This window comes from Anaerovorax odorimutans DSM 5092, from assembly GCF_000426305.1.
In the GTDB taxonomy this organism is placed as follows: domain Bacteria; phylum Bacillota; class Clostridia; order Peptostreptococcales; family Anaerovoracaceae; genus Anaerovorax; species Anaerovorax odorimutans.
Genome location: NZ_AUFC01000005.1, coordinates 57672 through 173014, shown reverse-complemented (window position 1 = coordinate 173014; position 115343 = coordinate 57672). Strand labels below are relative to the sequence as shown.

At 31.1% G+C, this 115343-nt stretch carries 98 protein-coding genes and 9 tRNA genes (2 of these 107 cut by a window edge); 98 read left to right on the top strand and 9 right to left on the bottom strand.

Annotated features, from left to right (window positions below):
- The 4 genes from K292_RS0103955 to sfsA form a co-directional block, all read left to right on the top strand.
- Positions 1–439 carry the 3' portion of an ABC transporter ATP-binding protein gene (locus K292_RS0103955; RefSeq protein WP_027398738.1) on the top strand. It extends 302 nt beyond the left edge of the window, so the window shows 439 of its 741 coding nt (coding positions 303–741); the start codon falls outside the window, past its left edge; its stop codon occupies positions 437–439.
- Between the two features lie 2 nt (positions 440–441).
- On the top strand, positions 442–1653 hold the full coding sequence (locus tag K292_RS0103950; RefSeq protein WP_037372399.1) for an ABC transporter permease: 1212 nt from the start codon (positions 442–444) through the stop codon (positions 1651–1653).
- 252 nt (positions 1654–1905) lie between these two features.
- A complete protein-coding gene (asnB, locus tag K292_RS0103945) occupies positions 1906–3744 on the top strand; it encodes an asparagine synthase (glutamine-hydrolyzing) (protein WP_027398736.1) in 1839 nt (612 codons plus the stop codon).
- Positions 3745–3801: 57 nt separating this feature from the next.
- A complete protein-coding gene (gene sfsA / locus K292_RS0103940) occupies positions 3802–4557 on the top strand; it encodes a DNA/RNA nuclease SfsA (protein ID WP_027398735.1) in 756 nt (251 codons plus the stop codon).
- A 141-nt stretch (positions 4558–4698) separates the two neighbouring features.
- Here the strand turns inward: sfsA and K292_RS0103935 are convergent, their stop codons facing one another.
- Positions 4699–5901: a hypothetical protein gene (locus K292_RS0103935; protein ID WP_027398734.1), complete on the bottom strand. Its 1203-nt coding sequence runs from the start codon at positions 5899–5901 to the stop codon at positions 4699–4701.
- A 204-nt stretch (positions 5902–6105) separates the two neighbouring features.
- On the opposite strand from K292_RS0103935, the gene K292_RS0103930 reads away from it, so the two are divergent.
- From K292_RS0103930 to K292_RS0103810, 25 genes are all read left to right on the top strand, one after another.
- Positions 6106–6618, top strand: coding sequence for a hypothetical protein (locus tag K292_RS0103930; RefSeq protein WP_027398733.1), 513 nt, complete (start codon positions 6106–6108; stop codon positions 6616–6618).
- Between the two features lie 262 nt (positions 6619–6880).
- Positions 6881–7312 carry a division/cell wall cluster transcriptional repressor MraZ gene (mraZ, locus tag K292_RS0103925; RefSeq protein WP_027398732.1) on the top strand — a complete coding sequence of 144 codons (432 nt, stop codon included), beginning with the start codon at positions 6881–6883 and terminating at the stop codon, positions 7310–7312.
- An 11-nt stretch (positions 7313–7323) separates the two neighbouring features.
- Positions 7324–8277: a 16S rRNA (cytosine(1402)-N(4))-methyltransferase RsmH gene (rsmH, locus tag K292_RS0103920; RefSeq protein WP_027398731.1), complete on the top strand. Its 954-nt coding sequence runs from the start codon at positions 7324–7326 to the stop codon at positions 8275–8277.
- Positions 8274–8714 carry a hypothetical protein gene (locus K292_RS0103915; protein WP_027398730.1) on the top strand — a complete coding sequence of 147 codons (441 nt, stop codon included), beginning with the start codon at positions 8274–8276 and terminating at the stop codon, positions 8712–8714. Before rsmH ends, K292_RS0103915 begins: the two co-directional genes overlap by 4 nt.
- Positions 8715–8835: 121 nt before the next feature.
- On the top strand, positions 8836–10830 hold the full coding sequence (locus K292_RS0103910; RefSeq protein WP_027398729.1) for a penicillin-binding transpeptidase domain-containing protein: 1995 nt from the start codon (positions 8836–8838) through the stop codon (positions 10828–10830).
- Positions 10831–10908: 78 nt separating this feature from the next.
- Entirely contained in the window at positions 10909–12084 is a 1176-nt protein-coding gene (locus K292_RS15900; RefSeq protein WP_051280286.1) for a UDP-N-acetylmuramoyl-L-alanyl-D-glutamate--2,6-diaminopimelate ligase, read from the top strand.
- A gap of 1 nt (position 12085) precedes the next feature.
- Positions 12086–13474 (top strand): UDP-N-acetylmuramoyl-tripeptide--D-alanyl-D-alanine ligase, encoded by a 1389-nt coding sequence (locus K292_RS0103900; protein WP_027398728.1) that lies wholly within the window; start codon positions 12086–12088, stop codon positions 13472–13474.
- 2 nt (positions 13475–13476) lie between these two features.
- On the top strand, positions 13477–14433 hold the full coding sequence (mraY, locus tag K292_RS0103895) for a phospho-N-acetylmuramoyl-pentapeptide-transferase (protein ID WP_027398727.1): 957 nt from the start codon (positions 13477–13479) through the stop codon (positions 14431–14433).
- 21 nt (positions 14434–14454) lie between these two features.
- Complete coding sequence (murD, locus tag K292_RS0103890; RefSeq protein WP_027398726.1) at positions 14455–15825, top strand: UDP-N-acetylmuramoyl-L-alanine--D-glutamate ligase; 1371 nt, start codon at positions 14455–14457, stop codon at positions 15823–15825.
- A 21-nt stretch (positions 15826–15846) separates the two neighbouring features.
- Positions 15847–16959, top strand: coding sequence for a putative lipid II flippase FtsW (ftsW, locus tag K292_RS0103885; protein ID WP_027398725.1), 1113 nt, complete (start codon positions 15847–15849; stop codon positions 16957–16959).
- A 45-nt stretch (positions 16960–17004) separates the two neighbouring features.
- Positions 17005–18102, top strand: a complete 1098-nt coding sequence (gene murG, locus K292_RS0103880; RefSeq protein ID WP_051280284.1) for an undecaprenyldiphospho-muramoylpentapeptide beta-N-acetylglucosaminyltransferase — start codon at positions 17005–17007, stop codon at positions 18100–18102.
- A gap of 84 nt (positions 18103–18186) precedes the next feature.
- A complete protein-coding gene (gene murA / locus K292_RS0103875) occupies positions 18187–19437 on the top strand; it encodes a UDP-N-acetylglucosamine 1-carboxyvinyltransferase (RefSeq protein WP_037372395.1) in 1251 nt (416 codons plus the stop codon).
- A 41-nt stretch (positions 19438–19478) separates the two neighbouring features.
- Positions 19479–20225, top strand: coding sequence for a cell division protein FtsQ/DivIB (locus tag K292_RS0103870; RefSeq protein WP_027398722.1), 747 nt, complete (start codon positions 19479–19481; stop codon positions 20223–20225).
- A gap of 9 nt (positions 20226–20234) precedes the next feature.
- On the top strand, positions 20235–20984 hold the full coding sequence (locus K292_RS0103865) for a DUF881 domain-containing protein (protein ID WP_027398721.1): 750 nt from the start codon (positions 20235–20237) through the stop codon (positions 20982–20984).
- A 13-nt stretch (positions 20985–20997) separates the two neighbouring features.
- Positions 20998–21714, top strand: a complete 717-nt coding sequence (locus K292_RS15895) for a DUF881 domain-containing protein (RefSeq protein ID WP_051280280.1) — start codon at positions 20998–21000, stop codon at positions 21712–21714.
- Between the two features lie 4 nt (positions 21715–21718).
- Positions 21719–22087: a small basic family protein gene (locus K292_RS0103855; protein ID WP_051280278.1), complete on the top strand. Its 369-nt coding sequence runs from the start codon at positions 21719–21721 to the stop codon at positions 22085–22087.
- Positions 22088–22161: 74 nt separating this feature from the next.
- Positions 22162–23301 carry a cell division protein FtsZ gene (gene ftsZ, locus K292_RS0103850; RefSeq protein ID WP_027398719.1) on the top strand — a complete coding sequence of 380 codons (1140 nt, stop codon included), beginning with the start codon at positions 22162–22164 and terminating at the stop codon, positions 23299–23301.
- 64 nt (positions 23302–23365) lie between these two features.
- The gene (locus K292_RS0103845) at positions 23366–24175 is read left to right on the top strand and encodes a TrmH family RNA methyltransferase (RefSeq protein ID WP_027398718.1); all 810 of its coding nucleotides are present in this window, start codon (positions 23366–23368) and stop codon (positions 24173–24175) included.
- A 38-nt stretch (positions 24176–24213) separates the two neighbouring features.
- A complete protein-coding gene (gene pheS / locus K292_RS0103840; RefSeq protein ID WP_408605243.1) occupies positions 24214–25221 on the top strand; it encodes a phenylalanine--tRNA ligase subunit alpha in 1008 nt (335 codons plus the stop codon).
- 14 nt (positions 25222–25235) lie between these two features.
- Positions 25236–27641, top strand: a complete 2406-nt coding sequence (pheT, locus tag K292_RS0103835) for a phenylalanine--tRNA ligase subunit beta (RefSeq protein ID WP_027398716.1) — start codon at positions 25236–25238, stop codon at positions 27639–27641.
- A 20-nt stretch (positions 27642–27661) separates the two neighbouring features.
- Positions 27662–28279: a cell division protein ZapA gene (gene zapA / locus K292_RS17690; protein ID WP_027398715.1), complete on the top strand. Its 618-nt coding sequence runs from the start codon at positions 27662–27664 to the stop codon at positions 28277–28279.
- A gap of 14 nt (positions 28280–28293) precedes the next feature.
- Positions 28294–30669, top strand: a complete 2376-nt coding sequence (locus tag K292_RS0103825; protein WP_027398714.1) for an endonuclease MutS2 — start codon at positions 28294–28296, stop codon at positions 30667–30669.
- Between the two features lie 53 nt (positions 30670–30722).
- The gene (locus K292_RS0103820) at positions 30723–31169 is read left to right on the top strand and encodes a DUF523 domain-containing protein (protein ID WP_027398713.1); all 447 of its coding nucleotides are present in this window, start codon (positions 30723–30725) and stop codon (positions 31167–31169) included.
- 12 nt (positions 31170–31181) lie between these two features.
- Positions 31182–32900, top strand: a complete 1719-nt coding sequence (gene argS, locus K292_RS0103815) for an arginine--tRNA ligase (RefSeq protein ID WP_027398712.1) — start codon at positions 31182–31184, stop codon at positions 32898–32900.
- Between the two features lie 33 nt (positions 32901–32933).
- Entirely contained in the window at positions 32934–33803 is an 870-nt protein-coding gene (locus K292_RS0103810; RefSeq protein WP_027398711.1) for a radical SAM protein, read from the top strand.
- A gap of 37 nt (positions 33804–33840) precedes the next feature.
- Here the strand turns inward: K292_RS0103810 and K292_RS19235 are convergent, their stop codons facing one another.
- Entirely contained in the window at positions 33841–33969 is a 129-nt protein-coding gene (locus K292_RS19235) for a hypothetical protein (RefSeq protein WP_281168526.1), read from the bottom strand.
- 69 nt (positions 33970–34038) lie between these two features.
- On the opposite strand from K292_RS19235, the gene K292_RS15885 reads away from it, so the two are divergent.
- The 24 genes from K292_RS15885 (at position 34039) to K292_RS0103685 (ending at position 57742) form a co-directional block, all read left to right on the top strand.
- A complete protein-coding gene (locus K292_RS15885) occupies positions 34039–35553 on the top strand; it encodes a B12-binding domain-containing radical SAM protein (protein WP_051280276.1) in 1515 nt (504 codons plus the stop codon).
- 8 nt (positions 35554–35561) lie between these two features.
- Complete coding sequence (locus K292_RS0103800) at positions 35562–36710, top strand: tetratricopeptide repeat protein (protein ID WP_156900458.1); 1149 nt, start codon at positions 35562–35564, stop codon at positions 36708–36710.
- A gap of 78 nt (positions 36711–36788) precedes the next feature.
- Positions 36789–38555: an indolepyruvate ferredoxin oxidoreductase subunit alpha gene (iorA, locus tag K292_RS0103795; protein ID WP_027398709.1), complete on the top strand. Its 1767-nt coding sequence runs from the start codon at positions 36789–36791 to the stop codon at positions 38553–38555.
- Between the two features lie 3 nt (positions 38556–38558).
- Positions 38559–39134 (top strand): indolepyruvate oxidoreductase subunit beta, encoded by a 576-nt coding sequence (locus K292_RS0103790; protein ID WP_027398708.1) that lies wholly within the window; start codon positions 38559–38561, stop codon positions 39132–39134.
- A 210-nt stretch (positions 39135–39344) separates the two neighbouring features.
- A tRNA-Asn gene (locus tag K292_RS0103785) sits at positions 39345–39419 on the top strand.
- A 3-nt stretch (positions 39420–39422) separates the two neighbouring features.
- Positions 39423–39511 (top strand) — tRNA-Leu (locus K292_RS0103780).
- 10 nt (positions 39512–39521) lie between these two features.
- A tRNA-Met gene (locus K292_RS0103775) sits at positions 39522–39597 on the top strand.
- A 473-nt stretch (positions 39598–40070) separates the two neighbouring features.
- The gene (locus tag K292_RS0103770; RefSeq protein ID WP_027398707.1) at positions 40071–40658 is read left to right on the top strand and encodes an RNA polymerase sigma factor; all 588 of its coding nucleotides are present in this window, start codon (positions 40071–40073) and stop codon (positions 40656–40658) included.
- A complete protein-coding gene (locus K292_RS15880) occupies positions 40636–41424 on the top strand; it encodes a hypothetical protein (protein WP_051280274.1) in 789 nt (262 codons plus the stop codon). The genes K292_RS0103770 and K292_RS15880 overlap by 23 nt, the downstream gene beginning before the upstream one ends.
- A gap of 409 nt (positions 41425–41833) precedes the next feature.
- Entirely contained in the window at positions 41834–43348 is a 1515-nt protein-coding gene (locus K292_RS0103760) for a class I SAM-dependent DNA methyltransferase (RefSeq protein WP_027398706.1), read from the top strand.
- A gap of 59 nt (positions 43349–43407) precedes the next feature.
- Entirely contained in the window at positions 43408–44583 is a 1176-nt protein-coding gene (locus K292_RS17685; RefSeq protein ID WP_051280272.1) for a restriction endonuclease subunit S, read from the top strand.
- A gap of 91 nt (positions 44584–44674) precedes the next feature.
- On the top strand, positions 44675–45640 hold the full coding sequence (locus K292_RS0103745) for a toll/interleukin-1 receptor domain-containing protein (RefSeq protein WP_027398705.1): 966 nt from the start codon (positions 44675–44677) through the stop codon (positions 45638–45640).
- Between the two features lie 185 nt (positions 45641–45825).
- The gene (locus K292_RS0103740; RefSeq protein WP_051280270.1) at positions 45826–46644 is read left to right on the top strand and encodes a DUF2971 domain-containing protein; all 819 of its coding nucleotides are present in this window, start codon (positions 45826–45828) and stop codon (positions 46642–46644) included.
- 95 nt (positions 46645–46739) lie between these two features.
- Positions 46740–46928, top strand: a complete 189-nt coding sequence (locus K292_RS0103735) for a hypothetical protein (protein WP_027398703.1) — start codon at positions 46740–46742, stop codon at positions 46926–46928.
- 177 nt (positions 46929–47105) lie between these two features.
- Complete coding sequence (locus K292_RS0103730) at positions 47106–47666, top strand: restriction endonuclease (RefSeq protein ID WP_027398702.1); 561 nt, start codon at positions 47106–47108, stop codon at positions 47664–47666.
- A gap of 269 nt (positions 47667–47935) precedes the next feature.
- Positions 47936–48196, top strand: a complete 261-nt coding sequence (locus K292_RS0103725; RefSeq protein WP_027398701.1) for a hypothetical protein — start codon at positions 47936–47938, stop codon at positions 48194–48196.
- A 29-nt stretch (positions 48197–48225) separates the two neighbouring features.
- Positions 48226–49050, top strand: coding sequence for a GIY-YIG nuclease family protein (locus tag K292_RS0103720; protein ID WP_027398700.1), 825 nt, complete (start codon positions 48226–48228; stop codon positions 49048–49050).
- 112 nt (positions 49051–49162) lie between these two features.
- Positions 49163–52195 carry a type I restriction endonuclease subunit R gene (locus tag K292_RS0103715; protein ID WP_027398699.1) on the top strand — a complete coding sequence of 1011 codons (3033 nt, stop codon included), beginning with the start codon at positions 49163–49165 and terminating at the stop codon, positions 52193–52195.
- Positions 52196–52702: 507 nt separating this feature from the next.
- Positions 52703–53548 (top strand): HipA domain-containing protein, encoded by an 846-nt coding sequence (locus K292_RS0103710; RefSeq protein ID WP_027398698.1) that lies wholly within the window; start codon positions 52703–52705, stop codon positions 53546–53548.
- A gap of 28 nt (positions 53549–53576) precedes the next feature.
- Positions 53577–53861 carry a hypothetical protein gene (locus K292_RS0103705; protein WP_156900457.1) on the top strand — a complete coding sequence of 95 codons (285 nt, stop codon included), beginning with the start codon at positions 53577–53579 and terminating at the stop codon, positions 53859–53861.
- Positions 53862–54416: 555 nt separating this feature from the next.
- Positions 54417–55349: a stalk domain-containing protein gene (locus K292_RS0103700; protein ID WP_027398696.1), complete on the top strand. Its 933-nt coding sequence runs from the start codon at positions 54417–54419 to the stop codon at positions 55347–55349.
- 70 nt (positions 55350–55419) lie between these two features.
- Positions 55420–55917, top strand: a complete 498-nt coding sequence (locus K292_RS0103695; RefSeq protein WP_027398695.1) for an RNA polymerase sigma factor — start codon at positions 55420–55422, stop codon at positions 55915–55917.
- Positions 55910–56767, top strand: coding sequence for a hypothetical protein (locus K292_RS0103690; protein WP_027398694.1), 858 nt, complete (start codon positions 55910–55912; stop codon positions 56765–56767). Before K292_RS0103695 ends, K292_RS0103690 begins: the two co-directional genes overlap by 8 nt.
- A 213-nt stretch (positions 56768–56980) precedes the next feature.
- On the top strand, positions 56981–57742 hold the full coding sequence (locus K292_RS0103685; RefSeq protein WP_027398693.1) for a Fic family protein: 762 nt from the start codon (positions 56981–56983) through the stop codon (positions 57740–57742).
- A 59-nt stretch (positions 57743–57801) separates the two neighbouring features.
- On the opposite strand, the gene K292_RS0103680 is transcribed toward K292_RS0103685, so the two are convergent.
- Together K292_RS0103680 and K292_RS0103675 are read right to left on the bottom strand one after the other, a co-directional pair.
- Positions 57802–58665 (bottom strand): MSCRAMM family protein, encoded by an 864-nt coding sequence (locus K292_RS0103680; RefSeq protein ID WP_027398692.1) that lies wholly within the window; start codon positions 58663–58665, stop codon positions 57802–57804.
- Positions 58666–58767: 102 nt separating this feature from the next.
- Positions 58768–59679 carry an MSCRAMM family protein gene (locus tag K292_RS0103675; protein ID WP_027398691.1) on the bottom strand — a complete coding sequence of 304 codons (912 nt, stop codon included), beginning with the start codon at positions 59677–59679 and terminating at the stop codon, positions 58768–58770.
- Between the two features lie 207 nt (positions 59680–59886).
- Here K292_RS0103675 and K292_RS0103670 point away from each other — a divergent pair, with 207 nt between their 5' ends.
- Positions 59887–60372, top strand: a complete 486-nt coding sequence (locus K292_RS0103670) for a hypothetical protein (RefSeq protein ID WP_027398690.1) — start codon at positions 59887–59889, stop codon at positions 60370–60372.
- Between the two features lie 110 nt (positions 60373–60482).
- Here the strand turns inward: K292_RS0103670 and abc-f are convergent, their stop codons facing one another.
- Complete coding sequence (abc-f, locus tag K292_RS0103665; RefSeq protein ID WP_027398689.1) at positions 60483–61967, bottom strand: ribosomal protection-like ABC-F family protein; 1485 nt, start codon at positions 61965–61967, stop codon at positions 60483–60485.
- Between the two features lie 613 nt (positions 61968–62580).
- Here abc-f and K292_RS0103660 point away from each other — a divergent pair.
- The 9 genes from K292_RS0103660 (at position 62581) to K292_RS17680 (ending at position 73522) form a co-directional block, all read left to right on the top strand.
- Positions 62581–63195 (top strand): TetR family transcriptional regulator, encoded by a 615-nt coding sequence (locus tag K292_RS0103660; RefSeq protein ID WP_027398688.1) that lies wholly within the window; start codon positions 62581–62583, stop codon positions 63193–63195.
- A 152-nt stretch (positions 63196–63347) separates the two neighbouring features.
- On the top strand, positions 63348–64577 hold the full coding sequence (locus tag K292_RS0103655; protein WP_051280268.1) for an efflux RND transporter periplasmic adaptor subunit: 1230 nt from the start codon (positions 63348–63350) through the stop codon (positions 64575–64577).
- Positions 64574–67657 (top strand): efflux RND transporter permease subunit, encoded by a 3084-nt coding sequence (locus tag K292_RS0103650; protein ID WP_027398686.1) that lies wholly within the window; start codon positions 64574–64576, stop codon positions 67655–67657. The genes K292_RS0103655 and K292_RS0103650 overlap by 4 nt, the downstream gene beginning before the upstream one ends.
- An 898-nt stretch (positions 67658–68555) precedes the next feature.
- A complete protein-coding gene (locus K292_RS0103645) occupies positions 68556–69455 on the top strand; it encodes a metal ABC transporter solute-binding protein, Zn/Mn family (protein ID WP_027398685.1) in 900 nt (299 codons plus the stop codon).
- Positions 69452–70228, top strand: a complete 777-nt coding sequence (locus tag K292_RS0103640) for a metal ABC transporter ATP-binding protein (protein WP_027398684.1) — start codon at positions 69452–69454, stop codon at positions 70226–70228. The genes K292_RS0103645 and K292_RS0103640 overlap by 4 nt, the downstream gene beginning before the upstream one ends.
- A complete protein-coding gene (locus K292_RS0103635) occupies positions 70221–71057 on the top strand; it encodes a metal ABC transporter permease (protein WP_027398683.1) in 837 nt (278 codons plus the stop codon). Before K292_RS0103640 ends, K292_RS0103635 begins: the two co-directional genes overlap by 8 nt.
- A 28-nt stretch (positions 71058–71085) precedes the next feature.
- The gene (locus tag K292_RS0103630) at positions 71086–71529 is read left to right on the top strand and encodes a Fur family transcriptional regulator (protein WP_037372391.1); all 444 of its coding nucleotides are present in this window, start codon (positions 71086–71088) and stop codon (positions 71527–71529) included.
- A 4-nt stretch (positions 71530–71533) separates the two neighbouring features.
- Positions 71534–72631 (top strand): permease, encoded by a 1098-nt coding sequence (locus K292_RS0103625; RefSeq protein ID WP_207637154.1) that lies wholly within the window; start codon positions 71534–71536, stop codon positions 72629–72631.
- Positions 72632–72640: 9 nt separating this feature from the next.
- Entirely contained in the window at positions 72641–73522 is an 882-nt protein-coding gene (locus K292_RS17680) for a TIGR03943 family putative permease subunit (RefSeq protein WP_051280265.1), read from the top strand.
- A gap of 48 nt (positions 73523–73570) precedes the next feature.
- Here K292_RS17680 and K292_RS15860 read toward each other — a convergent pair whose 3' ends face one another.
- Positions 73571–73963: a cupin domain-containing protein gene (locus K292_RS15860; protein WP_084145884.1), complete on the bottom strand. Its 393-nt coding sequence runs from the start codon at positions 73961–73963 to the stop codon at positions 73571–73573.
- A gap of 480 nt (positions 73964–74443) precedes the next feature.
- Between K292_RS15860 and K292_RS0103610 the strand changes: the two genes are divergently transcribed.
- The 9 genes from K292_RS0103610 to K292_RS0103565 all read left to right on the top strand — a co-directional run bounded on the left by K292_RS0103610 (position 74444) and on the right by K292_RS0103565 (position 86751).
- Complete coding sequence (locus K292_RS0103610) at positions 74444–75298, top strand: hypothetical protein (protein ID WP_027398680.1); 855 nt, start codon at positions 74444–74446, stop codon at positions 75296–75298.
- Positions 75299–75372: 74 nt separating this feature from the next.
- Entirely contained in the window at positions 75373–76107 is a 735-nt protein-coding gene (locus tag K292_RS0103605; protein WP_027398679.1) for an ABC transporter ATP-binding protein, read from the top strand.
- A 36-nt stretch (positions 76108–76143) separates the two neighbouring features.
- Complete coding sequence (locus K292_RS0103600) at positions 76144–76896, top strand: ABC transporter permease (protein ID WP_027398678.1); 753 nt, start codon at positions 76144–76146, stop codon at positions 76894–76896.
- A 1-nt stretch (position 76897) separates the two neighbouring features.
- On the top strand, positions 76898–78037 hold the full coding sequence (locus K292_RS15855; RefSeq protein ID WP_051280263.1) for a sensor histidine kinase: 1140 nt from the start codon (positions 76898–76900) through the stop codon (positions 78035–78037).
- Positions 78034–78720 (top strand): response regulator transcription factor, encoded by a 687-nt coding sequence (locus K292_RS0103590; RefSeq protein WP_037372389.1) that lies wholly within the window; start codon positions 78034–78036, stop codon positions 78718–78720. The genes K292_RS15855 and K292_RS0103590 overlap by 4 nt, the downstream gene beginning before the upstream one ends.
- A gap of 653 nt (positions 78721–79373) precedes the next feature.
- Positions 79374–81572, top strand: coding sequence for a methyl-accepting chemotaxis protein (locus K292_RS15850; RefSeq protein WP_051280261.1), 2199 nt, complete (start codon positions 79374–79376; stop codon positions 81570–81572).
- 244 nt (positions 81573–81816) lie between these two features.
- Positions 81817–83637: an FtsW/RodA/SpoVE family cell cycle protein gene (locus K292_RS15845; protein WP_051280259.1), complete on the top strand. Its 1821-nt coding sequence runs from the start codon at positions 81817–81819 to the stop codon at positions 83635–83637.
- Entirely contained in the window at positions 83638–85026 is a 1389-nt protein-coding gene (locus K292_RS0103570; protein WP_051280256.1) for a penicillin-binding transpeptidase domain-containing protein, read from the top strand.
- A 69-nt stretch (positions 85027–85095) separates the two neighbouring features.
- Positions 85096–86751 (top strand): sensor domain-containing diguanylate cyclase, encoded by a 1656-nt coding sequence (locus K292_RS0103565; RefSeq protein WP_027398675.1) that lies wholly within the window; start codon positions 85096–85098, stop codon positions 86749–86751.
- Positions 86752–86784: 33 nt separating this feature from the next.
- Here K292_RS0103565 and K292_RS0103560 read toward each other — a convergent pair whose 3' ends face one another.
- Positions 86785–87537, bottom strand: a complete 753-nt coding sequence (locus tag K292_RS0103560; protein WP_027398674.1) for a LysM peptidoglycan-binding domain-containing protein — start codon at positions 87535–87537, stop codon at positions 86785–86787.
- A gap of 221 nt (positions 87538–87758) precedes the next feature.
- On the opposite strand from K292_RS0103560, the gene K292_RS18465 reads away from it, so the two are divergent.
- The 26 genes from K292_RS18465 (at position 87759) to arcC (ending at position 114794) form a co-directional block, all read left to right on the top strand.
- Positions 87759–87920: a CDIF630_02480 family spore surface protein gene (locus K292_RS18465; protein WP_156900455.1), complete on the top strand. Its 162-nt coding sequence runs from the start codon at positions 87759–87761 to the stop codon at positions 87918–87920.
- A gap of 96 nt (positions 87921–88016) precedes the next feature.
- Positions 88017–88172, top strand: a complete 156-nt coding sequence (locus tag K292_RS18460; RefSeq protein ID WP_156900453.1) for a hypothetical protein — start codon at positions 88017–88019, stop codon at positions 88170–88172.
- 14 nt (positions 88173–88186) lie between these two features.
- The gene (locus tag K292_RS0103545) at positions 88187–88384 is read left to right on the top strand and encodes a hypothetical protein (protein WP_027398673.1); all 198 of its coding nucleotides are present in this window, start codon (positions 88187–88189) and stop codon (positions 88382–88384) included.
- A gap of 352 nt (positions 88385–88736) precedes the next feature.
- Complete coding sequence (locus K292_RS0103540) at positions 88737–89264, top strand: cysteine hydrolase family protein (RefSeq protein ID WP_027398672.1); 528 nt, start codon at positions 88737–88739, stop codon at positions 89262–89264.
- Positions 89265–89329: 65 nt separating this feature from the next.
- Positions 89330–90913 carry a family 10 glycosylhydrolase gene (locus K292_RS15840; protein WP_051280251.1) on the top strand — a complete coding sequence of 528 codons (1584 nt, stop codon included), beginning with the start codon at positions 89330–89332 and terminating at the stop codon, positions 90911–90913.
- Between the two features lie 452 nt (positions 90914–91365).
- Complete coding sequence (locus K292_RS0103530; RefSeq protein ID WP_027398671.1) at positions 91366–93306, top strand: [Fe-Fe] hydrogenase large subunit C-terminal domain-containing protein; 1941 nt, start codon at positions 91366–91368, stop codon at positions 93304–93306.
- A gap of 103 nt (positions 93307–93409) precedes the next feature.
- Positions 93410–94288, top strand: a complete 879-nt coding sequence (locus K292_RS0103525) for a DMT family transporter (protein ID WP_027398670.1) — start codon at positions 93410–93412, stop codon at positions 94286–94288.
- A gap of 23 nt (positions 94289–94311) precedes the next feature.
- Positions 94312–94773 carry a pyridoxamine 5'-phosphate oxidase family protein gene (locus K292_RS0103520; protein ID WP_027398669.1) on the top strand — a complete coding sequence of 154 codons (462 nt, stop codon included), beginning with the start codon at positions 94312–94314 and terminating at the stop codon, positions 94771–94773.
- A 141-nt stretch (positions 94774–94914) separates the two neighbouring features.
- Positions 94915–96765, top strand: a complete 1851-nt coding sequence (locus K292_RS15835) for a thioredoxin domain-containing protein (protein WP_051280249.1) — start codon at positions 94915–94917, stop codon at positions 96763–96765.
- 277 nt (positions 96766–97042) lie between these two features.
- Positions 97043–97315 (top strand): DUF1294 domain-containing protein, encoded by a 273-nt coding sequence (locus K292_RS0103510; RefSeq protein ID WP_027398668.1) that lies wholly within the window; start codon positions 97043–97045, stop codon positions 97313–97315.
- A gap of 476 nt (positions 97316–97791) precedes the next feature.
- Positions 97792–98643, top strand: coding sequence for a TerC/Alx family metal homeostasis membrane protein (locus K292_RS15830; RefSeq protein ID WP_051280247.1), 852 nt, complete (start codon positions 97792–97794; stop codon positions 98641–98643).
- Positions 98644–98937: 294 nt separating this feature from the next.
- A tRNA-Met gene (locus tag K292_RS0103500) sits at positions 98938–99014 on the top strand.
- Positions 99015–99050: 36 nt separating this feature from the next.
- A tRNA-Val gene (locus tag K292_RS0103495) sits at positions 99051–99126 on the top strand.
- A gap of 7 nt (positions 99127–99133) precedes the next feature.
- Positions 99134–99210 (top strand) — tRNA-Asp (locus tag K292_RS0103490).
- Positions 99211–99219: 9 nt separating this feature from the next.
- A tRNA-His gene (locus K292_RS0103485) sits at positions 99220–99295 on the top strand.
- A gap of 22 nt (positions 99296–99317) precedes the next feature.
- A tRNA-Gln gene (locus tag K292_RS0103480) sits at positions 99318–99392 on the top strand.
- Positions 99393–99430: 38 nt separating this feature from the next.
- Positions 99431–99505, top strand: a tRNA-Cys gene (locus K292_RS0103475).
- Between the two features lie 214 nt (positions 99506–99719).
- Complete coding sequence (locus tag K292_RS0103470) at positions 99720–101471, top strand: ABC-F family ATP-binding cassette domain-containing protein (RefSeq protein ID WP_027398667.1); 1752 nt, start codon at positions 99720–99722, stop codon at positions 101469–101471.
- Between the two features lie 167 nt (positions 101472–101638).
- Positions 101639–103882 carry a U32 family peptidase gene (locus tag K292_RS0103460; RefSeq protein ID WP_027398666.1) on the top strand — a complete coding sequence of 748 codons (2244 nt, stop codon included), beginning with the start codon at positions 101639–101641 and terminating at the stop codon, positions 103880–103882.
- A gap of 136 nt (positions 103883–104018) precedes the next feature.
- Positions 104019–104768, top strand: a complete 750-nt coding sequence (locus K292_RS0103455; RefSeq protein WP_027398665.1) for a class I SAM-dependent methyltransferase — start codon at positions 104019–104021, stop codon at positions 104766–104768.
- Positions 104769–105316: 548 nt separating this feature from the next.
- Complete coding sequence (locus K292_RS0103450) at positions 105317–106606, top strand: sensor histidine kinase (RefSeq protein ID WP_027398664.1); 1290 nt, start codon at positions 105317–105319, stop codon at positions 106604–106606.
- Positions 106607–106728: 122 nt separating this feature from the next.
- Positions 106729–108366, top strand: coding sequence for a M20/M25/M40 family metallo-hydrolase (locus K292_RS0103445; protein WP_037372384.1), 1638 nt, complete (start codon positions 106729–106731; stop codon positions 108364–108366).
- Between the two features lie 593 nt (positions 108367–108959).
- The gene (locus K292_RS0103440) at positions 108960–110384 is read left to right on the top strand and encodes an alanine/glycine:cation symporter family protein (RefSeq protein ID WP_245570820.1); all 1425 of its coding nucleotides are present in this window, start codon (positions 108960–108962) and stop codon (positions 110382–110384) included.
- Between the two features lie 253 nt (positions 110385–110637).
- Positions 110638–112800: an ornithine decarboxylase gene (gene speC / locus K292_RS0103435; protein ID WP_027398661.1), complete on the top strand. Its 2163-nt coding sequence runs from the start codon at positions 110638–110640 to the stop codon at positions 112798–112800.
- A 23-nt stretch (positions 112801–112823) separates the two neighbouring features.
- Entirely contained in the window at positions 112824–113810 is a 987-nt protein-coding gene (argF, locus tag K292_RS0103430; protein WP_027398660.1) for an ornithine carbamoyltransferase, read from the top strand.
- A gap of 21 nt (positions 113811–113831) precedes the next feature.
- Entirely contained in the window at positions 113832–114794 is a 963-nt protein-coding gene (arcC, locus tag K292_RS0103425) for a carbamate kinase (RefSeq protein WP_027398659.1), read from the top strand.
- Between the two features lie 215 nt (positions 114795–115009).
- Here the strand turns inward: arcC and K292_RS0103420 are convergent, their stop codons facing one another.
- A complete protein-coding gene (locus tag K292_RS0103420; protein WP_027398658.1) occupies positions 115010–115309 on the bottom strand; it encodes a hypothetical protein in 300 nt (99 codons plus the stop codon).
- Positions 115310–115321: 12 nt separating this feature from the next.
- Positions 115322–115343: the final stretch of a hypothetical protein gene (locus K292_RS0103415; protein ID WP_027398657.1), read on the bottom strand. It continues 416 nt past the right edge of the window; only the last 22 of its 438 coding nucleotides appear in the window; its start codon lies off the right edge, out of view — the gene reads right to left on this strand; the stop codon is at positions 115322–115324.

The following is a 115343-nucleotide window of genomic DNA, read 5'->3' as shown; positions in this document are numbered from 1 at the left end:
CTTGATCTCAAGAACAAGTGCTTTAAAAAATGTTGAACTGCCTATGGTATACGGTAAGATAGGTGCAGAAGAAAGAAGGCTCAGAGCTTTAGAACTTTTGAAAAGCGTTGGTTTAGAATCGAGATGGGGTCATATGCCAAATGAATTATCAGGAGGCCAGAAACAAAGGGTTGCTATTGCAAGAGCATTAGCAAATAAGCCTCCTATTATTTTAGCAGATGAACCTACAGGAAATTTAGATTCTAAATCCTCTGTTGAAATTATGGAAATTTTTACAAAATTAAATAGAGAAATGGGGAATACTGTTATTATTGTTACTCATGAGCCTGATATTGCTGAGTTTACTGATCGTATTATTACTTTTAAGGACGGGCAAATAAAAAGTGATGAGATGACAGAAAATGGAAGAGCTTACTGCTCTAAAGAAAGGGAGGCCTAATTATGCTTTTTTTAGAGAATTTGAAGTTGGCTTTAAACGCTATAAAAACAAATAAAATGCGTTCATTTTTAACTATGCTTGGCATAATTATAGGAATCAGCTCAGTTATAGCAATCACTTCTATTGGTGATAGTGCAAAGGCTGTAATAGGAAAAGAATTTGATAATTATGGTAAGAATAATTTATATATATATTTAAATTGGAGATTAATTGAAGATTCTGTTGAATACTCAGATTTAATTTCTCCCGAAGATATTGAGGCACTTAAAAAAAGGTTTTCTAATGAAATAGCTTATATTGCACCTTCTGTAAGTTATTCTTCTAAGGTTACGGTTGCACGTCTTAATGGTAAATTTGATATTCAAGGAGTTGCAGCAGATTATAATAAATATAAAAAGATGACTATATTAAAGGGAAGGATGATAAATGAGTCAGATGTTAAAGGTGAAAAAAATCGTATTGTTATTGATAAAGATGCAGCTATGTACTTTTTTAACAGTACGGATGTTGTTGGAAAGACCCTTCCTTTGACTATTTCTGATGAATCAAAAGATTTAACTATTGTTGGGGTATATGAGGTGGAAAAAAGCATTTTTTCAGGTATGATGAGCGGTGATTCCTATACGGCATATTCTCCATACACTATATTGGAGAATGTGGATAGAACTACAAGTTACCTTGATTTATATGCTACCGATAAAGCAGATATTTCTACTATTGGTAAAAAGTTGACAGATTATTTGTCAAGAATAAAAGATAAACCAAATGACTTATATTTAGTTGAAACCCTTCAATCGCAGCAAGGGACTATGGATAAAATATTAGGAACATTATCTCTGGCAATTGGTGCTATAGCTGCTATTTCTCTAATAGTAGGAGGTATAGGTATTATGAATATAATGCTTGTATCTGTTACTGAAAGAACAAGAGAAATAGGTATCAGAAAGTCTCTTGGAGCAAGAACAAAAGATATTTTACAGCAATTTTTAATTGAATCTATGATTATATCTGCAATTGGAGGACTTATCGGAACCTTCCTTGGAATAGGAATTGCTGCAATTGGAATGAGTTTTGCTAAAATTTCTATTGTTATTAATCCTATGGTTATTATAATAGCAGTAGTGTTCTCTGCTGTTGTAGGTATGTTTTTTGGTCTCTATCCGGCAAGAAAAGCCGCAAAGCTAGATCCAATCGAAGCGTTAAGATATGAATAGTAAAGTAGATTTTTAACATAGATAAATTATAAATCCCTATAATTTGCAGGATAAGTAAAGTCTTTATAATGTTTATATTAAGATAGCATAAATTAATGTAATAATTAACCTCAAGAATTTTATAATTTAATATTTTATAAAAAATTTGTATTTTATTCTTTAAAGGTTTTAAAATAATATAAAATAATATATAATTAATATCTAGTTAAAATATTATAAATAATCAATAGATAAAATAGGAGGAATATTAAGTTGTGCGGGTTTGTCGGATTTATAGATAAAATACAGAAGAACGAAAAAGAAAATATTATGAAAAATATGTTGGAAACCATTGTTCATAGAGGACCTGATAGTGAGGGGATTTATGCAGATAATGATGCGGCGTTAGGCTTTAGGCGACTTTCTATCATTGACTTGTCAGATGCAGGAACACAACCGTTTTATAATGAAGATAAAACGCTTGCTCTTGTTTTTAATGGAGAAATTTATAATTTTCAGAGTATAAGAAAAGATTTAATAGAAAAAGGTCATGTTTTCACGAGTAATACAGATACTGAGGTTTTAGTGCATGGTTATGAAGAATATGGGAAAAATCTATTACAAAAACTGAGAGGGATGTTTGCCTTTGCTATTTGGAATGTGAAGGAAAAAAGTCTTTTTGCAGCAAGAGATTTTTTTGGCATTAAGCCAGTATATTATTACAAAGGCGATGATGGTACCTTTATTTTTGGAAGTGAGATAAAATCATTTTTAAAACATCCAAGCTTTAGAAAAGAAATAAATAAAAATGCCTTAAAGCCATATTTGACATTTCAATATTCTGCAACTGAAGAAACCTTTTTTAAGAATGTATATAAACTTCCACAGGGACATTACATGGAAGTAAAAGATGGACAAGTTAATATAGAGATGTTCTATGATGCAGATTTTACAATAGAGGAAAATTCATTGGAATATTATGTAGATGCCATTGAGAAAGAAGTAGTAGAATCTGTAAAGGTACATCAGATAAGTGATGTAAAGGTTGGAGCATTCCTTTCAGGAGGAGTGGATTCAAGCTATATTGCGGCTCTTCAAAATCCTGAGCACAGTTTTTCAGTTGGATTTGAAAATCCCGACTTCGATGAAACTATGTATGCAAAAGAATTCAGTGAGATTGTAGGGATAAAAAATCACAGAAAGGTTATAAGTCCTGATGAATGTTTTGATGTTCTAGGTACTATACAGTATCATATGGATGAACCTCATTCTAATCCATCAGCGGTACCTCTGTATTTTTTAGCTAAGATGGCTTCAGAATATGTAACTGTTGTTTTATCAGGCGAAGGAGCTGATGAACTATTTGGAGGATATCATTGGTATAATATTTCTTCGTTAATGAGAAAATACAGAAAGCTACCTTCTGGACTTCGTAAATCAATAAGAAAAGCAGGTGAGTTAACAGGTAGAAACAGAATTACCGATTTTTTAATTAGGGGAGGAACGCCGGTTGAAGAAAGCTTTATAGGTCAAGCACTTGTATTCCCTGAAGAAGAAGCTGTAGATATTCTTGCGGATGATTATAAATGTGGACCTTCAGTAAAAAGTATTACAAGACCTTTTTATAATAAAGTAAAGGATAGCGAAGATTTAATCAAAAAGCAGTATTTAGATATGCATCTTTGGATGCCAAGTGATATTTTACTTAAAGCAGATAAAATGAGTATGGCTCATTCTCTGGAATTAAGAGTCCCATTTCTTGATAAAGAGGTGATGGCACTTGCAGGTAAAATTCCGGGAGATTATAAGGTAAATGACCATGACGTAAAATATGTATTTAGAAAAGCCGCAGCAAGAAAATTGCCGAACGAATGGGCAACGCGTTATAAACTCGGTTTTCCGGTACCTATAAGAATATGGTTTAAACAGGAAAAGTACTATAATATCGTTAAAGATGCTTTTATGGCGGACTATGTATCTGAGTTTTTCAATAAAAATAAATTATTAAAATTACTGGAAGATCATTATAATGGTATTACAAATAATGCAAGAAAAATTTATACCGTCTATATCTTTTTAGTATGGTATCAAGAGTATTTTATTAAGAGATAATAAATTTATAAAAGGAGCCAAAAGGCTCCTTGAATTTTTTTAGATTGGTGGTTAATTTTGAAATATAATAAAATTGTAAAAGGGACTTTTATATCAAGACCAAACCGTTTTCTTGCAAAAGTTTTAATAGATACAAAAGTACACGTAGTTCACGTAAAAAATACCGGACGATGCAGAGAATTGCTAATAGAAGGTGCCACAGTATATTTAGAAGATTTTAAAGATAATCTCCGTAACCGAAAAACACGTTTTTCTCTTGTTGCAGTGGAAAAAATTATAGTTAGAAATGGGAAAGAAAAAGTTTTGCTTGTTAATATGGACAGCCAAATAACAAATAAAGTTGCCGGAGAGGCCTTTGAAAACGGTGCTATAATATTACCTAATTTTGATAAAGGCTATTATAATATTCGAACTGAGAAAACCTTTGGAGATTCAAGATTTGATTTTTATATAGAAGGAGCACGAAAAGATAGAAATTCTAAAGAGGAAGAGCAAATAAGAGCATATGTTGAAATAAAAAGCTGTACATTAGAAGAAAATGGTTGTGCAAAATTTCCGGATGCACCCACCCAAAGAGGAGTAAAACACATTCGTGAACTTTGCGGCGCAGTTAAAAAAGGCTATTTGGCTTATGTAATATTTATAATTCAAATGAAAGAAGTTTCAAACTTTAAACCTAATGATGTTCTTCATCCCGAATTTGGTATAGCCTTGAGAGAAGCCCAAAAATATGGTGTTAATATTTTAGCTTATGATTGTATAAATACTGAAGATTCAATAAGGGTAGATAAGCCTGTAAAAGTAATATTATAAACAATATGTATATAGATTCTCTAATGAAATTTGGATTAATATAAATATATAGTTATTATTTTAATGAGGTGCCTTAAAATAATTCTACTTTTATGTAGAAAATTATTTTGGCACCTCTTTAAGTTTAATTAATTATTAATATTACCAACTGCATCCATTACAACAATTAAATCTAGAATTTGATTGAGATTGGACACAGGAGTTTTGACTGCATCGGCTAGAATTATTTCGGTTGCAGCAACAGTTAAATTGGAAGTCACTTTCAACAAAATTATTGTTGTTTTCGCATCCGCATGATGTTATAGGGGATACACTTGAATTTGTGCCGCAGAAACAATCTGGCTTTCGTACATCTTCACAAACTTCATCTTCTTCAGCTGCTAATGTGCCGTCGCAAGGTAACATACCTTCGCAAGCGTTTACGCAGAATAAAGTTTTACGAGTAACCTCTGTATGAATTGTAGGCTCCACAGCTAAACCTGTAATAAGTGAAATTGTATAGTTGTTATCAGGACAGCAATCGAAACAGCCGTCATCACAGCATGGATTTCCGCAATCATTATTAGGTCTTGGTCTTCTTCTGCAGCTTACTACTAATCTTGGATTCACCATATTAATATTAGCACCAAATTGGAATAATATATTTGGAGAGGTGCCATTAATACTACAAGGTATACTTAAGTCTGGTATTGCGAAGCTTGATAAACATCCTTCAGGTAGACAAGTATTTCCTGAAGTAGGAGCATTTGCTATTTCAATACGGAAGCAGCATGTATTTCCATCAGTATTTACTGTACCTTCTAAAACATATTTTGCTCTTAAATCCCAAGGTCCTGCATTATTGACTAGGAAAAATGTCTTTGTTGGTAGACCTTCTTCCATGCAGCGATTTTTTTGAATATTAGGTAGTAAGTTAGCAGTTGACGCTACATATTGACCATTAAAGTATTCAACATTATCAACTGCGTGGCCATCTACAGTTACTTGGCATGCATCAATATTTCCAGGAGGTCTGGTGTTAAAATATTCAACTAATACATATGATTTTTCAATGTTAAATATAGAATTGCTATTTATCTCACATGGAGTACAGCAACAATTTTGTGGCATTGTTTCTAGTTTTGTTACAAAACATTTTGCATGAGGACCACCTGTATTAAGATTAAAAAGTAGTGGACAGCTAGTATCGTTATTATAAGAAAAAACTTTATCCATATATACTAAATTAGATTGTGGATTTGTAAAGTTAAGATCATCAGAATCGATACTAGTTCCACAAATATTGCTTAAGCAACGCCCGCTGCGGTTTGGCAGACAGGATCCAGGAACTCTATGTCTTTTCATAATTATAAACCTCTCTTTTTATTGTAATATAGTAAATTTAAAATTATATTTACTATGTAAAGAGGTTTGTGAAGTATGGTATATTATATGACAGAATCAATTTAATGTCCCTGTTAGTTTAAAAAATTATTATAAATTGAAGAAAATTATAAATTAATATTATTTGGTAAAAAACATTTAAATTAAGTGAAAGGAATTAAAGAAATGATAAAAAAAAGAAATCAATTTTGGACAATGATATTTGCTTTTGTACCGGGAGCAGGGCACATGTATAATGGATTCATGAAACTTGGGGTTTCTTTTATGGGGTTATTTTTTGGTTTTTGGGCTATTACCTTATTATTAAAAATAGGAACCATAGGATTACTTACACCAGTTATTTGGTTTTATGCATTTTTTGATTGTATAAACAGAACATTTTTAGATGATGAGGACTTTTATTCTCAAGAAGATGATTATCTTTTTAATATTCTATCTAATGATAAAGATTTAGAATATATTAAAAGTAAAAAATATATTATTGGAGTAATTTTAGTATTCATAGGTTTATTTGCTTTATGGAATAATGTTTTTATGGGAACAATTATAAAATTAATAAATTTACCTGATATAATTTTAAATATGATCTATACAATAAATCATATTGTTGTTCAGATTATTGTTGCTATTTTAATAATATGGGCAGGAGTTATTCTTATAAAGGGGAAAAAAGAATAAAATGAAAAAATATGTAGAATTTTAGCAAGAAAAATAAAAAATAGGATAGAATTTCCAATAACTACATGTAGACTATATATAGGAATAAAATTTCGATTACACACTATATAAAGTGTACGGTTGATATTGATTAAATTATTAATTATGATAAAAAACAAAAAATGGACCTTTTGGCCCATTTTTTGTTATGATGTAGTTGAAAAGTGGAGTGAAGTGGAGTATAGTGGTTTTAAATCACGATGAAATGGTGGAGGGGTCTCTAATGTTGATGGGCGAATACAGAAACTCAATAGATGTAAAGAGCAGGCTTATTGTGCCTTCAAAATTTAGAGAAGAACTGGGTTATAAATGTGTTTTAACAAAAGGATTAGATAATTGCTTATATATTTATCCCATGGAAGAGTGGGTTAAATTTCAAGAAAAATTATCTAAATTACCCGTTTCAGATGTAAAAGCTAGAGCATTTGTAAGATATTTTTATGCCAGTGCTGTGGAATGTGAACTGGATAAACAAGGAAGAATAACAATTCCACAGAGCTTGAAAAAATATGCAAATATTGAGAAAGAGCTTGTAACATTGGGAGTATTAAATAAAGTAGAAATTTGGAGCAAAGAAGAATGGGAAAATGCTGAAGCTGGTGAAAAGCTTGAACCAACGGAATTTGCAGAACAAATGGAAATATATGGTATATAGGAGAAATCAGCATGGAGTTTAAGCATACTTCGGTACTATTTAATGAAACAATAGAAAATTTAAATATAAATCCAGATGGAATCTATGTTGATGGAACATTAGGAGGGGGTGGACATGCCTCCGGAATCTGTGAAAAGCTTAACCAAGACGGTATTCTTATAGGTATTGATAGAGACAAAGATGCAATAAATGCAGCTAGCAAAAGGTTAGAAAATTTTAATTGTAAAAAAATTTTTGTACAAAGTAATTATTCTAATATAAAAAAGATATTAAAAGAACTTGGCTTGAGTAAAGTTGATGGTATTGTTTTAGATTTAGGAGTATCTTCTTTTCAATTGGACAACCATGAAAGAGGATTTTCGTATATGCAGACAGCTAAGCTGGATATGAGAATGAATTCAGATGATATTTTAACTGCAGAACAAGTTATAAATGAGTATTCTCAAAAAGAACTTACAGAAATAATAAAAAAATACGGGGAAGAAAGATGGGCTTCTCGTATTGCTGAATTTATTGTAAAAGAGCGACAGAAAAAGCAAATAGAGACAACTACAGAATTGGTAAATATTATAAAAGCAGCAATACCTGCATCTGCAAGAAGAGAAGGACCTCATCCGGCAAAAAGAACTTTTCAAGCTATAAGAATTGAAGTTAATGATGAACTTGGGCAATTAGAAAAAGCGGTAGATGAATTAATTGATGTATTAAATGAAGAAGGGCGCCTTTGTATTATTACCTTTCATTCGTTGGAAGATAGAATAGTTAAAAATATTTTTAATAATAGAGCAAATCCTTGTACTTGTCCAAAGGATTTTCCGGTATGTATGTGTGGTAAGGTAGCTGATGTTAAGAAAATAAGCGGCAAACCGATAGTTCCTTCAAAAGAGGAACTTGAAGATAATCCCAGGGCAAGAAGCTCAAAATTAAGAGTGATAAAAAAGATTAAAGGGGAAGAAAGGTTATGATGTTAGCAGAAAAAAATTATGAGTATCAAAGAGTAAGGCGACCTTACAGCGTTGATGCGGTGGAACGAAAAAGGCAAGTTAAAAGTTCAAAGAAAAAATCAAATTCCATAATTACTTCAAAAGATAAGATAGCTATACTGATGTTTACTTTATTTGTGGGAATTATTTGTGTGGGATTGATATTATGTACAGCTTATGCTGCAAAGGTTAAGTACAATATCAATAATCTTACAAATAAAAATGAGGTAATAGCTGGAGAAATTGAAACTTTAAATGTTGAAATTCAAAGTGCATCAAATATAAAAACTATTGAGGAAAAAGCAATTTCAAGGATTGGAATGATTCATCCTACTCAAGACCAATTAGTTTTTATGGATGGAAACAAAAAGCCAGCAGATGATTTTTCATTAGCACTTAAGCAACAGGCATATAATTAGCTTTGGTAAAATATAATATTTTAAACTACATATTGCAAACATAAGCCAGATAACTTAATTATGAGATAAGGGAGTAATCTGGCTTTTGAGCATAGCTTAATTTAACTGGGAGGTAATTTGGATGTTAGCATCTACAAATAAAAATAAAAGAAGAATGATTTTTGTATTTGTTATGGTTTGTTTATTATGTACAGGACTTGCATTTAGAGTTGGCTGGATACAAGTTGTAGCAAGTGAAAAATATGCGAAGCTTGCAATTGAGCAGCAGACGAGAGATGTACCTATACCTGCCAAAAGAGGTGCTATTTTAGATAGGAACGGCAAAGAATTAGCCATAAGTGCAGTAACTCATTCCATATGGGTAAGACCAAGCCTGATAAAAGGTAGCGATTCATCAAAGGCTGATGAAAATATAAACAATGCAGTTAAAACCCTATCTGGAATTTTAGAAATGGATGAAGAAGAAGTTCGGTCAGTTGTAACTCAAAATAAATTACTTGTTAAATTGGCAAAGTATGTTGATAAGGATAAGACAGATAAAATAAGAGAAGCTAATATTAGCGGCATTGAAATCGCAGAGGATGTAAAAAGGTATTATCCAATGGGTGCTTTTGCATCTCATTTACTTGGAAGTGTAACAGATGATAACAGGGGATTGGCAGGAATAGAATTAAAATATAACAATTATTTAAGCGGACTCCCGGGAAGATGGATAAAGAGTGCAGATTTGACAGGAAACAGTCTTACTTATGGTGTTGAGAAATATTATAAAGCTGAAAATGGTTTGAATGTTGTACTTACAATTGATGAAGTAATACAGCATATTGTTGAAAAAGCTATAGAAACAGTTCAAGCAAATACAGAGGCAGATATGGTTGAATGTCTTGTTATGGATCCTAAAACAGGGGATGTTCTTGCTCTTGCAGCTACCCCTGAATATGACCCTAATGATCCAAGAGTTCCGTTAGATTCTGAAAAGGCAAAATATGTGGAAAGCCTACCGGATGATAAAAAAATAGATTATTGGAATTCAATGTGGAGAAATCCTCTTATAAGTGATGTCTATGAACCTGGATCAACATTTAAATTGCTTACAACTGCAATGGCTCTAGAGGAAGGGGTTACCTCGCTGGCAGACAAATTTGTATGCACTGGATATTATGATGTTGCAGGAACTATACTGAAATGCTGGAGATATTATAACCCTCATGGTGAAGAAACCTTAACACAAGCAGTTGGGAATTCTTGCAATCCGGTGTTCATCCAGCTTGCACAAAGATTAGGAATGGATAAATACTTTGAGTATTTAGATTTATTTGGCATTACAGAAAGAACAGGAATAGATTATCCAGGAGAAGGCTATGCCATATTGCAAAAGAAAGAGACTGCAGGTCCTGTGGGCCTTGCTACAATGTCTTACGGGCAAGGAATAGCAGTTACTCCTATACAGCTAATAACTGCTATTTCATCTTTGGGAAACGAAGGAAAGCTAATGCAGCCAAGATTAGTAAAAGAATTAACTGATAATGATGGTAATGTAATTGAAAAATATGATACAAAAGTTGTAAGGCAAGTAATTTCAAAACAAACAGCAGAAGAAATGTGCCTTATTATGGAAGCAGTTGTAGATGAAGGCGGAAGCAAAAATGCGCAAGTATCCGGATATAGAATAGGGGGTAAAACAGGTACTGCAAATAAGGCTAAAAACGGGGGCTACAGTGAGCAGACATGTTCCTCATTTGTAGGCATGGCACCGATGGATGATCCAAAGATTACTGTTCTTGTAGTAGTGGATAATCCAAAGTTTACTAAGTTTGGAAGCACAACTGCAGCTCCGGGGGGGAAAATAATATTAGAAGAAACATTGAGATATCTGAATATAAAACCTACATATACACAAGAAGAACTTGACAAAATGCAGGAACAATTGATTAGTTTACCTGATTTCACAGGGAAAACTTACAGTGAAGTAAAAAGTAAATATGGGAATTTAGGCGTAAGTCTAATTGCTTCACCAAGTCCTAAAGATGGAGCTGATTTTACTATTGTAGATCAATATCCGAAAGCAGGTGAAAATGTCGCAAAGGGTTCAGGAGTGTATTTATATCACGATTAGAACTTATATAAATTAAAAATTGAAAACACCAAGGATAAGTTGACTTAATGTATTAAAAAAATTAAGGAGGCGTCTAAGGTGGGACTAAATATAATTGGGGTTACCGGTACTAATGGAAAAACAACCGTTACGTATATGCTAAGGAGTATTTTTGAAAAAAATAATATTTCTTGTGGGATTATAGGTACAACAGGTCATAGTTTTGGAAATGTAAAATATGAAGCTGTTAATACAACTCCAGGAGCAGAGCTTTTAGATCAACTATTAAAAGAAATGGAACAAGGTGGAATAACTTGCTGCATAATGGAAGTATCTTCTCACGGGCTAGCTCAAGACAGAGTAAAAAATATTAATTTTCAATATGGAATTTTTACTAATTTAACTCAAGATCATTTAGATTATCATAAAACATTAGAAAATTATTTTGAAGCAAAGAAAAAATTGTTTAATATGACAAGTAAAGCAAATATTATAAATATAGATGATGAATATGGTCTCAGAATTGTTAAAGATTTAGAAAAAGAAAAAAATGAAACTAATACTATAACTTATTCATTAAAAGATAAAAAAGCAAATTATTACTGTGAGATTGCAGAGACTACTGAAAGAGGTTCAAAATTCAATTTATATGAAAATGGAAAACTATTAGGTGCTTTATCAATTAATATGCCGGGAATTTTTATGATCTATAATTCATTAGCATCAATTGCATGTGCAAGGGAAAACAATATATCTTTTGAAGTTATTAAAGAAGGATGTCAGGAATTGAAAGGTGTCCCAGGCAGATTTCAACTGGTTGAAAATAGTAGTGACATTATAGCAATTGTAGATTATGCTCATACACCCGATGCTTTAGAGAAAGTTTTAAAAACTGCAACGGATTTTAAACGAGGTAAAATAATATGTGTCTTTGGTTGCGGTGGTGACAGAGATAAAAAGAAGAGACCTATAATGGGCAAAGTTGTAGGAGAATATTGCGATTATGCAATAATAACAAGTGATAATCCAAGAACAGAAGATCAACAAATAATTGCAGCAGAAATTGAAGAAGGTATTTATCATACAGGTTGTAATTATGAAATTATAAAAGATCGTTATAATGCTATTAAAAAGGCAATTGAGATTTATAAAAAAGGAGATATTATTATTGTTGCAGGTAAAGGTCATGAGACTTATCAAATAATTGGCAAAGAAAAGTTTTACTTTGATGACAGAGAAGCTTTGCAGGAAATAATAAAAAATTACGGAGAATAAAATGAAAGAAATAAGCATAAGAGAAATCGAAAAAGCTGTAAATGGGGAATTAATAGTAGGAGATAAGAATAAAAATGTTTTAGGCGTTTCAACAGATTCAAGAACAGTCAAGAAGACAGATTTATTTATTCCATTGATTGGTGAGAATTTTGATGCTCATAATTTCCTTAGTCAGGTTTTGGAATCAGGTTGTAAATCTATTTTATTATCAAAAGATTTTAATAAAAAGATATTAGATAATAAAAATTTAAATATAATAAAAGTAAAGGATACAACTAGGGCGTTGCAGGATTTAGCGGCATATTATTTATCTACTTTCCAAATAAAGAAGATAGGAGTAACTGGCAGTACAGGAAAAACTACTACAAAAGAAATGCTGTATCATATCTTCTCACAGAAAAATAATACTGTAAGAAATATTGGCAATTTAAATAATGAAATTGGTTTACCTTTGACAGTTTTTAATGTAGAAGAAGATACAGAAGTTGGTATTTTTGAGATGGGTATGAGTCAATTTGGTGAGATTGATCGTTTGGCTGATATTGTAAGACCTGATATAGGAATTATTACAAATATTGGCACATCTCATATTGAGAATTTTGGTGATAGGAAGGGTATACTTAAAGCAAAATTAGAAATAACTAATTATTTTACAGATAAAAATATATTAATAAGAAATGAAGACAGTGATTTACTTAAAGAAGAAAATGTAAAAGGTGTATATAAGCTTATTACTACAGGGGAAACGGGAAAGAGTAATTTTATTATATCAAACATCATAGATATGGGCGAGAATGGTATAGAATTTTTTATTGAGCATAAAGAAGAAATTCAAAAATTTAAATTAAATATTCCTGGAAGACATAATGCATACAATGCAGCACTTGCTGTTGCAGCTGCGGTTTCATGTAATATAACAATGAAGCAGGCAGCAATAGGCTTAAGCAAAATGGAAATTATCACAGATAAACGCCTTAGTATAAAAGGCAAAAATGGAATTAAAGTAATTGACGACACTTATAATGCAAGTCCTGATTCAATGAAGTCTGCTATAGACGTGCTGATGTCAACAAATGGTATAAGAAAAATAGCGATTTTAGGCGATATGTTAGAGATGGGGGCAGAAGCAAAAAAATATCACTTTGAAGTTGGAAAATATGCTTCACAATCCAAAGTAGATGTGTTAATATGCGTAGGGTACAATGCGAAAGAAATTGCATTAGGTGCAGAGAAAGGTCTAAAAAAAGAACAAATTATTTATTTTGATACAAAAGAAAAAGTATTTGATAAAATAAATAATTGTCTAACTCCAGGAGATGTGATTTTAATTAAAGGTTCCAGGGGAATGGCTATGGATGAAATTGTAAAAAAGATAATGGAGAAAGAGTAAATATGAACTATACGCAGATGGGAATAACAATAGCAGTGGCATTTATAATAACAGTAATAGGAATGTTATTATTTTTACCTGTATTAAAAAAAATAAAGGCGGGTCAAAGTATTAGAGAAGAAGGTCCCAAATCTCATATGATAAAATCGGGAACCCCCACAATGGGAGGTATCGTAATCATAGCAGCTGTCTTTATAACTTGTATCACAGCTGGAGAGATTAAAAAAGACATGATAATAATTTTAGCAGCTTTTGTAGCCTTTGGAATTTTAGGATTTTTAGATGATTTTGTTAAAGTATCTTTAAAAAGAAACTTGGGGTTAACTGCAAAACAAAAGTTATTTTTTCAAATTTTGATTGCAGTGGGTTTAGCCATATATCAATCTAAAGTATCAATATATGAAACAACTGTATTTATTCCATTTATTAATCAACATTGGGATTTTGGACTTTTATACATACCTTTTGTAGCGTTTGTAGTTGTTGCTATGGTAAACAGTGTTAATTTAACTGATGGACTTGATGGATTAGCATCAGGCGTTTCTGCTATAGTGTCCATATTTCTTGCAATTTATGCTTTGACATTTGGGTTCCCAACTGAAATTACTTTTTGCAGTGCTTTGGCAGGAGGATGTATAGGCTTTTTAATGTTTAATAAGTATCCTGCAAAAGTATTTATGGGAGATACTGGTTCTTTGGCCCTTGGAGGAGGAATTGCAAGTGCTGCAATCCTTATGAATATTGAACTAATTATTCCCATTGCAGGAGGTGTTTTTTTAGCAGAAACTCTTTCAGTTATAATACAAGTGATAAGCTTTAAAACAACAGGGAAAAGAGTTTTTAAAATGGCACCATTACATCATCATTTTGAATTGTGTGGATTTAAAGAAACAACAGTTGTAGCGGTATTTTGGTTAGTTACGCTAATTTTATGTGTGATAAGTATGTTGATTATATAGAGAGCAGCATGGAGGTAAGTTATGAATCAATTAAAAGGTAAGAATGTACTAGTGGTAGGAATGGGCAAATCAGGAATTGCAGCTGCGCAGGCTTTATTGAAGTTAGGCGCAGACGTATCTGTTTATGATAGAAAAAAGGAAGAACAAATAGATCCGCAGCTTATTCAATATTTTAGGAATAAAAATACAAATTGTTATTTTGGCATAGAACCTAATAATATAAAAGACTTAGGGTTAGATATGGTGGTAATGAGCCCAGGTGTTCCATTGGATATTCCGTTTATAGAAGAAGCAAAGAAATCAGGAGCTGAAATTATAGGAGAACTAGAGATTTCTTTTAGAGTTGGAAAAGGAAAATATGTAGCGATAACAGGAACAAACGGAAAGACGACTACTACAACTTTGGTCGGGAAAATATTTAAAGATGCAGGAAGATGGACTTATGTAGTGGGAAATGTGGGCGTTGCAGTTATTTCTAAAGCTATGTCAACAAAGGACGATGATTGGCTGGTAACAGAAACAAGTAGTTTTCAGCTGGAAACTACAAAATATTTTAAACCGGAAATCTCAGCGCTTTTAAATATTACTCCTGATCATATGGACAGACATAAGACCCTTGAAAATTATGCTAATGCTAAAGCTAAAATTTTTCAGAATCAAGAGCCCAATGATTATTTTGTTGTTAATGCAGATGATCCTGAGTGTATGAAATTATTAAAAAATTGCAGAGCTAAAATTGTTCCTTTCAGCAGAAAAAAAATATTGGATTTTGGATGTTTTGTTTTAAATGAGAATATTGTAATTAAAGATGAAAATGAAAAAATATATAATATTTGTCGTGTTGATGATCTTAAAATACCAGGAGCGCATAACTTAGAAAATGCATTGGCAGCTGCAGCTATATCGTATTTTTCTGGTATTGGTGTTGAAACAATCGGTAAAAGTTTAAAAGAATTTGAAGGAGTAGAACATAGATTAGAATTTTGCGGAGAAGTAGATGGAGTTTCATTTGTGAATGATTCTAAAGGAACTAATCCGGATGCTTCTATTAAAGCTCTTGAAGCAATAAAGGGTGACATTATTTTAATTGCGGGGGGATATGATAAAAACTCTGATTTTACAGATTTTATAGATGCATTTAATGAAAAGGTTAAGCATTTAATGCTTCTAGGAAAGACAGCGGAAAAGATAAAGAAAACTGCAGAAGATAAAGGATTCACTAATATTCATTTGGCTAAAGATATGGAAGAATGTGTAACAGAAGGCTTCAAATTAGCTAAATCTGGTGATACTGTGCTATTATCTCCTGCTTGTGCAAGTTGGGATATGTATACTTGCTTTGAGCAAAGAGGTGAACATTTTAAAAATTGTATCAATAAGTTAGAAAAATAAGTTAGGGGTATATAAAATCGAATGGCTGGTAAAAAACGTACACGAATGAAATCAGGTGATTTCATATTGACAATACTGACACTTGGTTTGGTGGTATTTGGTATCATCATGGTATTTAGTGCGAGCTATTATAATGCCATAAATGCAAGCGGAGATCCATATTATTATTTGAAAAGAGATGTTTTATGGGCATGTATTGGTCTTATACTTATGATTAGTACTGCTCTTGTGGATTACAAGGTTTATGCTAGATTTGCTCCAGCAATTATTTCTATTAGTTTTTTATTATTATTTTTACTGTTTACACCAATTGGCTTGACCAGAAATAATGCGACTAGATGGATTGGTGTTGGGGAAATGACGATAATGCCTGGTGAAATAGCCAAAATAGCTGTAATAATTTTTGTATCTTGGTATTTGAGCCAAGACCCAAGCAGAATAAAATCTTTGACAAGGGGAGTAATACCACTATTATTTTTAGCAGGAATGATGTTTGCACTTATTTATAAGCAACCTAATTTATCTACCGCAATTACTGTGGTTGGTATTGTTGTTGGAATAATGTTTGTTGCAGGATTAAGTCTGTTCTATTTTGTAGGAATTGTAGGCTTAGGTGCTATGGGAATTTTCGGTCTTATTATGACCGGAGGCGGTGAAAAATTAAAAAGATTTATGAGCTTTTTAGATCCTTTTAAGGATGAGCTGGGGGATGGTTATCAAGTAGTACAATCTTTATTGGCTTTAGGATCTGGTGGAATTTTTGGAGTAGGTCTTGGAAAAAGTATTCAAAAAACACTTTATTTACCAGAACCTCAAAATGATTTTATCTTTGCAATAATCGGTGAAGAGCTGGGGTTTGTTGGCTGTCTAATATTAATAGCATGCTATTTATTGCTAATTTGGAGAGGAATTCATATTGCTATGAATGCTCCTGATATGTTTGGCTGCTTTATGGCTTCAGGAATTACAATTATGCTAGCTTTACAAGTAATTTTAAATATAGCAGTAGTTACATCATCAATGCCGCCAACAGGAATCACACTGCCGTTTGTAAGTTATGGAGGAAATGCCCTTATGCTGTTTATGGGAGCCATGGGTATTTTATTAAATATATCGCGGCATTCGGCAAAATAAATATATGTTGAATGTAATAAGGTGCATGTGCTTTAGGAGAAAAAAATGATAAAAGTTATTATGACTGGCGGCGGCACTGGCGGGCATATATATCCTGCTGTTGCTATTGCAGATAAAATAAAGAGAAGAAATCCAGATGCTGAGATTTTGTTTGTGGGAACAAAAAGGGGTATGGAAAAGGATTTAGTCCCTAAAAGTGGATATCCTATTGAATTTATCACAGTAAGTGGTTTTAATCGTAAAAATATTTTTAAAAATATCAAGACCATACTTGATTTAGCAAAGGGAAATAAACAAGCTAAAAAGATTATAGAAAAATTTAATCCTGATATTGTAATCGGTACAGGAGGATATGTTTGTGGCCCCGTTGTAAGAGCTGCACATAAAAAAGGTATTCGCACATTTATTCATGAGCAAAATGCTTTTCCTGGTGTTACAAATAAACTTTTGGAAAAGTATGTTAATAAAGTATTTATCAGTTTCCCCGAATCTAAGGAATATTTTAAAAAACCCGAAAAATTAATAGTTACGGGTAACCCTATAAGAAAAAGTTTTATTATAAATGGTAGTAATAATTATAGAGAAAAATTGGGGATAAAGGATAATGAATTTGTTTTATTGTGTTTTGGAGGAAGCCGTGGTGCCGGAATTATTAATGAAAATATGGTAAAGGTTATAGAAAAAGTAAACAATATTTCCGATATTAAAGTATTTTTTATTACGGGTAAACTTTATTATGAAAAAATAAAATCTCAATTAATTAAAAAAAATATATCACTTTCAGGAAAAATTAATATTATGGAATATGCTGATAATATGCATGAATATATATTAGCATCTGATTTAATTATAAGCAGATCCGGCGCTCTTACTGTCTCAGAGATTACAGCTTGCGGTAAGGCATCAATTTTAATACCTTCTCCTAATGTTACAGCAAATCATCAATATTTTAATGCTAAAGTTGTATCAGATAAAGGGGGAGCTATTATAATCGAAGAAAAAGACTTAAATGAAGAAAAATTAATTTCTACAATATTGAGATTAAAGAAGGATAAAGAAGCTTTGAAGCATATGAGTTTGATGAGTGAAAATATAGGCCGTATAGATGCGGTTAATGTCATATATGATAATTTGCAGATTTAAACAGGCACACCTTTCAGAAATGTTCATATTATAGTAACAGACGGATATGAATATGTCTCAGACATTCTGCGGAGGTGTAATTTTGTGGACAGTTATCAAATAACCGGCGGAAAAAAACTTCAGGGAGAAATAACTCTCTCAGGAGCTAAAAATGCCGTACTTCCTATACTAGCTGCAACAATTATTACTGGGAAAGAAAGCAAATTAGATAATTGCCCTAATTTGTCTGATGTAAAAAATATGACAACAATACTCAGACAAATTGGCTGTAAAGTAAAAAAAGAAAACGGGTCTATAATAATAGATTCTAAAGATATTCATACTTTAGAGATCCCGGAAAAGTTAATGCGAGAAATGAGATCTTCTGTTTTTTTGATGGGGCCTATGATAGCCAGATTCGGAAAAGCCATTTTAAGTTACCCAGGAGGGTGTGAGATTGGCCTTAGACCAATTGACATTCATCTTTCTGCCCTGCAGCAATTAGGTGTTAAAATAAAAGAAGATCATGGATATTTAGAATGTACAGCGGAAAAACTTGTTGGAAATAGAATAGCTTTAGACTTTCCAAGTGTTGGTGCTACAGAAAATACAATGATGGCTGCTGCTTGTGCTGAAGGTGAAACAATTATTGTAAATGCAGCTAAAGAACCGGAAATTATCGATTTACAAAATTATTTAAACAATATTGGAGCACAAGTAAAAGGTGCAGGTACGAGTGAGATTGTAATAAATGGAAGAAATTCCTTTCATGACGTTACACATTCAGTTATTTCTGATAGGATAGAATGTGGTACTTTTTTGGCTGCTGCAGCAATGACAGGAGGAGAAATTTTAATAAGAAATTCTATCCCTAAACATATGATTATGACAGTATCTAAATTAAGAGAGACAGGATGTAAAATTGATGAAGGAAAAGATTGGATATACCTAAAAGCTCCAGAAAAATTGAATTCTATAGAAATTATAAAAACCCAGCCTTATCCCGGATTCCCAACGGATATGCAATCTCAAATGCTTTCTGTTTTAACTATTGCAAAAGGAACGAGCCTAATTGTTGAAACAATATTTGAAAATAGATTTAAACAAGTTAATAACTTAAAAAGTATGGGAGCAAAAATTGTGGTTGATGGAAGAAGTGCAGTTGTTACGGGTGTTGAATCTCTGGAAGGAGCAACAGTTTCGGCTAAGGATTTAAGAGGCGGAGCAGCATTGGTTATTGCAGGATTAGGTGCAAATGGAACGACAATTGTTGAAAATGTTTGTCATATAGATAGAGGTTACGATGATTTTGATGAAACACTTAGAAAATTGGGTGCAGATATATTTAGAGTCTAATTTAATTTACAAAGGAATAACAATTTAAAGGATAAATACAAATGGAAAAAAACAGTACAAATAGAAAAAAGAAAAAAAGAAAAAAGAAACGTTACTTATTAAAATTTTTTATTTTTATAGTATTATGTACGGCATTGTATTTGTTTTTAACTTCCAGTCTCTTTGATATACAGAAAATAAAAGTTGAAAATAATAATTATTATACAAGTGAACAGGTAATAAGTATAGCTAAAGCAAAGGCTGGAAAAAATCTATTTAAAGTTTCTACGTCAGATATGAAAGAACGATTACTTAAAGATTCATATATAAAAAGTGTAAAAGTAAAAAGAAGACTTCCAGACACTATTAAAATTATTGTCGAAGAACGTGAAGAATATGCGGCTATCCCATATGGGGAAGAGTATGTTATAATTGATTCTGAAGGAATGGTTTTAAGAAAAGTCAGCATAGAACCTAAACTTACTATTCTTCTTGGGATGACGGTAAAAAACATTGATACGGGAACTCCACTTGAGGTAGAAGAAAATTCTCTTTTGACGGACACGCTGTCAATGTTAAAAAAAATGGAAAAATATGATTTATACTTTAAAAAAATTGATATATCAAATATAATAATAAAGGCATATATATACGATCAGTTAATTTGTGAGGGAACGCCGGAAAATATATTGAACAATATGGAGACATTACAAGAAGTTCTTTATGATTATTATTCAAAAGGAATAAAAAGAGGAACAATAAAAGTAGGTGCGGACGGATATTTTGCATTTAGTCCTCTTGTGGAGTAGGAGCATATGATGAAAAAAAAGAGTGGAGTTATTATTGTAGGATTATTAGCCCTTTGTATTGGATTAGTAATATCCATACAGATTAGTACAACTAAAAGTTCGGAAATAGGAGGACTTGTTCCTGTTTCAAAATTAAAAGTTTATGAAACAGAATTGACAAAATTAAGAGCTGAAAAAGAAGATGCTTTATCAGAATTAATGGAGCTTGAAAATAGAATGGATCAAATTGAAAAGGATAAGGCAAATGAAGACTATTTCTTAAAAGGTATTGTTACAGATTTAGAAAAATATAAGATGCTTGCCGGAGTTGTGGATGTTAAGGGACCGGGAGTTATTATTACTATTGATGATCCGGTACCGGAAGAAGGTTTAATAGAAGAAAGAAGTACAATAATGGACAATTATCAATTATTGCTTGAACTTGTAAATAAATTAAAGGATGCAGGATCTGAAGCAATATCAATTAATGACCAGAGAATTATCAGTACTACAGAAATCAGTTTGGCAGGCAATAATGTAAATATAAATGGTGTACCTACAGCACCGCCTTATATTATAAAAGCAATTGGGAATCCCAATACAATAGAATCTGCAATAACGATTAAATATGGTATTGTATATGAAATGGTCAGAAAAGACAGGTATGCATTGCAGGTTGATATTGATAAAAAAGATGAAATTGAAATACCGAGATTTAGCGGAGTAATTAAGTTTAGATATGCTGCATCGGCAGAAGATTCGGCAGAAAAAACAGAATAGGCTGGTGATAACATTGAAATTAAGAATAATTATGTTATTTATCATGAGCTTTCTAGTTGGTTCATCCTTTATTTTTATTGCAAGGGGAAGTCATGGATTACCAGTGTATGTTTCTCTTAAAAATATCAGTGATTATAAAACAAATATAGAAGCTGAAAAAAAGGATATAGATAAAGTAGAGAGCTTGATAGAAGATGCACAAACTAAACTGGGAGAATATGAAAAACTTGCTGGAAATACCGATGATAAATTACAAAAGAAGATGATTGAAGAACTGGAATTTTATAAAATGGCCAGTGGAGAAGCCTCCGTTAAGGGAAGCGGCGTAGAAGTTCTTGTAGATGATGGAACAAGAGATCTTTATGAGGGTGAAAATGTGAATAATATTATGGTTCATGATTGGGATATTTTGAGAATCTTAAATGAATTGAAACGAGCAGGTGCAGAAGCAATTTCTGTAAATGGTCAAAGAATTATAAATACTTCAGCAATCTCATGTGCAGGATATACAATCAGAATTAATGGACAAACTTATGCTAGACCTTTTGAAATAAAAGCTATAGGAGATGCTAAAAGAATGGCATCCACATTAGTAGCTCCCGAAGGTATCGCTACTGAATTAAAATTTTGGGGTGTAATTTGTAAAGTAACAATTAAAGATAATATTACTATTCCAAGTTATACAGAAAATCAGACTTATAAATATATAACGAAAGTAATGGAGGATTAATAAAATGATAATTGCAATGATTATAGGATTAATAGGGGGAATCGGATTAGGGTTTGCTTTTAATATAACTTATCCAACTGAATTTTCGTTTTATATTACAATGGGTTTATTAGCGGCTATAGACTCCCTTGTTGGTGCTATCAGAGCCCAGCTTGATGGAAAATATAACAATTTGATTTTTATAAGCGGATTTATTGTGAATGCTCTTTTAGCAGGAGCTTTAGCGTATTTAGGAGATAAATTGGGAGTACCACTTTATTATGCTGCAATTTTAACGTTTGGCGGAAGGCTATTCCAAAATTTGGCAGTGATAAGGAGGTTATTAATAGACAAATATATATTAAAAAAAAATAACAATATAGACGATAAATAGGTGCATAAGAACACAAAGTATGGTATAATTACCTATATTATTATGTGAATATGGTGACAGGAGGTTGCTGGACTATGTTGCAGTTTGAAGTAAACGATCAAAACACAGCTCAAATTAAAGTAATTGGAATAGGTGGCGGCGGTTGTAATGCCGTCAACAGAATGATAGATGCAGGTTTAAAGGGTGTTACATTTATGTCCGTAAATACGGACAAGCAGGCTTTGGCTGGATCGAAAGCAGAGACAAAATTTCAGATAGGCGAAAAGCTTACGAGAGGTCTTGGTGCAGGAGGAAATCCTGAAATCGGACAAAAATCAGCAGAAGAAAATCTGGATGATTTAACAAAATTTATATCAGGTGCAGATATGGTATTTGTTACAGCAGGCATGGGAGGAGGTACCGGTACAGGTGCAGCACCTGTCATTGCTAAGATTGCTAAGGATCTAGGGATTCTTACAGTAGGTGTTGTTACAAAACCTTTTACATTTGAAGGGAAAAAGAGAAGGGAACATGCAGAACTTGGCAACAAATTTTTAAAAAAGTATGTTGATTCTCTAGTAGTAGTTCCAAATGATAAACTTTTACATATTGCGGAGAAAAATACGTCAATGATTCAAGCTTTTTCAATGGCAGATGAAGTTTTGAAACAAGGCGTTCAAGGTATTTCCGATTTGATTGCGGAGGCTGGTCTTATCAATCTTGACTTTGCAGATGTAAAAACAGTAATGAGTGATAGAGGAATAGCTCATATGGGAGTCGGAAGAGGCTCAGGAGACAGTAGAGTAACAGATGCCGTAAAAGCTGCGATAGAAAGTCCTCTTCTTGAAACATCTATAGATGGAGCTAAAGCAATACTGCTTAATATTATGGGTGGATATGATTTAGGAATGTTGGAAGTTAATGAGGCAGCAGACCAGATTGAAAAGGCAGCAGATAATGATGCTATTGTAATATTTGGGGCATCGGTTAAAGAAGAGCTTAAAGATGAAATTGTAATTACTGTTATTGCCACAGGATTTGAAGATAGATCATCAGAAGCTTTCGCTGAAAGTAATGAACAGGCTGAGGCTTCTGTTAATACAGAAGAAGATATAGAAGATATATTAAGAAGGGAAAAAAGAGAAGAAGCGCCAGAAGATATATTTAAATCAAGATTAACCGGTGAATTTGATATTCCATCTTTCCTTAGTAAAGACAAAAAAGGTAACTTTTAGTATAAATGAGACGGATAAGCCGGTATAATAAACCGGCTTTTTCTATTAGTCAGAGTACAGTAGTATGAAAATAATTAGTTCAACAGAAAATCAAATATATAAGAAAGTATTTCGCTTGGGAGCAAAAAAATACAGAGATAAGACAGGACTTTATATTATTGAAGGCCCTAATTTAATTGGTGAGGCTTTAAACCAAGCAGAAACATTAAAAACAGTAATTTTTAAAAAAAGTCTTATATTAGAGAATGTAAACAATGAAAAAAATGAACTTAAAAATAAATTAGAAAACAAGGGCATTGAAATATATGCAATAAATGATAAAATTTTTGATAATTTGTCTGATACACAAACAACTCAAGGTGTATTAGGTATAGTTAAAAAACCTTTATATGATGAAAAAAAATTTTTTTTGTCTAGAATAAAAAGTAATGGGAACATTATTGTTTTAGATCGTTTACAAGATCCTGGAAACATTGGGACTATTATAAGAACAGCAGATGGAGCCGGATATCAAGGAGCTTTAATATTAAAAGGCACGGCAGATATTTTTTCTCCTAAAATCGTAAGAGCTGCAGCAGGATCAATTTTCAGACTTCCCATGTTGATTATAGATTCACCTGAACAAGCAATAAATTTATTAAAAAATAATAATAAAAAAGTCATATGTACCGCACTTAAAGATGCAAAAAATTATTATGAATGTGATATGTCAAGAAACGTTGCTGTCATTATCGGAAATGAAGGTAATGGAGTATGTGAAGAATTTATAAAAAATTCTGATATTAATGTTAAAATCCCAATGAAAAGTACTATTGAGTCATTAAATGCAGCAGTAGCAGCAGGGATTTTAATCTATGAATCAGTAAGGAAATAAATAAGAAATGGAGACAGGTTATGCAAAATAATCAATTGATGACAATTTTGCAGGAGGCAAAAGAGCAATTAAATAAAGCCTCCTCAGTTGGAGAAACAGAAGAACTGAGAGTAAAAATTTTAGGGAAAAAGGGAAAGCTTACAGAGATATTGCGCTCTATGGGTTCAATGAGTCCTGAAGAACGTAAAGAATTTGGTAAAATGGCAAATTCCGTAAGAAGTGAAATAGAATCTCTTCTTGATGAAAAATTTACAGAAATGAAAGAACGTCAAAAAGCTGCTAAATTTAAAGAAGAACGTATTGATGTAACTGAACCTGGTATTAAAATTAGTTTGGGATCAAAGCACCCCATTACTATTACAATAGATGAAATTTCAAAAGTCTTTATGAGTATGGGATACAGCATAGCAGAAGGTCCTGAAGTAGAGACAGTCTTCAATAATTTTGATGCTTTAAATGCTGGTAAAAATCATCCATCAAGAGATTTATCCGATACATTTTATATTACTGATGACACACTGTTAAGAACTCAGACCTCACCTGTGCAGGTTAGGACATTGATGAAACAAAAACCACCGATTAAAGTTATTTCTCCGGGAAGATGTTTTAGATGTGATACTCCTGATGCAACTCATTCACCTATGTTTCACCAGGTAGAAGGATTACTTGTTGATGAAGGAGTTACAATGGCTGATCTTAAAGGTACTCTTGATTCTTTTGCAAAAAAAATGTTTGGTTCTAAAACAAAAACTAAATTTAGACCACATCATTTTCCTTTTACAGAACCTAGTGCGGAAATGGATGTATCTTGTTTTAAATGCGGAGGAGCAGGATGCAGAGTATGTAAAGGCAGTGGGTGGATTGAAATCTTAGGATGTGGAATGGTACACCCAAATGTATTAAAAGTAGGAAACGTAGATACAGAGAAATATACAGGTTTTGCATTTGGTATGGGCGTAGAAAGAATTGCAATGCTGAAATATGAAGTTGATGACATTAGATTGTTTTATGAAAATGATATGCGTTTCATTAAGCAGTTTAAATAAGGAGGTGTACCAGAATGTTAGTACCTATTAATTGGTTAAAAGAATATACGAAAATAGATGTTAGTGTTGATGAATTCTGTGACAAAATGATTATGTCAGGTTCAAATATTGAAACCGCTCAATATTTTGGTGATGGAATAGAAAAAGTTGTAGTAGGCAAGGTGCTTTCAATTGAGAAGCATCCCGATGCAGACAAGCTGGTTATAACTAAGATTCAAATTTCTAATAAGGAAGAAGAATCAATTCAGATTGTAACTGGTGCCAAAAATCTTTTTGTAGGAGCCTATGTTCCTGTGGCTTTACATGGAAGTAAGCTTCCGGGCGGAAAGAGTATAAAAAAAGGAAAATTAAGAGGTATTGAGTCTAATGGCATGCTTTGTTCTGCAGGTGAACTTGGTTTTGATGATAAAGTTATACCTGTGGCACATAAAGATGGAATTTGGATTCTTGATAAAGAATATAAATTAGGACAGGATATAGTAGATGCACTGGAATTAAAAAATGCTGTAGTAGATTTTGAAATAACACCAAACAGACCTGATTGTCTTTCTATGATTGGAATGGCAAGAGAAACAGCAGCAACTTTAAACGGTGAACTAAAATATCCTGATACTAAATGTGAAAAAGAAGAAGGTAGCGCAGAGGATTATATAAGCGTTGAAATAAAAAATTCAGAACTATGCAGAAGATACGTAGCAAGAGTTGTTACAGATGTAAAGATTGAGCAATCTCCTTGGTGGCTGCAGAAGAGACTCATATATGCAGGAATGAGACCAATTAATAACATTGTTGACATTACTAACTATGTTATGCTTGAATATGGTCAGCCGATACATGCATTTGATATAAGAAATGTAGAAGATAATAAAATTATTGTGGATACAGCAGAAGAAGGAGAAATCTTTACTACTCTTGACGGTTCAGAAAGAAAATTAACAAAAGATATGCTTCTTATTAAAGATGGAAAAAAGGGAGTAGCTCTTGCAGGTGTCATGGGTGGATTAAACTCTGAAATACAAGAAGATACAGGTTCTATTTTAATAGAAGCTGCTAACTTTAATGGAGACAGTATAAGAGCAACTTCTAAGAAACTTGCTTTAAGAACAGAGGCTTCTTCCAGATATGAAAAGGGCATTGATCCTAACTTATGCGAAACAGCAGCAGACAGAGTTTGCAAATTGATAGAAATCCTTGGAGCAGGAAAAGCAGCAAAAGGAAAAGTGGATGTTTATCCAAATAAAATAGACAAGCATACTGTATCTGTAAGAGTAAATAGGGTAAACAGTGTTCTTGGAATAAATCTTAATGTTAAGCAAATGGAAGAAATTTTTAAAAGTTTAGAAATGGAAGTATTGCAAGATGGTGATATATTAAAGGTAACGCCTCCTACTATTCGTCAAGATTTAGAGGAAGAAATTGATTTTATTGAAGAAATTGCCAGAATATATGGTTATGATAAAATGCCGGTTACTATTCCAAGAGGTAACGCAGAAGCAGCAAAATCGAAAGAAAGATCCTTAAAAGATTTGGCTAGAGATTCCATGGTTGCCATGGGAGCTAATGAAGTTCAGACATATTCTTTTGTAAGTCCAAAAGGTGTGGATAATGTAAGAATTGATGAGGATTCATGGGAGAGAAACTTTGTAAAGCTTATTAATCCGCTGGGTGAAGAAAACAGTGTTATGAGAACAATTTTAACCCCTAATATGATGGAAGTTCTAGGGCGTAATTATTCTAGGAATATTCCAAGTGTTAGGGCATTTGAAATCGGAAATACATTCTTTAAAAGTTTAGATGAACAACAACCTTTGCCTGAAGAATATGATTCAATGGTTATTGCGGCTTACGGTGAATCTGAAAGCTTTTATACCCTGAAAGGTATGGTGGAAGAACTTTTAGAAAAACTTGGAATACATGGAGCAACATATGAATCTGAAAGCGAATATGGAGTATATCATCCGGGAAGATGTGCAAGAATCATATATAAGGATTATGAACTTGGAATTATGGGAGAAATCCACCCTGATGTAACAGAAAAATATGGCATTGGTGTAAGAGCATACTGCTGTGAGCTTGCCTTTGATAATGTAATGAAGAATTCTAATACTGAAAGATTCTATTCTCCATTACCTAAATATCCATCAATGACTAGGGATATTGCTTTAATAGTAGAAGAAGAAATTACCGTTGCTCAAATAGAGAATATTATTAAAGAAGAAGGCAAAAAATTACTTGAGAGTGTTGCATTATTTGACGTCTACAGAGGAAAACCAATCAATGAAGGCATGAAAAGTGTGGCGTTTACCTTAGTATACAGATCACCGGATAAAACATTAACGGAGGAAGAGGTTACTAAAGTTCATAATAATGTTTTAGCGGCATTAAAAGACAAAATTAATGCAGTTTTACGTGATATGTAGAAAATGAAGGGGGCTAAACTATGGAGAACAATAAGGTAAGCGTAAAAATCTATGGACATGAATATACTATAGCTGGAAATAAAACAAGGGATCATATTATAAAGGTAGCTGATTTTGTAGATAGAAAGATGCATGAAATCGCTAAAGCATTACCAACCGGTTCAACAGCAGATTTAGCGGTTCTTTCAGCAGTAAATATTGCAGACGATTATTATACTAGTATTGATACGGTTAATGAATTAAAAAGCCAAAATGAACAATTGGAAAAAGACAGCAGACATTATGTGCAGCTTTGGGAAGAAGCTAAAAAAAGCTTTCTTCAGTATAAGGAAGATGCACAAGTTACAATTGAACAAAAAGAGGCTTTACAAAAGCTTTTTAATGAAAAAATTATAGAAATTGATCAATTGAATTTAAAACATAAAGAAATCGAAGATAAATATAATGCCTTATTGAATAAAAATGAAGATTTGGCTGATAGAATGAAGGAAGAAGAAGAAACAAAGAGGTCAACATCTTCAGTATTAAAAGAGCTTGAAGCTAAATATAAGGATATTGAAAGCAGTTTCTTTGATTTACAGATGGAAAATATACAACTTAAAGGAGAATTAGATCGATATAAAAAAAATGAAGAATAAAAATAGGAAATCACATGAATCAAAAAGCATATAGAGTTTTAGAATACAATAAAATAAAGGAACAATTGTCAAAAGAGGCAGCTTCTCAAATTACTAAAAATATTATATATGAGTTAAAGCCTTCGATTCACGTGTTCCAAATTAGAGAAATGTTAGCGGAAACCACTGAGGCGGTTTCCGTTATTATGCGTAAAGGAGCATTACCCTTAGGCAGTTTTTATGATATAAATAATAATGTTCATTTAGCTGATAAAGGTGGCACCTTAACTATGAAGCAACTTTTGGAAATTTTATATAATTTACAAGTTACAAGGCAGGTAGTAACTTTTTTAAAAAGTGATTTGCTAGATTTGAAAATTATAAAAGAAATTTTGGAAATTATATGTATTCATAAAAGACTTGAAGAAAATATAGATAGATGTATTATATCTGAAGATGAAATGGCAGATAATGCTAGTACTGAACTTAAAAACATCAGAAGAAATATTTTAAGACAGAATGAATCTATAAGAACTAAAATAAATCAAATTATCAACTCTTCAGATAACAGGACTATGCTTCAGGATGCTATTGTTACCATAAGACAAGGCAGATATGTAATTCCTGTAAAGCAAGAACACAGAGGTAAGTTTTCCGGTATTGTACATGATCAATCAGCTACAGGCGCTACCTTATTTATAGAACCTCAAGCAATTGTTAATTTAAATAATGAATTGAGAGAATTGGAATTAGCTGAAAAGGTGGAAATTGAAAGAATTCTTGCAGAGTTGTCAGCAAATGTTGCTGAAGTTTCCCAGGAATTATTAAATAATCAAGAACTCCTAGTAAAATTAGATTTTATATTTGCTAAAGGAAAGTTATCTGTTAAACAAAAAGCGGCAGAACCTCAAGTTAATACAGAGGGAAGATTAATAATTAAAGCCGGCAGACATCCTTTAATTCATAAAGATAAAGTAGTTCCAATCAATATAGCCATAGGAAAAAATTATGATACATTGGTCATTACAGGACCTAATACTGGAGGAAAAACGGTCACTTTAAAGACGGTAGGCCTATTTGTTATGATGGCTCAAAGTGGTCTTCACATACCAGCTTCTTCAGGCAGTGAAATGCCGGTTTTAGAAAAGGTTTATGCAGATATTGGTGATGAACAGAGTATAGAACAAAGCCTTTCAACCTTTTCTTCCCATATGAATAATATTGTAGACATTGTAAATAATTCAGGGGAAAATACTTTGGTCCTTTTGGACGAGTTAGGTGCCGGAACTGATCCCACAGAAGGAGCTGCTTTGGCAATTGCAATATTGGATTATTTATATGGAAAGGGAACTAAGACCATTGCAACTACTCATTATACGGAATTAAAAAAGTATGCACTTTCAACTTATGGTGTGGAAAATGCTTCTATGGAATTTAATGTAGAAACCCTCAGCCCCACTTATAAATTAACAATAGGTACTCCGGGAAAATCAAATGCTTTTGAGATATCTAAAAAATTAGGTCTTAGTGAAAATATAATAGAAAATGCAAGAAATCTTATCGGGGAAGGCGACATTCAATTTGAGGAAGTTATCAGTTCCATAGAAAAAGATAAATTGGAAGCAGAGGCAGAACGAGATGAAGCTATTTTATTAAATATTCAAATGAAAAAAGAAAAGGAAGAACTGGATAAACAAAGAACTTTATTGGAAGAGCATAAAAAGAAAATTATAAGCAAGGCAAAAGAAGAAGCAAGAGATATGATTAAAGAGGCTAAAGAATTTTCCGATGAAGTACAAAGAGAGCTTAAAGAACTTCAAAAATATGAGAATTCCAATGACAGGAACAGAAAATATGAAGAAGCAAGGCAGAAAATAAGAAAAGTTTCAGGTAAATATAAAGAGCATATTGTAATAGAAGAGAATCCAAATCCAATTAAGCCTAATGAATTAAAAGTAGGAGATAGAGTAAAAGTACTTAGCTTAAATCAAAACGGCGAAGTTATATCATTACCTGATGTGAAAAATGAACTTCAAATTCAGGTTGGTTTAATGAAAATTAACGTTAATATAAATAACTTGATGAAGATAGATAATAACAAGTCTAAAAGCCAAAAAAACAGTAATCGTAATAAATATGGAAGCATGTATCGAAGCAAATCCTTATCAATTTCTACAACAATAAATGTGAGAGGTAAATATTTAGATGATGCTGTTATGGACGTGGATAAGTATTTAGATGATGCTTATATGGCTGGTCTTAAAGAAGTTACTGTAATTCATGGAAGAGGAGAAGGCATATTGAGACAAGGTCTTCATGACTTGTTTAAAGCTCATAAACATGTATCTAAATTCAGGAAAGGTGCTTACAATGAGGGCGGAGATGGAGTTACCATTGTAGAGCTTAAGTAATAAATATTTAAATATTATTTTTAACGTTTTATTGTAAGTGTAAGGAGAATATTATGTATGTTATTAGTGCTTGCCTAGCAGGCAGAAAGTGTAGATATAACGGAGGCAGTAATGAAATTGCTTGGGTTAAAGATTTATCAGAGAAGAGTAAATGTATTTTAGTATGTCCTGAAGAAGAAGGTAATCTGCCTACTCCAAGAAATCCGTCTGAGAGGGTGGGAGATAAAGTTTTAGATAAAGAAGGCAATGATGTAACTAATGCTTTTATCTTAGGCTCTGAAAGAACAATGCTTAAAATTAATGAGTTTTCAGAGAAAGAAAATAAAGAAGTTAAGCTTGCAATTTTAAAATCAAACAGCCCTTCTTGCGGATGCGGAATGATTTATGATGGTACTTTCAGCGGTAAGCTTGTAAAAGGCGATGGACTATTTGTTGAAATGCTAAAAGAAAAGGGAATAAAGATTATTTCAGAAAAAGATGAAGAAGCATTAAATGAATAATTGGAGGATAAAATGATTGATTATAAGGATAAAATAGCATCTTTGATGCTTGAAAATATTGAAGGTCTTACATTAGAAGAAATTAAAGATATGATAGAAATTCCTGTAGATAGTAAGATGGGAGATTATGCATTTCCCTGTTTTAAGCTTGCAAAATTATTGAAAAAAGCACCGCCGATGATTGCCCAGGGAATTGCTGAAAATCTAAAAGGATACGATTTATTTGAAAAAGTGGAAAATGTAAATGCTTATGTAAACTTATTTCTTTCACGTAAAGTTTTTATGAAAGATCTTATGAATACAGTTGCAGATGAAAAAGATATTTATGGAAGCAGTGATATAGGTCAAAACAGAAAGGTTATTGTTGAATTTTCATCTCCTAATATTGCAAAACCGTTTCATATCGGACATATCAGAAGCACAGTAATCGGTAATTCAATTTATAAAATCTATGATTTTTTAGGTTATGATACAGTTAGAATCAATCATCTTGGGGACTATGGAACTCAATTTGGAAAAATGATTGTTGCCTATAGAAAATGGGGAAATGAAACAGATGTAATTAATGAACCTATCAAGACTTTATTAAGTTATTATGTAAAATTCCATGAAGAGGCAGAAAAGGATCCAAGCCTTGAAGATGAGGCAAGAGCAGTATTTACCAGATTGGAAAATGGCGAAAAAGAAGAAACCAGATTATGGAAATGGTTTAGAGATGAGAGCTTAAAGGAATTTAACAGAGTATATGACATGCTTGGCATAGAATTTGATTCTTATGCGGGAGAAAGTTTTTATTCAGATAAGATGGGAAGAATAGTAGATATGCTGAATGAAAAAAAGCTTCTTAAAGAATCTGAAGGTGCAAAAATTGTTGACTTAGAAGAATATAATCTGTCTCCGGCTTTGATTATGAAAAAGGATGGCTCTACTTTATATATTACGAGAGATATAGCAGCGGCAGTATATAGGAAAGAGCATTATAATTTCTATAAAAATTTATATATAGTAGCATCACAGCAAAATTTGCATTTCCAGCAATGGTTTAAAATAATTGATTTGCTTGGAATGGATTGGGCAAAGGATTGTGTTCATATCCCATTTGGACTTGTCAGCTTAGATGAAGGTACTATGTCAACAAGACATGGCAGAGTAGTATTTTTAGAAGATGTTTTAACAAGGGCAGTAGAACAGACTAAAGATATAATTAAAGAAAAAAATGTAAATACGGATAATCTGGAAATTACAGCAAAGCAAGTTGGTATAGGTGCTGTTATTTTCCAAGAGCTTTCAAATAATAGGATCAAAGATTATGTATTCTCATGGGAAAAGATTTTAAACTTTGAAGGTGAAACAGGACCTTATGTTCAATATACTCATGCAAGAGCTGCAAGTATACTTAGAAATGCAGGAAGTTCAGGAGATGAAGCTTTGAAAAATGTACAGGGAGCTGTAATGGATTACGTTACTGTGGATAGTGGTTACGAGTTGGCGAAGCTAATATATAGATTCCCTCAAGTTGTAGTTGATGCAGCAGAAAAATATGAACCTTCTGTAATTACAAGACATATTGTAGATATAGCGCAAAGTTTTAATAGATTCTACCATGACGAACATATTTTAGTAGATAATGAGGAAGAGAAAAAGGCAAAATTAATTCTTACTTATGCCGCTAAGCAGACGATTAAAAATGGACTTCAGTTACTTGGCATGGAAGCTCCTGAGAGAATGTAATAATCTATTATTTTTAGGAAAAGAGGTTGATTTATGAGATATGAAGGAAGTGTCTACAGACCACCCAGTGAAGCTTATAGTTTAATTATACAAGTTACTATTGGATGTGCTCATAATAAATGTACATTTTGTAGTATGTTTAAGGATAAAAAATTTCGTATAAGAAAAGTAAGTGAAGTTATTGAAGATTTAAATTCTGCAAGAAAATATTATGGAAGAGTAAATAAGATATTTTTAGCGGACGGAGATGCTCTTGTATTAAATAATAAAGATTTGCTAGTTATTTTAGATCATATAAAAAAGACGTTCCCTGAATGTGAAAGGGTAGGAATTTACGGTTCGCCTCAAGATGTACTGCGAAAGACTCATGAGGAACTTGTTGAGTTAAGAGATAACGGTATTGGAATTATCTATATTGGAGCAGAATCTGGAAGCGATAAAGTATTGAAAGATATCGTAAAAGGAGCAACAAGAGCTGAGATTATTAAAGCTGTACAAATGATTGAAGCATCAGGCATTAAGGCTTCTGTTACATTTATTTCAGGTCTTGCAGGTACTGATGGATGGGAGGATCATGCTATTCAAACAGGTACTATGATAAGTGAAATGCAGCCTTCATATGTAGGTCTTTTGACATTAATGATTGAACCTGGAGCGGAGCTTTATGACGATATTAAAGCTGGCAAATTTAAGATCCTTTCAGCTGTAGATGTAGTAAAAGAAACTGCGCTTCTTTTAGAGAATATAAATGTTACAAAAAAATGTGTATTTAGAAGTAATCATGCTTCAAATTATGTTTCTTTAAGGGGAGATCTGCCAAAGGATAAAGAGAGAATGTTGGCTCAGTTAAAAAATGCTTTGGCAAATCATAATCTAAAAGATGAAAGGTTTAGGATGCTTTAACTGTTAGATTAATTTGGATTATATCAAATATTATGGTTTATGTTATAATAATAGAAATCATTGAATCATGCTTGGTAACTTGTGTCATGATATAATGATTTCTATGATTGAGACAGCGTTGCTGCAAGGTGGAAATCATTGAAACATGCTTGGTAGCTTGTGCCATGTTATAATCTAAATTAATAAATTAGTTGATACTTATTAAAACTATAAATATTTACTGCTTTGGAGAAATATGAAAATACTTTTGACAACATTAAATGCAAAATATATACATTCTAATTTAGCTTTAAAATATCTTTATACTTCTGTAATAGAGAATAAAGAAACAATCAGTATAAGAGAATTTACTATTAACAATTCTGATGATTACATTTTTACAGAACTATGCAGAGAAGAATATGAGGTAGTCTGTTTTTCATGCTATATATGGAATACTCAAAGAATTTTATATTTAGCAGAAAATCTAAAAAAAGCAAAACCTGAGGTGAAAATTTTATTTGGCGGTCCGGAAGTTAGTTTTGATTCTGTTAATATAATGACTGAAAATAAATTTGTTGATTTTATAATTTCAGGTGAGGGTGAACTTGCTTTTAAACAATTTCTTAATAATTATTTTTCCGATGAACCTAACTATGAAAATATAAATGGATTAACCTACAGATTGGGTGATGAAATATGTATAAGCTCGCCGCCTAAATTGTTGGAATTTGACAAAGTTCCGTTTCCATATGAATATTTGGAACCTGAGTCAGATAAAGTAGTATATTATGAATCAACAAGAGGTTGTCCATATCGTTGCAGTTATTGTTTGTCATCTATTGATAAGACTGTAAGAGCTTTACCTGTTGATAGAGTTTATCGTGAACTTAAATTTTTTATAGACAGAAATGTAAAGCAAGTAAAATTTATAGACAGAACTTTTAACTGGAATAAAGAAAGATGTCTTGAAATTCTAAGATTTTTAATTGTAAATGATAATAAAATTACAAACTTTCATTTTGAATTATGCGGTGATTTAATCGATGAAAAATTGATAGAATTATTGAAATCTGCCAGAGATGGTCTGTTTCAATTTGAAATAGGAGTACAGTCGACAAATAATAAAACACTGGAAGCTTGTAATCGTAAATGTAATTTTACTAAACTTAAAAATAATATTGAACAAATATTAAATATGGGAAATATACATTTACATTTGGACTTAATAGCAGGACTTCCTTATGAGGATTATAATTCTTTTAAAGAATCTTTTAATAGTGTATATGCACTTTCAGCGCCTCAAATTCAATTAGGTTTTTTGAAATTGTTAAAGGGAGCGGCAATAAGAGGACAAACTGACCTTTATAAATATGAATATCGTCGAAAAGAACCATATGAAATAATATCTAATCAATTTTTATCAGCGTTAGAGGTTACCCATCTAAAGATGATAGAAAATGTATTGGATCTATATTATAATAGAGGTGGATTTGAATTTAGTATTAAATTTGCCATGAAGATTCTTAATGAGAATCCTTTTGATTTTTATGAAAGATTCTCAAATTATTATTATAAAATGGGATTTCAACATAAATCTCATAAAAAAGAAGACTTATATCGAATATTTTTACAATATATAAGGTGGCGGGAAAATTTGCATGAGCTATTTTCGTCAAAGATGCAAGAGATACTTAAAGAAGATATGAGAAGAACATTAAATGAAGATGCCATAAAGAAATTTGAAAGAAAGGGATGGGATATCCTATAGGTGTTAATATGTTTGAAACAAAAAACAGAAGAGAATTAACAAAAATAAAAGAAAATGGTAAAGACTCAAAAAATGTATTTTCTATGGGTTTTAAGGGAAGTGACATTGCAGTGGAAAAGGCACCTGTTGAATATGATATAAAAGAAAGACCAGACCGTATCGGAAAATATTTAAAGAAAAACCTTAAAAATTTTGTTTTTGATAACTTTACGGAAGATTATTTAAAAAGAGAAGCGCAGATAGATTTTATGAAAGAAGTTCCAATACCTTTAAGAAAAGAGGATTTGGAGCAATTTAAAGGAGGAGAAGGTCTTAAGATTTTGCATATTGCAGAAAATATGGCTTGGATTATGGGAATTGATCCTCATTTTAAGTATACTCCCATTTATGTAGAGTATTTAAAGAAATATTTTAAATTAAAAATAGTAGAAGGGCTCGTAAAAGAGGGAAGGGATTCAGCAGAAAAAGAGAAATATGATGATGCTGCAATTCATTTTAGGGCTGCATTATGTGTAGATCCTAAAAATCTGCATGCCATGTATAGTTATGCAAGGGCATGCAGGGCTATGTATTTAAAAAGTAATAATGAAGAGTATGTTGGCACATTTAAGGCAGAAGCACTTGAGTTTTTCGAACTTACGAGAGAAATTCATCCAAGATTTGCACAAGCATATTATTATTTAGGTTATGCATATTTAAACTTAGGTCTTTATGTTAAAGCACAGCTTACTTGGAAAGAATTTTTAAATAAGAGTAAAAATACTAAGGATAAAAAAGAAATAAGAGAAAGACTTGAGCAACTTAAAGAACCTGTGGAAATTGAAAAAGGATATAATGATATTTTGGCAGGAAAATGGGATGAAGGTGTGAGAATTCTTGAGCCTTTTTTACAATCAAGGTTTAAAGATTGGTGGCCTCTATCATATTATTTAGGTATTGGTTATATTAGTCTTGGCTTTAGAGAAAAAGCCATAGATTGCTTTAAACATGTTTTGGCAATTCATCCGTCCCATATTGAATCTATGGATGAACTTGCAGATATTTATGCACTTAATGAAGATAAAGAGAGTGAAAAAAAATATAGAAAGAAAGCTAAACTTTTAAGAGATGGAGGACATCGAGAAAAAGCTTTTAAGAAAAAAGAAGAAGTAGAGTAATTGATAAAATTACAAAAAAATAAGAGATTTCTATGATTTAAACTTTAAGTAAAATAAGAAGCTTTAAGGAGAATAAAAATGAAACAATTGATGACAGGAAATGAAGCTGTAGCTAGGGGGGCTTATGAGGCAGGATTAACTTTTGCATCAGCTTATCCGGGAACACCTAGTACTGAAATTTTAGAAAATATGGTAAAATACAAAGATGATTTGTATTGTGAATGGGCACCAAATGAAAAGGTAGCTATAGAGGCTGCAATTGGAGCTTCAATCGCAGGTGCACGTTCAATGGCTGCTATGAAGCATGTAGGGGTTAATGTTGCTGCTGACCCATTATTTACATTTGCTTATACAGGAGTAACAGGTGGATTTGTTCTTGTATCAGCTGATGACCCAGGTATGCATAGTTCGCAAAATGAACAGGATAACAGAAATTATGCTACAGCAGCAAGACTTTTAATGCTTGAACCATCAAACAGTCAAGAGGCAAAAGATTTTATGAAGCTTGGACTGGAATTAAGTGAAAGATTTGATACTCCCGTATTACTTCGTATGACAACAAGAGTATGCCATAGCAAAAGCTTAGTAGAATTAAATGACAGAGAAGAAAAAGAAATCGTAAAATATAAAAAGAATATTGCTAAGTTTGTAGCAACTCCTGCAAACGGCAAAGTAATGAGAAAAAATTTAATTGACAGAATTAAAAACATGGAAGCATATTCAAATACTTGTGAAATCAATAAGGTTGAATATAATGATACTAAGGTTGGCGTAATCAGTTCAGGCGTAGCTTATCAGTATGCAAGAGAAGTTTTTGGTGATAATACATCATATTTGAAATTAGGAATGACGTTTCCTATGCCAATGGATAAAATAAAAGAATTTGCATCAAAAGTAGATAAACTTTATGTTGTGGAAGAAATGGATCCATATATTGAAAATCATCTTCGTATGGCAGGTATAGATTGTATTGGTAAAGAAATTATTCCTGAAATGGATGAATTAAATACAGATATTGTACGTAAAGCAGTATTTGGCACAGATGCAGAGACAATTAAATCAGATATGGAAGCTGTTGTAAGACCACCTTCACTTTGTGCAGGATGTCCGCACAGAGGATTTTTCTATACACTAAGTAAGAAAAAGAACGTAATGATCACAGGAGACATTGGGTGTTATACACTTGGTTCGGCGCCTCCATTATCAGCAATAGACACATGTATCTGCATGGGTGGAAGTATCAGTGCAGGTCATGGGGCTTCAAAGGTTTTTGAAAGAGAAGGTATAGATACTAAGGTAGTTTCAGTTATTGGAGATTCAACTTTTTTCCATACGGGAATCAATAGTTTAATGGATGTAGTTTATAACAAAGGATGTAATGTTTCTGTTATTTTGGATAATAGAATTACAGGTATGACAGGTCATCAGGAAAATCCAGGAACAGGATTTACTCTGATGGGTGAAGAAGCAGCTGAGGTTAATATTGAATTATTATGTCAAGCAATAGGTATGAAAAAGGAAAATATTTATGTTGTAAATCCTCTTAATTTAAAAGAAACAAGTGATGCACTTGATGAAGCACTTGAAAAAGATGAAGCTACTGTTATAATTGCAAAATGGCCTTGTATATTAAAGAAATTCACCGATCAAGATAAAAAAGACTTTGATTTATCTCCTAAGAAATGTGAGATTGATCAGGACAAATGTACAAAATGTAAGTTATGCATGAAAACAGGATGTCCGGCTATTCAGTTTGGAGAAAGTATTAAAATTGATGCGGCTTCTTGTACAGGCTGTGGTGTATGTATGCAGGTTTGTCCGTTTGATGCTATTAAGGAGGTATAAGAAATGAGTCAAGTTAAGAATATACTTTTAGTTGGAGTTGGTGGACAGGGAACCATTTTAGCAAGTAAAATTTTATCAGAGGGCTTAATAGAGTCCGGATACGATGTTAAAATGTCAGAAATACATGGAATGTCTCAAAGAGGAGGAAATGTAAGTACTCAAATAAGATTTGGTGAAAAGGTTTATTCTCCCATAGTTGGAAAAGGTGAGGCTGACATTATTGTTGCATTTGAAAAGATGGAAGCATTGAGATGGGTTGAATATTTAAAAGATGGCGGTAAAATGGTTATCAATGATTTTGAAATTCCATCTGTGCCTATTCTTATGGGTGCTGTAGAATATCCTAAAGGAATCTTAGAAGAGTTAGCTTCTAAGGTGGATATTTCAGTATTTGAGGCTGGTAAAATAGCAGAGAAGGTAGGCAATAGCAAAACTATGAATATTGTCCTTTTAGGAGCTCTTATAAAGGCTATGAAAATAGAGGGAATAGACTGGGAAGCTGTTATTAGAAAAAATGTGAAAAAAGGTTTTGAAGATATAAATATTAAAGCTTTTAGAATGGGCAGCGAGCAAGTTTAAGCTTAGATTGAAATACTACATATAATAATATTTATTAGAAAAATTTTAAATTTACTATTGTAAATCATGCAATTTTGTATTATATTTTTATAGCGAAGTAAAAAATATAAATAATTTAATAAAAATTAAAAAAAAATAAAAAATAATGTTGACATATCTAATAAAGATGTTGTATAATAAATCTTGTCGTCAGTAATGGCGACATGGTATTCCAAGGTAGCTCAATGGTGGAGCACTCGGCTGTTAACCGATAGGCTGTGGGTTCGAGCCCCACCCTTGGAGCCAAATGCCGGAGTGGCGGAATTGGCAGACGCACAGGACTTAAAATCCTGCGATCCTTACCGATCGTACCGGTTCGACCCCGGTCTCCGGCACCAACTTAAATATCGCGGGATGGAGCAGTTGGTAGCTCGTTGGGCTCATAACCCAAAGGTCAGAGGTTCAAGTCCTCTTCCCGCAACCATGAACAAAATCCTGAATTCGAAAGAGTTCAGGGTTTTTCAGTTTTTGTATATTTACCTGTAGAAAGGATTTGACTACAACTGGAAAAAAGGTAAGCTATGCAAATTAAAATGGTTCTGTGTCAAATACTTGGGTAACATGATGAAAATAAATAAAGTTGATGCTGAGAGTGATAATTAATTGTTACTCTCAGCTTTTTAGACTCTATAATAAATGTTGGTGTAACCACCTATATATTGGGCAGGTTACTTCAACATTTTTTTAAATACAAAAAAGAAAAGCATAAAATGAAAATCTCCTGTAAAATGAAGTTGCTAAACACCATAGGAGGGAAATATAATCTAAACTTAATTATTATTATAGACTGCATTTAAAATGCTTCTTCAGAAATATTTTTTAATATTTTTACTTTTTAGTGAACCAATTTCAGGTTTAAAGTCTCTTATATATGTGTACACGGAAAGGAGATAATAAATGATAGACAATAGTGCAGAACTTGTTATGAGACTGCAGAAAGGTGATAAGTCATCTTTTGAGGACTTATTTGATATGTATAAAGCTAAAGCAGTAAGAACAGCTTATTTAATTACAAACAACAGAGCGTTAGCAGATGATATCGTACAAGAGGCTTTTATACTATGTTATTTTAAGATTGCAGAATTGAAAGACCCGATGAGTTTTAAAACCTGGTTTTTCAGAATGTTAACAAGGCTTGCATGGAAGATGTCTGCGAAGGAAAAAGTATCTGTACCGGTTGATAACATATTTGAATTTGCAGAAACAGAAGATATTCATTTAGTAGAAGGAGAAATTATTGATAAAGAAGAATCTAAATGCTTGATGGAAGCGGTAGAACATTTGGAAATAAAGAAAAAAACTACTATACTTCTCTATTATTATAATAATTTCTCCGTATCGGAAATTGCTCAAATCATGGGATGCTTTGAGGGGACAGTAAAATCAAGGCTCCATTCAGCTAGGAAAAATCTGAAAAAAAGTATCGAGTGTAACGATATCTATAAAATGGAGGGAAAATATAATGAAATCACCGAAAGAATTTGAAAATAGACTAAGAACAGCAATATATGCAGAGGCGGATAAAATTTGTCCTTCAGAGGATATGTTTCTGCAAATTAATAGAAAGATAAAAAGTAAAAATATGGGGGTAAATTATATGAATATAAAATCAATTAAAAAAACTAGAGGAATTTTAATAGCATGTCTGATATTAGCATTCACAACAATGACATGTTTCGCGGCAGTAAAAATTGTTAGTTATACCAGTCATTCTACAAATAACACCTTTACAGAGTTTCCGAGTGAGAAGGAAGTAAAAAAGGAAGCAGGATTTGTTCCAAAGTATGTAAATGAAATCACAGGGGGTTACAAGTTTTATAAAGGTGGAGTAGGAGAAGAAGCTGCAGAAACAGAAGATGGAAGTGCAGCGATGACAGTAAAAACTGCCAATTTCAACTATAAGAATGGAAATTCAACTGTAAGTCTTTTAGTAGAAGATGGTATTTTACCAGAATCTGAAGATGGCGAAGCGGCAGGAGAAACTATAAAGCTTACTTCTGATATAGAAGGAAAATATTCTAGCGAATTATATAAATTTGTTCCACCCGATTATGTAATGACTGAGCAGGATAAGTCTGATGAAGAAAGTGGAAAATATATATTCTCATATGGTTCAGAAAAAGTTGAAATAAATCATATGCAGCAGATTTCGTGGGAAGAAGATGGTATGTCCTATTCTTTGATAAACTCAGACGATAAAGTAGATAAAACCATACTTACTAATATGGCTAATGAAATAATAAATAAATAAAAATTTCATGTAAATTTGGGGAAAGAACCCAAAGGCCAGAGGTTCAAGACCTCTTCCCGCAACCAAGAAGTGCAACGCTTTCAGAGTTTTCTGGAAGCGTTTTTCCTTGCATAAAAACAGGTCATGGTTTACGGTGATTTGTATCAAAAAAATAGTCTATATAATAAATGTTAGAGTAAACACCGAAGTTTTGGTGAGATTACTTCAATATTTTTTTAAAGGATGCTTTATATAAAAATAAACATTACAAGAAAAACAGCTTAAGCAATTAGAATTGTCAAACAATCTAATGAAATTCAAGAGAAATCTTTTTCTGTTTGATCCAAAAAAATTACTACAAATTTGGAATTATTGGCAATTAGGTGTATAATTTAAATGTATATGTCGAAAAAAGATAAGGAGAATACAAATGGCATTAGGAACAACAAATGTGGGCTTTGAAGATAAATTATGGTTAGCAGCTGATAAATTAAGGGGAAGTATGGATGCATCTGAATATAAGCATGTTGTATTGGGACTTATATTTTTGAAATATGTTTCTGATTCATTTAATGATAAATATGAAATACTAGTTCGTGAAGGTTCGGGTTTTGAAGAAGATAAAGATGAATATACAATGGACAATATTTTTTATGTGCCATATGAAGCAAGATGGAATATCATTGCTTCTTATGCAACTTCACCGGATATAGGAAAAGTTATTGATACTGCAATGGAGGTTCTAGAAAAGGCAAATTCATCATTAAAAGGAATTCTAAATAAAAACTATTCTAGACCTGAATTAGATAAGACCAGACTAGGGGAATTGGTTACATTGTTTACCAATGTAGACGTGGGAACCACTCTAGCACAAGAAAGAGATGTACTTGGAAGAGTTTATGAATATTTTCTTGGAAAATTTGCAAGTGCAGAAGGTAAGTTGGGGGGAGAATTCTATACTCCTTCTTGCGTTGTTCGCACGTTAGTTGAAATTTTAGAACCGTATAAAGGAAGAATCTTTGACCCTGCGTGCGGTTCTGGCGGAATGTTTTGTCAATCAGCAAAGTTTATAAAAGAGCATCAAGGCAATGTAAGAGATATTTCCGTATATGGACAGGAATTTAATCCTACAACATGGAAGTTAGCAAAGATGAATCTTGCGTTAAGACAAATTGAGGCTGATTTAGGTAGCCATAATGCAGATTCTTTTCATGAGGACTTACATAAAACTCTCAAAGCGGATTATATATTAGCAAATCCACCTTTTAATGTTTCTGATTGGGGTGGAGACAAGATTCAGGAAGATGTACGTTGGAAATATGGAATGCCTCCTACAGGTAACGCAAATTATGCGTGGCTACAGCATATGCTTCATCATTTAAATCCCAATGGTGGAGTATGCGGAACAGTTTTAGCGAATGGCTCCTTAAGTTCGAATACCTCAAATGAGGGAAATATTAGAAAGAATATGCTAGAAGGTGATGTAGTAGAATGCATTGTAGCTATGCCTGGACAACTATTCTATTCTACAGGTATTCCTGTTTGCCTTTGGATTATGAGAAAAGGTAAGAATGAAAATACAAAGAATAAAGTTCTCTTTATTGATGCCAGAAACCTTGGATATATGATTGACCGTAGAGTAAAAGAGTTAAGTGAAGATGATATTCAAAAGATTGCTGAGATATACCATAAGTGGAGAAATAATAATGGGTATGAAGATATACAAGGCTTTTGTAAAGTAGCGTCAATTGATGACATATCTGAAAATGATTATGTATTGACACCAGGAAGATATGTAGGTATTGAAGAAGTAGAAGATGATGGAATTCCTTTTGAAGAAAAGATGGAAAAGCTGACAAGTGAAATAAGTCAGCAATTTAAAGAATCCAGAGAGCTAGAGGAAAAGATCCGTAAAGCATTAGGCAGTATTGGATTTGAAATATAAGATTGATGATATATTAGTAAGCTAAATCATCATTTAGCTTACTATTGAAAGGAATATTAATGAAGTATATTTTACAGGAGTGTATAACAGATATAATTGATAATAGAGGAAAAAATCCTAAGAATTATTACTTGAAAGAAAAGCATCCTGTTATTGATAATTATTTAATAAAAGGTGATTTATACCCTAATTTAAATGAGGTAAAGCGTTATATTGATGAAGTAACATATCTCAAGTTTTTGAGAACATATCTAGAAAAAGATGATGTATTGATGACACTTGTAGGAAATGGAATTGCCAACGTTTCATTGGCTCCGTCTAAAACAGTAGTAATAATTCAGAATACAATCGCATTTAGAACAGATAAAAGTAAATTACTTCAAAGATATTTATATTATTATTTAAAAAATATTTATCAGGAGTTATTAAATTTTAATCGAGGAAGCTCACAGCCAAGTATTAAAAAAACTGATATATTAGCAATGGAAATAAATATACCAGATATTCAAACTCAACAAAAAACTGTTAATATTTTATCATCGTTAGATGAAAAAATAGAATTAAATAATAAACTAAATGATAATTTAGAGCAGCTCATAGTAAATTTGTTTAATATGAAATTTGCTGATTATGAAAAGAGTGGAAAAATATCAGAAATATGTGAACGTGTTTATAGTGGTGGAACCCCTTCTACAAAGAAACAAGAGTTTTGGAATGGAGAACTAAATTGGCTTTCTTCGGGAGAAACAAGAGATAGATTTATAATAGGCACTGAAAAGTATATTACTCAACTGGGAGCAGATAATTCATCAACAAAATTAGCCCATAAATATGATGTTGTTATAGCTTCAGCAGGTCAAGGTTTTACGAGAGGGCAGACTTCTTTGTTGTTACTAGACACTTATATCAATCAATCGGTAATTGCAATAACAGGAACATTAAGTGCTCAAATTTATGTTTTTGCTAATTTGATTCAACGATATAAGGAAATGCGAATCTTATCTGATGGAACTAGTACTCGTGGAAGTTTAACTACAAAAATTATTTCTGGAATGGATATTTATATCCCAACTCAAGCTGAGCTAGATGAATTTTTAGAAATAGCATTACCAATTATTAACCAAATTGAATTGTTGTCTAGAGAACAAAAGGCATTAGTAGATATAAGAGATTGTTTATTACCTAAATTAATGTTAGGGGATATGGACATATCAGAAATAGAATTAGAAGTTTAGTAAACAAAATTGGGATTTGATGATTGGTTAGGTTTGGACTAGTTGGAATAATGAGAAACTAAATTAGTCTGTAATGTAGACGGGAGGTATTATGAGCACGAAAGTATTTGTTAGTTATAGTTGGGATAGCATGGAGCATGAAGAATGGGTCTTAGGTTTAGTTGCTGATTTAAGAAGAGCAGGAATTAGTGCCACTTTGGATAAAGCTATCACTCAATCTGGAACTGTAAATCTAGACAGGATGATGATTGAAGGATTTAAAGATAATGATAAAGTTGTCATGGTATTAACTGAAAAATATGCAGAAAAGGCAGATCAGAATCTTGGAGGAGTTGGTTTTGAAACTCTCCTTAGTATTCCTATCTTAAAAAGCAATTCAGACAAGCTAATCTTTATAAGTAGGCATAAAAGTAGTATTTCTGTTACCTTGCCATTTCACTTGAAGAGTTATTATTCGATAGATTTTTCTGATGATGGATTATACTTTGACAAGATATCTGAGTTGATTTACAAGATTAGAGAAGTTAATATGCACGAACTACCACCAGTTGCAGAAGTGCCTGAGCTAATCCCAAAGAGAGTTAAAGGAAATCTAGAAAGAGCTAGAGAAGCATTAATACCTAATCTAGCAGAGTATAACAAAACTGACAAAGAAGGATTCTTAGCTACTAAAATGCAGGAAATATGGAATGTGTTTACTCAATTATCAAAAATGACTAAGGGGAAAAATTCGAATTTTTCTTTTGATGTTATTGTAGATACTCCTACTGAAAAAATGATATATTTTTATATTAATCGAGACATCAAAACGGGCATTCATATGAGGTTACATGATATGTTTGGGAGTACTACTCAAATAGTGTTGTCATATGGAACTCGCTTTACACAAGGGAGTTCAAATAGTTTTAATGAAATGATTAGTTGTGAAGTTAATTCAAGTAATGAACTAGAGCTATCTGGACTTACAATGGCATTTAGTGGTAGAAAATCAAAAGAACCAAAAGAAATAGCTGAGACAATATGGAAAGATAATGTCGTTCAAGGATTAAAGTATTAAGAAGGTTGAGTTATTAGCATTAAAGTTTACTGTCGAAATCTATAAAATATAATTTCAGAACTGCAGTTTAGCCAAGTACAGCGAACCCTACCAGAAATAGGCAAATTGGGATATGATGATTCGTTCTGCTTTCGACTAGGATAATAATATAAAGCTGATGAAAGCAATTTGTGGAGAGAACAAGTATGGAAATAGAATGGTTTAAACGATTCGTTGATTTATACTTTAATGGAGATTATAAATGTGCGTATCAATTGAAATATAATAATATCCCTTCAAAATTATATAAATTTCAACCTTTTGAAGAAAATAGAGTATCAATGGTTTTAAATAATAAGTTATGGTTTTCTCTACCAAAAGATATGAATGATCCATTTGATAGTAGAGGTGTTTATTGGGACTTTCAAGAAATAGAGGATTTTTTGAAATCTTATTTATCTGAAGAAAAGATTAAGCAATACGATTCTATTAATGATATTGTTAATGGTTCTATATCTTCTATGCGGGACAATATTAAAATCACTTGTTTTTCTGAAGAACTCTATAGTATGCCTATGTGGGCTCATTATGCTAAAAATCATACAGGTTTTTGCGTTGAGTATGATTTCACTATTTTAGATTATGATAATACACTTGTAAAAGGCCTATTTCCCGTTGGTTATGAGACAAAACGCTATAATATAACAAACCTTTTTAAAATGGCATTTAGCAGTAAATACGACATGAGAATTAAACTCCTTTTCTTTCTGATGAACTTAAAGCATAGTAGTTGGTCTTATGAAAAGGAATGGAGAATTATTTCTACAAGGGAAACAGATCAAGAGCCATTTATAGCAGGACTAGATAACTGCCCAGTAAAGCCAATAGCAATTTATTTAGGGATAAATTTTGATAAAAGTAAAATTAATGATGTGAAGGATAAGTTTGAAAATATAAATATTCCTATTTATAAGTTGAGAACCTCTAACTCAAAATTCTTTGATTTGGAGTTACATGAATTATAAATATTAAGAGCCTTTTTAATGCTTAGCCGTTATATTTTAACTTAGCTATAAGATATCAAGTAAAATTGGAACTAATAAATACATAAGGAGGATTTATGAAAGAATTTGTTGAGGACTTAAAATCTGGAATAAAGTACAAGGTAAACTATAAATATGAAAAAAATGTAGTATGGGCAAGTATATTTGTTAATGGGCAAGAAATCAGAAAACATGGTGATAGCGAAGAAACGGCTCTTTGGGCATTAGAACAAGCAATATACCAAACACTGTATTTTAGACTATAGTAAGTTAAAATTGGGATTTGATGATTCGCTCAGGTTTAATTATAACAATAATGATATGTTCAGCATGGTGTGATCTATTATAAAAAGTACAGCTAAATTTATAAAGAAGGTAGAATGTAATATAGAAATATAATTTCAGAAGTTCTTATTAATTTTATGTGAAGAAAGGTAAAAGTCATGTTTATACCAACATATGAATCAGTTCTTGATATGAGTCCTACAGACTTTGAAAAGTATTCTTTGCAAGTATTAAATCAGCAAGTAAAAGATTTGAATAATTACAAAATTCAGCATAACAAGATAATAGAAGTTGATGACGGAAATTACCAGATAGATGGGTATATTGAGTTTTGCTTAATGGGAGTAACATACAAAACTATTATTGAGTGTAAACACTATAAATCGAGCATTTCAAGAGAAAAAGTTCAAGTTCTATATGATAAAATTCGTGCTTGCGGTGCAAATAAAGGTATATTAATATCATCTTCAAATTTTCAATCTGGCGCTATTAAATACGCTTCAAAACATGGTATTGCATTAATTCAGCTAACTGATGCAGGTGAACAATATGCAATGCGAGCTCAATTAAATGTAATTATGAATGATCATCGAATACCGTACAACGATGGTTATCCGTATATTGGAGTTATGCAATCAAGTACAGGGGTTGGAATAAACTGTTCTTATCTATCAAGTAAAAACTTATCACTAAAAAAGTATTTAGAAAACTGTAAGTAAACCGCTAAATAACTAAGAACTTTGAATTTCTATATGAGCTTTTAAAAATAGCATTATTGTAGAGGCGGATGAGTATTCATTGTATGAGAAAAGTCATTAGATTCTAGATACAATAAAACTAATTCAAAATCAATCTCCTAATTCATAATGCATAACTGTTATATTTTAACGTGCTTATAAGATAGTAAGCTAAATTGGGATTGTGATTTTTAGGTTTAAACGATAGTCATAATAGAAAATTTAACATTTAATAAAATATGGGGGACATCATGTCAGATAAGTATAATAAACAGAATGGGTATGGTTTTTTAGATAAGAACATAATGAATTGCATTCAAGAAAAAATTGTAAATGAAAATATGATTGAATATAATTTCACAAATAGATTAAATCAATATATATATTCAGTATATGAAGTAATTGCAGATATTTCCAAGCCTAAAGGGGTTATTACTGATTATATTATTGCAAACTATGTGTTAATGCATAAATCATTTGGTTATAAGATAGTAAGCGAAATTGGGATTTGATTAGGCTTGAATTATGTTAGGGAGGAATTATGCAGAAAACAATAACATATTTATATCCAGATGCAATAAATGCAGCAAATTTAAAAATGTACCAAGATCGTACAAATCAAATTAAGGCGTTTTATTTTACGCGAGAAAGTTATAAGCAAGTTTATGAATTACCAAATTCGATGAACTATGCTATCTACTTTCTGTTCAATGACAATGAAGATGAAGACCTTGTTTATGTTGGGCAATCTGTAAACGGTATACAAAGAATTGAAGAACATGTTAGGGCTAAAGACTTTTGGTCATATGCTATTTTATTTGTCACAGACAATAACAGCTTTGATAAGCTGTCAATTGATTATTTGGAGTATGAGTTTATACAACGATTTAAGAAAAGCAGTTATTTATTAACAAATAAAGATTTAAGGCTTAATAAGCCAAATGTTAGTGTTTATGATTTTCCCAATCTTGAAGCATTTATTAATCAAATTGAGTTTCTACTAAGTGCAGAAGGGATTGATATTGACGAGCAAGAGAATGTAGATGAACTAATTAAATACTATTATCCACCAACAAAGCATAATGCTAAATTGTTTATTAAAGACGGTAAATTTATATTAGCGGCAGGAAGCGAAATTAAAAGGCCTCCAGAATCAACGAAAGAATGGAAAGACAAGAGACATTATATTAGAGGAAATTCAGTAATAGATAGTTACTTAGAAAATGAAAAAGAGTTAGATGGAAAGTTTATAACTCAAGTAAATTTGGCATTTAAGTCACCTTCTGCCCCTGCTGATTTGATTACAGGATTATCTGAAAATGGTTGGAAGTTTTTTAAAGGGCTAGATGAGATACGAGGCAAATAAATGGCTTATGTTAGACTTTCCATTATGTTTATTTATACATAGCGGTTATATTTTAATTTGGTTATAAGCTAGTAAGTTAATTTAGGATTAAAACATGAAAGGAGCGTAATTAATGCCATTTACAGAAGATACTTTAGAGCAGGCTTTAATAGAAGAGCTTGAAACCAAAGGTTATGAACATTTATATGCACCAGATATGGAACGTGATTATCATGAAGTGATATTAGAGTCTTACTTTTATGATGCAATGTTTCGTATTAATAAAGGTATTACAATGGATATTGCTGAGGAAGCATATAAACAAATTAAGAATATTGGTTTAGTGAAATTGGCAGATATTAATGCGTCCTTTCATAAAATGCTGATTGAAGGTGTATTGATTCCATATAAAAAAGGTACCGACAATAAAACCTTTCAAGTTAAGCTGATTGATTTTGATAATCCAGAACTTAATGATTTTAAGGTAATCAATCAATATACCATTATTGAATATAAAAATAAAAGACCTGATATTTTGATTTTTATAAATGGAATCCCTATGGTACTTTTTGAACTAAAAAGTGCAGTAAAAGAGGATGCCACAATAGAGAATGCATATAAGCAAGTGAAAAACTATCAATTAGATATACCTAGCTTATTTCAATATAATGCATTTAATGTTATTTCTGATGGTATAAATGCAAGTATGGGAACAATTACTGCTGATTTTACAAGGTATATGACTTGGAAATCTAGAAATGGTGAATCCCCTGAAAAAGAATTTAATCCAATCGGTGTGTTACTAGATGGAGTTTTTGAAAAGAAACGTTTATTGGATATTATTCGTAATTTTATTGTCTTTCAAGATATAGAAGGTAGTACAGTTAAAATTGTAGCAGGATACCATCAATATTTTGCTGTTACAAAAGCAGTAGAACGAACAAAAAAGGCTTTAATGAATAATGATAAAAAAGTGGGTGTTGTGTGGCATACGCAAGGTAGTGGTAAGAGCCTTTCAATGGTATTTTATACTGGAATCATTGTGAGTGATCCAGAGTTTCACAATCCCACTATTGTTGTACTTACGGATAGGAATGATTTGGACAATCAATTATTCTCAACCTTTGTATCTTCATCAAAATTACTTCTAAGGCAGGAACCAAAGCAGGCAAAAGATAGGATAAATTTGAAGGAACTATTATCAGTAAATGCTGGGGGAATCGTCTTCACCACAATTCAGAAATTTGAAGAAGGTTCAGAGGTATTAACTGATCGTAAAAATGTTATATTTCTTGCAGATGAAGCACATCGTTCCCAATATGGGTTAGATGCTAAATTAGATAAAGCAACTGGGGAATGGAAGTATGGATATGCAAAGAATATGAGAGATGCCTTGCCTAATGCAACCTTTATTGGTTTTACAGGAACACCAATTGCTATGGATGATAAATCCACAGTAGAAGTTTTCGGTGATTATATTGACATTTATGATATGACACAGGCAGTTGAAGATGGTGCTACAGTTCCTATTTATTATGAAAACAGAACAGCTAAGTTAAGTTTAGATGAATCTGTTTTAAAACAAATAGATGCTGAATATAAAGCTATGAGTGAGGACGGTCAAACGAAGGCTCAGGCAATAGAAAAATCAAAACAAGATCTATCAACTCTTGAAACAATAATAGGTTCATCACAAAGACTTGATATGCTTGCAGATGATATCATAGCTCATTATGAAGATAGGCAATATGTTCTTACAGGAAAAGCAATGATTGTCTGTATGACCAGAAGAATAGCCATTAATTTATATAAAACTATTCTAAATAAAAGACCAGAATGGAAAGAAAAGGTCAAAGTTGTGTTAACAGAGAGTAACAAGGACAATGAAGAATGGCACGATATGATAGGCAATAAGGAATATAGAAAGCAGCTTGCAATAGAATTTAAGAATATACATAGTGTATTTAAGATCGCAATTGTAGTTGATATGTGGCTTACAGGCTTTGATGTACCGTCTATGACTACAATGTATGTGGACAAGCCTATGAAGGGGCATAATTTAATGCAGGCAATCGCAAGAGTTAATCGTGTATATAAAGATAAGGAAGCAGGATTAATCGTAGACTATATCGGAATGGCTGCTGAATTAAAAAATACGTTAAATCAATATACAAATCGTGATAAAGATAAAGTTCCAGATTTGAGTAAGGCATTAAATATTGCATTAGAAAAGTTGGAAATCATGAGAGACTTCTTTTATGGATTTGATTATAATCCATTCTTCGGATCTTCAAATAAAGCACGTTTAGATATTATCTTAGATGGTGTAGAATATGTTTTAGGACATGAGGAAGAAGAAAAGAAGATTTTCATAAGAGAGGCAACAGCGCTTAGTCAGGCGGAAACCTTATGTAGAAGTATGTTATCTGATGAACTTAAAATGGAAATTGAATATTTTAAGGGAGTTAAAGCAGGAGTATGTAAAGTAACTCCGGGAACAGGTCTTACAACAAATGAAATAAATTCAAGAATAGAGAAAATTTTAGAGCAGGCAATTAAGCAAGAAGGTGTTATTAACATCTTTGAGCAGGCTGGAAAGAAGAATCCAGAAATTTCTATATTGTCTGATGAGTATATGCAGAATATACGAAATATGAAACATAAGAATATTGCTGCTGAAATGTTAAGGAAACTATTAGAAGATAACATAAAAGTTTTTAGTAGAACTGGAGTTGTAAAAGCGGAATTATTTTCTGAAAAGATGAAGCAGGTACTAAAAAAATATAATAATCGTTTGATTACTAGTGCGGAAGTCATTGAACAATTATTAAATTTATCTCAAGAAATGGTGGATTCTTATAATGCTGGGGAAGAAAAAGGATTATCCGTAGAAGAATATGCTTTCTATGATGCACTAGTTGCAGACCCACAAGTCTTAAAGGAAATGCAGGATTCTGTGCTAATAGAAATGGCGCATGAGCTTACAGAAATGATTATAAGGAATAGAACCATTGACTGGGATAAGAAAGAATCTGCGAGAGCGGCTATGCGTGTTATGGTAAAGAGATTACTTAGAAAATACAAGTATCCACCAGAAAAAGCTCAAGGTGCTATAGACACTGTAATTAAGCAGGCTGAATTGATGAGTAGTCAGATGGAAATGTAGGAGAGAGAGAGAAGAAAAAGGGTTGAAAAGAAAGTTGATATTAGCAAAAAATATAGCCATGAAATACAAGATATTAAAAATAAACTTATTCAGTTAGAGCAAATGATTGCTGATTTGATTTTTAAAATCGAGTATGGTAAAGAGTCCCTTAATGATAAATTGTCAAAAACCTTTGGGGGAATAAAGCTTTGATTTCTGTTAATTGGTCTTCGTGTCATGAAAAGTTGGGAAAAGAGGTTAAAGAATATAGATTAGTCATTTATCTAAATAATACCTTTTTATGGTAAAATATTTTATAATAAAATCACTGATGATGAAATTACATAATATCACATTTTATTGCTTCTACAATAATGTAATAAAATTTAAAATATGTATAAAATTTACAGAATATTATTTTTGATGTGGACTATTTTTATTCTTTTTTGTATAATATAACATAATTATTGGATACCAAAGAGTAGGAATGCGTATCATATAAAAGCATTCTAATAAGGAGTATGCTGTATGAAATATCAATATTTTAATTTTATTGATAATGACAGACCAAACGAAATGATAAAAGGGAAACTGACAAAATGGTTTGTAAATGGTGAGTATATAAAAGCAGCAAGACTGAAAGTAAGAGGAATGGATGCATTAGGAATAGAACCAATAATAGAAGTAATTGCATATAAGTTAGGGGTACTTTTAGGGCTTAACATTGCGGAGCAACGATTAGGTGTAGCTAAATTTAAAAAAACCGATAAAGAATATGTGAGTCTAGTTTCTATTTCACCTGATTTTGTAAAGGATAGTGAACTACTTGAACTTAAGGATTTTGCTGAAGTATACGATATCAATGAAAATGTCTCTATAGAAGATTTAATAAAAAACAAGAAGATACCGACAGAAAATGAGAAGTTATGGTCACTTATGATTTTTGATTATATCATTATGAATGAAGATAGGCATAATCAAAATATTGCGTGGATATATAGTGAAGCAGATGAAGGTAGTTTATCTCCAATATATGATAATGGATATTCCATGCTGTATGATGCAGTTCCCAAAATGTGTGAGGATTTCAAGAGAGAAGCTAAAAATTGTGTATGTAATGCAAGTTTCTATAATGACAGATTCTCATATATTGAAACCTATATTCAAAAAATTAAAGAAAGAAATAACTTAGAAGATTTTATAAACTTAGGAATCTCAGAGGAACAACTTGTATATATTGTAGAAGAAGTAAAAATGGAGTATAATAATATTAAGGAAGAGCATAAACTAATGAATAAGGAAGTGCCTAAAGAATGGTGGACATCAGTTGTTCAGTTCTTGAAATGGAGGATAGAATATGTTAGAAAAATATGATTTGTTGTGGAAGGAACAGAAAATTGGGATGATTACGTATAATGCTTCAACAGATCGTTTTGAAGCATTACTCGAAAAAAATGCAAACAACTATCCAAGAAGATTGTTTGGAATTGGTAAAATTAACCATAGGGCAGACGATGCCATGGTGAAGAGATATATTAAAAATACTGTTATTCCAAAAGATAGAGAGAATTTAGATGAAGTACTAAAAGGATTAAACTTGAAGGAATATTCTGAGTGGAATATGTATAAAGCGGTAAATGGAAGAAATGGGAATGACAGATGTACTATAAGACCAGCTAAGCGGTAAGTATAGTATTTTGCTAGAAGTGATAAGATGCTGTCAGCGTTAAAAAGTGAAGCAAGAAATAGTATGCATTTGACTACAACGTCAATCATTTCTACTAAAGTAAGATAAAATAATATAACAAGTCAACCTTATAAAAAGCTTGAAAAATTAACGATACATGAGACTATGTGAAGTAATAAAATTTAATTCCTATATTTCATAACTCAAAGGTCAGAGGTTCAAGTCCTCTTCCTGCAGCCAATGAAATAAAACTCTGAATTCTAAAGGATTCAGAGTTATTTAGTTTTTGCAAAAATGAATAGTTTTTGATTTTAACTGTCAACTTGTAAATTTCTATAGAATGTTTGGTATAACAAAAACGATAAAAGTTCTTTCTTTATAAAATAAAATTTAAAATCATAAGTGTATTATGTCTTTTTATATTAAGCTATAAAATTATTACAATGAAATAAAACTCATTAAAAAAATTTTTATTTTTTTGCAACATTTGCCATTATTTATTTGTATTTAAAGTAGAAAGTTAATTTCAGTGTAAATAGAAAGGAATGTTAAAAAATGAAAAAAGTATTAATTGGAGTCTTATGTGCTACAACTATAATGTCTACCGGAATTATATCTTTTGCTTCTGAGACAAGTAATATTTTAATCTCATCAAATACTGTTGTTCTTGCAGGTCAGCAATCAGTGTTGGAACAGTATAAAATTAAAATAAATGATAAATATGTTGAGTTAGGCAATTGTAAAGTTATCAAAATTAAAGATCAAATAATGGTACCTCTTAGAATTATATCGGAGTCACTAGGATTTAAAGTTACGTGGGATAAAGATAATAAAATGATTCATTTGGATGACGGCATCATGCAGTCTGATATTAGTATTGGTGTTGATAACTATAGTGCTTATAGTAGTAAAGCCATTGGAATGACAAGTCCTGAGAGCCTTGGAGTTGCACCGACAATCGTTAATGGGTGTGGGTATGTACCAGTCAATTATTATAAAACTTTATTGACTGATTCACAATGTGTTAAAATAAATGGGAATGAAATTGCAATTTCTTACAATTCAGTGGACGACGATGTGACGCAGGATTCAACTCAGATTCCTAATCCTTTAGTAGATTATCAAACAATAGATGAGGCACGAAAAGCAGTTGGATTTAACTTTTTTGTACCATCTGATATTCCATCTGAATATCAAATGAAAGATATAATTGTTATAAGCAACGAGCTGGCGGAGATTTTTTACAAGCAGGGAGATAATGAAATTTTATATCGAACAGCTAAAGGTAAAGCAGATATTAGTGGTGATTATAATACTTATTCAAAAACTAATATAATACCAATTGGAGACATGAAAGTTACTATTAAAGGAAATGATGATAATATTAGTTTGGCAACATGGTCAAATGCTGGAATCAGTTTTTCTTTAGCTTTTGATGTTCCTGTTAATCAGAAAACATTAGCTGATATTATAGAAAGTATTAAATAGAAACTTTATTAATAATAAAACTAAGATTTACTATAGCGAAGTCTTATTTGGAAGAGAGGGGGAATTTATAGTGACCGATGTTTCATTACGTACGGATGAAACGGTGGTACATGCATTACAAGTCTACGGTAATTCTATATTAAGATTAGCGTATTCATATTTACATAGTATTTCTGAGGCAGAAGATATATTGCAAGATACTTTACTCAGTTTAATAAAAAATAAACCTGTTTTTTTAAATTCAGAACATGAAAAAGCATGGTTGATGCGTGTTGCTATAAATCTATGCAAAAATAAATTAAAATCATCATGGTTTCATACTGTTGAGATTCCGGAAAACTTTGATATTGAATATATGGAAGAGGAAGAATCAGAGGTGTTGGAAGCAGTGAATGATTTGCCAGTAAAATATAGGGAGGTAATACATCTTTTTTATTTTGAAGGTTATTCTACTTTGGAAATTTCGTCTATTCTTCAAAAAAAAGAGAGTACTGTTCGTTCCCTTTTATGTCGAGCAAGAGAAAGATTAAGAAAAGTGCTGAAAGGAGTGTACGACTTTAATGAATAAATACCGTTCTGCAATGGAAAAAATTATTGTAACTTCGCAAATGGAAGAAAATATTCTAAGGAATTTGACAGAGAAAAAAGAGTATACCAATGTAAAGTCGAAATCTTCTTATCAAAAATGGTTGAAGCCATTAAGCTCTATTGCTGCTTGCTTTGCTATTATACTTGCTATAGTAATTATATATCCCACACTAAAAAGCAATGATTACCAAACTCAAAATCTTGTAAGTAGTTCTAAAGAGACTAAAGAATTGTCAAAAGGGGAAAAAATACAAGCACCAGAAGTAAGCGAAGAAATAAGTGAAAACATACAATACGATAAACAACAACAGGGAGAATCCAAAGCAAGTGAAAAATCTGAAAGCAATGATTGCCAATTTGGACAGCAAGATTTAAATTTAGGAACAGTAGCAGGGCTTGAGGAAAACAATGAACAAGAAGAGCAAAACGTATCAGGAGGAAGTCCTATTGTTGATACTCAAGGGATAGAGGAATTAAAAAAAACAGTTCCATTTGAGTTACTTGTACCAAATAAACTTCCTAATGGATATAAAGTAGATAGTACCTCTGTTATTATAGGGGAAATGGCGCAAATTATATATTCTAACGGGGAGGATTCTATAGTATATAGGGTAGCAAAAGGCACAGATGATGTAAGTGGAGACTATAATGATTATGGGGAATTGAGAGATGAGGTTATGGGGGATAGGAATGTGACACTGAAAGGAAATAACTCGTTAATCAGTTTGGCAACTTGGACAGAGGATGATTTCTCTTATTCTTTATCTTTTTCTGTGCAAGCAGAAGAAGACGATATAAAAGCTATTATTGGAAGCATAGGAAAAGAATAATTTAATATATTGAGTGTCGTATCTTGCTCTCAGAATCTTCTGAGAAGGATAATAAAAATTAAGTACTACTATGATATTTTGCATAATTTTTTAATTTAAATTCTGACTCAAATTTAAATTAATTTATTTTTCGTATAAGTTATAGTATAATAAAAAATAATTACAAAGTATAAAAAAGACTGACAAAAATAAATTAGTCGGAACGGAGTCGAAATGCAGTTGAAAAAAATCCTGAATAAAATAGAAGAAAATAAGGAGAAAATACAGGAATTTAGACCTCTCAAACTTGCAGAGATTCAAGAGCTGGATAATTATTTTAAAATCGGAACAACGTACAGCAGTAACGCCCTAGAGGGCAATACTTTAACTTTAAATGAAACTAAAATTCTTCTTGAAAATGGATTGACTGTAAGTGGTAAACCAATAAAAGATTGCTATGAAGCAACAGGACATGGGGAAGCTTATGATTTTATGATTAAGCTTGCAAGAGGCGGAGCTCTTGAAATTACTGAAGAAATTATAAAAAAGCTTCATTTTCTGTTTTATAATAAGCAGGATAGTGAAGAAGCAGGAAATTATAGAAGTTTTCAAGTTTTTATCAGTGGAACAGAGTATATTCCTCCTATAGCAGAAGATATTCCTTCTTTAATGGAAGGGTTTTTATTACAATTAAAGAAAAATGAAGAAAACTTACACCCTGTATTACTTGCTGCTTATGCACATAAAAAGCTTGTGGATATACATCCATTTGCAAATGGAAACGGGAGAACCGCAAGACTTTTAATGAATTTGATATTAATAAATAAAGGCTACTGTATAGTTTCTATACCTCCTGTATTAAGACATGAATATATAGAAGCATTACAAGTTTCTCAAAGAGAAAAGAATCCATCTATAGAAGCTTTCAATCAATTAATTGCTGAATGTGAATTAGAGGCACAAAAAGATTACCTTAGGATGTTCAGAATTAAGTAATATAGATTTATTAACATAAAAAAATAAATAAAAAGAGCCACCCGGAGGTGGCTTCTGTTTTATGCCTCAATACTTTGAACTGTAGATTTAATACGATAATTCCCTGTTTCAATATCTCCAAATAGATATTTACCCTCTATATTTGTTTGAGTTATCTTTAAGAGTGTTTCTGTTTCATCAGAAACAGAATATAAAGCAACAAGTGCATTTGCGATAGGAATATCTGTAGTATCATCAGTAATTATACCACAAATGACACCGGTATTTGCATTGGGATCAGAAGTAAGAATAACATCTTGAGGAATATATTCTTTGCTGGAAATACTAATAGGTTGTGTTTCTGTTGTTAAATATCCTAATTTACTAGTATTAACATAATATTCACCATCATCTAAATCTATGAAAAGGTATTGTCCTTGTGGATTTGTAAAAGAAATACCAACGTAGATATTTTCTTCGTCTTGTTTTTTAAATAGTTGAACAACTGCTTCTTCAATTGGTGTATTATCAATATTTGATTTAACAGTTCCATAAATTATATTTTTATTTGCCTCGGGATTAGGTGTAATCGTTATAGTTACTGTTGACATTCTATTTTTTATAACTGTTACAGAAATAGGAACTGTAAGAAAATAATCTTCTTTAGTAGCCGATATAAAATAAGAACCAGAGGGAACTTGTGTTAGTGTAAATTTCCCTTGAGGATTTGTATTAGTATGAGCGAAAGGCTGTAATGTTGATGTGCATAATTTAATAGTAGCATTATCTATTGGGTTATCACTCGTGTCTAAAACTGTTCCGCTAACAGTACCAACGTTTTGATCTGGGTTGACTGGTAATTGAAGGTCTGTACGTGTTTCTTCCCTTCCTTCAGATTCTATCTCTGAACTTTGAGTTATAATATATTTATCATAAAAAGACATATTTCATCTCTCCATTAATACTTTTTTATTCTTTATTTATATATGAATAATTAATTAAATTGTGATAAGATTAAATCCGCCATATGTTATTTACTTTTTATATCATAGTTTATGAATTTTTTTAATCTTTTGATTTTTTTCAATGACAAGTTCATCAAAAATCTCATCACCAATTTGTAATTTTGCATTAATCATATATTTACCGGGAGGAACAGAGGAAAACAAATAAATACCATCACGATTAGTAATTTGTATTTGGATCAATTTATAAACTGATTGATTATCGATTTCATATAAAAAAACCGGTATTCCTATTGCAAAATTACCATGATAATTAATAGTACCACTAATTGTTGAGGTGGCAATAGTATTATCCTGAATTAAGTTAAGATTCATCAATGACATTTCTTTTTTTCCTATTTTAATATCAATTGACTCACAGGGTAGATAATTCGGGTGAGTTGCTATAATAATATAATTGTTTGGTAATAGATTATATATTAAATATTGTCCTTTTTCATTAGTTAATGTAGTTGCAGCTATTTTTGTTTTGCAATCTTTATAAACAAGAGTAATTTTAACATTTTTAATAGGAGTATTCTTATAATTGTCGTAGACAACACCATACAAGATGCCTTTTTGGACAATAGGATTACACCTTAAATTAAAATCTAAAATATTGTTGCATCCTGAATGTATTATTACTGATTCTGATTTAGAAGCAAGATAATTATCTGCAGATGCTATTAGTTTATATTCACCGGGTAGCATATCTTTAAACTTATAAAAACCAAATGGATCAGTTAAAGTATGACATAATGGATTTAAATTAAAATCAAATACTTCTATAGTTGCATTAGCAATAGAATTACAACTTTTGTTAAATACTCTTCCAGTTAGTAAAGAACTATACAAAGGATGTACTTTTATTAACTGTAAATCAACTGTTTTTTCTTGATATTCACTTAAATAAAAATCTTCACTTTCTTTAAGCTCATAAATATCTCTATCCATAGCTAAATTCCTTTTTTTATTCTAATACTTTAAATTATTATTTCATATTATAATATGTTAAAATAGATAGAAAGTGAAATGATTTAAAATAAGTAAAAATAATATTTCATTTTGATATTTTCTAATAATACAAAATAAAAATAAACAAACTGTATTTTTTAAAGGTTAGCTGATATAATTTTTGCAATTTAATAAGGGAGGGTTCAAATGAGATATTTTAACTCAAAGAATATATTGATATCTCTGATTTTCGGAGGTATGTCTTCAATAATAATTCTGTGCTTTGAAGTAAGGTATATTTTTAAAGATTATCAATTAAGTCATGGATTTTTATTAATAGCACAGTTTATTTTATTATCAATGCTTTTTTTAGTTTTACCATATTCTTTAAAGTATATAAAAAAAGAAGTTCGTAAAAACAATCAACTTAAAGACTTAGAAAAGATTGGCTTAATATTTCAACTTATTTCAGTTTTACTTTTCTTGTCAGTATTTTTTTCTCAATATATAATTTTCTTCCTTTATTTGTTTTATTATTTATTCGATATAATATGCTTTATTTTACTGTGTATGGGTGTGGTTTTATATGGTAAAACAAAGAACGACTTAGCCATGTCTTTTATATTATGGTCAATAGCAATGCTGATTCTTTCATATCTTTTTACAAATGTAGGGTTTTGGTCTGCAACGTAAGTTTATTAAGGTATAATCGTTAAGGTGATTATACCTTAAGTTGACAAGTTGACTGAGCTGGTGGTGATGAATTTTTACAAAATACTAATAATTAATATAGCTATTTTGCATTAAGGTGTTAAAGAAATAATCTTAGTAGCAATATTATCACAAAATGCATTATCATGCTCCACAAATAAAATTGTTGGCTTAAATTCAAGCAATAATTCTTCAATTTGTATACGAGATATGACATCAATGAAATTAAGAGGCTCATCCCATATATGCAAATGCGCTTTTTCACAAAGACTTCGGGCAATTAATACTTTCTTTTTTTGTCCTTCGCTGAAATCACTTATATCCTTTTCAAATTGAACTCTGGAAAAATTAAGTTTTCTGAGAATTGTTTTGAAAAGACTTTCATCTATATTGTTTTGGGCAGCGTAATTTGATAAGGTGCCACTCAGAGAAGAAGTGTCTTGTGCTACATATGAAATTTGCAGGTTGTTCCCTTTTTGAAAATTGCCTGTATATTTTATATGTTCACCCCAAATAAGTTTAATAATACTTGATTTTCCTGAGCCGTTTTTTCCACAAAGGGCAATTCTTTCACCACTTTCAATTGAAAAACTAATATTAGAGCAAACAGTTTTTTTACCATAGAAGATTGAAACTTTATCAAAAGTAATCAACCTGTTTGCTTTATAATCAAGTTGAGATATTTTTAAAGTTTCGTGATTTTCAATGTTCTTTAACAACATGGATTTTTCTTCAATATTTGATGATAGTCGCTTTTCAATTGACTTAGAACGCTTCATCATTTTTTCTGCTTTATGACCGATATAACCTCTGTCAGGTCTAAGTCCTGAATTTCTTGTACCATATTTGGTTTTTTCAACTTTACCTGACCAATTAGAAGTTTGCTTTGCGGCAAAAGAAAGTCGGTTTATATCCTTTTTTAATTTTTCATTTTTTGAAATTTCAAAGTTATCCTGACGTTCTTTATTTAAAAGCCAAGAAGAAAAATTACCTCGTTGAATATCAATATTGGTTCTATTGATTGAAATAACGTGATCTATACATCCATCTAGAAAAGTTCTATCGTGGGATACTAAGATAAAACCTGTTTTTGAGTTTAAATAATCGCTTACTACTTTTCTGCCTTTTAAATCAAGATGGTTTGTAGGTTCATCAATAAGTAAAAACCTATTATCTTTAAGAAAAAGCAGGGCAAGCAAGACCTTTGTCTGTTCTCCGTTTGAAAGGGTGTTAAAGGGACGATCAAGAACATTTTTTGATAGTTCAAGAAAAGAAAGCTCACGAATAAGTTCCCATTTTATATAATCAGGATAAACTTTTTCTATTATTTCTGTGGTTATAACAGATTTATTTTCGACTTCATATGGAAAGTATTCAAAATTAGTACCTGCTGATATATTACCAGTGAATTTATATTTTTTAAGCAGCAAATTTAGAAAAGTTGTTTTTCCGGTACCGTTTCTTCCTATAAAACCAAGTTTCCAATCAGTATCTATTTGAAAGCTGATATTTTCAAAAATGTTATCATAACTGGTATCATAAGCGAAAGTTACATTTGAAATATTTATTAATGACATAACTTTTTTATCCTCCTTTGAAAATTAAATAAGCTGCAAGAAAGTCAATTCCTGCAGCTTAAATACACTTCAAAACAGAACCTTGCCATTATAAATAAATCATAAGTAAGGTGTTTTTATATTTATAGAGTAATAAGAATCAGCAGGCTTTCTTGCATAAGATAAATAAAAAAGCAGGAATGTGTATATTTACATTCACAAAAATTTTTATTATATCCATAGTGATTAGCAAGAAATAGTGCTCATCCTTTCAACTCCTATCTTTTTATTATTTTCTTTAGGGTAACATATATGGTACTGTTTTTCAAGAATTTATATAAATATTTTAAATTAAAAAACCTTTAAAAGTAATATTCTTATAAATTTTCATTTTCTATATTACCATTATTTAAATAAAACTGATGTAAAGATTATAAATAAATTTATTGAATTAATTTTAAGGAGAAGAACAAAAAAATGAAAAGCAGCAAGTAACTATAAAATGGGTGAATTGGAACGTTGGAATGCAAACTATTATAAATATTTGAAAAACACTAGACAATTGTCAATATATATGATATTTTATATTTAAACAAACGTTTAAATATAAAATATTTAAAGATAAGGAGAAGCTATGAGCGAAAAGAATCCCAAAGAAATTTCGATTCAGGACAAAATCATAGAAGCGGCAATTCCATTATTTGCCATGAAGGGCTTTACAGGGGTATCGGTAAGGGAATTGGCAAAAGCAGCAAATGTAAATCTTGCTTTGATTTCTTACTATTTTAATGGCAAAGAGAACCTGTATAAGCATATTCTTACTACACAGTTTGAAATTATAAGTAATTCTCTAACAATAATTAGAAAAGAGGAACTTTTGGCAGACGAAAAGATGCAACTTTTCACTAATAATATGATAAGGCTTCATAAGGAATATCCTCATTTGTTAAGGCTTACACTTAATGAAATAATAAATCCTACAGACAGCATTAGTGAAGTAGTAAGGGGCGGAATCGGAAATTTGCAAATGTTTCTAAGAGAATGTATAGAAGAGGGTAAGCAAAACCGAAAAATAAGGCAGGATGTAAATTCATCGGTTGCAGCACTGTCTATTATTAGTATCATTAATTTTTATTTCCTTACTTTGCCCTTAAGTAAGGAAAAATTTATAAAAGAAATTAATTCAGTTGAAGAATATATGAATGAAGCTTTGAAAAACTACTTTGATGGAATTAGGATTAAAGAATAATGAAAATTTGATAACTGTATAGATTTATGCAATTGGATAATTAAGAATAACTGCGCTAAAAAACAGGGTTCATTAAAAAAAATTATTAAACAAACGTTTGTTTAATAAAAGCTTATGCTTATATTAAAGATTAATTTCAGGAGGTGCTTATAATGTTAGCTTGGTTGAATAAAAAATTAAATGAGGTAAAAGGAAGGTTAGATAAATCTGTAGATAATCTGGATGAGAAGCAAGAACTGGCTACAATTAAAACAGGGAAAGCAGGTAGTAAATTGAAACAGAGATTTGGATGGCTAAATTGCAAAAAAATTATATTTGTGATTGTGTTGATTCTTTTAATATTAGTAGCACTAAATGTGAGGAGCCACATGATGAAAACTACTGAATACAAGCAACCTATACTTGTTAAAACCATGGAAATCAGTAAAACGGGTGATAAATCTGAATACAGTTATGCAGGGGAAGTATGTGCAGAATATGAAAGTAATCTGGCATTTCAGGTTGGTGGAAAAATTATAAAACGAAATGTAGCCTTAGGTGATACTGTGCATGAAGGAGATGTATTATTTGAAATTGATTCACAGGATGTGGAACAAGGTGTCAGCATTAAAGCTGCTGCTGTCTCGGCAGCAAGATCACAGTATGCTTTGGCAAAGGATAACTTAGATAGATTTACGGATTTGTATCAAAATGGAGCTGCAACCCAGCTTGATTACCAAAATGCGCAAAATTCGTTTCAGGCAGCATCTTCGGCATTGCAACAGGCAAATGCAGCATATACCCAAGGACGCAATCAGCTTGATTACTGTCGTTTAGTTTCTGATAAATCAGGAATTATATCTGATATAAATGTTGAGGAAGGTCAGGTAGTATCGGCTGGGCAGGTAGTTGTGACTATAATACAAGACGATAATTTACAAGTCAAGGTGAACATACCAGAAAATAAGATTGATAGTATAAAAGTATCCAGTAATGTGGATATTACTTTCTGGGCACTGAAGGGCATAGAGGTAAAAGGAAATGTAAGCGAAATTTCTCCTGTAGCGGATGCTGCTTCTCGTACATATGAGGTTACACTTGACTTGATAAATCCTCCTAAGGATATAAAGCCAGGTATGTCTGCTATGGTAGTAATTTTGCCAGATAATCCTCAAAAAAATATTTTTGTTCCACTTGAGGCTATATATCAAGTTACCTCAGATTCAGCTGTATGGATTGTAGAAAATAACATGGTAAGACAGCAAATGGTAAAAGTTGGAGAATTTAGTGGAAATAATGTAAAAATAGAAAAAGGTCTTAAAGATGGAGATGTAATAGTAACGGCAGGAGTTCATAGGCTTTTTGATGGCCAACAGGTAAAAGCTGAGGGGAGGATCCAATGAAGAATTTCAATTTGACGGAATGGTGTCTTAATCACAAGCAACTAGTTTATTTTGTAGTATTTCTTACTTTTGTGATGGGAATCTTTTCTTATGGGAATTTGGGCAGGATGGAGGACCCAGAGTTTGCTGTGCGTGAAATGTATATGACAGTGGCATGGCCGGGAGCTACAGCAGAGCAAGTAGAAAAACAAGTAACAGATAATATAGAAAGAACTCTGCAGGATATTCCAAACAAGGATTACATAAGAAGCTATTCTAAGGCAGGTCAGGCAATTATATTTATTGCTTTAAAAGATACAGTTCCGCAGAGTCAGGTAAGAGATACTTGGGTTGAAGTACGAAATCTGGTGATAGATATGAAGTCGAAATTACCATCTACAGTACAAGGACCAGTTTTTAATGACCGTTTTGATGATGTGTATGGATGTATATATGCATTGACTTCAGATGGCTTTTCGTATGAAGATATGAGGGAAACCGCAGAGAATATTAGAAGAACTTTTCTGGGTGTAAATGATGTTAAAAAAGTTGAACTTCTAGGTGTCCAATCAGAAAAGGTATATATAAAGATTGAAAATAGTAAAATGGCTAGTCTGGGGATTACGGCAAACATGATATCGAATGCATTAGCTACTCAAAATACTGTTATGCCCTCTGGGATGATGGAGACTTCACAGGACAATGTTTACGTACGAGTAAGTGGCGTGTTTGATGATGTGTATAATATAGAAGATGTGACTCTAAAGGCAGGAGGACGATTGATAAGGCTTGGAGACATAGCTGAGATTACAAGGGGATATTCTGAACCGTCAGACCCAAAGATGTATTATAATGGTGAAGAGGCTATAGGTATAGCAGTATCCATGGATGAAGGCGGAAATATTATAAATTTAGGAGAAAATCTTGATAACAATTTGAAAGAAATTAGAAAGGATCTACCGGCAGGACTTGAAATATCACAAGTTGCAAATCAACCAGAAGCTGTTGAATCATCTGTAAATGAGTTCGTGGAAACCCTTGTTTTAGCTATTATCATTGTACTTATTGTTTGCTTTATAAGTTTAGGTATAAGGACAGGAACTGTAGTTGCACTTTGCATACCATTAGTTACCGCAGGAGTTCTTGTTGGTATGTATGCGTTTGGAATCCCGCTACATAAAGTCTCCTTAGGAGCTCTGATTATTGCATTGGGGCTTTTAGTGGATGATGAGATTATTGCTATAGAAATGATGTCGGTAAAAATAGATGAAGGTTGGGATCGCTTAAAAGCAGGTTGTTATGCATATACCTCCACTGCGTTTCCTATGTTGACAGGAACGTTGGCAACATGTATAGCATTTACACCAGTATTCTTTTCAAAAGGTCCCGCTTCTGAGTATACAGGTAGTATTTTTAGTGTAATTACTATGGCATTGTTACTTTCATGGGTAGTATCTGTATGTGTGACACCACTGCTAGGTTATAGCATTATACAAAAGAAGTTTACAAAAGACAACAAAGGCATGTATAATTCTAGATTTTATAACGGATTTAAAAAGACATTAAAATTTTGCTTAAATAATAGGAAAAGGGTTCTCATTATTACAGTTATAGTATTCTGCTTTTCGGGATTTTCTTTAACACATTTTGTGCCTAAAGAATTTTTCCCAGATGCAACGAGACCAGAGTTAATAGTTGATTTGACTCTTCCACAAGGGAGTTCCATAGAAGAAACTCAGAGGTGTGCACAGAAGCTTTCAGAAGCTATAAAAGATGATAAAAACATTGAAAATTATTCCTTTTATGTAGGCAGAAGTGCATCAAGATTCGTGCTTTCTTTTGAGCCCGGAAGGCAGGCATCAAATACGGCAGAATTTGTAATTGTTGCAAAAGATTTAAAAGCGCGGGAAAAGGTTAATAAATATCTGGATGATTTATTTGCAAATGGGTTTGAAAGTGTAAATAGTCATATAAGGGTTATCCAGAATGGCCCTCCAAGTGCATATCCTGTAATGCTTCGTATCTCTGGAAATGACGTGGATACTGTAAAAGATATCGCAAATCAAGTAAGAAAAGTTATGGAAAAAGATGAAGATTTGTATAATGTGAATCTTGACTGGTATGAAAAAATTAAGGTAATGCATGTGGAAATCGATCAAAATAAGATAAAAGAACTTGAATTAGACAGTCAACAAATTTCAGGAGCACTACAAGCACAAATCTCAGGGAAAACCGTTTCACAGTTTAGAGAGGATGATAAAACAGTAGATATAGTGCTGAAAGAAGGGCAATTTAGTACCAGTGCACTTTCAAATCTGGAAAATTTAAGTATTCCTATTGCAAGTGGTTCCTATGTTCCTCTGACACAGGTGGCGAAAATTTCATTTGACACGGAGGATGGGATGATAGCAAGAAGAAATTTGAAGCCGACTATTACCGCACAGGCACAAACAGTGGAAGGTGTAACAGGTGATAATGCAGCCGAAAATATATATGAGGAAATCAAAGAAATCCGAAATAATCTGCCAAAAGGATATACTATAGAGATAGGAGGTTCGCTTGAAAGAAGCGATAAGGGTCTGGCAGAAGTTATGAAAGTAGCTCCCATGATGATACTGGGAATATTACTTGTATTGATGTTGCAGTTACAAAAAGTCTCCAAATTGGTGGTTGCTATGTTGACAGCTCCTCTCTGTATAATAGGTGTTAATATAGGCTTGCTATTATTTAATGATCCATTTGGGTTTGTTGCTAAGTTGGGTGTTCTGGCATTGTTTGGGATTACTATGCGAAACAGTGTGGTTCTTATAGAACAAGTAGATGAGCATTTGAACAAAGGAGAGGATATGTGGCATGCTGTAATTAATGCGGCAGTGGTAAGATTTAGACCTGTTATGCTGACTACTGCGTCAACTATATTAGGACTGATACCACTAATTCCAAACTTGTTCTGGGGTCCTATGGCTGTAGCAATGAGCTTTGGAATTTTTATTGCTACATTACTTACTCTGTTAATTTTGCCAGCTATATATGCAGTTGTGTATAATCTACCGAAGGAAGAACCTATCAATATGGGGGAAGAACTCATTGAAGCTAAATAAAATTATAATAAGAAGCAATTAAAATAAATTGTTTTGTAAACTATTCTCTGATTTAACTGTGGAATTTTTCCCATGTATAATCAAACCTGAGCTTATTATAGATATGATGTTACCGTAAGGAGTTGCTATTAGAGCTTGCATGAAAAATATGAGATGATATGTAAAAAGATTCTAATTTTTATAATAAAAATTTTGATTGGTATAAAAAAATTCTTAAGTTAAAATGAAAAAGCAAGTCATATTATCTTTATTAAGAGAATGGAAAAATTTAGAGGATTTAACCAGTATAATATTTCAAAATCAGAAATATGTCGAAAAACGCGTGTAAGTAAAACTTTTCTAAGAAATCATAATGAGATCATGGAACAAATCGATGAATTTATATCACGTAAACGGATTACATAAGACCTAATAAAGAAAAATGGTAAAAAATATGAATTACAGTTTAGAACTTGGATTAATACGTCTGAAACCTATTCTGATGAAAAAATACGATGATTTTAGGGGTTGGAAATAGATCTAGGAATAGGCTAGGAAATGAGATTTTTGGATTACATTAAAATAAAGTATAAGCGTATTTTTAAGTTAAAAAAGATTAGAGTAGTATCTAATCTTTTTTACTAGATTTAGTATGGGAGTTTGCTGAAAATGAATAAATATAAAAAGGTGTTTTGTTAATTATTGATGAATTAGGATATTTTATTAGTATTTAATTCTTAAAAGATGATCATTTATTAAGTTATTCTTGATAAATCTCAGTAAGCTTATAAATGGAAAAATTTAAAAATATTATTAAAATGTTATTGAATAATAAAAAAAATAATAGTATACTATAAAACAAATGCAAACAATTTGCATTTGCAATTAAAAAACTATAATAAGATAAAGGGGTATAATTATGAAAATTAAGAAGAAAATCGGAATTGCAACTTGCTGCATGCTTGTAACAAGTTTATTATTATTTGCAGGTTGTTCTAAAGATGATACAGCGGATAATGACAGTAACAATGGTGAAGCAGAAAAGGCAGAAAAACCGATTGTCGCTGTTACAATTGTTCCTGAAAAAACTTTTGCAGAAGCAGTATGCGGAGACTTAGCAGAAGTTATTACTATGGTTCCTCCAGGAAGTAGTCCGGAAAATTATGAACCAACGCCACAGCAAATGGAAAAGTTTTCAAATGCAAGTGTCTATTTTACTATAGGAGTTCCAACAGAGGAAGCAAATATATTGCCCACTGCAGGTAATATCAAAACCATATCCTTGCAAGAGAAGGTAGCTGATGTTTATCCGGATAGAACATTTGAATCAGGAGAAAGAGATCCTCACATTTGGCTTTCACCTAAAAGAGCTAAAGTTATGGTAGAAGCAATTTCAGAGGAAATGGGAAAACTTGATGAGAAAAATAAAGAAACTTACGAGAAAAATGCTGATGAATACATAAGTAAGTTAGATAATTTGGATAAAGAAATAGTATCTTCTCTGACGGGTGTAAAAAATAAGAAGTTTATAGTTTATCATCCGGCTTTTGGATATCTTGCAGATGATTATGGTTTGCAGATGTATGCTTTAGAGAAAGAGGGAAAGGAATCTACGGCACAACGTTTGCAAGAAATGATTGACCTTGCAAAGAAAGAAAACATTAAAGTAATATTTTACCAAGAAGAGATTGACAGCAGTCAATCAGAGGCTTTTGCAGAAGAAATAGGAGGTAAGACAATAAAACTTGAACCTCTTGCAGCAGATTACATTGATAATCTTAAAGAAATGGCAAAGACTATGGCGGAGGTAATGGAGTGAGTCAAGTAGCTGTTAAAATAGAAAATTTATCGGTATATTATGAGCAAACACCTGCAATTACAGGTGTTTGCTTTGATGTTGAAGAAGGGGAATATTTAGGTATAATAGGACCAAATGGAGGAGGAAAGACTACACTTTTAAAATCTATTTTAGGTCTTATTCCAATAAATAGTGGAAGTATTGAGATATATGGTAAAAAGATAGGCAAAAATAGAAAAGTAATAGGTTATGTTCCTCAAATAGCTACAATGGATAAACGTTTTCCTATTTCTGTTATTGAAGTTGTGTTGACTGGAAGACTTAATCAAGGTCTTTCTCCTTTTTATAGATTTAGTAAACAAGATAAAGAAATAGCTTTTTACGCGCTGGAAAATGTAGGCCTCAAGCATTTGGCACACAGGCAGATTTCTGAATTGTCTGGAGGAGAGTTTCAGCGTATGTTAATTGCAAGGGCTTTAACAGTAAATCCTAAAATTTTGCTTCTGGACGAGCCTACTGCTAGTGTAGATGCAGTTTCAAGAAATCAAATATATAGTCTTCTTGGAGAACTAAATAAAAAAATGACAATTATTCTTGTTACTCATGATTTACTGGCAGTTTCATCACAAGTAACTAAACTTGCTTGCCTTAATGAAAAATTAGTCTATCATGGAGAACCTGAGCTTACGGAAAAAATTGTTACAAGTCTTTATGGCTGTCCTGTGGATTTAATTGCTCACGGTGTCCCCCACAGAGTTTTAAAATGTCATGAGGAGGTAAATAGTTTTGATTGATGCAATATTTAAATACCAATTTTTACAAAATGCTTTAGTTGCAGGATTTCTTGCAAGTATTGTTTGTGGAATTATCGGGGTAATCATTGTAGAGAAAAAGCTGGTAATGATGAGCGGTGGAATAGCACATACTTCTTATGGAGGAGTCGGACTTGGATATCTTATGGGATTTGAACCTATTTTGGGAGCTTTTATTTTTTCTGTTGGTGCAGCTTTAGGCATTGGTTTTATAAAGAGAAAAGGAGGAGCTCGTCCAGATGTGGTGATTGGTCTATTTTGGTCTCTTGGAATGGCTCTTGGGATTTTATTTATTTCTTTAATGAAGGGATATCCTCCTGATTTAACTTCTTACCTGTTTGGTAATATTTTATCAGTGACAAGATCAGATATTTATTTAATGCTTGGGCTTACTATTGTTGTGGTTTTCATTATAATTATTTTATTTAATGCCTGGAAAGCTTATCTCTTTGATGAAGAATTTGCTTCCATTATTGGTATAAGGACTGCGTTTTTAGAATATTTGCTTTTAATACTTGTTGCTATGACAGTAGTTGTACTTATACGTGTTGTGGGAATTATTTTAGTTTTATCACTATTAACTGCTCCTGCGGCAACGGCAGAAAAATTTTCTTTGAAATTGAAAAAACGAATGATTTATGCTATTTTTCTTGGGATTTTATTTTGTTTTGTTGGTTTATGGATTTCTTACATTACAAATATAGCATCCGGTGCTGCTATAGTAATTTTATCAGTTTTGTGTTATCTTTTATGTTATGGAGTACGTTGGATAGATAGAATAATTAAAAAGAGCCATATTAAAAACGTATAAGAAATAAAATAAATGGAGAATACAAGATATGGATAAAAATATAGAACTTGAGAATTTGTTAAAAGACAGTGGATTGAAAAATACTAAACATAGAGTAGCTGTTTTAAAATTTTTAAAAAATGTAAAACAGCCTGTCAATGCAGAAGAGATATATTATCATTTGATAGAAAATAATATTTCTATTAATTTATCTACTGTTTATAGGACACTGGAGACTTTATATAATAAAGAATTACTATTAAAACATATTGTTACAGATGAGAAAAAAGCACTTTATGAATATAATAATAAAGCACATAAACATTTTCTTGTTTGTATAAGCTGTAAAAAAATGTTATCTATTGAAAATTGTCCGTTAGGAGATTATGAAAAATTTCTTGAAGAGAAGACAGATTTTATTATAACAGGACATAAGTTAAATATATATGGATATTGTCCTGAATGTCAAAAAAAGGGATTAATTGGAGAGTGATTTAATGAATGAAAAGATGAAGGGCATGGAAATTGGGTTAGAAGAAGAAATTTATTCAAAGGATAAAGAAAAGAGAAAGAAAGATAAGACAGTTGCTTTATCAATTATAATTATGGTTTTTGCACTATGTTACATAGTTTTTTCGTATTTACGTACAATTGAAACATATAATTTAAGCCTTAATGGATTAAAAGTTTTTAACACTATTTTTATAAGTATTCTTATGCAGGCATTTCCTTTTATGCTTGTGGGAGTATTTGTAGCTTCAGCATTGCATGTTTTTGTGCCAGATGATTTTATTGTTAAGGTTTTTCCCAGAAAATATGGACTAGGTTTTCTTACCGCCATGTTTGGAGGTATACTATTCCCTGTATGTGAATGTGCAATCGTTCCTGTGATGACCGGTCTTGTCAAAAAAGGAGTAGCGCTTCCAATTGCATTAACTTTTATGTTTTCAGCTCCCATTATAAATCCAATAGTTATTTTATCAACCTTATATGCTTTCCCGGGTCAGCCGCAAATTGCATTACTTAGAGTTATATTTGGATTAATGATTGCTTTGATTATAGGAGTTATTTTATTTTTTACAGGCTTTGGAGAAGACGCATTAAAAAATGTACATGATATACATCATACACATGATTGCTCTTGCGTATGCTGCGGTCATAATCATGTAAGCCATAAAATTAGTTTAAATGAAAAGCTAAAAGCATTATTTTTGCACTCAGGTGAAGAATTTTTTGGCGTGGGAAGATATCTTGTATTAGGTGCTTTTATAACAAGCTTGATTCAAGCTATAATACCTAGAGAAGTCTTTATAAACCTTTATACACAAAATGGCTTATCTCTTTTTATTATGATGGCAGCAGCATTTTTATTTTCAGCTTGTTCAACATCAGATGCTTTTATTGCGAGAAGCTTTATAGATAAGTTTTCAATAGCTTCTATAATGGGGTTCATGGTTTTTGGTCCTATGATGGATATTAAAAATATTTTTATGCTTTTAGGAAGCTTTAAAAAGAAATTTGTCTTTGGTTTATGTATTTTTGTTTTTTTTATTAATTTTATAATGATTTATTTCATGGGAACTTTGTTTTTATAGGGGGATAAAATGAAATCAAAAAATGCATGGGTTTATAATATAAATATTTTAATAGAGATTTTTGTACTTCTTGGATTTGCCGCTTTTTTTATTGTAACGATAACAACCTCGTCAGTTACTCAATATGTGCATCCGAGAAATATTCCTTTTATGTTATTTGCTGCGGCAGCAATGATTATAATTGGGTTTATTTTAATATATCAGACTTTTGTTAAAAAAAAGAAGATAAACGAGAATAATGATAAAGTGGAAGTTTCAATGTTAATTTTTTTTGTAATACCTTTAATTATGGCTTTCATTATTCCTCCTATGGAATTTGATTCAAGTGCAAAAAATGTAAGCTCTGTTCAATTGTCAACAGAAAACAGTATGGGAAACAGTAAAACTGCAAACAATGAAAATAATGATAAGCAGCCAGAAAACAGTTATAGTACAAATGATGAAAATAATGAAGATAATTATGATGAAGAATTTGATAGCTTTTCCGAAAACTATGATGGCAGCGGATCAAATTATGATATAGAAAACGGCAATATTGTTATGGATAGTAACAAATTTTACCATTATTTGAATGAATTTTATTCTGATATAGACGATTATGAAGGTGTAGGAGTTGAAGCTTATGGTTTTGTATTTAAAGATAATCAGCAATTCCCTGATACCAGTTTTGTTCTTGGAAGGCTTATGATGGTGTGCTGTGCTGCTGATATGCAAACTGTAGGATTACTTTGTAACTATGATAAATCTTCGGAGCTAAAAATGGATTCTTGGGTAAGGGTAACAGGTACTATTAAAAAAACTGAATTGAATGGAGAAACTATTCCTTCTCTTGAAGTAAAAAGTATTGAGCCAATTGAGAAACCTGAACAAGACTATATATATCCTTATTAAAAGTAAATAAACGTTTCTGAGTTTTTCAGAAACGTTTTACATTTTTTCTTATTTTGTTTTATTAATTGTACCACGAGGATGTTCGGGAGGGGCATAGATGGCGTATAATTTAAGGGGTTTATTCCCTGTATTGATTACATTATGCCATTTTCCTGCAGGTATCATAATTGCATAGTCATCATATATTCTTTCTTGATAATCTAGTTTATCTTTTGTGTCTCCCATTTTAACAATTCCTTGACCGTCTTCAATTCGTATAAATTGATCCACATTGGGATGAGTTTCCAACCCTATGTCATCTCCGGGATTAATACACATTAATGTAACTTGTAAATTATCTCCTGTCCATAAAGCTGTACGATAAGTATCATTATGTTTTGTAACTTTATCAATATTTAAAACAAGTGGTTCCGGTCCAAAATCCATGAGCGTATAATGCATATTTTTCACTCCTTTCGCAATTTTATAATATTATCATATGCCTAATATTTTAGATTGTGCTTTAATATTAAAATAGGCAAAAAATGAAAAAAAGCATCTATTGAATTACATAACTAAGATTTTAGTTTTCAAATCCTAAATTATTGTATAGGATTTCTTTAATTTTTGGTATCATTAGTCATAGAGAAGTCCTACTGATTAAATTTTTTGTTTGGTTACTTAAAATTATAACCCTATATACGAGTGACTTCTCATTTTTATTTACACAAAATATTTTATACTATCTATTTTTATTGAAAGTTATAAAGCTTTAGTAAGTTATAGTTAATTAATATTTGTTAATAATTTATTAATAATTTAGTTATATAATATTAAAAGTTATGGTTTAGAATAAAAACATAAAGGATGCAGGGCTTAATCATTACAGAGTATCTGCATATTAAATATTTAATTACAAAGTTTTAAGGAGGATTTAGGATTATGAGACGTAAAAAACATTTTATGACTTTAGTTTGTTTAATAGTTGGTATGCTTGTACTTACAACAACTGTATACGCAAACTTTGACGATGCAAATGGGTATTCAAATTACAAAAATGCATTAAAGCAATTAGCTTTTGAAGAGAATAACTTCACAGCTGATTATGACATGACACTTACAATAGATGGAAAGGAAATGATGAATAATATAGGCAACTATAAGTGCTCAGATGGAAACAGCAGTAGTTATCAGAAAAATACAGATTCACTTAATGAAGATGATTATGTTTGGGAAGACTGCACTTATAGAGAAGGTGACAAGGTTTATAATTATGATATTAGAAATAACAGTTACTATTTTTATAATAGTGGAAATAAAAATGGAACTTTGATCCCTTTGGATGATGCGACTTCAAAGAAAGCTGTTCGTTTTGCAGAACTTCTTACAGATACTATTGTAGGAGACTTGAAAAACAATGTAGTATTGGAATCCTCAAAAGATGGTATCAGTAACTATACAATTAATGTTTCGGGTAATCAAATCCCTGAAATTGTAAATGCAGGTTTATCTTTAATGTTTACAGCAGGAAATAATAATTCAGATTATGAAGATGAAGTCTTTTCTAAATTTGGAAATGATCCGTATATTGACAATGTTAATGTTAAGGTATCATTAGATGAACAGGGAAGAATTGTAAAAAATAGTATGGAAGCTACATTAAGCGGCAACAATCATAATGCAGTTTTAAAAGCTAATTTAAAAGTAAGTGATTATGAAAAAACCACAGCGGATATATTTGATCCTAAAGGTAAAGAATGTGAAAATGGCGAGGATACTGTTGAAATAACAGAATAATAAAATATACTATATAATATTCCGATGGGAATTTCCTGTCGGAATATTGTAATGAAATAAGAGGATGAGATATTATGGAAACTGTTTTGGATGTTAAAAATCTAAGTAAATTATATAAAAACGGAAGAGGGGTTAAAAATATATCTTTTTCAATAGAAAAAGGGGACGTAGTAGGTTTGCTTGGACCAAATGGCTCAGGCAAAACTACTATAATGAAAACAATAATGGGCCTTTGTCATGCTAATGAAGGGTGCGTTTCCATCTTTGGCAATGATGTAGAGATTGATGTGGAAAAAACATTGCAAAATGTTGGGGGATTAATAGAAAGACCGGCAATTTATGAACATTTATCTGCATTTGATAATTTAAAAATGATGGGACGTTTTTATTCTAATGTAGATGAGGCAAGGATTAATCATGTTTTAGATGTGGTAAGATTACGCCAATACGGAAAGGATAAAGCAGGAAAATTCTCATTGGGAATGAAACAGCGTTTGGGACTTGCAATGGCTATTTTATCTGACCCGGGGTTAGTTATTTTAGATGAACCTACAAACGGGTTGGATATTGAAGGAACTGTTGAGATTCGTGAAGTTATATCAAAGATGGCAGCTGAAAAAGGTACTTCTTTTTTAATAGCAAGTCATTTGGCTTTTGAAATTGAAAAAATATGTAATAAAGTTGCAGTTGTACATGAAGGAGAACTTTTATCATTTGAATCTATAGAGGATGCATTAAGGTTAAATCCTTCTTTGGAAGATTATTTTTTATCTATTGTTAAAGAAAAAAGAGGTTCTGTACTTATTTAACAATATGTTTATATTAATAAAAATTAGGAGGATTTTGTGAGAATTTTTACAGCGAGTTTGAAAAATGAATTAAAAAAAATTATATCAAGAAAGAAATTTCTGGTATTTTTAATTATTGAAATTATTATATGTCTACTAAGTGGTTTGGTCCAATTGGTAATAAGTAAAGCATCATCGGGTATGATTTCCACATCTCTTGTTTTTTCTAATATGCCTATGACTATGTTAGCGTTTTTTGTGCAAATATATATACCGTTAATTATTTTCATGGCAACATGTGATTTGTTTTCAGGGGAAGTAAATGATGGAACTATAAGAGCTACTTTTATGAGACCTGTAAGCAGGTTTAAACAATATTTTTCAAAGATATTTGCAATATTGATTTTATCTGGTGCATATTTATTATTTTTATTTGTTCTTACTACTGTTATGAAAGTCATAACAACAAATTCAATTGTAAATTTTGGACAGAATTTTTTGGCATATTCTTTAGATTTAATACCATTATTTATATTAATATTATTTGTAGCTATGTTAAATCAATTTACAAACAGTCCATCCCTTGCATTTTTTATTTGTGTTATAATATATATTGCTCTTTATGTAATTGGTATTCTTGTACCTATTATGAGTGGATTGTTTTTCACAGGATATTTACAATGGCATAATCTGTTTTTAGGCATTTTAATGCCGTTTAAAGCGATAATTATAAAGATGGGAATACTGATTAGTTACGGAATGATTTTTGGATGTATTGGTTATTATTTATTTGAGAGAAGAGAAGTATGATATGCAATCTATAAAAGGAAGATTTTTTCGAACAAATATATTGATGGTTATTATTTCAGCAGTTTTGGTACTTTTTGTGTCATTGCTGCTTTTATTTGTTTTTTCAGTTAGTGAAAGAAATGGTTTTTTAATAATAATTAACGGATTTGAAGAAGTTTTTCATAAAGATCTTGGAAGAGATAACACTCTTATTATATATTTAGTTTTTTGGGCTTTTTTAGTTGGAGGATTGATTTTACTTACATGTGTTTTACTTAGCTTTAATTTGTCAAGAAGTGTTTTAAAACCTATAAAAGAACTGCAAAAAGCAGCAATAAATATTATAGAGGGAAATCTTGATTTCGAAATTTTAGCTTGCGAAGATTTGGAGATTAATAAACTATGTCAATCTTTTGATCAAATAAGAAAAAAATTAAAGGAAACTGCAGATCAACAGTATAGAAATAAAGAAGAACGTAATATGCTCATGGCTAATCTTTCACATGATATGAGAACTCCTGTCACAACTATTAAGGGCTATATCGAAGGTATTAAGGATGGGGTTGCGGATACTCCGGAAAAACAATCAAGATATTTGGATACTATTTATAATAAGGCACTTATTCTTGAGAAATTATTAGATAATATGGCAGAGTATTCCGAACTAGAATTAGGAAGAATGCAATTCTCCTTTGAATATGTGAATATTACTTCATATTTAAAAGATGTTGTAGAGGATTACAAGAGGGATATTGAATTGGTAGGTCTTGATTTTGAATATAAATTTTTAGAACAACAGTTATTTGTAGTTGCAGATTGCAGTAAATTAAAAAGAGTGTTGGATAACTTAATATCAAATGCTATTAAATACAATAAGCAAAATGGAAGTATTTTTATGAGTACTCAAACAGATGGAAAAGGAGTCTTGATTTGTATTTCCGATACAGGAAATGGAATTAGCAGTGAAAATATAAATAAAGTTTTTGATGGTTTTTATAGAGGAGATGCCTCAAGAAGTAATATAAAAGGAAATGGACTAGGTCTTTCTATTGCAAAAGAAATTATCGGAAGGCATAGAGGGAAGATATGGATGAAAAGTGAGGAAAATGTAGGTACAGAAGTATTTATATATTTGCCATTGAGAGTGAGGGAAGATACATGAGAATATTAGTAATTGAGGATGATAAAAGTATTGCAGAATTAGAACGTGATTATTTAGAAATCAATGGATATGAATGTGATGTGGTAGGTGATGGAGTTAAAGGATTGGAAATGGCAATTGAAAATGATTATGCATTGATTATACTTGATATTATGCTTCCCGGCATGGATGGATTTGAGTTGTGCGTAAAATTACGTGAAAAAAAGAATACCCCAGTTATTTTTTTATCAGCTAAAAAAGATGATATTGATAAAGTAAGAGGTTTAGGTTTGGGTGCTGATGATTATATGACAAAACCTTTTAGCCCAAATGAACTTATGGCACGTGTTAAAAGCCATATTTCAAGGTATGAAAGATTAACAGGAACTCATTCTACAAATAACAAAGTATTAAAAATTAGAGGTCTTGAAATTGATAAGGACGGGCGACGGGTATTTGTAAATGGTGAAGAAAAAAATATGCCTGCTAAAGAATATGATTTATTATTATTCTTAGCAGAAAATCCAAATAGAGTTTTTTCTAAAGAGCATCTCTTTGACCGTATTTGGGGAATGGATGCTATAGGAGATGTTTTTACGGTTACAGTACATATTAGGAGAATCAGGGAAAAAATTGAATCAAATATGGATAATGTTCAATATATTGAAACAGTTTGGGGTGTTGGATATAGATTTAAAGGGTGATAAAAAATACACAATAAGATAATTAAAGTTCAATATTTTGGAATCTAATATTGTTTATTATTAGAATATATGTGATATGTAATAGAAATGCGACTTAATATAATGTGGGTTGCATTTTTTTATTATAATTTTATCAATACCAATCTATTATATCAATGTAATAGATTAAGTTATATTAATTGTAAAATTACAAAATATGCATTTGTAGTTCAAAACGTATAAATTTATTCAAAATTAAGAATATTTCAATATATTATATGGATAATAAAGTAAAAAAAGTATAAAAATATATAAAACTAAGTCTTATTTTGTCAACTTGTGCAGATATATGTCAACTTGTGCATAAAATATTGATTTATATACAATTTTGTTTAATAATATTAGGATAAGTTTTATTAGCAATTAATAAAGAAATTATTATAGTAAACAGGAAGGGAGACATGAATGATAAAAATCTTTGCAGCTAGGTATGTTTTACTTTTTATTTTAAAAGCATTTTGTACAACAAATCATGATTACAACATATCTAATGTTTATTTAATTGCATATTTATAAAGGCTTATACTTTTATGGTGGGAATTAAGGTTATATTTTCTTTTATTAAAATGTGAAATTACAAGTAATATTGTTAGAAATGTAGAAAGGAATCTAAAATGAAATTATTCAACAAAATGAATTTAGCAACCAAAACAGCAATTCTTATATTAATTATGCTTATAGTAATATTTATAATACTTATAGGATTTTCAGCTATTTCTACAGGAAAAGCAATTGAAAACAGTACTGTAGGAGAATTTAATAATATTTCAAAATCAAATGGTATTCAGGTTCAGGAGATTATAGAAAAAACAGAATCTACTGCTGAAAATATAGAAAGTTATGTTATAAAAGAGTATTCCAATAACCAAGTTGAGAATTCGGACGAACAATCTGAAGAAGATAAAAATATAAGTACAATATATAACAAAGAGATAAGCGATTCCAATTACCAAATGGAAAGATATATTACACAAACAGCGAGAAATACTGTTGTAAATAATGAGGATATAGTCGGGGTTGGAGTAATGTTTGAACCATATCAATTTGATAAAAATATTGAGAGTTATGCATTTTATACTAGTGAAACAGATGATGATACAATTGAGCCTTTTGGAGAATATTCTGCTTATTCAACAGAAGAATATTATCAAAAAGCCGCACAAGAGAAAGAAATGGTATTTACAAAGCCATATGAGTATAATGGTATATTAATGGTTACAGCTGCAACCCCAATTCTATATAATGGCGAAGTAAAAGGTGTCATTATGGCTGATTTTAATATATCAAATTTTTCTAAATTAGATGTAAAAAATGAAAGTTATACTAGTATGTATACTACTATTTTTGATAATGATGGTTCTATTGTTTATGATTATGAGAATCCAGGTGATGTGGGAAAAAGTATGACAGGCTTTTATAAAGATGGCGAATTTGAAAAAGCAATGAAATTATTTGATAAAGGTGAAGCTTTTTCTATGAAAATGGTTAATTCTGATAAGGAGAAAGTAAATGGATTCTTTTATCCTATAAAAGCAGGAAATACTTACTGGTGGGCATTGACAGAAGTAGATATAAAAGATATGAATAAAGCTGTAACTACTACAGTATTATGGTTGATTATTATATCTGCTATAGCACTTATTGCTATTGCTATTATAGTTATTTTTGTGCTTAGAAAAATGCTTAATCCAATACAGAATGTAGTGAAGGCAGCAACAGATATATCCAATGGTAACTTTGATATCTATCTTGAAGCAAAATCACAAGATGAAATAGGTATTTTAACTCAGACTTTTGATGATACAGCAAAAACTTTAAAAACTATAATACAAGATATATCTTATGTTTTAGATAGCATTGCAAATAAAAATTTGAATGTAGATATATCTGCCGATTATGTTGGTGATTGGGAGCAAATTGAAAATTCAATGAAAAATATTATTAATAATTTGAATGATGTAATGGGTGATATTAATCAATCTTCAGATCAGGTATCTATAGGTTCAGAACAAGTATCAGCTGGAGCTCAGGAATTAAGTCAGGGCGCAACGGAACAAGCAAGTTCATTACAGGAATTGTCTGCTACAATTTCAGAAGTTTCTGATCAAGTTAAAAGAAGTGCTGAAAATGCTAAAAATGTAAATATAGCGGCTACAGATGCAGGTAATAAAGTTGATGCAAGTAATAAGCAGATGAAAGAAATGATTGAAGCTATATCTGAAATAAGCAATAAATCAAATGAAATAGGAAGAATTATAAAGACAATTGATGATATTGCTTTCCAAACTAATATTCTTGCATTAAATGCAGCTGTTGAAGCAGCAAGAGCAGGAGCGGCAGGTAAGGGATTTGCTGTTGTTGCTGAAGAAGTTCGTAACCTTGCTAGCAAATCGGCAGAAGCTGCTCGTAATACTACAGGATTGATTGAAGAAACAGTCAAGGCTGTAGAAAATGGCACAAATATTGTAACGGAAACGGAAAAGTCTATGATGTCAGTTGTGGATGTTGTTGAAAATGTAGTTGTTTTAATAAATGATATAACAGAAGCTTCGGATTCGCAGGCTATAGCAATTTCACAAATTACAGAAGGTGTAGATCAGATTTCATCTGTGGTTCAGACTAATTCAGCTACTGCAGAGGAAAGTGCAGCAGCCAGTGAAGAACTTTCAGGTCAAGCACAAATGTTAAAGGATATGGTTAATCAATTTATATTAAAGGATAATCCTCAGTCTATAAATGATGTACAATATGATAATAATTCAAATTTAGAAGATTATGATATAAAAGATGATGATTCAGATGTTAAATATTAATTAAATTAGTTTTAAATAAAATATTTAGTATAAATAATTTTTAACTAAAAAGATCTTATGTTTATTAAAAATGCATAAGGTCTTTTTATTATGTAATAAATATTGGTTTTTAAATATTAATAAAATATTAATACTAAAAATAAAAGATATTAAACTTTATGTACCGGTGATATAATGAGAATGTATAATATGTAATGTTTTTTATTGATACATTAGAGAAAAATAAGCATTAAAAGGAATTGATATGGATAATATTTTAGATATTATAGAGCAATTGCTAAATACAGTAGTTGTATGGTCGCAAAACATAGGTGTTAAATTTGGAATTTTTTTATCAAATTATATAAATCCTGCTGAAATTTATACGTTGGTCTTTAGATGGATTATTCCAGTATTGGCAGTTATGATTTTTTTTCGCTGCATTTCCATTCTTTTAAGTAATGCAGGGTATAATACTGTATGGGGATTTTTAGATATTCCAAATGGTTATAAAATACCTATAATGCATTGGGAAAATTCCATAGGCAGAAGTAAACTTTCTGATATAGTTATAAATCTTCCTTTTATATCAAGGAGTCATGCGGTAATTACTTATAGTGAGGGTAATTGGGTAGTTACTGATCTTGGATCAAAAGGGGGTGTTTTTGTAAATGGAAATAAAGTTGATAATTCAGAAATGGTTGAAGATGGGGATATGGTTTCACTTGCATCAGCTGATTTTCTATTTCATTTGTCTGAACCTACTCAGGATAAAAAAGAAAACCATTTCTTTAATTTCTTTAATCTTACAAAAAACATTAATTCCGGAAAGACTTTGTTATTTATTTTGATATTTCAACTTATAGGGAGTATTCAAATTTTTTTATCTTCATGGGAAGATAAAAATACTTCTATATTATTAACTTTTCTGTTGTTTATCATTGTTGAATGTTTCTATTATCTAATATTAAAAAAATACAGTAAAAAGTATCTGGAGCTTGAATTAATAATATTCTTCCTCTGTGGATTAAATTTGCTTGTTGTGGCTTCGGCAGCTCCTGCTTTTTTATTTAAACAATTAATAGCAATAATTTTAGGTATAATAGTATACTTCATTCTCCAAGTAATTATAAATGATTTGACAAGAGCTCGTAAATTAAAATATATTCTTGTTGTATTTTCAATTCTTTTGATGTTATTAAATTTAATATTGGGTGAATCTCGTTTTGGAGCTAGAAATTGGATTAATTTAGGGTTTATAACATTCCAGCCAATGGAGTTTGTAAAGATTGCTTTTGTACTTGCCGGTACAGCTACTTTAGACAAGCTTCTTACTACTCGTAATTTGACTGCTTTTATAGGATTTTCAGGTATATGCATAGGTGCACTTATAATAATGAGTGATTTGGGAACTGCGGTAATTTTCTTTGGAGCTTTTTTGGTAATTGCGTTTATGCGTTCGGGAGATTTTAGAACTATTGCTTTAATATGTTCTGGCGCAATACTTGGAGCTTTTGTAGTTGTATCTTTTATACCGTATATTGCAGCTCGTTTTGAGGCTTGGGGGCATGTTTGGGAGTTTGCTGATTCATTAGGATATCAGCAGACTCGTACAATGATTGCTATAGCTAGCGGAGGATTTTTAGGTGTTGGCGGCGGGAGAGGTTTCCTTGTGAATATTCCTGCTTCTGATACTGATTTGGTATTTGGAATCTTGTGTGAAGAATGGGGACTTATTGTTGGTGTTACAGCAGTTTTAATTATTGTCTTTCTTGCAATCTTTGCAGTATTTATAATAAGAGGATGTAAATCATCTTTTTATGCCATAGCAGCTAGCGGAGCAGTTTCAATATATCTCATGCAGACAATATTGAATATTTTTGGATCGATAGATTTTTTACCTTTAACAGGAGTAACATTACCCTTTATATCTAACGGAGGATCATCTATGATTACATCATGGGCTCTTTTAGCATTTGTTAAAGCTGCTGATGATCGTTACAGACCTGATAAAGAGGTAATATATGAAGAAAATGAAGATAATATTTATGAATATGATGAATATGAGTTAGATGAAGAGGAATAGGTGAATGATTTGAAAATAATAACAAAGCGAGCTTTAGGAGTTTTGATACTTTCTTTACTCCTTGTTATAGGTCTTATTATTTTTTCCATAAAATATACTAAAGAGGCTTCTGATTGGGCTCAGTATCCTGCCAATAAGCATATATATGCAAATGGACAGCTTATGAATACAGGTACAATTTATGACAGGAATGGAAAGTTCCTTTTTAAGATTGAAGAGGGTAGCGGAAAATATAATGAAAATAAATTAATAAGGGAATCTGTTATGCATGCGGTTGGTGATTCGGGAGGAAATATAATCACCAGTGCAAGAGTGGTTTTTGCAGACAGATTAAATGGATGGGATTTCCTTAATGGTTCTTATAGATTTAATAACAAGTTGAGTAAGTTTAGTAGTGATGTAAAGTTAACATTAGATGCTGATCTATGTGCTACAGCATATAAGGCCTTGAATGGAAGAAAAGGAACAGTTGGAGTATATAATTATAAGACAGGTGAAATTCTTTGTATGGTAAGTTCTCCTTCTTTTGACCCTATGAATCCTCCTGATATAGATGGCAATCCGGAAAAATATGAAGGTGTATATATAAATCGTTTTTTATCTGCTACATATACACCGGGTTCCATTTTTAAGTTAGTAACAGCAGCAGCAGCTATTGATAACATTGATGATATAGATTCAAAAACTTATCACTGCGAAGGGAACTTAGAAATTAATGGTAAATTAGTGACTTGTATGTCTAGTCATGGAGATATTACCTTCAAGGAAGCACTCGCAGAATCATGCAATATAGCTTTTGCAGAAATTTCCCTTGATGTTGGAGCAAATACTTTACAAAAATATGCTGAAAAAGCAGGATTTAATTCAAGTCTTGAGGTAAATGATATTAAAACTGCTGTGGGAAAGGTAGACTTAAAGGAGGCAAAGGGAGCGGATTTAGCATGGGCTGGAATAGGTCAATATACTGATTTAGCAAATCCCTTAAATTTTATGACTTATGTAGGAGCAATAGCAAATGATGGTGTTCGCATATCCCCTAGAATTAGAAAGGATAATATATTATCAAACGTATGTACCTCTGTTACTGGGAAAAAACGTATATTATCTAAAGAAACAGCTGATAAACTTGGTGATATGATGCGTAATGATGTAATGCAAGTTTATGGAGAAAATAATTATAAAGGCCTTGAGCTTTGTGCTAAATCAGGTACTGCTGAGGTAGGTAATGATAAAAAACCTCATGCATGGTTTGTTGGATATATGGACAGAGAAGATTGTCCTCTTGCTTTTGCTGTTATAGTTGAAAATGGAGGCTTGGGAGGAACGGTGGCAGGACCTGTTGCGGCAACTGTATTACAGAAAGCTGTTGATTTATTACAAGAAGAATAAGGAACCATGTCTTTTGTATTAAGGTGCTAGAAAACAATGTAATTATTTAAAAGGAGATAAAGAATATCAATGAAAATAAAAGATAAAAAGCTTTTTATATTATATATAATAATTATCTTTATTGTACTAATATTCATAGGTATTTCTACAAATGTCAATGGAAGAAATATTGGTTTTAATTCTGAAGATGTTAAAAATCTTAATGAAGGCTGGAAATATATAACTGATAGTGGGGACAAGCTGCAAATAAATTTACCTACTGAATTATTAGTTCCAAAGGGAAGTGACTATAGTATAGCAATGGATTTGCCAAAAGCTTTTGAAGAAGGATTATTCTTATGTATAAGATCATCTCAGCAGTCCTTAATAGTTAAGATCGATGGTGAGGAAATATACCGGCATGGAATAGGTACACATAATAAATTCAATACTTGTGTAGGAAGTTCTTGGAATTTAATACCTCTTTTAAAATCCTACGGGGGAAAGGAACTTGAACTTACTTTTAATTCAAAATATGATGATTTTTCTGGAATGATAAATTCGATTTATTATGGAACTAAAAGTTCTATTCTCTTTAAATTAATAGAAGATTATGGATTTAGATTATTCGTTGCCATTATTCTATTAATTATGGGAATTATATGCTATATCTTATTAAGAGCATTAAAATATATAAATATTAATACTGATAATTTAATATATCTATCAATCTTTGAAATATTAATATCGATTTGGCTTTTGGGAGAGTCAAAGATGCTACAATTTTTTATAGGCAATGAGTTTGTTGTAACAAATATATCATTATTTACAATAATGATAGTACTTATTCCTATGATCTTATTTGTACATACATTAGGTGGTCATTTTAAAAAAATAACAATTATATTTTGCTTGGTCTATGGTTTTAATTTTGTGATTTCTGTTATATTGCAAATTTGGGGAATACGTGATTTTTATCAAATGACTTTTTATACAAATTTTTTAAATACTGTAGCTATACTTTATTTATGTATTGCTATCATAATTGAGATTGTAAAACATAAAAATAAAGAAGCAGAATTCATAGGAGTTTCTTTATCTGTTTTAGCTATAACAGGTTTAATTGAGATTATTAATTTTTATACTAAGAATTTCAATGTAATATCTAATTTTATTGATATTGGAAGTTTGGTATTTTTATTATTTATCAGTATTTTTATTGCTTTAAAAATTAAGAATCTTATTGAAACAAGTAGAGAAAAAAAATATTATGAAATGCTTGCACAGCATGATTCTTTGACAAAAGGAAAAAACAGGACTGCGTATTTAATGGATGTAAGCAAAATTTTTAAGGATGAAAATAGACCTGATATAACCCTAGCTTTGTTTGACTTAAATAATTTAAAAAAAATTAATGATAAATATGGTCATCTAATGGGGGACAGAGCAATTGTAGATTGTTATAATTGCATTAATAAAAACTTTTCAAAGCTGGGTAATTGTTACAGAATCGGCGGTGATGAATTTGCATGTATTATGCTAAATTGTAAAAAAGAAGATTTAGAAGAATCAATTGATTCTTTTAATAAACATATTGATGAAATTAATTGTAAAACAATTTATAATTTTGATATTGCAGTAGGTTATGCAAATTGTGATAATAATAAAGAATTAAATTTTGATGATTTATTAAAAAAAGCAGATAAGCTTATGTATCATAATAAACGTGCAATTAAAATAAAATAAAGGGTTTCAAGTATTTATGAAACCCTTTTATTTTTACATTTCTGTGTTTTGTTCTCTAAAATTCAATTCCAATATATCTACTTTGTCATCCATAGTAAGAGCATTTTCTATGGCCATTTGGTAATTTTTTGAATTAACAGCTTCACCTAGACTATTTAAAATTCTATCAAATTCGACTATATCTGCTGCGTATTTTTCATTTATTTCTAGTTTTAATTTATCCCAAATTTTCACAGCTCTTAAATAATTGTTCTTTGCAGAAATCCAATCGTTATTTTCCACATTAATTATAATCTGTCTAGCTATATTACCTAATTTTTTTACTTCGGTAGGGACTAATACGTTAAAATAGTCAAGCATTTCGGTGACGTAATTAGTAATTCTGTTTGCTTGAATAATAGATAATTTTACATCTTTTTGTTTAATATTTTCATCTAAGTAAATAATAGCTTGCTTCATTTTATTAATTAGCTGATCGGGTACCCATACTTGCTGAAGAATAGGCAATACTTCATTAAAATTAACTATCAATAATTTTAAATTATCTCTTGCAATACTCCAATCGTTTAAATAGACATTATCCATTATTTCTTTAGCCAGACTATCAATTTTATCTAATTGTTCAGGAACTGGTAATAAATCTGGAATTTGTATAATTTGGCCAATGTAAAGCATATTTGGATTTTTTATTTGTGGATTTGCATTTATCAACTGAACTAAAGGTATTTTAAATTTTTTAGCTAATAAAAATAATGTATCATTAGGTTGTATAACATATTGTTGCATTTTAACACCTCCTCTATGTATTTTAATTATTCAATTTAGTATATGAAATTACAAAAGAACTGCTACAATAAACAATTTTTTTCTTTTCAACAATAAAAAAATTATTGAAAATATTAAAAAAGAAATTGTTAATGAGTAAAAAATCTTTTTTCGAATAACTTATACATATTCTTCATTTATATTTCAAATAATAAAAACATATAAATTTTGGAGGTGATTTTATGAAAAATAAAATAGTTAATAATTTTGATGAAAAAGTACCTAATTTTACAACATTTCCATTAGAAGAAATTGATTATAATGAAGGAGAAGCAAATTTACCAATTGCTTTTGAAGATAGCATTATTGAAGCAAAGGAATGGGTAGACTTTAAAGAAATGTAAAATAATTAATATAATTTAAAAACATGTATAATATGCCTTTTGATATATAGTATAAAGTGTTTTCATATGGAAAAAGTAATATCAGGAGGTGGTTTTATGAGAAACAGATTGAATAGTGAGTTTAATAGAAATTATAGAAATGATTTATCGAATAGAAGTTATAAAAGAAGTAATAATATAAATTCAATAAATAATAAAAAGGTTTTAAATTCTGAAGATTTAAGAAAATTGGGGAACCAAATTGTAGATTAGGCAGGTGATTATTAATGAATCGTAAAGAAAAATATGAGATGTCTAAAAAAGCAGATAGGCTTGAAAAAGAAAGCGGCAATGCGGACACTGATAACATTGTAAAACTAAAAAATGATGGAAACGTTACAAAGCAAATCAATGAAGCTATAGGGCATGATGACTTGAGATGGTATAAGACAGAATGGGATTTAGAAAATAATAAAACGGAATAAGTATGTTAGAAAATAGTGACAGGGAATTTCCTGTTACTATTTTTGTAAGCAGGAAATCGCCGCTAGAACTAGAATTTTTTAAGTAAATAATTATATTGAGCTATAAACATAATTAAAATGAGCTAATTAAATTATAAATTTAAATTCTAAGGTAAACTTTTTACGAAATATTTATATTAAATTTATATTATTTATATAAAAGATTCATTGAAAAAACAAAAGAAAATGGTATAATTAGTAAAATTAAAAACTTTTTTATTAAAATTTGGCATATTTGCTGAAATATACTGTAAATTTCTTATAATCTTGTGATTTTGGGTTTTTATTATTTTATAATAAGGAGGTTTAAATTTTGGAAAAATTATTAATAGTCGTAGACTATCAAAATGATTTCGTAACGGGTTCTTTAGGTTTTCCTAAAGCGTCAAAAATTGAAAATAATATATATAATAAAGTTAAATCATATCAAGATAAAAATTATGATGTTATTTTTACTCTTGATACACATTATCATAATCATGATTATAATGATGAAGATAGAAAATTAAAAATAAAAAATTATGAAAATGATAATTCGGGATGGGATATATATGGCAAAGTAGAACAACTTAAAAATAATGAAACTTTAGAATTCAGTAAATTTACATTTGGATCAATAGATATGGCAAAATTTTTGTTAGGTAAAGATTATGATAGTGTAGAACTAGTAGGGGTCACAACAGATGTTTGTGTTATTTCAAATGCCATCCTTGTTAAATCAGCGCTGCCAGAAACGGAAATTATAATAGATGCATTATGCGTTGCAAGCAATAATCAGTCTATGGAACAAAAAGCTTTTGATTTAATGGAAAATTTAAAAATGAAAATAATTAACAGATAATCTCTTTTAAGAGATTATCTTTATAAAACATAAAACAAAAATAACAGAAAGGAATAATCTTACATATGAAAAAATTAATAGGCTTAGCATTTATGTTGATTTTATGTTGCTTAATGACTACTAATGCATATTCAGAAAGTGAAATTAATATAAATCTTGATGGAGAAAATATTATTTTGGATTCCGATAGTGTACCTTTTATTGATTCTAATGATAGAACTTTAGTTCCACTTCGAGGTGTTATGGAAAAATTTGGGGCAAAAGTAACATGGGATGAGGAAAGCAGAATAGCTATTGTAGAAAAAGATGATGTTAAAGTGGAAGTACCAATAGGAGAAAAATATATTTTAAAAAATGGTACCAAGATGGAAAATGATACAGTAGCTTTAATTAAAGATGGCAGAACATATTTGCCTATTCGTATTGTATTAGAATCTTTTGGTGCCGGGGTAGGATGGAATCAATTAACTAAAACGGTGATAATAAACAGGGATGGATCAGATAGTGTTGTTGAAAAAAGTGATGAATTAAGAGCTATGTGGATTTCTTATTTAGAGTTTGCAGAACTACCTAAAAGTGAGTCAGACTTTAAATCTAGTATAGATAAAATGTTTAACAGATGTGTTGAGCTTGGAATGAATTCAGTTATAGTGCAAGTAAGACCTGACAGTGATGCTATGTATCCTTCTGATTATTATCCTTGGTCAAAATTTGCATCCGGGAAGCAAGGTTTAAATCCTGGATATGACCCACTTAAATATATGATTGATGCAGCGCATGAAAGAAATTTAGAATTCCATGCATGGATTAATCCATATAGAGTTACAGGATACAGTATGGATTGGAATGAAGTTTCAGATGATAATCCGGCCAAAATATGGCTGACTGATAATGTAACGTATAATGATAGATGGGTATTATTACATAATGGATATTATTATTATAATCCATCAATTTCACAAGTCAGGGAATTAGTTGTTAATGGTGTTTCTGAAATAGTAAAAAATTATGATGTGGATGGAATACATTTTGATGATTATTTCTATCCATCATTGGATGATAATGATGTAAATAAATGTTTTGATAAAGGTGAATATCAACTCTGCAGTAGTACAAGCAGTATAACGGAGTGGAGAAGAAATAATGTAAATGAACTTGTTAAAGCAGTATATAAAGAAATTAAATCACAAAAACCTGATGTTATTTTTGGAATCAGTCCGGCCGGATATGTAAATAATTTATTAAGTGATAATAGTCATTTTGTTGATATAAATACATGGATGTCTAATGATGGATATGTAGATTATATCATGCCTCAATTATATTGGGGCTTTGAAAGAAAAGATTATTCCGGAAATCCAGCAGCTTATGCATATGAAAATAATTTGAATACTTGGGTTAATCTAAAGAAAAAAGGTAATGTTTCTTTATACATAGGTTTAAATATGGCCAATGCAGGGAGTGACATTTGGGATGGTAATAGTGTTTCTGAATGGCTTAGATATAATGACATTATAAAAAGGCAGGTGATTGCAGCACGAAATACTAATGAGGTGTCAGGGTTTGCCTTTTTCAGATATGATTATTTTAATCATGATACGACACAAAATGAGGTGAATAATTTGACTTCAATTTTAAAGAGTAACTAAAAAATAAATATATAGAAAAAGAACTATCTCTAGTCAAGTACAATAAAAAAATAAATCTTTTCTGTCAGTGGGTGTAACCTATTGGCAGTTTTTTATGATGCTTGCAAATATAATTCGTGTTTCTTCATTGGTACAATACAAATAACTGAATAATAGGTAGAAGCTGTATTTAGTTTAATATAATTTTTATATTAGCAAATAAATTGCAATCATTTTTGAATAATTAAAAATAATCTAATTAGCATAAATATTTACATTTTTAATCTACGCATGGTATAATTAGCCAGAAGATTTTTTACTTATAAATATGTAAAAATTAATGATTTTTCAAAGTAATTTAATATTATTTAAACAGTTTAAAATAAGCAGAAAATTGGAAGTTTATAAAAGATAATAAATTATATTTTATATATTATTATATTTTTAATTCCAATTATGAGGAGAACAGCAAAATGAGTACGATAGTAATTGATGCAGAAAAATGTATTGGTTGTAATTCTTGTGTAAGAGTTTGTCCAACACACGTAGCAAATGTTGCAAAATTTAATGATCAAGGTAAGCTTATAATTGAAATTGATGATGTTAATTGTATTAAATGTGGAGAATGTATAAAGGCTTGTAGTAGCCATGGTGCAAGAACTTATAAAGATGATACACAGATGTTTTTACAAAATCTGAAACAAGGTGAAAAAATTACTGTAATTGTAGCACCGGCAATTAAAGTAGCTTTTAAAAATCAATGGAAAAATGTAATTAGTTGGCTTAGATCTATAGGTGTTAAAACAATTATTGATGTTTCATTTGGAGCGGATATTTGTACATGGGGTCATTTAGAACTAATTAAAAAAAATGAGGATATACATTTAATTTCTCAGCCATGTGCAGCAATAACAAATTATATATTAAAATATAAGCCTAAGTTAAAAGAATATCTTTCGCCAGTACATAGTCCTATGTTATGCTCTGCAATTTATATAAAAAAATATTTAAACATAAATGGGAAGATTGCGGCTTTATCTCCTTGTATTGCTAAAAAAGACGAGTTTGAAAAGACTGATTTGGTAGATTACAATGTAACTTTTAAAGCATTAAAAGAATTATTTGAAAAACAGAATATTAATCTTTCTTCATTTAAATATGATGAGGATAATTTGTTCGATAATAAAGATGCATTAGACGGGTCTATATATCCAAGACCGGGTGGCTTAAAATCGTGTATAGAGACACATATGCCGCATTTAAAAGTTATTAATTCAGAGGGCCCGGATAAAGTGTACAAGCAATTGGATGATTATATGAATTGTAGTAAAAGTTCATTACCTTCTGTTTTTGATGTTCTAAGTTGTGAATATGGATGTATATCCGGCCCAGCACTGGGAGAAGAATGTGATCTTTTTACAATGTATAATATTATGCATTCTGCTGAAAATGAAACGAAGAAATTAAGAAAGAAAAATAAACACTTTGGGAAAGACAAGCAATTTGAATTGTTTAATAAAGAATTGGAATTAGAAGATTTTATTCGAGATTACTCAAAGCAAGAGATGGTTAATCTACAAAACTTATCTGATAGACAAATAGAAGAGGCTTTCAAAAAATTAGATAAATATACAGATAAAGACAAAACCATAGATTGTCATGCTTGCGGATACAGCAGTTGTTATGAAATGGCTCATGCCATTGCGGTTAATATAAATGTACCGGAAAACTGTTTATATAAATCAAGAAAGATTGCGGAAGAAAAAACAAATAATGTTTTGCAAATGACAGTAGAAGTTCAGCAAATAACGGAAAAACTGCAAGAGATAGTTGAATCATTAACATCAAATATTCATGCGGTTAAAGAAGATGTTGAAAATATTGATGTTATTAATGAAACAAATACTAATGATATGATGCAATTATCACAGGATATCGTTCAATTAAATGATTTCTCAGTAAATATTAATGTGGCATTAAAAGACATTAAAGATTGCATTGAAAGCTATAGTAAAATGCGAGACGATATTTCCAGTATTGCTTTCCAGACTAACCTTTTGGCACTCAATGCTTCTATTGAAGCTGCTCATGCAGGGACCTTAGGTAAAGGATTCGCAGCGGTTGCAGAGGAAGTACGAAATCTTTCATCAAATTCTAAGAATGCAGTTGATTACGCAGAAGATTCCAGTATTCAGGTAAAAAATGCTCTTGAAAAAATAACCAGCATCATATCAACAATAGAAGATATGGTATCACAGCTTCTTAATATTATTAATAAAGTAAAGGAAAATGTTCTTATAGTTAATGGCAAGGGAAGCTCAATAGCTCTTAATATAGGAGAAATCAGTAATCTTTCTGATAAAGTATCAAATATGATTATTGAAACAAATGAATTATTAAATAATAACAATTAAAGATTAGTACTTAACATAAGAGATTATTGTCATATTAACTTAATAAGTTAGTTTTACATTAATCTCTTTTTTAGATTATTTATATATTAGAAAGGAAACTATTATGGAATTAAGAAAAAAAGCATATATATATTTAGTTATAGCTTTAATCTCTTGGGGAAGTTTTTATGTTGCAGGTAAATATGTTTTGGAAATAATTCCTAGTTTTACTTTACTTTTTTTAAGGTATGCTATTGGAATTTTTGTACTACTTATATTTTATCGCAAATATGAGAAGTCAAAAATAGAAAAGAAAGATTATAAATATATTTTATTAATTGGATTTGCAGGGTATTTTCTTGCTATAGCGTTTCAATTATTAGGAACACACTATTGTAATGCATCTATGGCTTCTTTGATTAATTCAATGAATCCTGCTATGATAATTTTACTGGCGATTCCCATCTTACATGAAAAGATTACAATACGTAAGACTTTTGCAGTTGGAATAACTTTAATAGGAACAGTAGTAATAATCGGAAATTTAGGATATGGCAATACATCTTTAGGAGTATTCTTTTCTTTTGTTTCTATGATTGCATGGTCATTATCATCTGTAATTGTAAGGTTTTCTTGTCAAAAATATGATTCTATTACAGTTACCATTTATGGAATGATTGTTGGATTGATTTTTTCGTTACCTGCATCAATTATTGAATTGATACATTCCCCAGTTATAATAAGTGACATTAAACCAACAGTTATAGTGTGGATCTTTTATATAGGAATTGTATGTACAGCAGGTGGTATGCTCTCTTGGAATAAAGCTTTAGAGTTAATAGATGCAGCTACATGTTCTCTGTTTTATCCTTTACAACCACTTACCTCAGCATTTTTAGGTGTTCTTATTTTAGGTGAAGTATTAAGCTTGAATTTTATTATAGGAAGTATTTTAATAGTAGCTGGCATTTTATATGTTGTTATAAGTGAGAAGATTCAATAACGGAAAAATTAAGGAGGGTCAAAATGTTTAGAGAGTTAAGAAACAGTCCAATAAGTGAATTGGAAACAAAGGAAGTTTTATTAAAAGGAGAATACGGTGTTTTTTCTACCACAGGTTCAGATAATTATGCTTATGGCATTCCTCTAAATTATGTATACCTGAATGGCTGTATATATGTACATGGTGCAAATATAGGTCATAGGATTGATAACATAAAATTCAATCCTTCAGTTTCATTTTGTGTGGTGGATAGTGTAAAAATCTTACCTGATAAGTTTGATACTTTATTTAGAAGTGCAATTATTTTTGGCCAAGCGCAATTAGTAAATGATCAAGAAGAAAAAAAGGAAGCATTAATTGCTTTATTAGAAAAATATTCAAAAGAATATATGGAAAATGGGATAAAATATATGAATATTGAATGGGATAATACTTCTGTAGTGAAGATCGCTATTGAACATATAACAGGAAAGGCTCAAAAATAATTAAACTTGATTTATAAAATTATGAGATATTCAGTATATCATGTATTAATAAAATTTTTATTAATAAAAATTTTCAATTTTGTTAAAAATAATATTAAATTGTAATTTTATTTATACAGTTTATAAGAAAGGAAATATACCATGACTGAATATAAATATACTAATAATTTGATAAATGAAAAGAGTCCTTATTTACTTCAACATGCGCATAATCCTGTTAATTGGTATCCATGGGGTGAAGAAGCTTTTAGTAAGGCAAAAGCAGAGGATAAGCTTATTTTTTTATCAATAGGTTATTCCACATGTCATTGGTGTCATGTTATGGAGCATGAATCATTTGAAGACGAAGAAGTTTCAGAAATCTTAAATAGAGATTATGTTTCAATAAAGGTAGATAAAGAAGAAAGAGCAGATATAGATTCCGTATATATGACAGTTTGTCAAGGGTTGACAGGGCAGGGTGGATGGCCTTTGACAATAATTATGACATATGATCAAAAACCGTTTTTTGCAGGCACTTATTTTCCTAAAACAAGGGTATATAATATGCCTGGAATAACAGAAATATTAAATACAATGACTAAAAATTGGAAAGAAAACAGAGCACAGGTTATTGATACAGCAGATAAAATTGTTAAAACGTTACAAAAAAAAGGTGGAGAAGAAGCTTCTGATAATAAGGGAATATATCAAAATGATAATATAAGACAATTATTTATTCAGGCAAAAGAAGGTTTCACAAGTAAGTACGATAAAATAAATGGAGGATTTGGAAATAGTCCCAAATTCCCTATACCTCATAGTTTAATGTTTCTGCTTAGGTATTATAAATATGAAAAAGATGAACAAGCTCTTAATATGACTTTGTCAACTTTAAAACATATGTATATGGGAGGAATTTTTGATCATGTTGGATTTGGATTCTCTCGCTATTCGACTGATGATAAATGGCTTGTTCCTCACTTTGAAAAAATGATATATGATAATGCGTTGCTTTCTATAACATATTTAGAAGCTTATCAAATTACAAAGAAGGAACTTTATAAAATTATAGCAGAAAAAACTTTAGATTATGTTCTTAGAGAAATGATAAGTGAAGAGGGAGGTTTTTATTCTGCGCAAGATGCTGACAGCGAAGGTATAGAGGGAAAATATTATGTTTTTACTTCAGATGAAATAACTCAATTATTAGGTAAATTGGATGGAAAAGCTTTTAACGCATATTTTGGGATTAATGAAAAACCTAATTTTGAAGATGGTAGTATTCCTAATTTAATAAACAATCCTCTTTTCTCAAATGAAAACGAAAACTATGATAAAAAAATAGATCAACTTTGTAAAAAAGTTTATGATTATAGATTAAAGAGAACGAGCCTGCATAAAGATGATAAAATACTTACTTCTTGGAATGCTCTTATGTTGATTGCTTTTGCTAAAGCATATGGAGCATTAGAAAATAAAAAATATCTTGATGCGGCAGTAAGATGTGAGGAATTTATAAGCCAAAAACTTATAAATAAAGAAAATGGTAAAATTTATGTAAGATACAGAGACAATGACTCTGCTGGAGAAGGTACATTAGATGATTATGCGTTTTATATTTGGTCGCTGCTTACACTTTATGAAGTAACTTTTGACATTAAATATTTAGATAAGGCTATGTTTTATATCAAGGTCATGAAAAATTTATTTTGGGATGAAGAATCAGGAGGTTTTTATCTTACTGCTAATGATTCGGAAAGTTTAATCTATAGACCAAAAGCAATCTATGATGGTGCAATACCATCGGGCAATTCAGTTGCAGGATATGTATTAGTAAAATTAAAAAAAATAACCAGTATGCAAAGTATTGATGATTTGTGTAAAAAACAACTTATCTTTTTAGAAAAAAACATCAAACAATACCCGGAAGGCTACACTTTTGCCATGATGGCACTTATGATGGACTATTATACAGAGGGTTTTCTGTGTGAAAATGGCGTTTGCTCATAATAAATATATTTCTTTGTGAAAAAACTATTATATGTGGAGGGTTTTTAAGATTAAAGGCTCTCCTTAATTTTTAAATTGAACTTTTATGCAAAAAGAATAGTAGTAAAGATATATGAACTTAGTACAAAATGATCATATAAAAGTTTATAAAATTTAGTTATATTAAACTGTACATTTACGAAAATATAAATTTTTATTTGGCAATTTATATTTTTTTTATGTTATTATGTTATTATACGAAGTATAAAGAGAAAAATATTAAGGATAATTGTAATAAATGAATTTAAAACTTGCAGTAATTTTAATAATATGGAATTTAATTGTTTTTTTATTAATGGGACTAGATAAATATAAGTCAATACATAATAAATGGAGGATAAGTGAAAAGACCTTGTTATTATCAGCTTTTTTTATGGGAGGAGCAGGTGCTTTTATAGGTTCTTTAGTATTCAGACATAAGACAAAGAAGATCAAATTTAAAATTTTATTACCGACGGCGGTTGTTTTAAATTTTTGTATATTAGTTTATCTTATTAATTTTATATTATAGTATTATTTTATTAGAAATGAAGGCTTGCTCACAGTATTTAAATATGATAAACTGTTTTTACTAATAAGGGTAGTAGCTTAGAGGTGGCAGAATCAGCTGGTTTTTAATATGCAGAAAATATTACACTGCGATGGATGGAATATAAAAAGGTATATTAACAAATAAGAATATACCAGCAATTAAAATGTGAAAAAATTTAAATTTGCACTTATTATATGATTCTAAATTTAGACTAGAAGCGAGACCTTGATGTTTGTAATAAAGCAGGCATTAAGGTTTTTATTTTTGTATTATACAAATTTTTCGGATTATATTTTAAAAATTATCTTAAAGGAGAAAAAAATTAAAGAGTATTTTTATTATTGGTTTATTTAAGTTTTTAAGTTATTTTAAAATTAATTTATTAAAACTTATGCTAAAGAAAATTTAATTAGTACATAATAAGAACTAAAGATATTATTAAGGAGGTTGTTTTTTTGAAAAAAGTCATTAAATCTATGAAGTGGGTACTATTTTGGATGTGCTTAGCCATACTTTTTAATTTGGGAATACTGGCATTTATGGGTTCTGAAAAAGCACTTCAATTTCTTGGAGGATATCTCATTGAACTCAGCTTAAGTATAGATAATTTATTTTTATTTGTAACAATTTTTACTTGCTTCGGTATTGCCGAACATGCAAGGCACAGAGTTCTTGCTTATGGGATAGCAGGAGCAGTAGTGCTAAGATTTATTTTTATTCTTCTAGGAGTTAAAATTGTAACTCATTTTGAATGGGTATTATATTTATTCGGTATTATTTTAATAATTAGCGGAATTAAAATGTTTAAATCTAAAGAAGAAGAGGGAATTCCGAATAATAGTAAAGTTATAAAGTATTTAGGCAAAATTATTCCAATAACTCCAGATTTTGTAGGGGAAAAATTTTTTGTAAAAAGAGGCAAAATTTTATATGCAACACCTTTATTTGCAGTATTAGTGCTTATTGAGTTCTCAGATATTTTATTTGCCATAGACTCTGTTCCGGCTGCATTTTCTGTTTCAACAAATTTATTTATTATTTATACCTCAAATATTTTTGCTATTTTAGGATTAAGGCAGCTTTATTTTGTCCTTGATCATTTACAAGAACGTTTTCAATATGTAAAATATGGTGTTGCCATCATATTAACGTTTACAGGAATAAAATTGGGAATTTTATATTTTAATATACATATTCCAATATTAACATCAATTGGATTTATTGTAGGTATTTTGATTTTGAGTATTATTATTTCTGTATTATTATCAAATAGAAGTAGCAATACTGTAAAAAGAGGAGTAAAATAGATATTATTCTTGAATAATATTAGCTATAAAGGATAAAATGCATTTATAAGGCTATTGATTTATTCTTATAAAAAAGCCTGTATTTTGAAATTTTTATCCTTTTTAATGGCATTAATATAATATTAAATTTAAAGATGTATAACAATTATATTACTCTATTAGAGAATTTGTTGATACTTGCAATAATAAGAAGAATTTTTATAAAAAAATTAAAAAAATCTATTGACATACATAAGGGAAACTGGTATTATTTTTATTACAGCGTGTCAAACAAAAGAAAGCGCAGTAAGGTATGGCGGTGTAGCTTAGTTGGCTAGAGCGTCCGGTTCATACCCGGAAGGTCGGTGGTTCGACTCCACTCGCCGCTACCATTTTAATATTTAAAAGCACTTATATACAGCAAATTTGGGCGCATAGCTCAGCTGGGAGAGCACCTGCCTTACAAGCAGGGGGTCATAGGTTCGAGCCCTATTGCGCCCACCAATTTTGCGGTCCGGTAGTTCAGTTGGTTAGAATGCCAGCCTGTCACGCTGGAGGTCGTCGGTTCGAACCCGATCCGGATCGCCAATGTATGTGGTGGGTATCGTCAAGTGGTTAAGACACAGGGTTGTGGCTCCTGTATGCGTGGGTTCAAATCCCACTATCCACCCCACTAAATTTTATTAAACAAACATTGGGGTATAGCCAAGCGGTAAGGCAATGGATTCTGATTCCATCATGCGAAGGTTCGAATCCTTCTACCCTAGCCAATTTTATATTAAGTGCATATTATATTAATGCACGATTCGGCGACATAGCCAAGTGGTAAGGCAGAGGTCTGCAAAACCTTTATTCCCCAGTTCAAATCTGGGTGTCGCCTCCAAAGTTGAAACTCTAAACACATTAAATTTGATGGGTTTAGAGTTTTTTATTATGTAGGAAATATCGCTGAAAGCGATATGACGGAATATCAAAAAAAGACTATCCTAAATCAGATGTCATTGTTTTGGCAACTTTTCTTGTGCTTTGCAGTGTGAATTGTTATACTAATCTGGGGTAGAAAACATTGAAAATTTTTTAGAAAGAGGATAACAAAAATGATTCAAGTAGAAAAACTTTCCTATGGTTTTCCTGCAAAAGATTTATATAAAGAGATTTCGTTTACATTGAAAATGGGGCAGCATTGCGCTTTTATTGGAAGTAATGGCGCCGGAAAATCAACTCTTGTTGATATGATTATTCATCCGGATAAGTATTTGTACGATGGAAAGATAATCAAAGATGCAAGTTGCCGTATTGGTTATGCCAGCCAATTTGTTGTGAGAGATAAAGAGCAGGAATGTACTGTTTTTGAATATCTAAGTGAGAGATTCGTGGAAAATCAACAAGCGACAGTTGCTGTGTGTGAAGAAATGGCAGTGGCTGAAGATGTTGAGCCATTATTTGAGAAATATCAGGCTCTTTTAGATGCCTTTGAGGCCATGGACGGAGATAATTATGCAAACAATATCCGTAAACAGCTATATGTAGCCGGCATGCGTGAATTAGAAGAAACAAAGCTATCGAAGCTTAGTGGTGGAGAGTATAAATTACTTCAGGTTATGAGAGAAATGTTATTATCTCAAAATCTTCTTGTTTTGGACGAACCTGATGTATTTCTTGATTTTGGAAACTTAAATAGACTGTGTCAGTTGATTAATGGTTATAATGGCACATTATTAGTTATTACGCATAACAGATATCTATTAAATCATTGTTTTAATAAGATTTTACATTTAGAGAACGGCGATATTCAAGAATATGATGGTAACTATACAGAATATCGTTGTTCCCAGCTAAAGGAAAAATTAAGACTTAAACTGCAGAGTATGGAAGAGCAGGAAGAAATTGAGCGCACTGAGAAAATGGTTGATATTCTGCGCACAAGAGCTACGCTACTTGTCAATCCTGTTATTGGAAGTGCTGTAAATGCAAAGCAAACACAACTTGACCGTTTACGTACAAGACAAATTAAGGAGCCTTTTATTGAGCTTCGTGAGCCAAAGATTGAACTTCCGGCAATAGAAGCTTTAACAGAGCATACTGTTTTAAGCATTGCAGATTATAATGTTTCATTTGATGAAAGTTTACTTAAAAATATCAATTTTGAATTATTAGCTGGGGAAAAAGTAGCCATCGTTGGTGCAAATGGTACAGGAAAAACTACTTTAATCCGTGATATCTTAAGGAATAACCATCCTTCCATTCATATTGATGAGAATACAATCTATGCATGTTTATCTCAGCTTCAGGGCGAGAATATAGATGAAACAAAAACGGTATATGAGGTTATGGAAGACTTAGGTTTTGAGACAAGGGAAAGTATCCGTGAGTATCTTGGAAAATATTGTCTGGAAGGTGATACCTTAAAGCAGAAGGTAGGTCAGTTATCTGGTGGAGAAAAAAATTTACTCCAAATTGCGATGATTGCAAATACAAATGCAGAACTTCTTATTCTTGATGAACCGACTAGCCATTTAGATATTTACGCACAAATGGCTCTGGAAGAAGCCATGTCCGAATATAAAGGAACTGTACTCATGGTAAGCCACGATTTCTATCTTGTAGCTAATTGTGCGGATTACGTTTTACTTGTAGAAGACAATACAATTAGACGTATGCGTTCTCGTTCTTTTCGTAAAATGGTATATGATAAATATTTCGATCAGAAGTATTTAGAAATAGACAAGAAAAAGCAAGAATTAGAAGCCAATATTACATTAGCCTTTAAAAACAATGAGCTGATAACTGTAGAAAAACTTTGCAACCAGTTAGAAGCGCTTAGCGTTAGTACACCGCATAATAAATAACTGGTAAGAAATGCAGGATGAATTTTTAGATGTGGTTTTCAAAAACGCAGTCGTAGCAGAGCTAAAACGAGGCTTTTGGGAGGCTGCATATGGAGATACAGAAAAAGTATTATACCTAGTTACTTTTATATACGCTGTACTAGGTAGCGAGTAGTATGGAGGAAGAGATGACTGAATTATTAGCTCCAGCAGGGAATATGCAAGCTTTAAAAGCTGCAATTTCTAATGGTTGTGATGCAATATACTTAGGAATGCAAAAATTTGGTGCACGTGCATACTCATCTAATTTTGATTTAGAATTATTAAAAGAAGCTGTCCAGTATGCACACTTGAGGAATGTTAAAATCTATGTAACAATGAATACCATCGTTTTCGAGAATGAAGTTTTAGAGATGAAAGCGCAGATGCACGAATTAAATGAAATCGGTGTTGATGGGATTATCGTTCAGGATCTGGCTGCTTTTGATTACGTAGTTAAAAACTTTTTTGATATGGAAGTACATTGTTCAACTCAAATGGGAATAGACGATTTAGATGGAACTTTATTATTTAAAGAACTTGGTGCTAAAAGAGTTGTTATGGCCCGTGAGGTTCCCATTGAAAAAGTAAAAGAGATAAAAAGAATAGCTAAAATACCTATAGAAATTTTTGTTCACGGTGCTTTATGTGTATCTTATTCTGGAAACTGTCTGATGTCGGGTCTTATAGGCTACCGAAGCGGAAATCGAGGAAGATGTGTTGGCTCATGTCGTAAGGAGTATGAACTAATTGATAAGACAACAGATACATCTTTAGGGAAAAACTATATTCTATCTACTAAGGACTTAAACACAATCGATTATATTAATGATCTAAAAGAAATTGATTCTTTAAAAATAGAAGGTAGAATGAAAGAGCCTGCGTATGTTGCTAATGTTGTATCAAAATATCGCATGGCCTTAGATAATAAAATAACCGAAGAAGATAAAGAAAATCTGAACAAAACATTCAATAGAACATTTACTAAAGGATATTTGTTTCATGAAGATAAGAAAGATATTACAAACATTTTAAGACCTAATAATTTTGGTTATGAAATTGGTAGAATTACCAAGATTGTTAAAGACATGTATGAAATAACACTTACACGTACTTTAAATCAAAATGATATAATCAGAATAAGTCATAATAATGAAGATGTTAATTTAACTGTTGTAAAACTGTACGATAAAGATGGCAATTTAATCAATAAAGCAGATGATGTCTGCTATATTAAAATCAAAGAAAAGATTTCTAAGGGTGATTTAGTATATATAACTAAGGATTATTTCTATTACAAAGAGTTAGAATCATCACTGGAAAAAGAATTTATGCGTTTTAAACTAGATATTAGAGTGTATGCATATCCAGATTCAAAGCTTATCATAGATGGTTCAGGCTTAGGCTTTAATTATTTATATGAAAGCGAGGAAATAGTAGAAAAAGCAATTAATAATCCAACGACAAAAGAGAAGGTAATAAAACAATTTTCAAGATTAAATGATACTATATTCGAACTTGATCATGTGGATTTTGAGGAATTGGGTGCATTTATTCCAGCTAAACTTTTAAATGCAGCAAGAAGAGATATTGTATGCGGCTTATATGACTTAAAGCTTAACAGCCAAAAGAAAAGAACCAAGGCTTTGAAAGAAAAAGAAAAAATAAGCTTTGCCCCTGAAAAACCATACCTTACGGCCTCTGTAATGACTAAAGAACAGTATGATGCTTGCGTGAGCTGTGGAATTAAAGAAATCTATTTTGAAAACGTTGTTAGAAGAAACCAGAACGATTATAAGGAAAAAGAAGGGCAGCTACTAATCGGAGGATATGGTGGAATTTATCACTACAGAAAAACTAATCCTTTTGTTACGGACTATTCTCTAAATGTTGTTAATTCTGCTAGTTGTTATGAATTATATAGATTAGGTGCGAAACGAGTAACTTTATCTTATGAATTGAATAAGAGACAAATTGAAGATTTAATAAATGCCTATTATGAAGAAAATGACGGCTATCCCGCACTAGAAATGATTGTATATGGTAAGGCTCCTTTGATGTTTACAAAATACTGCCCGTTGAAGAAAATGAATCAATGCAGTATTTGTAAAAGGTCAAGCTATGAGTTAAAAGATGAGCACGGAACATTCCCTATAATTTGTCATGATGATTGTACAACGACTATCCTTAATGGGAAGACGCTTAATCTTTTAGACGAGATGTCTTGCATAAAAGGAATCGAGGCCTTTAGATTGAACTTTACAGTTGAATCTAAAGAGGAGGTTGTGAAAACCATTAATAAAGCCTTCAGCAAATTAAATGGCGGGATGGATAAAGCTGTCTTTAATCAGGAAACAGACACAAGAGGACATTTTAATAAAGAGATTTTGTAGGGTAATTCCAGTTCCAATCTGGATGTTGCCTCCAAAACTAAAACTCTAAATCTATTGATTTTAATAGGTTAGAAGCTATTTTAAATTATATTTTAAAAACATATTAAAATATGATAATTAGTTCAGGGGGAGCATTATGGAATATAGTAAATTATTTAATAAAAATTCAAAATTATATTTAAGTTCACGCCCGGCTTATCCAAAAGAACTTTATAATTACTTAAATTCAATTTGTAAAGAAAGAGGAGTAGCTTGGGATTGTGCATGTGGAAATGGACAAGTCGCAATTGATTTAATTAGATATTTTAATAAAGTTTATGCTACAGATATAAGTGAGAATCAAATATCAAACTCAATAAAACATGAAGGTATAGAATATTATGTACAATCGTCAGATAAAACGAATTTTAAGGATAATTCTTTTGATTTGATTTGTGTTGCTCAAGCACTTCATTGGTTTAACTATGATACTTTTTGGTCAGAAGTAAAAAGAGTTCTTAAAAAAGATGGTATATTTGCGGCTTGGGGATATTCATGGTTCAACATCGATAAAGAGATTGATACATTAATACAATCTGAATTTCGTGAAAAAATTAGGACATATTGGGCACCACAAAATAAAATCTTATGGGACAATTATGAAAATATAAATTTACCATTTAAAAAAATAAATTCTCCTGATATTGAGATGAGTATTGAATGGGACATAAATGAACTTTTTGCATATATGCAATCATGGTCGGCAACAAGATTATGTATTGAAGCAGAAGGAACTGATTTTTATTCTAATGCTTATAAAAAGATAAAAGGAATTTGGGGTAATGAAGAAAATAAAAAGAAGGTTAAAATGAATTTTTGCATGATTGTCGGGAGAAATGAATATTAAATCTCAATAAATAGCTATAGCTTAGTATGGGAAGTACTGGGCTATAGTATTTTTATCTATTGCAAAATCAAAAGAATTTTTTTGTTAAGATATGCTTTAGAGATAAAGTGACCAACGTTTTAATATTAAATAGTTGATTTTTGTTTTTATATATAAGAAAATTACCAAAATACTAAATTGAAATAGTATTGGAGTGTTATATATTTTATATTAAAGGAACATATAGCACTTTAATTATTATTAATTTTTTAATATTGGAAATAATTAAAATAAAGAATTATGATTCCCCCTGCAGTCTTTCTAGTATGGTATAATACCTAAAGAATTAAAGAATTAAAGAATTAAAATTCAGAAACTTAAGAAATAAGCAATTATTGTAAAGGGCTTAGAGACCAACATTGTATCAGGGGAGAATGCTTCATTAATAAAAAAGTTAAGGTATATATTATATCTATTTTTGATAATGCATATTTTATCAAAGTTATATTCTATTTTTTAATTTTATAATATATATTTAATTTTTATAATTTTAAGGGAGAAATATCTTTATGAATAAAGTAAAACATACATTAATTGTAGCTTTTTGCATAGCTTTTGCATCTCTATTTCATATTGACCTTTTTATAGAGGGCTTTATTATTACTCTATCCGTTATTCTTTTTCCTATTTTTCTAGATAATTATCATAAATTAAATCCTATAAAGACTGCCATAGTTACGGGGTTTGTGTCACCCATATTCAGGGAAATAATAGTGTATTTACAAATGGGTGATTTAAAAAGATCATTGTATTTAGTAGTACCTGATATTATATTTTATTTCACTTATGGAGTTCTTTATTATTTTCTCTATTACAGATCTAAAAAAGAGAATGATTATATTCGGTTTTTCTTTACAGTTTTTGCCTGCGATCTATTTTCTAATATTGCTGAAATGTGTATAAGGACAAGGATTATTGGATTTAGTGCAATTATAATAAAAGGATTAATTATAATTGCATTAGTGAGAGCTATCATTATATTAATAATTATAATTTTTTTGAAAAACTTTAAATCATTTTTAATACATGAAGAACATGAAAGACGGTATATGAAACTAATGATTTTATCCTCTAGTTTTAAAAGTGAAATTTATTTTATGAATAAAAATATAAACGAAATTGAAGATATAACAAAAAAAGCCTTTAAGGCCTATAGAATTATAGAAGAGCAGAAATATTCGGAGGAATTAAAGAATTTAGCACTTGATATTTCAAAAGATATACATGAAATAAAAAAGGATTATATAAGAGTAATAGCAGGTCTAAAAGAGCTTTCAATAGAACAATTGGACGTATCAGGGATGAGTATTAATGATATTATTCGTATTTTGAAAAGTGATACCGATGAACAAATAAGAATTGGAAAATTAGATATTATTTTTACTGTAGATGTTAAAGTAAGTTTTTATGTAGAAGAGCACTTTTATTTGATGTCTATTTTAAAGAATTTGATTACGAATTCCATAGAATGTTTATATAGTAAGAGAAATGGTAAAATCAAACTGGAGATTTTTCAGTCAGGGGAAGATTATATATTTAATGTTATTGATAATGGAAATGGAATTAAGAAAAATGACATAGAATTTATATTTAATCCTGGATTTTCAACAAAGTTTGATAAAGAGACAGGAAATATAGGAATAGGAATAGGACTTACTTTAGTAAGGGATCTAGTCCAAGACATATTTCATGGAAGTCTATCTTTAAAATCGTTAGAGAACAAAGGAACAATTTTTACAATAATGATTCCAATTAATTCCTTGAAAGCAGATCCGCCGATTATACCCGAGAAACATTAATCTATTGTTGAAGCATTGTGAAATAATTTGAAGCATAGAAGTATATTATAAAATAAAATATATGATATTTTGACATACATTTTTTAAGAGCAGAAATCAGTTTATAAAAATGGAGGAGATTGATGAAAAAAAATAGAATTTTAAGTAATCTATTGCGATTATGCAGTGTGCCAAGCATTTCTGAAACTAATGGTGAAATAGATATAGCTCATGAAATTTATAAAATATTAAACGAAATTAATTATTTTAAAAATAATCCTGAGATGGTTAAAGTTTGCCCAATGAATGGAGACCCTTATAATCGTAGTTTTGTTTACGCACTTATGAAGAGTGAAAAAAAGAATTCTAAAACTATAATTTTACTAAGTCATTTTGACGTTGTAGGTATAGAAGACTTTGGCATCTTAAAAGAATTGGCTTTCGATCCAATTGCGTATACACAAAAGTTAAAAGATAATTCTCAAATACAGATGAGCGAAGAAGCAAGAGCAGATTTGGAATCAGGAGATTATTTGTTTGGACGTGGTATTATGGATATGAAATTTGGGATTGCTGCAGACATTGAAATATTATATACGATGGAAAAAGAACTATCAAATTTTGAAGGAAATCTTTTATTTCTTTCAGTACCTGATGAAGAAGCTAATTCTGCCGGAATGTTGGCAGCTGTAGAATTATTGGAATCATTGAAAAAAGAACAGCAGTTAGAATATAGCTGTTGTTTAGTTTCGGAACCTCATTTTCCTAAGTATCCTAAAGATGATACAAAATATATTTATACAGGAACGGTAGGAAAACTGTTACCTTCTTTCTATTGTGTAGGCAAGGAAACCCATGTCTGTGAACCTTTTTCAGGGTTAAATGCTAATCGTTTAACAGCAAAATTAATAGAAAACATTGATTCTAATCCTGAATTATCAGATTATGTTATGGATACGATTGTTCCTCCACCTGCATGTTTAAAACAAGCTGATACTAAGATTGACTATTCTGTTCAAACTCCTACTTCGGCTTACACATATTTTAATTATATGACTTTGGTAAAAACACCACAAGAAGTAATGCAGAGTATGATAAATATTGCAGAAAGTTCTTTTAAAGAAGTTTTATCTGATATTAGAACAAATATTGAAAAATTATCTGAAAGTACAGGTGAAATACTTAACATACCTAATATTGAACCTAAGGTTATCACCTTTCAAGAACTTTATAAATTATGCTATAAAACTCATGGAGATAAATTCCAATTACATTTAAAAAAGTTTATTGATAATCAAAAATCAAATCAAGATTTACGTGATTTATCTATTGAAATTGTAAAGGAAGCACACAAATTTTGCCCTTACAGAAATCCAATAATTGTTGTTTTTTATTCTCCGCCGTTTTATCCTCATTCCGATATTCAAAACTTAGATAACAAAGTTATACAAGTAAGTAAGCACATTGTAAAATTTGCAAAGCAAAAGTTTAATGAAACCATAAAAATAGAACCTTTTTTTATGGGGTTATCTGATATGAGTTATTTGGGATTATCAAAGAACGTAGACATTACACAATTAACAAATAACTTTCCTATTTGGGATATGAGTTATCATGTACCATTAGAAACTATTGCTAAACTTAACATTCCGTTTATTAATGTTGGCCCATTAGGAAAAGATGCGCATAAATATACTGAAAGAATATGCATGTCATATTCTTTTGAAAAAGCAGCAGATATTATTTTGGAAGCTGTACTAAGTTTATTAAAATTAGATTAATAAAAAAGAGAATTAAAGGATTTTTCTATAAGGAAGAAAAACAGTTCAAAGCCAAATTTAAAGTCCATAAAAAATAAAAGTCATGAGAAATTCAGATTAGTACTGAGTTCTCATGATTTTTTTTGAAAAAAAATAAAAAGAATTTTGAAGAATTTTGAGATAATTTGAAACTCATTCATATAATCCAAATAATCAGTTTATTCATCCAAAAGGCATCCTTATGTTAAACATATTGCAAATAGAAGCCCATACTATCAGCTGATCCTACGATTTAACTTTATATTACAAATGAAAAGTTAAGAGAAGACTTCCTTTTGGAAGGAATCATAAAGAGGATGAGCATGACTTTACGAAAAATAAAGAAAACAGTTTGAGGCATTTTGAAGCAATTTGAAATTAATAGATATAATTCAAAATAATCAGTTTATTAGGGGCGCTGGGACAGAAAGAAGGGAGGAATAAAGGAAGATATTGAAAAATATCTGCAGAAAACAGACTGATTTAGAAAAAACTTACAAGTTTTAAAGGAGGAAAACGAAATGGATTTCATATCAATTATAGACAAAATTGTCGGTTTGCTTTGGAGTGTACCCATGATTGTATTGTGTCTGGGTGTTGGCATTATTTATTCTTTTGCCCTTAAATTTCCTCAGATCACCCGCTTCAAAGACATGGTTTATTATTTAATCACCGGCGAAGATTCTGAAAGCGGAATTTCATCTTTCCAGGGTTTTGCAATGGCACTGGGTGGAAGAATTGGTATCGGTGCAATTGCTGGGGTTGCTACAGCTATTTGTTTTGGCGGACCGGGTGCTATTTTCTGGATGTGGATTTATGCTATCTTTGGTGCAGCTTCAGCTTTGGGTGAAGCAGTGCTGGCTCAGATCTGGAAGGAAGACGTTGGCGGAGAGTATCGCGGTGGTCCGGCTTACTATATAGAAAAAGGAGCTAAATTAAAGCCCATAGCAGTGGCCTTTGCTATTTGCGCAATTATATCTTTTGGTTTTACCGGCCCTACTATTCAGGCTTTTAACATCGCAGAAGCAACCCAAAATGCATTTGGAATCAATCCTGTAATCACGGGAATTGTAGTGGCTGTTTTATTTGGGTTTGTTGTATTTGGCGGCATGAAGAGAATTGGACGTTTTGCGGAACTTGTGGTTCCTATTATGGCTGGAGCTTATTTTATAATTATGATTATCGTTCTTGTTTTAAATATTAAAGCGATTCCAGGAATGTTCGCATTGATTTTCAAAAGTGCATTCAATCTTGACGCTGCTTATGGAGGAATTTGGGGTAGTGCCATTCTATGGGGTGTAAAAAGAGCAGTATACAGTACTGAAGCAGGAATGGGATCAGGAGCTCAGGCAGCAGCATCTGCGGAAGTATCTCACCCAGTTAAGCAAGGTCTGGCGCAGGGTTTCTCAGTATATGTAGATACCATATTTGCATGTACGTCTACGGGTCTTATGATTCTTGTTACTGGCATGTACAATGTAGTGGATAAATCCGGAAACTTCATAACAGAAGGTCTTTCAGGTGCAAATCCAGGTACTGCATATGTTCAGGCTGCTATTGATACAGCACTTCCTAAAGGAACAGGTACCATCTTTATTGCGGTTGCCATTTTCTTCTTTGCTATCACAACAATTTTATCTTTCGGCTTCTATGTAATGCCTAATTTGGCTTACTTGCTAAAAGGAAGCAGGAATTTAAAAAAGATTACGCTGTTTATCGGGGGCGTTCAAATGCTATCCATTTTCTTTGGCAGTATCAAAAGCTCGTCTTTAGCATGGAATATAGCTGATATCGGTGTAGGGCTCATTGCTTGGTTTAACCTGATTGGAATGTTATTCCTTATTAAGCCGGTCATGAGTGCTGTTAGAGATTATGATCAGCAGAAGAAAGCCGGTCTGGACCCTATATTTGATCCGGAACGTTGTGGCATCAATAATGCTGGTTTATGGAAAAGTATTGTACAGAAAAATTATTCAAAACAAAATAAAGATGAAAATTAAGAAAATTGGCAAGGGGCTGACACTTATTATAAAAAGGCTTAATTGTTTTGTCTTTTAATATTTTACACCTAGCTATGAGTAAATATTTTTAATTTATATAAAAAAAAGAATACACTATGAATTATTTTGAAGTTTTATGAAACCTATCAATATAATTCGAAATAATCAATAATTTATTGTGAATAAGGCTTTTCCTTTTCACATGAAAAAGAAATTTGAAATGTATTAAATGGAGATAGGAGGAGAGCATCTCGTGAAACCTTTAAAGATTGCATGCACTATGGAGTCCAAAGCCTACCTTCAACTGAAGAACAGAGAGTTGGTTTTAGTTGAGAATACGGATTATACAGATGTGGCAGCAGTGATATTAACTGACTCTGAACAAAAATTTATTTCTGAAATTTATGATACAAAGTTTGATATTCCAATCTTTGTACTATCCAAAAATGGAGTGCCGATGGAAACGGAATTGGCAAAGAAGGTTTACTGCATTATTGACGGTAGTCAAGAGAATTTGGACATTACAATTGAGATTGAAGAGGCTGCTAGTAAATATGAAGCCAAATTATTACCTCCTTTTTTTAGGACGTTAAGCGGTTATGTGGACATGAAAAATTTACAGTATGATTGTCCGGGACATCAGGGAGGAGAATTCTATAAAAAACATCCTGCAGGAAGATATCTATATGAATTTTACGGAGCAAATATCTTCAGATCAGATATTTGCAATGCAGATGTTGCTTTAGGAGATTTGCTAATCCATGAAGGACCAGCAGCAGAAGCACAGCAAAATGCAGCAAGAGTCTATAATGCGGATAAGACATATTTTGTTATGAATGGAACAAGTACGTCGAATACGGTTACGATAAATGCTGTAGTAGCACCTGGAGATTTAGTCTTGTTTGATAGGAATAATCATAAATCAGTATACAATTCTGCATTAGTTCAGTCCGGAGGAAATGCTGTATATTTAGAAACAGCACGTAACCCTTATGGTTTTATTGGAGGGATAGATGCCCATTGCTTTGATGAAGCATATTTAAGAAGCCAGGCAGCGAAAGCAGATCCGGTAAAATCACAGGATAAAAGACCTTTTAGATTGGCAGTGATACAGCTTGGAACCTATGATGGAACAATATACAATGCCAGACAGGTAGTGGATAAGATAGGGCATCTTTGTGATTATATATTATTTGATTCAGCATGGGTTGGATATGAACAATTCATTCCAATGATGAGAGATTGTTCTCCTTTACTCTTAGAGTTGAATGAAGAAGATCCGGGAATTTTAGTAACCCAGTCAGTTCATAAACAACAGGCAGGATTTTCACAGTCATCGCAGATTCATAAGAAAGATAGCCATATTAAAGGGCAGAAAAGATATGTAAATCATAAAAGATTTAATAATGCCTTCAGGCTACATGCCTGTACAAGCCCTTTCTATCCAATATTTGCAAGCTTAGATGTTAATGCAAGAATGCATGACGGAGAGGCAGGAAAAAGATTATGGGCAGACTGTGTAAAGCTGGGAATAGAAGCAAGAAAAGAAGTATTAAAAAGATGCAGTATGATAAAACCATTTATACCCCCTATGGTAGAAGGAAAAAAATGGCAGGAATATGATACTGAAGAAATAGCAGAAAATATAAAATTTTTCCAATTTAAGCCAGGAGAAAAATGGCATTCATTTGAAGGATACGGAGAAAATCAATATTTTGTAGATCCAAATAAGTTTATGCTTACAACTCCGGGATTTAACGCTGAAACAGGAGAATATGACGAATTTGGAATACCAGCAACAATTTTAACAAACTATCTAAGAGAAAACAGAATTATACCAGAGAAGAATGATTTAAACTCCATATTGTTTTTAATGACACCAGCAGAAGACATTGAGAAAATAAATGCTTTAATAGATAAATTTGTAGAATTTGAAGAGCTTGTAAAAGCAGATGTACCGTTAAGTGAAGTATTACCGAGCATTTATAAAAACAATGAAAATAGATATAAAGGATATACAATTAAAAAGCTATGTCAGGAGATGCATGATTTTTATAAAGAGCAGGATGCAAAAACCTATCAAAAAGATTTATTCAGAGAAAAAAACTTCCCAAAACGAGCAATGTCACCACATGATGCAAACTGGGAACTTGTAAGAAACAATGCAAAGTTGGTGAAGTTAGATGACATTGTTGGAGAAATAGCATTAGAAGGAGCATTACCTTATCCTCCGGGAATCTTTTGTGTAGTACCGGGAGAAATATGGAATGAGACAGCACAAAAATATTTTCTAATATTAGAAGAGGGAATAAATAAATTTCCGGGATTTGCCCCTGAAATACAAGGAGTTTATCTGGAAGAAGAAAACGGAAAAGTTAAAGCTTATGGATATGTATTAGATAAAGATAATAAATAAAAATATAGAAGGAGTGATTAACAATGGCAGTTAATTTAAAAGGAAGAAGTTTTTTAACATTAATGGATTTTACCCCACTGGAAATACGATATATGTTAGATCTTGCAAGGGACTTAAAAGCAAAAAAAAGAGCAGGAATTTATAACGATTTGCTAAAAGGAAAAAATGTACTTTTATTATTCGAAAAAACATCAACAAGAACAAGATGTGCATTTGAAGTGGGAGCTTTAGAAGAAGGGGCAAACGTAACATTTTTAGATTCAGGAAGTTCTCAATTTGGAAAAAAAGAATCATTAGAAGACAGTGCTAAAGTATTCGGAAGATTCTTTGATGGAATAGAGTACAGAGGATTTGAACAAAAAGTAGTAGAAGACTTAGCAAAACATTCAGGAGTTCCTGTATGGAATGGTTTAACAGATATAGATCATCCAACACAGATTTTAGCAGATATGCTTACAATTGAAGAACATTGTGCTAAACCATTAAACAAAGTGAAAGTGGTATTCTGTGGAGATACAAGAAATAATATGTCATATGCATGGATGTATGGATGCGCAAAGATGGGAATGCATTTTGTTGCATACGGACCAAAAGAATTAGAACCTGCAAAAGAAGTATTGGACAAGGTAAATGCAGTTGCAGAAGAAACAGGAGCAGTAATAGAATTTTGCAGTGATGATACTTGCCTAAAAGGAGCAGATGTAATTTATACAGACGTATGGGCATCAATGGGGGAAGAAGATCAGATTCCAAAAAGAGTAGAACTATTAACACCATATAAAGTAACTATGGAAATGCTTAAAAAGACAGAAAATCCAGATGTATTATTCTTACATTGCCTACCAGCATTCCATGATTTTGAAACAAAGATGGCAAAATCACAGAAAGAATTAGGATTTGATATAAGGGAAGTAACAGACGAAGTATTCAGAAGTAAGCATTCAGTTGTATTTGATGAAGCAGAAAACAGAATGCATACCATCAAAGCGGTAATGGTAGCAACCTTATAAAATATAGCAGGAGGAAGAAAGATGGCAGACAGAAAAAATTGTCCTCAAAAAGTAGTAATAGCTCTTGGGGGAAATGCACTTCAAGAACCTGGATCTCCTGCAACAGCAGAAGCACAGCTTGAAGTAGTAAAAAAGACAAGTGAGTATATTGCCGAAATATGCTGCAGAGATTATGAGATAGCTTTGGTCCATGGAAATGGACCGCAAGTAGGCAGAATAGTATTAGCATCAGAAGCAGCGGCAGATGTAACACCTGTAATGCCCTTTGATGTTTGTGGATCAATGAGTCAGGGATATATAGGATATCACTTGCAGCAAGGATTAAAACATGCCTTGAACATGAGAAATAGAAATATACCGATAGTATCCATAGTAACACAGGTAATTGTGGAAAAAGAAGATCCTGCCTTTAATCAGCCAACAAAACCAATAGGACCATTCTATAGTGAAGAAGAAGCAAAAAAAATAGCAGAAGAAAAAGGATATGTTGTAAAAGAAGATGCAGGAAGAGGGTGGAGAAGAGTAGTAGCTTCACCAATGCCAAGAAAAATAGTAGAGCTTGATTCAATAAAAAGATTATGGGATTCAACAATAATGATAACCGTAGGAGGAGGAGGAATACCCGTAATAGAAAGAGAAGATGGCATATTAGAAGGAATCGCAGCAGTAATCGATAAAGATTTAGCAGCAGAAAAACTTTCAGAAGATGTTGATGCAGATATATTGATGATATTGACTGAAGTTGAAAAAATAGCCATAAACTTTAATAAGCCAAATCAGGAAAACCTTGATAAAATGACATTAGCACAAGCAGCGCAATATATAGAAGAAGGTCATTTCGCACCTGGAAGCATGCTTCCAAAAGTGCAGGCTGCAATGAAATTTGTAAGAGCAAATCCAACTAAAAAAGCTATAATTACCTCTTTATATAAAGCAGTGGATGCGCTTGATGGAAATGCAGGGACAGTTATTACTTTTGCATAAATTCTAAAAATAAAATAAAAGATATTAAAATTACCCGCTAGCTCTAATCGGCTAGCGGGTTTTGTTAAAATGATTTTGTATAATTATAGTATTTAAAACAGTATAATTATAAATAGTTTAACTATATTTCAAAAAATAAAAATACCCTGCAATTTATTATTTGCAAGGTAAATAGATAAAAGGTTTTAATATAAGAATGTTATAGATAAAATATATTATTTCATTTGAAATAGTTTCTTATAAATTCCTTTAGGGTCACTGATTAATAATATAATAGTCCATGCTAGTAAACCACATATAGTAACCGTAATTCCTAGCAATGTTGCATCTAATGATGTATCGAAGAATTCTCCTCCTTCAGTTAGGAATGCTATTACATGATCAACTAACCACATAAGTGTTGCACCCCAAAAAATTAAAGTCAATGTACCAAGTTTATATTTATTGTCCGGTGCATTAACATACCATATGATTGTTGTAATTACAGCTGCTAATGCAGTAATTATTAAATACATTTTATACCCTCCTTAAATTTTAGTACTTAAAGTA

What these genes read in the sequence shown, in the direction of transcription:
- K292_RS0103740 (WP_051280270.1), top strand. Translation starts at nt 45,826, where the DNA reads ATGGAAATAGAATGGTTTAAACGATTCGTTGATTTATACTTTAATGGA.
- K292_RS0103865 (WP_027398721.1), top strand. Translation starts at nt 20,235, where the DNA reads ATGAAAAAAAAGAGTGGAGTTATTATTGTAGGATTATTAGCCCTTTGT.
- K292_RS0103565 (WP_027398675.1), top strand. Translation starts at nt 85,096, where the DNA reads ATGAAAATAAAAGATAAAAAGCTTTTTATATTATATATAATAATTATC.
- K292_RS0103725 (WP_027398701.1), top strand. Translation starts at nt 47,936, where the DNA reads ATGTCAGATAAGTATAATAAACAGAATGGGTATGGTTTTTTAGATAAG.
- K292_RS0103530 (WP_027398671.1), top strand. Translation starts at nt 91,366, where the DNA reads ATGAGTACGATAGTAATTGATGCAGAAAAATGTATTGGTTGTAATTCT.
- K292_RS0103545 (WP_027398673.1), top strand. Translation starts at nt 88,187, where the DNA reads ATGAATCGTAAAGAAAAATATGAGATGTCTAAAAAAGCAGATAGGCTT.
- murG (WP_051280284.1), top strand. Translation starts at nt 17,005, where the DNA reads ATGATAAAAGTTATTATGACTGGCGGCGGCACTGGCGGGCATATATAT.
- K292_RS0103605 (WP_027398679.1), top strand. Translation starts at nt 75,373, where the DNA reads ATGGAAACTGTTTTGGATGTTAAAAATCTAAGTAAATTATATAAAAAC.
- K292_RS0103855 (WP_051280278.1), top strand. Translation starts at nt 21,719, where the DNA reads ATGATAATTGCAATGATTATAGGATTAATAGGGGGAATCGGATTAGGG.
- K292_RS0103870 (WP_027398722.1), top strand. Translation starts at nt 19,479, where the DNA reads ATGGAAAAAAACAGTACAAATAGAAAAAAGAAAAAAAGAAAAAAGAAA.
- K292_RS15860 (WP_084145884.1), bottom strand. Translation starts at nt 73,963, where the DNA reads ATGCATTATACGCTCATGGATTTTGGACCGGAACCACTTGTTTTAAAT.
- K292_RS0103560 (WP_027398674.1), bottom strand. Translation starts at nt 87,537, where the DNA reads ATGCAACAATATGTTATACAACCTAATGATACATTATTTTTATTAGCT.
- K292_RS0103735 (WP_027398703.1), top strand. Translation starts at nt 46,740, where the DNA reads ATGAAAGAATTTGTTGAGGACTTAAAATCTGGAATAAAGTACAAGGTA.
- mraZ (WP_027398732.1), top strand. Translation starts at nt 6,881, where the DNA reads ATGTTGATGGGCGAATACAGAAACTCAATAGATGTAAAGAGCAGGCTT.
- K292_RS0103460 (WP_027398666.1), top strand. Translation starts at nt 101,639, where the DNA reads ATGACTGAATTATTAGCTCCAGCAGGGAATATGCAAGCTTTAAAAGCT.
- mraY (WP_027398727.1), top strand. Translation starts at nt 13,477, where the DNA reads ATGAACTATACGCAGATGGGAATAACAATAGCAGTGGCATTTATAATA.
- K292_RS18460 (WP_156900453.1), top strand. Translation starts at nt 88,017, where the DNA reads ATGAGAAACAGATTGAATAGTGAGTTTAATAGAAATTATAGAAATGAT.
- K292_RS15885 (WP_051280276.1), top strand. Translation starts at nt 34,039, where the DNA reads ATGAAAATACTTTTGACAACATTAAATGCAAAATATATACATTCTAAT.
- ftsZ (WP_027398719.1), top strand. Translation starts at nt 22,162, where the DNA reads ATGTTGCAGTTTGAAGTAAACGATCAAAACACAGCTCAAATTAAAGTA.
- K292_RS0103630 (WP_037372391.1), top strand. Translation starts at nt 71,086, where the DNA reads ATGGATAAAAATATAGAACTTGAGAATTTGTTAAAAGACAGTGGATTG.
- pheS (WP_408605243.1), top strand. Translation starts at nt 24,214, where the DNA reads ATGACAATTTTGCAGGAGGCAAAAGAGCAATTAAATAAAGCCTCCTCA.
- K292_RS0103760 (WP_027398706.1), top strand. Translation starts at nt 41,834, where the DNA reads ATGGCATTAGGAACAACAAATGTGGGCTTTGAAGATAAATTATGGTTA.
- K292_RS0103690 (WP_027398694.1), top strand. Translation starts at nt 55,910, where the DNA reads ATGAATAAATACCGTTCTGCAATGGAAAAAATTATTGTAACTTCGCAA.
- K292_RS0103700 (WP_027398696.1), top strand. Translation starts at nt 54,417, where the DNA reads ATGAAAAAAGTATTAATTGGAGTCTTATGTGCTACAACTATAATGTCT.
- K292_RS15855 (WP_051280263.1), top strand. Translation starts at nt 76,898, where the DNA reads ATGCAATCTATAAAAGGAAGATTTTTTCGAACAAATATATTGATGGTT.
- K292_RS15840 (WP_051280251.1), top strand. Translation starts at nt 89,330, where the DNA reads ATGAAAAAATTAATAGGCTTAGCATTTATGTTGATTTTATGTTGCTTA.
- K292_RS0103625 (WP_207637154.1), top strand. Translation starts at nt 71,534, where the DNA reads ATGAATGAAAAGATGAAGGGCATGGAAATTGGGTTAGAAGAAGAAATT.
- K292_RS0103450 (WP_027398664.1), top strand. Translation starts at nt 105,317, where the DNA reads ATGAATAAAGTAAAACATACATTAATTGTAGCTTTTTGCATAGCTTTT.
- K292_RS0103685 (WP_027398693.1), top strand. Translation starts at nt 56,981, where the DNA reads ATGCAGTTGAAAAAAATCCTGAATAAAATAGAAGAAAATAAGGAGAAA.
- K292_RS0103670 (WP_027398690.1), top strand. Translation starts at nt 59,887, where the DNA reads ATGAGATATTTTAACTCAAAGAATATATTGATATCTCTGATTTTCGGA.
- arcC (WP_027398659.1), top strand. Translation starts at nt 113,832, where the DNA reads ATGGCAGACAGAAAAAATTGTCCTCAAAAAGTAGTAATAGCTCTTGGG.
- abc-f (WP_027398689.1), bottom strand. Translation starts at nt 61,967, where the DNA reads ATGTCATTAATAAATATTTCAAATGTAACTTTCGCTTATGATACCAGT.
- K292_RS0103660 (WP_027398688.1), top strand. Translation starts at nt 62,581, where the DNA reads ATGAGCGAAAAGAATCCCAAAGAAATTTCGATTCAGGACAAAATCATA.
- K292_RS0103900 (WP_027398728.1), top strand. Translation starts at nt 12,086, where the DNA reads ATGAAAGAAATAAGCATAAGAGAAATCGAAAAAGCTGTAAATGGGGAA.
- murD (WP_027398726.1), top strand. Translation starts at nt 14,455, where the DNA reads ATGAATCAATTAAAAGGTAAGAATGTACTAGTGGTAGGAATGGGCAAA.
- K292_RS0103525 (WP_027398670.1), top strand. Translation starts at nt 93,410, where the DNA reads ATGGAATTAAGAAAAAAAGCATATATATATTTAGTTATAGCTTTAATC.
- K292_RS15850 (WP_051280261.1), top strand. Translation starts at nt 79,374, where the DNA reads ATGAAATTATTCAACAAAATGAATTTAGCAACCAAAACAGCAATTCTT.
- pheT (WP_027398716.1), top strand. Translation starts at nt 25,236, where the DNA reads ATGTTAGTACCTATTAATTGGTTAAAAGAATATACGAAAATAGATGTT.
- K292_RS0103715 (WP_027398699.1), top strand. Translation starts at nt 49,163, where the DNA reads ATGCCATTTACAGAAGATACTTTAGAGCAGGCTTTAATAGAAGAGCTT.
- K292_RS0103800 (WP_156900458.1), top strand. Translation starts at nt 35,562, where the DNA reads ATGTTTGAAACAAAAAACAGAAGAGAATTAACAAAAATAAAAGAAAAT.
- K292_RS0103655 (WP_051280268.1), top strand. Translation starts at nt 63,348, where the DNA reads ATGTTAGCTTGGTTGAATAAAAAATTAAATGAGGTAAAAGGAAGGTTA.
- K292_RS0103730 (WP_027398702.1), top strand. Translation starts at nt 47,106, where the DNA reads ATGTTTATACCAACATATGAATCAGTTCTTGATATGAGTCCTACAGAC.
- K292_RS17685 (WP_051280272.1), top strand. Translation starts at nt 43,408, where the DNA reads ATGAAGTATATTTTACAGGAGTGTATAACAGATATAATTGATAATAGA.
- K292_RS0103705 (WP_156900457.1), top strand. Translation starts at nt 53,577, where the DNA reads ATGATTACGTATAATGCTTCAACAGATCGTTTTGAAGCATTACTCGAA.
- zapA (WP_027398715.1), top strand. Translation starts at nt 27,662, where the DNA reads ATGGAGAACAATAAGGTAAGCGTAAAAATCTATGGACATGAATATACT.
- K292_RS0103650 (WP_027398686.1), top strand. Translation starts at nt 64,574, where the DNA reads ATGAAGAATTTCAATTTGACGGAATGGTGTCTTAATCACAAGCAACTA.
- K292_RS0103710 (WP_027398698.1), top strand. Translation starts at nt 52,703, where the DNA reads ATGAAATATCAATATTTTAATTTTATTGATAATGACAGACCAAACGAA.
- rsmH (WP_027398731.1), top strand. Translation starts at nt 7,324, where the DNA reads ATGGAGTTTAAGCATACTTCGGTACTATTTAATGAAACAATAGAAAAT.
- K292_RS0103455 (WP_027398665.1), top strand. Translation starts at nt 104,019, where the DNA reads ATGGAATATAGTAAATTATTTAATAAAAATTCAAAATTATATTTAAGT.
- argS (WP_027398712.1), top strand. Translation starts at nt 31,182, where the DNA reads ATGATTGATTATAAGGATAAAATAGCATCTTTGATGCTTGAAAATATT.
- K292_RS0103820 (WP_027398713.1), top strand. Translation starts at nt 30,723, where the DNA reads ATGTATGTTATTAGTGCTTGCCTAGCAGGCAGAAAGTGTAGATATAAC.
- ftsW (WP_027398725.1), top strand. Translation starts at nt 15,847, where the DNA reads ATGGCTGGTAAAAAACGTACACGAATGAAATCAGGTGATTTCATATTG.
- K292_RS0103610 (WP_027398680.1), top strand. Translation starts at nt 74,444, where the DNA reads ATGAGACGTAAAAAACATTTTATGACTTTAGTTTGTTTAATAGTTGGT.
- K292_RS0103910 (WP_027398729.1), top strand. Translation starts at nt 8,836, where the DNA reads ATGTTAGCATCTACAAATAAAAATAAAAGAAGAATGATTTTTGTATTT.
- K292_RS18465 (WP_156900455.1), top strand. Translation starts at nt 87,759, where the DNA reads ATGAAAAATAAAATAGTTAATAATTTTGATGAAAAAGTACCTAATTTT.
- K292_RS0103790 (WP_027398708.1), top strand. Translation starts at nt 38,559, where the DNA reads ATGAGTCAAGTTAAGAATATACTTTTAGTTGGAGTTGGTGGACAGGGA.
- K292_RS0103810 (WP_027398711.1), top strand. Translation starts at nt 32,934, where the DNA reads ATGAGATATGAAGGAAGTGTCTACAGACCACCCAGTGAAGCTTATAGT.
- K292_RS0103825 (WP_027398714.1), top strand. Translation starts at nt 28,294, where the DNA reads ATGAATCAAAAAGCATATAGAGTTTTAGAATACAATAAAATAAAGGAA.
- K292_RS0103445 (WP_037372384.1), top strand. Translation starts at nt 106,729, where the DNA reads ATGAAAAAAAATAGAATTTTAAGTAATCTATTGCGATTATGCAGTGTG.
- K292_RS0103675 (WP_027398691.1), bottom strand. Translation starts at nt 59,679, where the DNA reads ATGGATAGAGATATTTATGAGCTTAAAGAAAGTGAAGATTTTTATTTA.
- K292_RS0103845 (WP_027398718.1), top strand. Translation starts at nt 23,366, where the DNA reads ATGAAAATAATTAGTTCAACAGAAAATCAAATATATAAGAAAGTATTT.
- K292_RS0103770 (WP_027398707.1), top strand. Translation starts at nt 40,071, where the DNA reads ATGATAGACAATAGTGCAGAACTTGTTATGAGACTGCAGAAAGGTGAT.
- K292_RS19235 (WP_281168526.1), bottom strand. Translation starts at nt 33,969, where the DNA reads ATGGCACAAGCTACCAAGCATGTTTCAATGATTTCCACCTTGCAGCAA.
- K292_RS0103470 (WP_027398667.1), top strand. Translation starts at nt 99,720, where the DNA reads ATGATTCAAGTAGAAAAACTTTCCTATGGTTTTCCTGCAAAAGATTTA.
- K292_RS0103520 (WP_027398669.1), top strand. Translation starts at nt 94,312, where the DNA reads ATGTTTAGAGAGTTAAGAAACAGTCCAATAAGTGAATTGGAAACAAAG.
- K292_RS0103950 (WP_037372399.1), top strand. Translation starts at nt 442, where the DNA reads ATGCTTTTTTTAGAGAATTTGAAGTTGGCTTTAAACGCTATAAAAACA.
- K292_RS0103930 (WP_027398733.1), top strand. Translation starts at nt 6,106, where the DNA reads ATGATAAAAAAAAGAAATCAATTTTGGACAATGATATTTGCTTTTGTA.
- K292_RS0103440 (WP_245570820.1), top strand. Translation starts at nt 108,960, where the DNA reads ATGATTGTATTGTGTCTGGGTGTTGGCATTATTTATTCTTTTGCCCTT.
- K292_RS0103915 (WP_027398730.1), top strand. Translation starts at nt 8,274, where the DNA reads ATGATGTTAGCAGAAAAAAATTATGAGTATCAAAGAGTAAGGCGACCT.
- argF (WP_027398660.1), top strand. Translation starts at nt 112,824, where the DNA reads ATGGCAGTTAATTTAAAAGGAAGAAGTTTTTTAACATTAATGGATTTT.
- iorA (WP_027398709.1), top strand. Translation starts at nt 36,789, where the DNA reads ATGAAACAATTGATGACAGGAAATGAAGCTGTAGCTAGGGGGGCTTAT.
- K292_RS0103935 (WP_027398734.1), bottom strand. Translation starts at nt 5,901, where the DNA reads ATGAAAAGACATAGAGTTCCTGGATCCTGTCTGCCAAACCGCAGCGGG.
- K292_RS15880 (WP_051280274.1), top strand. Translation starts at nt 40,636, where the DNA reads ATGAAATCACCGAAAGAATTTGAAAATAGACTAAGAACAGCAATATAT.
- K292_RS17680 (WP_051280265.1), top strand. Translation starts at nt 72,641, where the DNA reads ATGAAATCAAAAAATGCATGGGTTTATAATATAAATATTTTAATAGAG.
- K292_RS15845 (WP_051280259.1), top strand. Translation starts at nt 81,817, where the DNA reads ATGGATAATATTTTAGATATTATAGAGCAATTGCTAAATACAGTAGTT.
- K292_RS0103645 (WP_027398685.1), top strand. Translation starts at nt 68,556, where the DNA reads ATGAAAATTAAGAAGAAAATCGGAATTGCAACTTGCTGCATGCTTGTA.
- K292_RS0103720 (WP_027398700.1), top strand. Translation starts at nt 48,226, where the DNA reads ATGCAGAAAACAATAACATATTTATATCCAGATGCAATAAATGCAGCA.
- K292_RS0103590 (WP_037372389.1), top strand. Translation starts at nt 78,034, where the DNA reads ATGAGAATATTAGTAATTGAGGATGATAAAAGTATTGCAGAATTAGAA.
- K292_RS15835 (WP_051280249.1), top strand. Translation starts at nt 94,915, where the DNA reads ATGACTGAATATAAATATACTAATAATTTGATAAATGAAAAGAGTCCT.
- K292_RS0103420 (WP_027398658.1), bottom strand. Translation starts at nt 115,309, where the DNA reads ATGTATTTAATAATTACTGCATTAGCAGCTGTAATTACAACAATCATA.
- K292_RS0103510 (WP_027398668.1), top strand. Translation starts at nt 97,043, where the DNA reads ATGAATTTAAAACTTGCAGTAATTTTAATAATATGGAATTTAATTGTT.
- K292_RS0103745 (WP_027398705.1), top strand. Translation starts at nt 44,675, where the DNA reads ATGAGCACGAAAGTATTTGTTAGTTATAGTTGGGATAGCATGGAGCAT.
- K292_RS0103680 (WP_027398692.1), bottom strand. Translation starts at nt 58,665, where the DNA reads ATGTCTTTTTATGATAAATATATTATAACTCAAAGTTCAGAGATAGAA.